Here is a 111544-nt window from a genome sequence, read left to right on the forward strand (position 1 = left end):
AGGACGGGTCCTGCCGGGCGGGGCCGCGGGTTTGGTTTTTTCCGCTCCCCAAAATCGGTCGGGGGGCGGGGGCTATATATCGTCCCGGGGGCGCGCCCCCCCCCCCGGGGGGGGGGGGGGGGGCCCCCCGACCCTGTCGACGATGCTTCGCGCCTTGTGGGAGCCGACCTGTCGGCGATGCTCTCCCCTCCCGCCACACGTCCGTCAGAACCGGAACCCCACCTTGGCGTAGTAATACCGCCCGTTGAATCCGAAGGGCGACAGCGCCGAATACTGCAGCCCGCTGAAATAGTCCTCGCCGCTATTGGTCGGTTTCACCCGCTGTGGATACTGGTTGGTGACATTGTCCACGCCGAGGGTGAAATTCCACTGGTCGATCGTGTAGCCGCCGGAGAGGTTCAACAGCCAACGTGCGGGAAAGACCTGGTCGGTGCTCGGATCGGTATTCACCCGGGTGACGGAGCCATAGCGGGTCAGGTCCGCGTGCGCGTTGAACCCGTCGAGCGTCCAGTCCGCCCCGAACAGGAATTTCGTGCGCGGCGTGGCCTTGGTCAGGATGCCCTGGCTCGAACGGCCGAACAGTTCGATCGGTCCGGATGAATTGGCCTGGAGCACGGCCGGCGTCTCGCCCACCGAGAGCACCTTCACTTTGTTGTAGTTGCCACTGGCCAACAGGTTGAACTGGCCGAACGCCGTCGTCGGGATGCGGTAGTTCAGCACGAGGTCCGCGCCGCGCGTGCGCGTGGTGGCGGAGTTGGCGAAGTACTGCACCGCGGTCACCTGCTGGCCCGGCACCACGCTGTTGAAGTACGCCGCGAGTAGCGGATCGGTGAGGCTGATGGTGTCGGAGTAGAGGATCTGGTTCCAGATGCGGATCTGGTAGATGTCGAGCGTGGCGCTGAAGTCGGCGGTCGGCTCCCACACGGCACCGATGCCGTAGTTGGCGGATTTCTCCGGTTTCAACGGTTTGGAACCGAGTGCGATGGCCGCGGGATCGGACGTGCGGTAGGTCCCCGTCTGTGCGAGCTGTCCTGTGCTGGGATCGATGATCGTCACCACCGACTGGTAATTCTGCTGCGCGAGCGACGGCGCGCGGAATCCGTTCGAGATCGTGCCGCGCAAGGCGAACGTGGGCGTGAACTGGTAGCGCGCCGACAGCTTGCCCGAGCGCGTCGAGCCCGCGTCGCTGTAGTGCTCGTAGCGGCCGGCGACGCCGGCGGAAAACTTGTCCGTGACGTCGGTCTCGAGGTCGACGTAGGCCGCTTCGCTGTGCCGCGTGAAGCTGCCCGCGGCGGCGGGCGAGAGTCCGGGGAAGACCTGCGCGCCACCCGCGTAAGGCGTATCGGTGCCGGGAATCAAGGTGCCCTGGTTGAAGTAGTAGGACTCCGGATCGCCGGCGTCGATCTGGTATTTCTCCTTGCGGTATTCGGCACCGAAGGCGAGGGTGAGCGGATTGGGCAGCCAGCCCACGCTGAAGTCCTTGCCGATATCGACGTTCGCCAACGCCTGCGAATTCTTGAACGTTCCGGCATTGAAGTACGTGGGCGACGCGCCGGTGGAATAGAACAGGTTGGTGTTGACGCTGTTCTGCACGTCGAAGACGAGGTCGTTGATGCCGTAGTTGCCCGACGCATCCCAGCGCCATCCGCCATCGGTCACGCCCTTCACGCCGAGCACGGCGGTGGAGTCGTTGGTGTGGTTGACGATCTGCGGGAGGAATCCGTCGGGGTACAGCTCTGGCACGTTGCGCGCGTTGGTCGCGCCGCGGTAATAGCCGTTCGAGGTGACGTCGCGGCGGCTCAGGCTGAGGTAGCCGTAGAGGTCGACATTGCGCGCCAGCTCGTACTGGAAGTTGGTCAGCGCCTGATAGGTCTTCACCGCCGGATCGCCGTAGCGCTGGTGGGCGACGTTGCCGTCGGCGGCTTCTTCCGGCGTGAACAGGCTCACCGGCGAGGCGCGGTTCGTATTCATCGAGTTCTGGTAGCTCCAGGCCAGGCGCAGCCAGCCTTTCGCGTCGGCGCCCTTGCCGCCAAGGTCGATACCGACCGAGCCATCGATGCCGTTGGTCTCGCCATCGCCCTTGTCCATGATGCCGTAGTTGGCGTTGATGGAATTCTTGCCCGGCCCCGCGCCGTGCTTCAGCACGATGTTGATGACACCGGCGATGGCATCGGAGCCGTATTGCGCCGCGGCACCGTCACGGAGAACCTCGATGTGGTCGATCGCGGAAATCGGGATCGAGTTGAGATCGGCTGGTGCCGCGCCGCGACCTACGGAGTTGTTGTAGTTGACCAGGGCGGACGTGTGGTAACGCTTGCCGTCCACGAGCACGAGCGTCGCATCGGGTGAGAGTCCGCGCAGGCTGGCCGGCCGCACGGCGTCGTTACCGTCGTTGATCGCCGGGCGCGGGAAATCGAGCGAGGGCAGCAGGCGGCCCAGGGCCGTTGCGAGATCGGTGCTTCCCGTCGATGTGAGATCCTTCGGCGACAGCACGTCGATGGGCGAGAGCGAGTTCGCCTCGGTGCGCGTGGTGCTGCGCGTGCCGGTCACCACCACCTGATCGAGTTGTCGGGCCTCCTTGGTATCCGGTGGCGGCGCCGCATCCTGGGCGTGGCCGGGCGTCACGATCATGAGGCCGAGGGCGGGTAGCCAGAGGCTGGCCGACGGCTTGCGTCGTAGGGTCTTACCTGTCGTCATCGATGGTCCCCAAGGCGAGCTACGGCACGCGGAGCGGGAGTGCCCCGCGGACGCGGTTGGAAGCCGCGTTGGGATGACGCTAGGCATGCTTGCTGCGACGCGTCAACACATTCGTCATGAATGCGCCATCGTGGGGAAATGACGGTGTGCTAGGCCGTGTTTTTACGGACTTGGCATGGAACTGGCTTTTCCAGCCATTTTGGTGCAATGCAAAATGTCTCAGGTGCTTCCGCGGGTTGAAACGCCGACAGAGTCGGCTCCCATCAGGCATGGGAATGAGGCCGGGCGAGCTTCTGGTGGGAGCCGAATTTGTCGGCGATAAGCGTCACCAGGAATTGAAAAACCGGCCTCCACCCCGATAATGCCGGCCTGATACCGAGAGACCCGCCCCATGCCCATCTACGAATTCCAGTGCCAGGCCTGTGGCCACCGCTTCGAACGTCTGCAGAAGATCGTCGATGCCGACCCTTCCGCCTGCCCCAGCTGCGGCGAACCCCGGGTCGGCCGACTGTTGAGTGCCCCGCAGTTCCGCCTTGCCGGCGGCGGCTGGTACGAAACCGACTTCAAGAAGGACGGCGATAAAAAGCGGAACCTGGTCGAAGGTTCTTCCGGGGCCCCTGCCGGGGCGGCGTCTGCGCCTGCACCCGCTCCGGCTCCCGCCGCCACCCCGTCGGCAGACGCGAAACCGTCGGGCGGCTGAGGCAAGGGCGCTGCCGGTCGGCCAGTCGCCCGGGCGCATCTTTACGCCGTGGCGCGGCGTTTTCTTACGACCCGTTCAAACATCGTTGCGGATCCCTCCGATAATTTTGCGTCACACACATCGGAGGTAGGTATGAAACGCATCCTTGGACTGGTCGCCATGCTCGCGCTCGGCGCGGGGTTCTCGTTGACCCCGCACGTGGCGCACGCCCAGCGCGGTGGCGACACGGTCAATTGCTACAGCGACAACGGTCGCCGTTCCTACTGCCGGGTGCCGTGGCGCGATGCGCGCCTGGTTCGCCAGGACTCCCAGACCGCCTGCATCCGTGGCCGCACCTGGGACATGGATCGTGGTGGCCTGTGGGTCGACGATGGATGCCGGGGAATTTTCCAGGAAGCCGGTGGCTGGGGCGGCGGACGCCCGGGCTGGCACGACGACGACCGTCCGGGCTGGGGTGGCGGTGGACGCCCGGGTTACGGCGGGGGTGGCCAGATCGTTTCCTGTGACAGTGAAGACAACAAGCGCGTCTTCTGCCACTGGCCGATCGGACGGGGCGCCCGCCTGGTCGAACAGACCTCCAAGAGCGACTGCCGCGAGGGCTACAGCTATGGCTTCACCCGTGACGGCATCTGGGCCGATCGCGGCTGCCGCGGCAAGTTCGACATCGGCCGCTAAGGCCTTCGCCCGCGCTTGAGGGACCCCGGCTCGTGTTACGATCCGGGGTCTTTTCCCACGCTATTGACCGCCTTCGCGGTAGCCGGAGCTTCAAGCGCATGCGCACCCATTATTGCGGACTCATCGACGAGTCGCTGATCGGCCAGGACGTCACCCTTTGCGGCTGGGTGGACACGCTTCGTCTGCAGAGCCACGTGGCCTTCGTCGACCTGCGCGACCACGAGGGTATCGCCCAGGTGGTGATCGAGCGCGATAACGCGGCGGCGTTCGCCGTCGCCGGTGAGCTGGGTTACGAATTCGTCGTCCGCGTCACCGGCCAGATCCGCAAGCGCCTGTCGGCCAACGACAAGCTCAAGACCGGCACGGTCGAGTTGATCGCCGACAAGGTCGAGATCCTCAACGCCGCTCGCGACCTGCCGTTCGCGCTGCACGAGTCGCCGAACGAGGACATGCGGATGACCTACCGCTACCTCGACCTGCGCCGCCCCGAGATGCAGAAGATGATGCGCACGCGCACCGCGCTGGTGCGCGAGTTGCGCCGTTATCTCGACGCCGCCGGCTTCCAGGACATCGAGACACCGATCCTCACCAAGGCCACGCCGGAAGGTGCGCGTGACTACCTGGTGCCGAGCCGCGTGCATCCAGGCCAGTTCTATGCGCTGCCGCAATCGCCGCAGCTGTTCAAGCAGATCCTGATGATGGCCGGTTTCGACCGCTACTATCAGATCGCCCGCTGCTTCCGCGACGAGGACCTGCGCGCCGACCGCCAGCCGGAGTTCACCCAGCTCGACCTCGAGTTCGCCTTCGTCGAAGAGCGCGATGTCCAGGATTTCGTCGAGAACCTGATCCGTCACGTGTTCCGCGAAGTGCGTCATGTGGAGCTCGACGCCGTCTTCCCGCGCATGACCTATGAAGAGGCGATGCGCCGCTTCGGTTCCGACAAGCCCGACCTGCGCATTCCGCTGGAGCTGGTCGACATCGCGGAGGCCGTGAAGCACGTGGAGTTCAAGGTGTTCTCCGGACCGGCCAACGATCCCGCCGGCCGCGTCGCCGCGTTGCGCGTGCCGGGCGCCGCCGTCCTGTCGCGCAAGGAGATCGACGGCCTCACCGATTACGCCGCCAAATACGGCGCGAAGGGCCTGGCCTGGCTGAAGGTCGACGATCTCGGCAAGGGTCGCGAAGGCATCAATTCCCCGGTGGCGAAGTTCCTGGACGACGCCGCGCTGGAGCAGGTGCTGAAGCTCACCGGTGCCGCCACGGGCGACATCGTCTTCTTCGGCGCCGGCGCCTGGAAGACGGTCACCGACTTCATGGGCGCGCTGCGCATCAAGCTGGGCCGCGACCGTGGCCTGGTCGAGAACACATGGAAGCCGCTGTGGGTCACGGATTTCCCGATGTTCGAGTACGACGAGGAAGAAAAGCGCTTCGTCGCGCTCCACCATCCGTTCACCGCGCCGAAGGTCGACGATATCGCCGACCTGCGCGCCAACGCGGCCAACGCGGTCAGCCGCGGCTACGACATGGTGCTCAACGGCAATGAAATCGGTGGCGGCTCGATTCGTATCCACCGTCCGGAGATGCAGAGCGCGGTATTCGACTTGCTCGGCATCGGTGCGGCCGAGGCGGAGGCCAAGTTCGGCTTCCTGCTCAAGGCGCTGCGCATGGGTGCGCCACCCCACGGCGGCCTGGCCTTCGGCATCGACCGCATCGCGGCGCTCATGGCCGGCACGGAATCGATCCGTGACGTCATCGCCTTCCCGAAGACCACCAGCGCACAGGATCTCATGACCGATGCCCCCTCGCCGGTGTCCGAACCGCAGTTGAAGGAACTGCACGTCCGCGTCGCCGCCGCGGAGCCGTTGAAGGCCTGATCCTGAACGCGCCGATGACTCTCCCGCCTCCCGAGGTCCTGCTGTTGCACGGCCTGTGGATGCGTGGGTTCGCCATGGCGATGCTGCATCGGCGGTTGCGCGAGGAAGGCTTCCGGGTTCACCAGTTCGAATACATGAGCGTCGCCGCGCCGCCGGAGCAGGCGATCGCGCGGCTGCGCAAGCGCATCCGCGCCCTCGGCCCAGGCCCGGTACATGTCGTGGGGCACAGCCTCGGCGGCATCCTGGCCCTGCTGGCCTGCCGCGACGACGACCTGCCGGACGGCCGCATCGTCTGCCTGGGTTCCCCCCTCAACGGCAGCGGTGCCGCGCGGGGGCTCACCCACCGCTGGGGCGGCGACATGCTGCTGGGCCGCTCCAGGGAACTGCTCGAGCATGGCCTCGACCGCTGGGATGGGCGCCGCGAGGTCGGCATGATCGCCGGAAGGATGCCGGTCGGCCTGGGCGCTTTCGTAGGCGAGCTGGGTGCCGAGCACGACGGTTCGGTGGGCGTGGAGGAAACCCGGCTCCCCGGCCTCACCGACCATTGCGTATTGGAAACCAGCCATACCGGCATGCTCGTATCGGCCGATGTCGCCCGCCAGGTGGTGGCCTTCCTGCGCGATGGCCGGTTCGACGATTGACCCGTCCGGAGCGCACTTCCGTTAGAATCGCGCCCTCGTCCGTCCGGTAAGTCCAGGAATCGAACATGGGTAGAGGCCCGTCCATCGAAGGTCGCAAGAACGCCGAAGACGCCAAGCGCGCCAAGGTGTTCACCAAGCTGATCCGCGAAATCACCATCGCCACGCGTGGCGGCGTGCCCGATCCCAACGGGAATCCGCGCCTGCGCGCCGCCGTCGACAAGGCGCTCGCGGCGAACATGACCAAGGACACCATCGAGCGCGCCATCAAGCGCGGCTCGGGTGCCGAGGGCGGCGCCGACATGCACGAGATCCGCTACGAAGGCTACGGCCCGGCGGGTACCGCGCTGATCGTCGATTGCGTGACGGACAACCAGGTCCGCACGGTGGCCGACGTGCGCGCGGCGCTCAACAAACTCGGCGGCAACATGGGCACCACCAATTCGGTGGCCTTCCAGTTCACCCGCGTGGGCCAGGTCGTCGTGCATACCGGCGGTGATGCCGATGTCGAGTCGAAGCTGGAAGAAGCGGCGATCGAGAACAACGCCGAAGACATCGTCATCGAGAACGGCGTCGGCACGGTGCTGCTGGCGTCCGATCCCATCGCTGTCGAGGCCATGCGCAAGGCGCTGGTCGCGGCCGGCTTCGAGGTCGAGGGTTCCGACGTGGTGATGCGGCCGAACGGTCCACTGGTCACGCCCACCGGCGAGGCCCTGGAACAGTTCGAAAAGCTGCTCGAGCGCCTGAACGCGCTCGACGACGTGGACGAGGTCTACCACAACGCCGTCCTCCCGGCCCACGACGCGGACGAGGCTTGAGGCCTTACCGGCCCGTTCCCGTCTTGCGCGTAGCATCGCTGCCATGATCCGCATCCTCGGCATCGATCCGGGTAGCCAGCGTACCGGCGTCGGCGTCATCGACGTGTCGGACACCGGCGCGCTCACCCATGTCTGGCATGGCGCCCTGGTGATAGGCGGGGAGGCGAGCTTCCCGCTCCGCCTGAAACGCATATTTGACGAGCTCTGCGGCATCATCGGCACGCACGGTCCGGCGGAAGCCGCGATCGAGCGTGTGTTCATGGCGCGCAACGCGGACTCGGCCCTCAAGCTCGGCCAGGCACGCGGCGCCGCCGTATGTGCCGTGGTCAGCCAGGGAATCGCCGTGCACGAGTACGCCGCGACCGAAGTGAAACAGGCGGTGGTCGGTACCGGCCGCGCCGACAAGACCCAGGTCCAGCACATGATCGGGATCATCCTCGGCATCAAGGGTCCGCTGCAGGCGGACGCCGCCGACGCGCTGGCGATCGCCATCGCCCACGCACATACACGTTCCAGTATCGAGCGCGTGGGCATCCCCCGCACGGCATGGAGACGTCGCCGATGATCGGTCGCCTGCGCGGCACCCTGGTGAGCAAGCAGCCTCCGTCGCTCCTCATCGAAGTGGGAGGCGTCGGCTACGAGGTCGATGCACCCATGTCGACCATCTACGACCTGCCCGGCACGGGCAAGGAAGTGATCCTGCTCACCCATTACGCGGTGAAGGAAGACGGCGTGGCCCTCTACGGCTTCCTGCGCGAAGCCGAGCGGGCCATGTTCCGCAATCTGCTCAAGGTAAGCGGTATCGGCGCGAAGATCGCGCTGGCCGTGCTTTCCGGCGTGGCCACCGACGAGCTGTCGCGGCTGGTCCATGCGGGTGATGTAGTGGCCCTCACCAAGATCCCGGGCATCGGCAAGAAGACCGCCGAGCGCATGGTCGTGGAGCTGCGCGATCGCGTGGACGCGGTGGGCGTGCGCCTGCCCGTCAGTACGCTGGGCGAGGCTGTGCCGGCCGATCCGGTCGGCGAAGCCACCGTCGCCCTGCAACAACTCGGCTACAAGCCGGTGGAAGCGTCCCGGCTCGTTCAAAAAGCCGCCGCCGAAGGCGATTCCGCCGAGGCCATCATCCGCAAGGCGCTGCGAGCGGCGCTCGGAGGTTGAGAGTGAAAACGGAAAACCCCGCCGAAGATATCCAGCACGCCCACGGCCGCCGCATCGGCGCCCTGGCGCTGGGCGCCATCGGCATCGTCTTCGGCGACATCGGCACCAGTCCGCTGTACGCCATGAAGGAGACCCTGGGAACGCACGGCATGACGCCGCATCCAACGGCGGTGCTCGGCGTCCTCTCGCTGATCTTCTGGTCGCTGATCATGGTGGTGTCGTTGAAATACGTGACCTTCGTGATGCGTGCGGACAACAAGGGCGAGGGCGGCATCATGGCGCTGATGGCCCTGGCCCAGCGCAGCGTCAGCGGCTCGCCGAGGGCCCGCTGGGTGCTTGCGGCGATCGGCATCTTCGGTGCCTCGCTGTTCTATGGCGATGGCGTCATCACGCCCGCGATCTCGGTGCTGTCGGCCGTCGAAGGCCTGGAAGTCGCCGCGCCGCAGCTCGACACCTACGTGCTGCCCATCTGCCTGGTCATCATCATCATCCTCTTCGCGGTGCAGCGGCACGGCACCAATTTCGTCGGCAAGGCCTTCGCGCCGGTGATGGTGGTCTGGTTCCTGGTGCTCGCCGGCCTGGGCCTGCGCCAGCTCGTGGCCCATCCCCAGGTGCTGGTCGCACTGAACCCGTGGTACGCGGTGACGTTCTTCCTCGAGCATGGCAAGCAGGCCTTCATCGCCCTGGGCGGCGTGGTGCTGGCGCTGACCGGCGCCGAAGCCCTGTATGCGGACATGGGGCACTTCGGCAAGAAGCCGATCCGCCTGGCCTGGTTCACCTTCGTGCTGCCGGCGCTGTTGATCAACTATTTCGGACAGGGCGCGCTGCTGCTGCACGACCAGGCCGCGATCGAGAACCCCTTCTACAAGATGGTGCCGGAGGACTGGCTCTATCCCATGGTCGCGCTGGCGACGATGTCCGCCATCATCGCCTCGCAGGCGGTGATCTCCGGCGCGTTCTCGATGACCCGCGAGGCGATGTCGCTGGGTTACTCGCCGCGCATGGCGGTGGTGCATACCTCGCACGAGATGTCCGGGCAGATCTTCGTGCCCTGGGTGAATCGCATGTTGCTGGTGCTGGTCTTCCTCGCGGTGATCGGCTTCCGTTCGTCGAACAACCTCGGTGCGGCATACGGCATCGCCGTGACCGGCACGATGACGATGACGACCCTGCTGGCGCTGGTCGTCGCCCGCCGCCGTTGGCATTGGCACTGGTCCGCCGTCATCACCGTGGGCGTGATCTTCCTGATCGTCGACGTGGCATTCTTCGGCGCGAACGCGCTGAAGATCGCCCATGGCGGCTGGTTCCCCCTGGTGCTGGGCGTGGTGATCTTCACCATGATGACGACGTGGCGGCGGGGCAGGGAGCTCGTGGTCCGAGAGATCAAGCAATCCGGCCTGGCCCTCGAACCCTTCGTCGCCAACATCGCCGATCATCCACCGCTCATCGTTCCCGGCACCGCCGTGTTCCTCACGGCGAACCAGAACTCCGTGCCGCACGCCATGCTGCACAACCTGAAGCACAACAAGGTGCTGCACGAGCGCAATGTCCTGCTGACGGTGGAAATGCTCGAGACGCCCGTGGCGGACTACGAAGAACGCATGGAAGTGATCGAGTACGGCAACGGCTTCTACGGCCTCCAGCTGCGCTATGGCTTCGCCGAGGATCCGAACATCCCCTTGTCGCTATCCCGCGCGAGTTCGCTGGGCCTCGACTTCGACATGATGGACACCACGTTCTTCCTGTCCCGCGAAACCATCGTGGCCGACGCCCGCCGCCCCGGCATGGCGCTTTGGCGCGACAAGTTGTTCGCCTTCCTCGCGCGCAACGCGATGCCGGCGACGGCGTTCTTCCAGATCCCGGGCAACCGGTTGATCGAGTTGGGCGCGCAGGTGGAAATCTAGCTCTGGCGGAAGTGCTGTCGGCGCGCGAAGGGTGCTCGCAAAAAGCACCCTTCGCGGCGATGCACCGCGGTGGTCAGGCCTCCACGAGCTTCCGCGCGATCTCCAGAAGGCGGGCCTGATTGGCCTCGCCTGCCTCAGGGCGAAGAGGTTGCAGCTCGAGCGAGTAGAGCTTGCGCTGATTCTCCCAGCTGACGGAGACGAGGGTGCGTCCGGACGCGCTGCGTGTGGTCCTCATGCTGCCCTGCTGCCCGTGCACGTCGGTGTTCACCCACTCCTGGACCACCGTGACGGAGTCCTTACTTGCGGCATGATCTCTCTCGTCGAGTATGACAAGGCCGAGGTCGGCGACTTCGAACGTCCTGGCGAGACCCGTCCACTTCCCCTTGAGGTGGTTCCCACCAAGGCGCACTTCCAGCAGCCTGGCCGACGACAGCGCGGATGTTCCGAGATTGATTGGCTTGACCAGGATGTCGTCCTGGATTTCAGTCAGGGAGTGGAAGGTCCGGTCGTGGCGAGGAACGTGTCGGCGCTGGTTGGCGGCGGCTCTCATCGCTGCTCGCAGGTCGGGAATCTTGTCGTTTTCCGCCGAATAATAGCCACGACTCCGCTGTTCATCGATGTGCTTTCGTATCTCCCTCGCCTGTTCCGGAGTGCTCCACGTTTCGCTCAGTGGGACCGTGTGGAGCCCCGGCGTCGTGTCGACCTTGCGCAAGTCGACGCCGGCGTCGAGCGCCGCGTCGATTTGTACGCGCGAGAACGTCGGCGGCGTCACCGGCAGCAAATCGGTTGTGCTCTGGCCTGAAGCCGTGCTGCTGATAAGACAGGCGACGGGCAGAACGAAGCAAAGTGTTTTCCTATGGGTCATATCACCATTTTCCCAGGTTGCAGTCCGTGGCGACGGTCTGCGTATAAAGATTGCGACCCCGTCTATCTGTAAAAAGATGCGTTCCGGTTACTGTGTTTCTGGAAGAATCGAAACGGTCGCCCGCGTACGATCGCCATGTGAAGCTTTTTCTTGCGGAGACGGCGTGGCCGCCTACAGAACCGAAGCCAACGTGCTGACTGATTGTCGTCATCCAATAGCTGTCGAAGCCGGGCCTGTCGTACGTGACAGATTCGTTGATCGCTCCGGCGATCGGCTAATCGAGCTGGGCGTGCAGGTCGAGATTTGACGTTCGGCCGCGAACGTGTCGCCGGGGCCGACTTGATGGGCGGTGCCAGCATGGCGCCGCTATTTCATCACCACATTGGCTTGCGAAGAATCAAGTCTCGATAAGGTTGCGCGCAATCTCGAGTAGCCTGGCCTGATTTGCTTCATGGGCCTCGGGGTGCAGGGGTTGCAGGCGCATCGAATAGATCTTGCGCTCGTTGACCCATCCGACGGTCACCAGTGTGCGTCCTGATGCATCGCGTGCGGTCTTGGTTGTGCCTGATTGTCCATTGACGTCGATGTTCATCCACTCCCGAATCAGAGTGACGGACTCGTTGCCGGCTGCGTGATCCGTTTCATTGAGCACGATGAGGCCGAGGCCGGGCACTTCAAATGTCCGGGCAAGACCGGTCCATTTCCCATTGACGTAGCTTCCGCCAAGACGGACTTCCATCAACGTCGCTGACGACAGTTCAGACGTTCCCAACTCTGCGGGATTGACCAGAAGATCCTTCCGGACATCGTTCAACGAACGAAAAGCCCTGTCGTGCCTGGGCATTTTCCCACGTTCAGTTGCCGCGGCTTTCATTCGGCCCCGCACGTCTACAACCTCGCCGGCTTCCGCCGAATAGAACCCCCGGCTTCTCTGCTGTTCGATCTGTTTGCGCTCTATCTCGGCCTGGTCGGGTGTGCTCCATGATTCGCTGAGAGGCACGACATGAAGTCCAGGAGCGGTATTGACCTTGCTGATGTCGACTCCCTGCTCAAGGGTCTGCTGAACCTGTGCTCTCGAAAGCGCTGGTAGCCTCACGTCGCGGGACGTATCGGCAGTTCCATGCGCCATCGTCGCAAATCCGGCAACGCAAACCAGCGGCAAAGTGACGTATCGAATTTTTTTGTGAGTCATTTCACCACTCCCCCAGGTTACAGTCTGTCGCGATGGTCTGCTGGTAGCGTCTGAGTCCAAATTCGTCGACGAAGAGGTGTGTTCCCGTGACGGTGTTTTTGGAAGAGTCGAAACGGTCGCCTGCGTACGATCGCCAGGTGTACGCCTTCGGTGCCGAGCGCGTGTGGCCGCCTACGGCGCCGAAGCCCACATGCGTACTGAACGTCGTCATCCAATGGCTATCCAGGTTTGGCCTGTCGTATGTGACGGATTCGTTGATCACGCCGGCGACACAATTCGCCCGGCTGATCGATTTGATAAGCGCGTTCGCGTCAGTCGCTGTAACAGCGAGGACGGCGGCGGTCACTATCTGAGCCTTCATGCATGCTCCTTCAAGGTGCTGCCCGAATGGGCTTCAGCAAATTAAAGGCACGACCGGCGGAGGTGCAGTCGATCCTGCCCACCACGACTTGTAGGCCCACGCTGCTGGCGATAGCGTTCTTCCAGATCCCCAGGAGACTGTTGTTGAGCCCGAGCGCGGGTCGAGATCTTCGGCCTGCACCTCCCGCGGAATCGCTCTGAGAATGGCACCCGACGCCGCCCCTCCGAACGACGCGGTGGGTTGTCGGGCGAGCTGGACATCGGGTAAGTCTCGGAAATGCCTGCGGCCCCTAACGTTACCTTCCGTTGGGAAACGTAAGGAGCTTATGTACTGCGAGGGCGTGCCCGCAATTCGTCAAGGAGGTTCCGCTCGTCACCTGTCGATATGCACTGGTCGTTGCAGTTGCGGCACCTCTTTAGCCTTGCCTGTGTCCGAATCACGGGCATAGGAGGAGGTAGAACATGCGAACAGCAAGATGTGCCATTGCGCTCGCCCTTTGCACGTGGCGCCTCGTTCCGGCGACACACGCGACGGAAAACGTTCTTTCAGATTCGTTTGTCGTCAAATCCGGCATACCCGCGAGTGAGGTGGAACGAGCACGGGCCGAAGGGTTCGACATGAGTCGCATGCATGGGGCCCCTGGTCCGCACATCGTTCCTCTCGACGAGTCGCCTTTCGTCGGCCCCCTGGCACAACAAGTCAGACAAGAGCTTGCCGAGCAGAAGGTGAATGGCGTGGGGATTGCGCGACAAGGTGAGGTGCCGGACCTCCGGAAGGCGAGTCGCATGGCGCTGAAAAGCCGTAGTCGCATGGCTCCATCTGACAGGCCATATCAGTCGTTGGCATCCATTCGGCCGCATTTGCGCTACGAGCCGATTTCGGTGAAAGGAACGATTCTCCAAAACGTGCGGCTCGTGGAGGCTACAACAGGCGGCGGACTTCTCGATGGTCGGTGGACAGGCGTCTCACGATCCTGGGAAGTGGCTGGCCTGGGCTATGTTCAGTTGGAGGAATCCGAATATCGCGAGAGTGGTGGTTCGATCACTCTCATCAAGGAATGGGTCAATGCGGATGTCAACGGCAGTCCAGGGTCCGTCCAGACAAAGCGGGAGCGCCGTGGTAAAACCCTCGTTTCGCTCGATTGGGTCACGGACAATACGGCTTTCCGTCTGGATCTTCAGCCCCTCGATCCCAATGCGGTGAAGGCGAACCAAGAGGCCTTGCTGGCTCTTGCGCGCAGCTTGGGCGGCTGACGGTGGAGTCGGGTGCGGGGTGGCCCTAGGGCTGCCCCACGCCCAAGACCTGCCATAATGCGCCCATGTCAGAGCACCGCATCATTTCCGCTGCCGCCGCCATGGACGACGAGGCGCTGGAAGCCAGCATCCGTCCGAAGCGCCTGGCCGAATATCTCGGCCAGCAGACGGTACGCGAGCAGATGTCCATCTATATCGAGGCCGCGCGGCGGCGGGGCGGGGCGCTGGATCACGTTCTGATCTTCGGCCCCCCCGGCCTGGGCAAGACCACGCTCTCGCACGTCATCGCCAACGAATTGGGCGTCAACGTGCGCTCCACGTCGGGCCCGGTTTTGGAGCGGGCGGGCGACCTGGCCGCCCTGCTCACCAACCTGGAAGCCAACGACGTCCTCTTCGTGGACGAGATCCACCGCCTTTCACCCGTGGTGGAGGAAGTGCTCTACCCGGCGATGGAAGACTTCCAGATCGACATCATGATCGGCGAAGGACCGGCCGCCCGGTCGATCAAGCTCGACCTGCCACCCTTCACGCTGATCGGCGCGACCACCCGGGCGGGCTTGCTCACCGGTCCGCTGCGCGACCGTTTCGGCATCATCCAGCGCCTGGAGTTCTATAGCGTCGACGAGCTGACGGCGATCGTCCGTCGCGCCGCACGGATCTTCAATATCGACTGCGAGCTGGACGGTGCCATCGAGATCGCCCGCCGCTCGCGCGGCACGCCGCGTATCGCCAACCGGCTCTTGCGCCGGGTACGCGATTTCGCCGAGGTGCGCGGCGATGGCCGGATCACCCATGAGCTGGCCCGCGCGGCCACCGATATGCTCAAGGTGGACGCCGAGGGTTTCGACGACCTCGACCGGCGGTTGCTCAGCACGATCATCGAGAGCTTCGACGGCGGTCCGGTCGGGGTGGAGTCGCTGGCGGCCGCGCTCAGCGAGGATCGCGGCACCCTCGAGGACGTGGTCGAACCCTACCTGATCCAGCAGGGCTACCTGATCCGTACCGCCCGTGGCCGCATGGCCTCGGCCAAGGCCTGGCGGCACCTCGGGCTGACCCCGCCGCCGCGCCAGGTGGCCACGCCGGACCTGTTCCCGGGCGACGCATGAACCCGTTCCGCTGGCCCGTCCGCATCTACTGGGAAGATACCGACGCCGGTGGCGTGGTGTATCACGCCAACTACGTCCGCTTCATGGAGCGAGCCAGGACGGAATGGCTGCGTGCCCAGGGCATCGACCAGGTCGCCCTGCGTGAGGCGACCGGGCTCGGCTTCGTGGTCCGCGACATGCACCTGGATTTCCACCGGCCGGCCCGTCTGGATGATGAACTCCTGGTGACGGTAGCGATCAAAGAACGCCGTTCAGCCAGTATGCTGTTCGATCAGGAGATCGTGCGGGGGGATGTGCCGCTGGTGCGCGCCAAGGTGCGCGCCGCGTGCGTGAACCTCGACACGATGCGTCCGGCACAGATCCCGGCGGATCTGTTTCCCCCCGAATTCCCCTTTACCTAAGCCCCAGATACCCGGCGGAGAGCCTTCAAGCGATGAACGGTGGACTGAACATTTTCAAGCTGGTCTCGGAAGCGAGCCTGCCCGTGCAACTGGTGATGCTCCTCTTGCTGGTGTTCTCGTTCCTGTCGTGGGTGATCATCATCCGCAAGTACAGCCAGCTGAAGACCGCCCACGACAACGCCGAGACCTTCGAGGACCGCTTCTGGTCCGGTGCCGACCTGGCGGCCCTGTTCCGTGAGGTGGGCAACCGCGACGGGCAGCACGGCATCGAGAACGTCTTCGAGGCCGGCTTCCGCGAGTTCGCCCGCCAGCGCCAGCGCCGCGTGACCGACTCCAACCGCGTGATGGAAGGCGCCGAGCGTGCCATGCGCGTGGCCGGCACCCGCGAGATCGGCAAGCTGGAGCAGAACCTCGAGTTCCTGGCCAACGTCGGTTCGATCAGCCCCTACGTGGGCCTGTTCGGCACGGTCTGGGGCATCATGGGCGCCTTCCAGGGCCTGGGCGAGATGAAGGACGTGACCATCTCGGTCGTCGCCCCGCACATTTCCGAGGCGCTGATCGCCACCGCGATGGGCCTGTTCGCCGCGATTCCGGCCGTGTGGGCGTACAACCGCTACGCCAACAAGGTGGAGCGCATCGCGTCGCGGTACGAGGTATTCCAGGAAGAGTTCTCGTCCGTGCTGCAGCGTCAGATCCACTCCGACGAAACGGTCTGAGCCGGAACGATGGCCATGCGCAACGTCTACCGCCGGCACAAGCGGAAGCTGAAATCCGAGATCAACGTCGTGCCCTACATCGACGTGATGCTCGTGTTGCTGATCATCTTCATGGTCACCACGCCCATGATGAACCTCGGCGTGGACATCCAGCTCCCGCAGACCAACGCCAAGTCCCTGCAGGACAAGAAAGACCCGATCGTGGTGTCGGTCGACGAGGCCGGGCAGATCTACCTGACGGCCAACGGCGCCAAGCGCGAACCGGTGAGCGCCGACGAGTTCAGGACAAAGATCACGGCCTTCCATAACGCCAATCCGGAACTCCAGGTCCTGGTCGCGGGCGACCAGCGCGTGGGCTATGGCAAGGTTTATTCGATCCTCCCGATCCTCCAGGAGGCCGGCGTCTCCAAGATCGGCCTGATGAGCCAGCCGCAGTCGGCGCAGAATGGAAAACCGTAACGGCACGCCCCGCGCGGTCTTCCTCGCCGCGCTCCTGCACATCGGCATCGTGGCCTTCCTGGGCCTCGCGGTCATTCCGTGCTCGGACTACGAGAAGTGGGCCGAGGCCCTGGGCGTGCCCGCGGAATGGAACCCGCTGAAATGCCCGGCTCCGCTGGAACTGCCCGGCCAGATCATCGAGGCCACCCTCGTCGGCCCCACGGGCAGCCCGCCGCCCAAGGCCACCAAGGTGAAGCCGACCCCGGACACGACGCCGCCTCCCCCGGTGGTGCCGACGCCGCCTCCGCCGCAGCCTGAGAAGCCCAAGGTCGAAACCCTCCCGCCGCCGCCGAAGCAGCCCGACCTGAAGGACCAGGAAAAGGTCGTCGACGACGCGGTGCAGAAGGCCGAGGACGCCAAGCGCCTGCAGGAGGAAAAGCAGCGCCAGCGCCAAGCCGAACTCGACGCCGAGCAGGAGCAGAAGAAGAAAGAGAAGCAGAAGGAGATCGACGACATCTTCAAGCAGCTCGACGCGGCGAAGGCGCAGACCAAGAAGGCCGACACCACGAAGAAGCAGGCCGAGCAGCAATTGAAGGATCTGCAGAACGCCAAGGACGACGGCCTGCCGGACCTGCCGCCGGCGGACCAGAAGCAATCCGGTACCAACGGCCGCGACACCGGCAAGCTGGGCCAGTACCTGGCCGCGATCCAGAACACGGTGACGAGTAACTGGCTGCGCCCGGACAACATGCCCAACGCGTCCTGCCAGGTGCACATCGTCCAGGTACCCGGTGGCCAGGTGCTCAGCGCCAAGGTCGATTCCAGCTGCCCCTACGATGCCGCTGGCCGGGCATCCATCGAAAATGCCGTGCTGCGCGCCCAGCCGTTGCCCTACCAGGGTTTCGAGGACGTGTTCCAGCGCAACCTAACGTTCACGTTCAGGCCGCAATGATGTAGCGCGCCCCGTCCCGGCGAAGGCCGGGACGAACCGGTTCAGAATCCGGTCACGCAGCAAGTGACCTTCGCGTTAACATTTCGCCGCCGTCTCCCATTCCCAGGTCGCAATGAATCCGCCCATGCGCAGAATGCTTTCCCGCCTCGCCATCCTCCTGGTCGCGCTTGCCGTCTTCGTGGCCGGTCCGGCCGCCGCCCAGTCGCTCAACGTGGACATCGTCGGCGGCCTCAAGACGGCGACGCCCATCGCGGTCGTCCCCTTCGCCCAGGCGGGGGGTGCGCCCTTGCCGACGGACGTGGCCGACGTCATTCGGGCCGATTTCAACCGGTCAGGCAAATTCCGCTCGCTGGACAAGGCCGACATCGTCGAGACCCCATCGCAGGGTTCGGACATCAAGTTCGCGACCTGGCGCCTGCTCAAGCAGGACTTCCTGACCATCGGCCGGATCAACGATGCCGGCGGCGGCATGCTCAAGGTCGAATACGAGCTGTGGGACGTCAACAAGCAGCAGAGCCTGCTGGCTCAGTCCTTCACCGCTCCGGCGGGTGACCTTCGCGGCGTCGCCCACCAGATCGCCGACCAGATCTACGAAAAGGTCACCGGTGTCCGTGGCGCTTTCTGGACCCGCATCGCGTACATCACCGCGGTCGGCACCGGAAACAACACCACCTATTCGCTGATCGTGGCCGATTCCGATGGCTACAACCCGCAGGTCGTGGCCCGTTCGCGCGAGTCGCTGCTTTCCCCCGCCTGGTCGCCGGACGGCAGCAAGATCGCCTACGTCTCGTTCGAGAGCGGCAATTCGGCCGTGTATGTGCAAAACATCTCCACCGGGTCGCGTAGCCTCATCGCTTCGCACCCGCGCGGCATCAACAGCGCCCCGGCCTGGTCGCCGGACGGCAGCAAGCTGGCGGTGAGCCTGTCCTACGTAGGCAACCCGGAGATCTTCGTCATCGATGTTGCCAGCCGTACCGAAACCCGCGTGACGAACAACTTCGCCATCGATACCGAGCCGACCTTCACCCCCGACGGCCAGAGCATCATCTTCACCTCGGACCGCTCGGGCAAACCACAGCTCTACCAGATGTCCGCTTCGGGCGGTGCCGCCCAGCGCGTCACCTTCCAGGGTGGCTTCAACGCCAGCGCCTCGGTCAGCTACGACGGCAAGCAGATTGCGATGGTGCAGGGCAACGGGAACGTGTATCGTATCGCCATCATGGACCGTAGCCTGGGTGGGCAGGTGCGTTTCGTTTCCCCGGGTAACGTGGACGATTCGCCCAGCTTCGCGCCCAACGCCAGCATGCTGCTCTATGCGGCGTCGCAAGGTACTCGCGGCGTCCTGTATGCGGTTTCGGCAGACGGTCTGGTGCGCCAGCGCCTCGTCCTTTCGGACGGTGACGTGCGCGAACCGTCCTGGGGACCCTATCGACAGCGCTGATGGCGCGCCCTCGCGGGCGGCGACATCGGCAACGTCCAGGGAAGGGTGCGGCCTTGCCGCACCTTTTCTGCGGACGGAAGGTTTACCGGCGGCCGCCTCGTGCGGTCGCTGGAACGAAGACGCCGGGTGCGGGACAGCGCCCCGTCGACGTAGATGTAAGTAGAAAAACAGCCGGACAACCGGCGGTGCCTGTCCCGAAACCGAAAACCGACTGTCGGAACTCAACTGTTGAAGGAACGTCCCATGAATAAGACCGTTACCGTCACCCTGGCTGCCCTGCTGTGCGTGGGCGCGGCCGCCTGCTCCAAGAAGAACACCAAGCCGGCTCCGATGCCGGAACAGCAGCCGGTCGCCACCAGCACGGCTCCCACCAGCGACGGCAAGTACCAGCCGTCCGATCTCGACACCGACGCTTGCCTGCGTCAGCGCGTCGTGTACTTCGACTTCGACAAGAACGACGTCAAGCCGGAGTTCCAGCAGATCATCGCTTGCCACGCCAAGTACCTGCAGGACCGTCCGCAGTCGGCCATGACCCTCGAGGGCAACACCGACGAGCGCGGTACGCGTGAGTACAACCTGGGCCTCGGCGAGCGTCGTGGCAATGCCGTCTCCAGCGCCCTCCAGGCGGCTGGCGGTTCGGCTGGCCAGGTCAACGTGACCAGCTACGGCAAGGAAAAGCCGACCTGCCGCGAGCACAACGAAGACTGCTGGGCCAAGAACCGTCGCGTCGAGATCGTCTACACCGCGAAGTAAGTAATGAAGAAGACTCTGGCTACCAGCACCATGGCCAGGCTTGGCGTGGCGGGCGCGATTGCGTCCGCCACGCTTTTTGCCGTTCCAGCCATCGCCCAGGACACCCGCCTCAGCCTCGCCGACCGCGTGTCGCGGCTCGAGCAGCAGTCGCAGGGGCAGGCCGGTACGGTCTCCCTGGTGAACCAGGTCAACGATCTGCAGCAGCAGCTGTCCCAGTTGCAAGGCCAGATCGAGGAACTGCAACACCAGAACCAGCAACTCCAGGAATCCCAGAAGGCACAGTACGCGGACCTCGATTCGCGGCTGGGTCGTCTTGAAAAGGGTGGGGCGCCGCAGGGCCAACCGCCTGCCGCCTCGGCCACCACGCCCTCCGCGCCCGCTTCGGCGGCGATCGCGCCGGCGGCCGCGCAAGCCACGCAGGCGGCGGCAGCCGCTCCCGGCGCTTCCGCGGCGCCGCAGGGTCAGCCGCCCAGCAGCGACCAGCAAGCCGCTTACGACACCGCCTTCAAGTCGTTGCGCGCTGGCGACTACGTCACCGCGTCGCGCGGTTTCCGCGATTTCCTCGTGAAGTATCCGGACAGCCCGCTCGCGCCGAACGCCTACTACTGGCTGGGCGAGTCGTACTACGTGACCATGAACTACCCGGTGGCCATCGAGGCTTTCCAGCGCCTGGTCAAGCAGTATCCGCAGAGCGACAAGGTCTCCGACGGCCTGCTCAAGGTGGGCTACTGCCAGATCGAGCTGAAGCAGCAGGATGCCGCGATCGCCACGCTGAAGCAGGTGACCGCCAAGTATCCGGGCACCAAGGCCGCCGGCCTCGCACAGGAACGCCTGCGCCGCCTGCAGCGCCAGACGGCCAACTGATCCCATGAACGGTAGCACCGCAACTCCGGCGGATGTCCCGCCGGCCGCGCCCGTCGCGGAGCGTCTGCGGATCACCGAGATCTTCCACTCCGTGCAGGGCGAGGCCGATGCGATCGGCTGGCCGACGGTGTTCGTACGCCTGACCGGTTGCCCGTTGCGTTGCGTCTGGTGCGATACCGAGTATTCGTTCCATGGCGGCCAGTGGCATGACATCGATGCCATCCTGGCCGAGGTCGCCAGCCATGGCGCGCACCACGTCTGCGTGACCGGCGGCGAACCGCTGGCGCAGAAGCGCTGCCTGGTCCTGTTGCGCAAGCTCTGCGACGCCGGCTACGAGGTGTCCCTGGAGACGTCCGGCGCGCTCGACGTGTCCCGGGTCGACCCACGCGTGCGCAAGGTCATGGACCTCAAGGCGCCCGACTCGGGCGAAAGCGCGCGCAACCTCTGGTCGAACCTCGACCACCTGCTTGCCCACGACCAGGTGAAGTTCGTGATCGCCAGCCGTGCCGACTTCGAGTGGGCGCGCGACGTCGTGCGGGAACACTCGCTCGATCGCAAGGCCATGGTCCTGTTCTCCCCCGTGTGGTCGAAGGTCGAACCGCGCGAACTCGCCGAGTGGATCCTCGCCGAACGCCTGCCGGTGCGCTTCCAGTTGCAGTTGCACAAGCTGCTCTGGAACGATGCCGCGGGCCACTGAACTCCCAGGTAATGTCATGAACGCTTCGAACGCTTCCCGCAAGGCCGTCATCCTCGTTTCCGGCGGCATGGACTCGGCCGTCACCATCGCCATGGCGCGCGAGCAGGGTTTCGAGGTGTATGCGCTGAGTGTGGCCTACGGCCAGCGTCATAGCTCCGAGTTGGAAGCATCCGAGCGCGTCGCGAAGATGCTCGGCGCCGTGGTGCACAAGACGGTGCATGTCGATCTGCGCAGCATCGGTGGCTCCGCCCTCACGGCGGACATCGACGTGCCGGAGGATGGGGGCGAAGGTATTCCGGTCACCTATGTGCCGGCGCGCAACACGATCATGCTGTCGATCGCGCTCGGCTGGGCCGAGGTGCTGGGATCGAACGACATCTTCTGTGGCGTCAACGCGGTGGACTACTCGGGATATCCGGATTGCCGCCCCGCGTTCATCGAGGCGTTCCAGTCACTCGCCAATGTCGCCACCAAGGCCGGTGTGGAAGGTGCGGGAATCCGCATCCATGCGCCCCTGATGCAGATGGGCAAGGGCGACATCGTGCGTGAAGGCATGCGCCTGGGCGTGGACTTCTCCGCCACCGTGAGCTGCTACCAGGCCGATGCCGAAGGTCGAGCCTGCGGGCACTGCGATGCCTGCCGCCTGCGCGCCGAGGGTTTCGCCAAGGCCGGCGTGCCTGACCCCACGCACTACGCGTAAGCCATCCTTTCAGCCCGCCGCGCGTAGCAGCGGCGAGAGGTATTGCTGCACGATCCACCAGAAACCGCCCATCGTGGCGACCAGCACGGCCACGGCGCCACCCAGCACCCAGGCCTTCGTGGCCGTGTGAGACATGCGCTCCTCGAGCACGGCGACCCGGCAGGCCAACTCGCGTACTTCCGACCTCGTGGAAAGGTGCCTCATGCGCTCGGAGAGCATGTACAGCATGTCCCGCAACGAACGGTCGGCGTTTTCCGGCGCGATGGCCGGCAGGTCGTCTGCATCGGCGCGCATGTTCATCATCGTATCCCTCGATCTTCGGTGATGGAGGGAGGCTACCCTAATGAGCTGCGCCAGGACTTGAGAAAAAAGCCCAATCGTCGTCAGTGAATGACGCATTGCGCGTCGACGAGCATGAGCGAATGGTGGGTCGTGCCGGATTCGAACCGGCGACCTACGGATTAAAAGTCCGCTGCTCTACCAACTGAGCTAACGACCCACACGCGGGAACCGGCAAGTTTACGGCGCGGGACCGAGTGGCACAACCCGAAGGGTGGGGCGATTCAGGTCGTGAGCACGATGGCCTCGACGTCCCGGCCGGCCTCGCGCCAGGCGCCCAGGCCACCGGTGAGGGGGCGGACGTTCGAGAAGCCCAGCTTGCTCAGCCGCTCCGCCACCTTCGCCGCGGACACTTCATTCGGGCACGAGCAGTAGATGACCACCGCGCTGTGCCTGGGCAGCGTCGCCAGTTCCTGGTCGGCGGTGGCGAGGTCGAACAGGCGCGAACCGGGGATCACATAGGGATCGTCGCGGCGGCTCATCGCCGAGCGGACGTCGACGATCAGGGCGCCCGGTTCGTTCGCAAGCAACATCGAGAGCTCGTCGACGCTGATGCGGCTCTTGCGCAGGCGCGAGAGCAACAGCGTGCGGCGCAGGTAGCGGAAGGCGATCCACACCAGCAAGCCGATCGCGGCCACGGTTGCCAGGCCCAGGCCGAACTGGCGCAACGCCGCCAGCACGGCATCGATCTGGCGGTAGAACAACATGCCCGCCGACAGGCCGACCGACACCCACAGCGCCGCACCGAGCAGGTCGTAGACCGTGAAGCGGACGAAGCGCGTGTCGCCGGCTCCGGCGATCGGGATGGCCACCAGTGACAGGCCGGGAATGAAACGCGAGACCAGCAGCAACTTCACGCCGCGTTTTTCGAAGAAGCCGCTGGCGCGACGGACGCAGGTATCGGGCGAGAGGGAGATGCGGCAGAGGCCATCGAGCACGCGGTAACCGAAGCGGCGGCCGGTGAGGAACCAGGCGGCATCGCCGAGGAAGGCGCCGGCCAGGGCGCCGAGGAAGGTGGCGATGATCAGCAGCGGATCGCGGGCGGCGACCAGCGTGCTGCCGACCACGATCAGGGTGGGCATCGCGGGTACCGGCAGGCCGATCGCGCCGGCGAACACGCCGAGGAACGCCACGAAGGGCGCCGTGTCCGACCAGTTGATGCTCGTCACGCCCGCGTTCCTCGAAAGGGTCCCAGTGCTCGCGCAACGATACGCTGGTTGCCCCTCCGGCGACAGCTCCGGCGTGCGCTCAGTGCGCCGCGTGGCGCCCCAGCAAGGCGAACGTCTGTGCGGCCGAGCCCGCCGCGGCGCCGTCCAGTTCCACCCAGAAGAGGGTGCCGCGGCCCGGGCTGGAACGGACTCCGATTCGCCCGCCCAGCGTGTCCACGATACGCCGTGCGACAGCCAGGGCGAGACCGTAACCGGGGTGCCCCGGCAATCGCGTGAATTCCTCGAAGACACGCGCCTGGAGTGTCGGCTCCAGGCCCATGCCGTTGTCGCGCACTTCGAGGCGGATCGTGCTGCCGCGACGGCGTATCGCGACGAGGACCCGTCCGTGCGGCGTGCTCAGCACCGCGTTGCCGACGAGCCGGTGCAACACTTCGCCGAACAAACCGGGGTCGGTGCGCAGTGGCAGCCGGCCACCGCGCCAGCGCACGTCGACACCCAGTCGCGTCGCATCCATCTCGATGGCTGCACGCTCGCGCACGAAGAGGTCGGAGGCGATCAGGTCGGCTGCCGTGGGTTCGATGGCACCGGCGTCGAAGCGGGCCATCTCGAGCAGGCCATCCAGCAGTTCGTTGAGCCGCATGAGGCTGCTGCGCATCTGCCCGAGCACCGCCCGCTGGCGCAGGTCTTCGCCCGGCTGCATGCCCGCCACGAACAAGGCGAGTGCCTGCAATGGCTGGCGGAAGTGATCGCCGATCTGCTCCACGAAGTGGGTGTGCCGCGCGATGTCCTGCAGGCGCTGGCGCAACGCGTCCGCCATGGCTTTGTCGTGGCGGGCGCGCAAACCCACGAGTTCATCGAGCAGGCCGTCGATCGCGCGTAGCGCATCGTCGTCAGGTGTCGCGGACTGCGTGCCACGGGGATGCAGGAACTGGTCGATGCGGCCGCGCAGCCGTTCGACTGGAACCACCACATCCCGTTCCAGTGCGCGCCGCGTCACGACGAAGACGGCCGTCACGCCGACGCACAGCAACAGGGTCATGAGCATGCCGGCGAAACGCCGCTCATGCAGTACGGTGGCATCCGACACCGTCTCGAGCTCGCCCTGCGACGTACTGATCCAGACGCGCAGTGGGCGTCCCGAGCCGACGCGACGGCCGCTGTCGACGACAAGGTCGGTATCGCCCTGGCGATGGAGCACGGCTTGCTGGGTGGGGGCGCTGCGCGAGAGGGCGCGTGCAAGCGCATCGCGTGTCGCGTCCTCGCTGGCCAGTGCACTGACCGAGGCGGCGATGCGCACCGCCTGGATGCGTGCCACGGCGTAGCTCTCGACACCCGTGGCGCGGATGTGCAGCACGCCGAGGCTCACGGTCAGCGCCAGGGCGACGAGTGTCATCGGCAGCAATCCCTTGAGGATCAGCTGCCGTCGCAGTGGCGCGGGCCTGCCATACGGTTGCGGCGACGCGGTCATGGAGCGGCCTTGTTGCGCGGGGTCTCATGACGAATCTATGAAACGCGCGTTCGTCGCGCGATAGACAAGGGGAGCTAAACCGGCCGGCCTAAGCCGTTCGGCCTATCACTTGCCGCGCAGACGTGCGACGAGCAGGTCGTGGTCGGCCTGGATTTTTCGGAAGCGAGCGGCACGGGCACCCTCGCTCACCCATTGGGCGGTGGTGGCCCGGCGCTTCTCCAGCGCGTACTCGATATCGGCAAAGGGGACCAGATCCGCGTCGTCGGCGGGGGCGAAGCCGCTGATGTCGTGGATGAGCTTGAGGTTGGCTTCCTCGCGCACGCCATCCTTGCCCTTGCCATAGCCGGTGATGAACCTCGCCACCTTTTCCCGCAGGACCAGGGGCAGGTCGTTGCGGATGACGATCACCGCGTGTGGGATCAGCGACGACTTCCAGAGAATGCGCAAGCGCGCGTACTGGTCGGGGAAGTGTTGCTGGAAACGTTCCAGGTCGGCCGTGTTGTTGGTGGCGACGTCGACCTCGCCATTGGCTACCGCCAGCGCGTTGTTCTGGTGGTTGTCGATGTGAACGCTGGCGAAGAAGGTATCGGAGTCGATACCGCGCGGGGCGAACAGCTGCGTCTCCGGCACGAGGTAGCCCGATACCGACAAGGCCTCGCCGCGCGCGAAGCGCCACTTGCCCGGACGCATGAAGAGCTCGTCCAGCGTGCGCAGGCGCGAGTCCGATGCCACCAGCAGCACGGCGTGGTACCCCTTCGATCCATCGCCCCGGGTGAGTCGCCCGATCACCTCCATGTTCTGCCGGGAGACGGCGTCCAGGGCCAGCCTGCCGGAAAGGAAGGCGATGTCGACGCGCTGTTCGGCGATCGCCTGGGCGATGCCTTCGTAGGTAGTGACGGATACCGCGCGGACGGGCCGGGCGATCGACTTGCGCAGGTCGTCCAGCATGGGTCGCCACGCTTCCAGCGACTCGGCGGGACCCCCGATGGGAAGGATGCCGAAGGTCAGGGGGGCATCGGGGTCGACGTCGCCCGGCGGGCTCGCGATGGCTGGCAGGACGCACAGCGCGCACGCCAGCGCCGCGGCCAGCCATCCGCGTTTCCGCCGTGTCGCAGCGATCTCCACGCCTGCCCGCATCGCGCCTGCCCCGCGTTGTTCCGCCCAGCTTACGCCGGGCCGATGACGAATGGGCGTCTGTTCTGTTCAGTCGCCCAGGTGCTGTGCCGCGACGAGGGCCTCGAGCCGGTTACGCACGTGCAGCGCACGGAAGATCGCGGCGAGATGGATCTTGACGGTTCCCTCGCTGATGCCCAGCTCGCGCGCGATCAGCTTGTTCGGGCGACCCTTCGCCAGCAGCTTGAGCACGTCGATCTGGCGATCGGTCAGGACCGTGGCGAGACGCTCCTTGGTCGAGAGCCCGTCGTTGTTGTTGGATAGGGAGAACGTGGGCACGCCACCCGCTGAAGCCGCCTTCATCGCTTCCGGCGGTACATAGACCCCGCCGCCGACGACGAGCCGCACGGCGTTGAGAATCACGTCGGGGGGCGACGATTTCGGGATGTACCCCTGCACGCCCAGGTCGAGCACGTGGCGGATCGAAGAGGGATCCTCGGTACCCGACAGCACGATGACGGGACGCATGCGCGACGCGCCATCGTCGGTATCGGACTCGCGCAGGGCCGCCACCGCCTCCTTGATGTGCTCGACGCCGTCCGCGCCGGGCATGGCCATGTCGATCAGCGCCACGTCGGGCGCGGGCTTCTGTGCAAGCTTGTCGCGAAGCTGGGCTACCGTTTCGGCCTCGATGAACTCCACGTCCGTGTCGAGTTCGCGAAGCTTGAGCTTCACGCCCTCGATGATGAGCCGATGATCGTCCGCGATCAGAACACGCATGCCTCTCCCTCCGCTCGCTTGGATCGCGAGCTCCCCGTTGTCCGGACCATAGCCCTACGGGCGTCCAGGGGCAAGCAGGCCATCCGGCTCAGACGGCTGCATGATGGACAGTCCAGGCCGAAACCATTACCTCGTGCAGGCGCTCGGGAGAAACCGGCTTGAACAGCACCTGCGTGGTCTGCTGGTCGATGTTGCGCAGGAATTCGCCGCGGGTCTCGCCGGTGATCAGCACCCGGGCGAACGGCGGTGGATCGCCCGGCCGACGGCGGTAGTAGCGATCGAGCAGGGCGATCACGTCCAGGCCGGTGCCTTCACGCAGGCGCAGATCGGAAATCACGATGTCGGGCGGCTGCATCCATTGGTGCACGGCTTCCATCGCCTGCTGGGCATCCTCGGCGGTCATGACCTCGCAGCCCCAGCTGCCCAACAGGTAACTGATGCCAGCGAGGATGCTGGGTTCGTCGTCGATCACCAGGACGCGCATCCCGACGATGTCCCGTGGAATGCCGGGCTCCGGCGCGGCCACCGTCGTCGCCTCGATCGTGCCGGGCTGGATCTCGGGCAGGGTGATCGAGAAAACGGTGCCCTTGCCGGGCTTGGAACGCACGGAAGCCCGCGTGCCGAGCAGGCCGGCCAGCCGCTGCACGGTGGACAGCCCCAATCCGAGTCCCCGCCGGGTACCTTCCGGGCGGCCCGCCTCGGGGCCGCTCTCCACCCGGTAGAACTCGTCGAAGATGTGTTGCAGGTGATCCGGTCCGATGCCCAGGCCGGTATCCCACACGTCCACCCGCACGCCACCGTCGAGCCGGCGCCGGGCCCCGACCAACACGCCCCCGCAGCGCGTGTAGCGCAGCGCGTTGCTCACGAGGTTGTTGAGGATGCGGGCGAGCATCGTGCGGTCGGTGCGTACCCAGAGGCCGGTGGTGCGCACCACCAGGCGCAGGTCGTGTTGCTCGGCCACCATCCGGAAGTTCACGCTCACTTCCTCGAACACCTCGTCCAGCGGCACGTCACGGATGATGGCCGGCATCGCGCCGGTTTCCAGGCGGGAGAGGTCGAGCAGTTCGCCGAACAGGTGGTCGAGCGATTCCACGCACTCCTGAATATGCGCGATACGGTTGAGGCGCACGGGGTCGTATTCATCCACGGCGAGTCCGGACGAGAACAGGGTGAGCGCGTAAAGCGGCTGGCGCAGGTCGTGCGAAGCGGCGGCCAGGAAGCGTGCCTTGGCAACGCTGGCCGCTTCCAGGGCGGCGTTCTTCCGCGCGAGTTCCTCGGTGGCGGTGGCGATCTCACGTTCCATGCCGATCTGTGCGTGCAACAACTTCGAGGCGGCACCGTTGAAACCGCGCTGCAGGTCACCGATCTCGGTGTCGTCGGTGACCGGCACGACCACGGTCCGGTCACCCAGGCCCAGTTGGCGCACCGCGATCGCGAGGTTGCGCAAGGGCGCACTCAACCAGCGGGCCGTCGACCAGCCGATGGCGACCGCGATCACGAGGCTGAGCGCCAGCCAGACCAGGGCGTTGTGCACGCTGGCGCGTTGCGCGGCGACGGCGTCCTCCACGCTCACGTCCACGGTGACGGAACCCACCACGCGGTGGGACGCGGGATCGAGCACCTCGCGCGCCACGGTCAGGCCGTCGTCGTCGCTGCCGATCGAGCCGTTCACCCGGTCGGCGATGATCTCGCCGTCGCGGTCGCTGATCCGTACCCGGGATACCTGCGGCAACTGCACGATGGATTGCGCGATGCGGCCGATCTCGCGGCGCTCGCCGGTGCGCAAGGCCTCACCGGAGACGCTCGCCGCCTGCTGCGCGATGGCATCCGCCGTGGAACGGCCCATCTCGTGAAGGGTGTCCATCTGGTGGCGCGTCAGCAAGGTGACCAGGAGGATCGCACTGATCGCGGTCGGCACGAGGGCGACGCAGGTCAGGCGCTGCACCAACGAGGTGCGGCGCCAGACCTTTTCCAGCCATGGAGCGGATACATCACGCATGCGATTCCCCAGGCGCCGCCCGTCCTCGGCGGCGCGAGACTACAGCCTAGCGCAGATCGCGCGGTGCGGCGTCAGCCCTTCCGGCCTAGCCGGGCGCGTACCGTCTTCACGAGCAGGGGGAGGATCGTGAGCAGCGTGAAGGCGGCCAGGGGTAGCAGGATCCTGGTATTCAGGAAACTGGCGGCGGTCACCGGCGCGCCGCTGCCGAAAGTCTCGCCCAGACCGGCCCCGACCGAGCTTTCCACGAACAGCGATACCGTCCCGCCCAGCCAGGTCGCGCCCACGAACAGCCACAGCGGGCAACGAAGCCAGGCCAGTGCCACGGTCATGGCGCCGAGCGGGACGACGGGAATGAAGCGCAGGGCGAGCGTGTAGGTGACAGGGTGGGCGGCGAAGCCGTCGCGCAGGCGTCTTGCCAACGGCGGCGGCTCGCGCCGGCCGGTGCCGAACGCATAACGGCTGGCGAGATAGAGCACCAGCGAGCCGAGGACCAGCGCCACCGAGGACAAGGCGGTGCCCTCCACGGCGCCGAACAGCAAGCCTCCCGCCAGTACGATCACGATCGTGCCGGGCACGCCGGTGGCGATGGCGAGGGTCAGTATGCCGGCGTAGGCAAGACGGGACGTGAGCGGATGCGCCGCGATCGTCGCGCGCAGCAGTCCTTCTTCCGCGAGCAGGTGGTGGGGATCGAAGCGGTCCAGCACGCCGCTGGCGAGCAGGGCCGCTCCCGCGATCAGCAGCAGGCACAGCGGTAGCGCGGCGCGCCAACGCTTCACCGGATGCGGCTCGGGATCAATATGCGGCGCCCGATTCGCCGTAACGGCGCAGCACCTCGCGTGCGTCGTCGCGGCGGATATCGCGGCGTACGGCGATGCCGCGCCGCTCGAGTTCGCCGATCCAGTCGGACGGCAGCGGGCCCTCGTCGAAGGGCGTGAGCTCCTCGACGTCCTCGGCACGGGCGCCGATCAGCAATGCGTCGACGCCAGCCCATACGGTGGCCCCGTAGCACTGACAGCACGGCTGCGAACTGCTCGCGAGCACGAAGCGTCCACCGTCCTCGTTGAGCCGGAAACGTTGCAGGCGTTGCTGCGCGGTCATGTACGCCATCATCTCGGCATGGGCGACCGAACAGGCGTGGGGTACCACCCGGTTCACGCCCACGGCGACGATGCGGTCGCTACCGTCGAACACGGCGGCGCCGAACGGCCCGCCGGTGGCCAGATCGACGTTGCGCGCGGATAGTTCGATGGCGAGGCCGACCTTGGCCTCGTCGCCTGGATAGGCAAGCGATGTATCCACCGCCTCGTGCACCCAGGCAGGCAGGGTGAGGTGAACCTGCGCGTACAACATCAGCCTTGCTTCGCCCAGGAATCGCGCAGGGTCACCACCCGGTTGAAGACCGGGGAGGCATGGGTATGGTCGTGCATGTCGGCGACGAAGTAGCCCAGGCGCTCGAACTGCACGCGGTCCTCTCGGTCGGCACCCGCCGCCGCGGGCTCGACGTAGCCGTGGACGATACGGCGCGAGTTCGGGTTGAGGTGATCCTTGTACGTCTTGCCGTCGCTGTCGTCGTCCGGATCGGTGACGTCGAACAGGCGGTCGTAGAGGCGCACCACGGCCGGCACGGCGTCACGTGCGCTCACCCAGTGGATGGTGCCCTTCACCTTGCGGTCGGCGCCGGGCATGCCGCTGCGCGTGTCCAGGTCGAGCGCGCAGCGCAATTCGACGATGTCGCCCGCGGCGTCCTTGATCACCTCGTCGCAGCGCACGATGCCGACGCCGCGCAGGCGCACTTCGCCATCCGGCTTCAGGCGGTGGAATCCCTTCGGCGGCACTTCGGCGAAGTCCTCGCGCTCGATCCAGAGTTCGCGCGAGAAGGGCACGCTGCGCGTGCCGAACGACTCGTCCTTCGGATGGTTGGGGAAGGTGAGCGATTCGGCGTGTGCTTCGTCGAGGTTGGTGATGACGAGTCTCACCGGATCGATCACGGCGAGCCGGCGCGGCGCCGTGCCGTCGAGATCGTCGCGCACGGCGCCTTCGAGCACGCTCATGTCGATGGTGCTGTTCTGCTTGCTGACGCCGATGCGTTCCCAGAACAGGCGGATGCCGGCGGCGGTGAAGCCGCGACGGCGCACGCCCGCAATGGTAGGCATGCGCGGATCGTCCCAGCCGTCGACCAGGTTCTCCGACACCAGGGTGATCAGCTTGCGCTTGCTCATCACCGTGTAGTTGAGGTTGCCGCGCGAGAACTCGATCTGGCGTGGCTTGCTCGGCGCCGTGGGCAGGCCCGCCTCGACCAGCGGTTCCCAGAGCTCCGGATCGTTGGCGAGGTCCACCTTGTCGACGCACCAGTCGTACAGCGGCCGGTGATCCTCGAACTCCAGGGTGCACAGCGAATGCGTGATGCCTTCCAGCGCATCGGACAACGAATGCGCGAAATCGTACATGGGGTAGATCGGCCATGCGTCGCCGGTGTTCTGGTGGCGCACCTTGCGGACGCGATACAGCGCCGGGTCGCGCAGGTTGATGTTGCCCGAGGCCATGTCGATCTTCGCGCGCAGGGTCTTGCTGCCGTCGGCGAACTCGCCCGCGCGCATGCGCTGGAAGAGGTCGAGATTCTCCTCGATCGACCGGTCACGGTAAGGCGAGTTCCGCCCCGGCTCCGTGAGCGTGCCGCGGTACTCGCGCACTTCCTCGGCGCTCAGGTCGTCCACGTAGGCGACGCCGAGGCGGATCAGCTTCAGTGCGGAGCGATAGAACACCTCGAAGTAATCCGAGGCATGACGCAGTTCGGCCCATTCGAAGCCAAGCCATTTCACATCGCGCTGGATCGCTTCGACGTACTCGACGTCTTCCTTCGACGGATTGGTGTCGTCGAAGCGCAGGTTACAGGTACCCGTGAATTCGCCGGCCAACCCGAAGTTCAGGCAGATCGACTTGGCATGGCCCAGATGCAGGTAGCCGTTCGGTTCGGGCGGGAACCGTGTATGGATAACCGCGTGCTTGCCTGAGGCCAGGTCGTCGCGGACGATCTGGCGGATGAAGTGCTGCTGCAGGACGGGTGTTTCGGTCGACATCGCGAGGGACTCGGAGGCTGGGGCGCGGCAAACGTCCGAGTTTACCTTTCTTGCGTGCCGGGCGCTTGCCGTGGACTCGGTCGGCGGGGTAGCTTGGAACCATGCGCATCGCCTACCACGCCGAATCCCTCATCGACGCCCATCTGGTGAAGGACGCGCTCGAACGGGCGGAGATTCCGGCATTCATCGCGGGCGAGTTCCTCACTGGCGCCGTGGGCCAGCTTCCGGCCCGCGATTTCCTCGCGGTCATGGTTCCCGAAGCCGCCGCCGAGGCGGCCGAAGGCATCGTCCGGGCGATCGACGCCCAGTTGGCGGAGGCGCGTGCCGCGGCTGCCGACGACGACTTCGGTGCGGTTACCCTTCCCGCCTGAGCCCTTCGCGCCACCCTCCAGGATTCCCATGCAGGCCATTTTCGATCTCGTCCGCGACGTGCCGGACTTCCCGCGTCCGGGCATCATGTTCAAGGACATCACGCCCCTCCTTGCCGACGCCGCCGCATTCGGCGCCTGCATCGACGCCTTGTGCGAACCATGGCGCGGGCAGGGCATCGGCGCCGTTTGCGGTATCGAGTCCCGTGGTTTCATCTTCGGCGCGGCCATGGCCCGGGCGCTTGGCGCGGGTTTCGTTCCGCTGCGCAAGTCCGGCAAGCTGCCACCGCCGGTCGTGGGCGTGGATTATGGCCTCGAGTATGGGATGGACCGGCTGGAGATCGGCTCGCAGGCGCTTGCGCCGGGCGAGCGGGTGGTCGTGGTGGACGACGTCCTCGCCACCGGCGGCACCTTGGAGGCGGGACGCCGTCTCGTGGAACGGCTGGGTGCCGAGGTGATCGGTGCCAGCGTGGTGATCGAACTCGGCGGCCTGAACGGCCGGTCCAGGTGGCCCCTGCCGTTGCCGTTGCAGGCGTTGATCACGTACTGATCGGCAGCCCCGTCAGCGTGCTTCGTGGATGTCTTCCACCAGCACGATCTCGCAGCCACCCGCGCCGGTGTCCTCGCGGGTGAGCGAGGTGTTCCAGTGCCAGCCGTCGTCGCGCTTCACGTCGACGAGGAAGCCCTCGAACTGGATCAACTCGCCGGGACGCACATCGCGTAATTCGCGCGCGATGGTGTCGTTGGCGGGGATCATGTGCATGTTCGCGCTGGAATCCTCGATTTCGTGGCGCGGGATCGGATAGTTGTCCGTGTACCAGTAGTAGAAGCGGTTCGACTGCGAGATGCGGATACGGTCCAGCACCGAGCTGTCGGACATACGTCCCCAGCCCATGGCCAGGTCGGTGGGCGCGATCGGCGAGAGGTCGTCGAGCTGGTAGTCCTCGCGCGAAAGCACACGGCCGGTCATGGCGAAGGTCGCCCGGGGCTTCAGCGTGAAGTGCCCGCGCGTCAACGTGACGCCGGCTCCGAGGTCTTCCTGGCTGGGTACGCCGTCGACCAGCACCCCGGGCGCGTTATGTACCGGACGATGTTGCCACCAGGAATACGCACCCCAGCCGCAAAGCAGGAGCAGGACGACAAGCCATACGCGCATGCAACGGGACCGTCAGGGGGATGGTGTGGCAACGGCTGGCGCGCCGTCCGGTTGACCCGTTGCGAAGCCATGGGTGTTGAACAGTTCGGCCGGCACGTCGCGGATGATTGCCGCCAGCGCCTCGAAGAAGGGGGTCATGGCCGAACTTTTCCGCCACAGCATCGCGATGCGGCGGCTCGGTGCGGGGGCTTCGAATTCGATCAGGCTCACGTTCGGCGACTGCGCGACCGGTGGCTTCACCGCCAGGGCGGGGAGCAGGGTGATGCCGACGTTGGCCGAGACCATCTGGCGCAACGTCTCCAGGCTGGTGGCGCGAAAACCCGATTTCTCGCCCGCGCCGGCCAGGTGGCAGACCTCCAGCGCCTGGTCGCGGAGGCAATGCCCGTCCTCCAGCAACAGGAGGTTCTGCTCGGCGAGATCGTCCATGCGCAGCGAGGCGCATGACGCCAGTTCGTGGCCGCTGGGGACCGCGAGCACGAACGGCTCCTCGAAAAGGAATTCCACGTGCAGCGAATCGTCGTGGACGGGCAGGGCGAGGATGCCGGCGTCGAGGGTGCCTTCGCGCAACATGTGCAGCACTTGTTCCGTTTTCTCCTCGCGCAGCAACAACTCCAGGCGCGGGAAACGCGTCCGCAGGTGGGGGACGACGTGAGGCAGCAGGTAGGGCCCGAGGGTGGGGAAGATGCCCAGGCGAATGGTTCCGGATTCCGGGTCGCGGGTGCGCTGGGCGATCGACTTGATCTCATCGATCTGTGAGAGCACGCCCCGCGCCCTGCGCGCGATTTCACGTCCCGTTTCCGTCAGCAGGACTTTACGCGGGGTACGTTCCACCAGCGCAACGCCCAGTTCGTCCTCGAGCTTGCGGATCTGGGTCGACAACGTGGGCTGGCTGACGAAGCTGGCTTCAGCCGCGCGACCAAAATGACGGTATTCCGCCAGGGCGACGAGGTAAGACAAGTCACGCAGGTTCATGGCGACGGACCCAGGGTGTTCGCAATAGTCTTAGCCTATCACATTGATGCCTACAATCGATTTGGAATATGTGTGGCAGGCCGCTAAGCTTGCCTTTCAGTCGCGTCACCAAGCGCGCGAAGAGTTCACCCAACCCTCAATGGAGAGTCGAAAGATGCTGAGCATTGGCGATAAGTTCCCCCAGTTCAACCTCAAGGCCGTGGCCGGCGGCCCGCTCGCCAACAAGATCGAGGACGCGTTCGTCGACGTGACGGACAAGTCTTACGAGGGCAAGTGGAAGCTGGTCTTCTCTTACCCGAAGGACTTCACCTTCGTCTGCCCGACCGAGATCAAGGGTTTCAGCGACCTGAACGAGAAGTTCGCCGACCGTGACTGCCAGATCCTGGCCGTGTCGACCGACTCCGAGTTCGTCCACCGCGCCTGGCGCATGGATCACGCCGACCTGAAGGACCTCTCGTTCCCGATGCTGGCGGACATCAAGAAGGAGCTGTGCGCGGCCCTGGGTATCCTGACCGACGAAGGCGTCGCCCAGCGTGCGACCTTCCTGGTCGACCCGAACAACGAGATCCAGTTCGTCTACGTGACGGCTGGCTCGGTTGGCCGCAATCCGGACGAAGTGCTGCGCGTCCTCGACGCCCTGCAGACGGATGAGCTGTGCGCCTGCAACTGGAAGGCTGGCGACGAGACCCTGAAGGTCGCCTAAGCCCTGGCGGTCGTAAGTCCCGCGCCGCTATGTCCCCCTCCCCCCGCGGCGCGGGCAGCCCCCGGAGGCGGTGAAGTCATCTTCACCGCCTCTTTTTCCAGACACGCCTTCTCGCGTGTTCCGCGTGAACCGGTGCCTTGGGCGCCGAGCCATTCCGCGCCCCTTTCCCTCATCAAGACACAGGTGCATCCATGAGCGTCGCCGATCTGCGCAGCAAGCTTCCCGAATACGCCAAGGACCTCAAGCTCAACCTCGACTCCGTGTTGAGCGAAGCGGGCGCCCCCGGCCTCAACCTGGCCCAGATCTCGATGGTCGCCCTGGGTTCGGCCTACGCCGCCCGTTACAAGCCGCTGACCGAGGCGATCGCCGCCTTCGCCGCCGAGCATGCGTCGGCCGAACAGCTGACCGCCGCCAAGGGTTCGGTCGCGATCATGGGCATGAACAACATCTATTACCGCTTCCAGCACCTGGTCAGCCACCCGGAATACGCCACGATCCCGGCGAAGCTCCGCATGAACGTGATCGGTGCCTACAAGGGCGACGCGAAGAACGACTTCGAGCTCGTCTCGTTGGCCGTCTCCGCCGTCAATGGCTGCGGCATGTGCATCGACTCCCACGACAAGGTACTGCGCGATGGCGGCATCAGCGTGCAGGCGATCCAGAGTGCCGTGCGTATCGCTTCGGTGATCCATGCCGTGGCCGTGGTGCTCGAGCAGGCTGACGCGGCGGGCTGATTACCCGCCGTTCCACAACTCGCCCGAGATGAGGGCGGCCCCGGACAGGACCGCGTCCGGTGGGGGCCGACCCTGTCGGTGAAGGGCCGCGTCTTAACGCGGCCTTTCTCCATTCTGGAGGACTCTCCCCGCACATCCACACGCGGGGAGGGGTTCCAATGAGCTACGTCGATGGTTTCGTGCTGCCGGTTCCGATGGACCGGTTGGCCGAGTACAAGAAGATGGCCCGCAAGGCGGGCAAGATCTGGATGGAGTACGGCGCGCTGGCGTATAGCGAGTGCGTCGCGGACGACGTGAAGCCGGGGAAATCCACGTCCTTCCCTCAATCGGTCAAGCTGAAGCCCGGGGAGACCGTGGTGTTCTCGTGGGTCGTCTACAACAACCGTCGCGACCGCGACCGTATCATGAAAAAAGTCATGGAAGATCCGAGGCTTGCGGAGTTCATGGACCCCAAGACCCTGCCCTTCGACGGCAAGCGGATGTTCTGGGGCGGGTTCAAGCCCATCGTCGAGTTCTGACGCGGCGCAGCGAAACAGGGGGTGCCTTCTGGCACTGTGTCGGAGGTCACCCTCTTCGCAGGATGGATGGATTACCCACAGGGGAGTCCCACCCGCCATGCGTCGTTTCGTCCGCCCTCTCGTTCTTACCGCGCTCGCCGCCTGCTGTGGTGCCGCGTTCGCCGCCACCACGGACGCGCCGCCCCTCGGCCACCTACCTACCTGGGCCCAGCCGGAATCCTACAAGCTGACGTTCAAGGTCGATCCCAAGCAGGAAACCTACGCGGGTTCCTCGACCATCAAGATCAAGCTGAGCCAGCCGTCCGATTTCGTCTGGCTGCACGGCAAGGAACTGAAGGTCTCCAAGGTCACCGTGACCGATGCCGCGGGCAAGAAGCACGTTGGCAAATACACCGTGGCCGCCGAGAAGGAAGGCGTCGTCCGCGTCGACCTCGGGGCCAAGCTCGAGGGTGAGATCACCCTCGCGATCGAATTCACCGCGCCGCTGAACAAGCAGTTGCAGGGCTTGTACAAGGTCTCGCATGAAGGCGTGCCGTACGCGATGACGCAGATGGAACCGGTATCCGCGCGTTACGCCTTCCCGGGCTTCGACGAGCCGTCGTTCAAAGTGCCGTTCGACATCAGCCTGACCATCCCCGCCGACGACCAGGGCGTGGCCAATACCGCCCAGGTCAAGGAAGAGAAGGCAGGCGCTGGCTGGAAGACGCTGACCTTCTCGACCACCAAGCCGCTGCCGACCTACCTCGTCGCATTCGCCGTCGGTCCGTGGGACGTGGTGAAGGGGCCGGACATCAACCCGACCGAGTTCCGTTCCACGGCGACGCCGCTGCGCGGTATCGCCGCCAAGGGTGAAGGTCACCGCATGCAACATGTGCTGGGCGAGACCAACTCGATCATCCACACGCTCGAGGACTACTACGGTTTCGGCTATCCGTACGACAAGCTCGACCTGCTCGCGGCACCTGACTTCAGCGCGGGCGCGATGGAAAACGCGGGCCTGGTCACCTTCCGCGACTGGCTGCTGCTGATCGATCCGGATTCGGCCGCGCAGTACGTGCGTGGTTCGTTCAACGTCAACGCACACGAACTGGCCCACCAGTGGACCGGCGATACCGTGACGATGGCCTGGTGGGACGACCTCTGGCTCAACGAGGCCTTCGCCACCTGGATGCAACAGAAGGTCACCACCAAGGTGCACCCGGAATACCGCGCCGATCTCGATCGCGTGCGCGGCGCCCAGGGCGCGATGAACAACGACAGCCTGGTCAGCGCGCGCAAGATCCGCCAGCCGATCACCGGCAATGGCGACATCGAGACCGCGTTCGACGGCATCACCTATCAGAAGGGCGCCGCCGTCCTCGGCATGTTCGAGGGGTATGTCACCGACCCGGTGTTCCAGAAGGGCATGCGCGCCTATATCCAGAAGCACAAGTTCGCCAACGCCACCGCCGACGACCTGATCGATTCGATCGCCGAGGCCGCCGGTCAGGGCGATGCGTTCAAGAAGGCTTTCCGCAGCTTCCTCGACCAGTCCGGCGTGCCCTACGTCAGCACCGAAGTGAAGACCGAGGGCGGCAAGACCGTGCTGCACCTGGCGCAGAGCCGCTACCTGCCGCTGGGCAGCACCGGCGACGCAAGCCGCGTCTGGGGCGTGCCGATGTGCGTGCGCTACGGCACCACCGGCGGCGCGAACAAGGTGAAGTGCGAACTGCTCGACAAGGCCACCGGCACCATGGTGCTGGACGATGCGGCGAAGAACACGTGGGTGCTGCCGAACGCCGATGGCCGCGGCTACTACCGCTTCGCGCAGAGCAAGGCCGACCTGGCCGCGCTGTCGAAGGTGGTCGGTACGCTCAGCGACGCGGAGCAGCTGGCTTATGCCGACGCCGTGCGCGCGGGCTTCCAGCACGGTGACCTGGACGCGGGCGACGTGCTGGCCGCGTTCAAGCCGCTGACGTCGTCGAAGACCCGCGAGGTGTTCACGGCGCCGCTCATGACCTTCAACTGGATCCTCAACAACGAAGCCACCACGGATGCGCAGCGCACGCGCCTGCGCAAGTGGGCGACCGACGCATACCTGCCGAAGCTCAAGGAGCTGGGCTACAAGAAGAAGGCGGGCGAGCCGGATAACGACACCATCACCCGCACGGCACTCGCCGGCTTCCTGGCCGACGACGATATCGCCCAGCCGGAAGTTCGTGCGGAAATGCTGAAGCAGGGCGACGCCGCGCTGAAGATGAAGGATGGACACCTCGACCTGGAAGCGGCCGATTCGGATCTGCTCGCCGACGCCCTGGGCGTGGCGGTGCAGGAGCGTGGCGCGTCCGCGGTCGACGCGCTCATCGCCGAGATCCCGAAGACCTCCGACCCGGCGAAGCGGAATGCGATGTTGTCGGCGCTGGCATCCACCAAGGATCCGGCACTGGCCAACAAGGTCCGTGACTTCGCGCTCGGCAAGGACGTGAAGGTCGGCGAGATGGCCATGGTGCTGCGTGGCGGACGCGACTCCGAAGCGACGCGTGCCGACCTGTGGAAGTGGTTCGTGGCCAACTACGACAAGATCGTGGCGCGTACGGGCAGCTTCGCGGGCGGTCAGCTGCCGGGTCTTGCCGGCGGCGGCGGTTGCTCGAAGGCCGAAGCCGATCGCCTGGGCGAGTTCTTCAAGCCGCGCCTGGGCCAGGTCAGCGGTGCCGAGCGCGGGCTGGCGCAGACCAGCGAGCAGATCCTGCTCTGCTCGGCGCAGAAGGCCAAGCAGGATCCGAAGGCGATCCTGCGCTGATCCAGCGCATGTTTGAGTGACGACGAGCCGGGCGAGCGATCGCCCGGCTTTTTTTTCACCATGGCTGGACTTGCCGTCGACATGGTGGGAGCCGACTCTGTCGGCGATGGGTGCTTGCCTCGACCTGGCCCGCTGGCGCCGGATCGCCGACAAGGTCGGCTCCCACCAGGGCGGCTCCCACGGCTTTCCCCAGGCGGCGGCTCCATCCGCGATAGGGCTTCCACGACGTTGCGCTACCCTATGTGGATGAGCTCACGGCCACCTGTCTCGCCACGCCACCCGCCGCGCATCACTGCACGCGATGTCGCCGAAGCGGCGGGCGTATCGATCTCCGCCGTGTCGCGCACGTTCACTGAAGGAGCGAGCGTCTCCGCGAAGACCCGCGACCGCGTGCTCGAAGCCGCCGCCGCCCTGGGTTATCGCCCCAACCACCTTGCCCGCAGCCTCATGACGGGCCGCACCGAGCTTATCGGGCTGGTGTCCAATCATTTCGGGAATCCGGCGTTCATGGAGGTCTTCGACCTCTTTACGCGCGAACTGCAGGCCCGTGGCTTGCGCCCGCTTCTGGCAAACCTTGGTGAAGATGAAGACGGCACTTCCGCCCTCGACATGTTGCGCCAGTACAACGTCGACGCCGTGGTCATCGCCACCTCGGCGCCGCCGGCGGGTTTCGCTGCGTCGTGCCGCGCGGCGGGCTTGCCCGTGATGCATGTGTTCGGCCGGGCAGGGCGCTCGTCGCCGGTGCCGGTGGCGACGGTGGACAACGTCGCCGGTGGGCGCCTGGTCGGGGAGGCCATGCGCCGGCGCGGGCTTCGCAGGCTGGCCTTCCTGGGCGGCTCGGCGCACGACGCATCCACTGTCGACCGGCAGAAGGGATTTGCCGAGGTGGCCGGCAAGTTACTGCGGGAAACCATACACGCTGGCGATTACACGCACGAACATGGCCGCTTGGCGATGCACACCTTGCTCGATCGCGACGACACGCTGGACGGCGTGTTCTGTGGCGACGACGTGCTGGCACTGGGCGCGATGGATGCCTGCCGCGAGCGTGGCGTGGCGATCCCGTCGGACGTCAGCATCGTCGGTTTCGACGACATGCCGCTGGCGGCCTGGGCCTCCTATTCGCTGACGACGGTACGCCAGCCCATTCGCGAGATGGTGCTGTACGCCATTGAACGTATCGTGGCCTGGATGGATGACCCGGCGGCGGTGCCGCGCAACAAGCTGTTTCCCTGCGAGTTGGTGAGACGGGAAAGCCTCCGGTAAGCGACCGGCGTCACAGCGACACCCAGCGCCTTTCGCGATTCGACACCAGCGCCGCGGCGATCACCTTGTCCACCTCGTACCCGTCGCGGAAGGTGGGCCACACCGATTCGCCGGTGGTCACCGCCTGCAGGAAATCCCTCGCCTCGATCACGATCTGCTCGTTGTAGCCGGTGCCGTGGCCGACGCCCTGGTTGAAGGCGAGATAATCCGGATGCGCCGGTCCCATCAACAGCTTCTGGAATCCCCTTCGCGCCGGCTGGCGTGAGGCGTCGTAAAGCCACAGGGCGTTCTGGTCTTCCTGGTCGAAGGCGATGGCGCCCCGCGTGCCGGTGATCCGATAGGTGTAGCCCATCTTCCGGCCTGCGGCCACGCGGCTGAAGCTGATGCTTCCTGTCGCACCATTGGCGAAGCGGAGCAGCATCTGGCCTTGATCGTCGTTCTCCACGGCTTCGGAACCGTGGGGACCATCGCGACGTGGCTGCACGATCGCCGTGTCGGCTACCAGGCTTTCGATGGGCCCGACGAGGCGCAAACAGGCATTGACGATATGGGTGGCGACATCGCCTAGTGCCCCTGCCTCCGACCCCGTCGCGACACGGGTGCGCCAGGAGGCGGGCAAGGCGGGGTCGTGCAGATAGTCCTCGACATGTTCGGCCGTGACCTGGATGACTTCGCCGATCTCGCCCGACGCGATGATCTGCCGCGCCAACTGGCTGGCGGGTGTGCGGATGTAATTGAAGCCGACCATGTTGGGCATCCGTGCGCGTTCCACGGCTTCAGCCATCGCGAGCGATTCCTCCGCGCTCATGCCCAGCGGTTTTTCGCAGAACACCGGCTTCCGCGCCGCCACGCAGGCCATCACCATCGGGTAATGCGTGCGCGGCGGCGTCGCGATGACCACGATATCCACCTGCGGATCGTCCACCAGGTCGCGCCAATCGCCGGTGGAACGAGCCCATCCCCAGCGCTTCGCCACGTCGGCGGCACCTTCGTCGGTCGAGGTGGCGATCATTTCGCATACGGGGCGGCGGGCCGGCTCGAACAGCGCGCCGACGCTCTGGTACGCCGCGGTATGCGCTTTCCCCATATACCCGGCGCCGATCAGGCCGACGTGTAGTTCGCTCTTCATGGGCAGGTCCTGGCCGAGGTCGGGTCGACTCTACGTATGTTGCGGCGCAATTTGCAAGCGCTTGCAAAACGGCCTAGCGTAAGGCCATATGGCCTCGCGATCCCACCCTTGCCAGCCGCCCGCAGCGGCAGGAGCCACGCATGACCGCGTTCGTACAAACCCTTCTCAGCCCTTCTTCTCCTCTTCGAGTCTTCACTGAAGACTCCCTGGACACCGGCGCCATCGTCGACGAACTGCTCGACGGGCATGGCGCGGTCACCTTGCGGGGCCTGTTCACCCCGGGGGAGATCGCCGAGGCACGAGCGATCGTCATGCGCGAATCGAACGCGGACGAACAGGGCGGCAAGGTCACGCATTTCCAGGGCGATGCCGAGCGGGCAGGCCGCATCAACCTGCAAAGGCGCGTATGGAACCTGCTGGCAAAGGGGGAGATTTTCTCTCGCATGGCGGCCCACCCGGCGATCATGAAAGTCATGCGCGCCTTCATCGGCAGCGAGTTCATCATGGGCTCGATCGCAGCGAACCGCATCCTTCCTGGCGGTCCGGGGCAGGAGCCGCACATCGATTATCCGTATTGGGACTTCCACTCGCCGGAAACCCATCCGGTACGGATCAACGCGAGTTTTCCACTCAATGCGCAGGCGACGATCATGCTCGATCCTTTCACCGAGGAAACAGGCGCGACGGCCTATGTACCGGGATCGCAGCGCGAGTTGCGTTATCCGGATGAGAGTGATCGTTTCTTCGAGCGTTGCGAACGCATGCTTGGCGAACCCGGCGACACCGTGATCTTCTTCGGCGCGGTCTGGCATTGCGCGATGCCGAACCGTAGCGGCATCGATCGCTCGGCGATCATCACGCAGTACCTGCCGAAATTCGTGAAGCCCATGGAGAACATGCCGGCGGCGCTGCCGGAGGCGTTCGTGAGGAACGCGAGCGCGGATATCCGCCAACTGCTCGGGCTCGATTATCCCTATCCCGAGGTGCTGGATGCGGCGCGCGGAGGCAATGCGGAGGGGCGCGACGTGATGAAGGCGCGCTAGGGGCGGTTTGCGGCAGAGCCACGTCATGTGGGAGCCGCTTCAGCGGCGATGGGAATGGCCTCAGCCTGGCTATCGCCGCTGAAGCGGCTCCCACAGAGGATTTGATGATTCAGTGGGAAACGGCTGTCGCATAGCGATGGATGAATGCCATCGTGTCGGCCAGGACCGCTGCCTTGCCCTTCAATGGCCCGAAGGCCAGAAGCAGTTGTTCGTGTCCCACGTTCGGATAGAGCTTCAACTCCACCGGCTCGCCCTGCGAGCGATACCTTCCCTCGAACGACACGGCTTCCGCCGGCGATACGATGGTGTCGTTCTCACCCTGAAGCAGCAGGGCGGGAGGCTCATCGCCGTCGACGAAATTGACCGGCTGCGACAAGGCCTGTTCCTCGGGGTCATGACCGAAGATCTCGTAGAACTCGGGCTCGTCGAAAGGAATGAAGTCGTACGTGCCCGCGACGCCGATGAAGCCGGCGAGGTCGCGCGGTTTCATGCCCACGGCAGCCAGCCATCGCTTGTCGGTCGACAGCATGGCCGCGATCTGTCCTCCGGACGAATGTCCCATCACGAAGAGGTGCGCCGGATCCCCACCGAAGCCGGCCGCATGGTCGCGCGCCCAGCGCACGGCCTCGGCGCCGTCCTGCAGGAAGCCTTCCATGCGCACCTTCGGCCACGGACGGACATCGGCAACGATCGCAATGACGCCCTGGGCGGCGAGGGCCTCGCCCATCCAGCGAAACCATTGGCGCTTGCCGGTCATCCAGCTGCCGCCGTAGAAGTAGACGACCACCGGTGCGTGCGATGCATCGGCGGGGCCATAGACGTCGAGGGCGAGCCCGTGTGCCGTGTCGAACACGATATCGCGATGCGCCGCGATGCCCGTCGACGGCTGCCGCGCGTTGACGGCACCGAAGAACGTGGCGTGGCATCCGGCAAGGAGCAGGGCCGCGAAGAGCAGGGGAAGCAAGCGCATGGCGGCATTGTAGGCGGGCGGACCGCTAGAATCGCGACATGACCGATATCCGCACGATCCTGCGCCAGGCCTCCGATGTCCTGGGCGACCGTCTCGAAGCCGAACTATTGCTGGCGCACGCGCTGGGCGTGAATCGCGCATGGTTTTTCGCGCATGCGGAGGATGTGCCGGATGCCGGTGGCGTGCAGCGTTTCGACGCCCTGGTGCGGCGGCGGGTCACCGGTGAGCCTATCGCCTACATCACGGGGACGCGTGACTTCTGGTCGCTCACGCTCGAGGTCACCCCGGCGACGCTGATTCCCCGTCCGGAAACGGAATTGCTGGTGGAACTGGCGCTCGACAGGTTGCCCGCGGGCGGCAGCGTCGTCGACCTCGGTACGGGCAGCGGCGCCGTCGCGCTGGCCATCGCCAAGGAGCGGCCGGATGCCGCCGTGGTCGCGGTGGACGTCAGCGCTGCCGCGCTGGACGTGGCGCGTCGTAACGCGCAACGGCTCGGACTGGAGCGCGTGGAGTTCGTGCAGGGCGACTGGTTCGCGCCGCTGAAAGGCCGATGTTTCGACCTGATCGTCAGCAACCCACCGTATATCGAGGCGGATGATCGTCACCTCGGCGAGGGCGACCTGCGTTTCGAACCGCCATCGGCGCTGGCTTCCGGTGCGGACGGCCTGGACGACATCCGGCGCATCGCCTCGGGTGCCGGTCCGCACCTCCTGCATGCCGGGGCCGTCCTGGTCGAGCACGGCTGGAACCAGGGCGATGCGGTCAGGCGGATTCTGCGGGAGGCGGGCCTCGTCGACGATTTCACGGCAAAGGATCTGGAGAGCCGTGACCGAGTTTCCGGCGCCTTTCATGGATCTTGTGAGGTCGCCCGGGCAGCGTCGTAGGCCACTTCCCCGCTACCTGTCCTTGTCCGGCACGGCTGCCGTCACGCGACAATTTCCGCGATCTATGCAAGACACCGACGCACGCGGGACGCCAGGACGGTTCGGCCTATGCGCCCGGTCGCGAATTTTTTTGCGATTTCCACATGGCCGCGGGCGAGGTGATACGGAGCAGTATTCCTTACGAGGAATTTTCCCTGCCTCCATCGGTCGAGGCACTGGATAAGAAATTGGTCATGCGGCTCTGGAGTAACTCGTGTCATTAGATCCTGTGTCCCGTCGAAATGATCCGCCGGATCGTACGATGCGACTGAAGGAACTCTTGTCTGGAGCAGGAATTGGAGCGATCGATCGGTTCGGCACGCTGCTGCTCGACTACGAGTCGCTGCTGCGGGCGTTGGACGTCTTGCTGGAACGCAATGCGTTGGGTGTCGAGGGATTCCACATGCGTGACACGGATCTGGTTCCCGATATCGACATGATCGTGGACACCTCCGCGGCGAACAGCGCACTTCAATCGATCGAGATGATCCGCGACATTGTCATTCAGCATCACGATGGCAAGCGAATATACGAACTCGTGTGCGAAACGACGACTTCACCATGAGGGAACTCACTCCAGCCGAGTGTTCGCTCTTGCGTTACCTGAAGCTGCTGAGATGGTTCGAGGTGGTCGCAACGGAGTTAACAGTTGAACGCTTATAAGTACCTTGCACTGAGATTTTCGCTCGTGGCACTCATACCGGCGATTATCTACGCCTGGACGATGGACATCGCAACGGGTTGCAAGGTTTACGTCGCCGTTAGTCTCGTTGGCCACACTGCATTTGCGTGGGTCTTCAGGCAAGAAATCGTCAAAGCATGGAAATCGAGGCGTGGCCGGTAGCGCTGGGCAGTGGGCGCCGGCTGCAATTCGAGCCAGTGCAGGAAGGCATCGCCTGGTTCCAGAGCTTTGGCTTTACCCCGCTGGCGGCGGAACCGTATGTCTCGCTGAGCGGTGCAGGGGTAAAGGGAGTGGAAGTTACCTACACTGCGTATCGACTACCAGACGGCTCAATTAACATCGGGCACATGACGACCTCGGGAACAACGCCATGAGAGTTCTTACGCCAGAAGAACGGTCCCTATTGGTGTATCTCATGCGAAAGGGAGGCTTAACTCATCCGAGTGAGTCCTGGCTGGACGAAGTGCGCGTCGAGAATCTCGATAGTGAAGGCTCCAGGGGAGGGTTTGTCCTTCTGCGGCAGGCAGATCGAGATTTTGACCAATTGATTTCTGATGTCGATTTCACCGACCTGGACGGTGTGCACGTGCTCGCATCATTGTTTGTGGATAGAAACAAGATTCCTTACGAAGTCGATATCTGGGAGACCGACGACACGCCGCTGCTTAGATTGCCGATGTTCCCAAACTGACGCGTCGAATACCTGCCGGCAGAGGCAGAGCCTTCGCTCTAGCCGACCGTCACTTGCGACCATCTACGGTTCTTACTCGGCGATGCCGTAGAAGGAAAGGCGCGGGTCACCCCGCGCTAGCCACCGGCGCATCCACGAACTGCGGAAACCGCGCGCGGATCGCATGACGGATCTGCGGCAGGTCCAGGCCGGCCATGGTCAGCACTTCCTCGCGGCTGCCGTGTTCCAGGTAGACATCCGGAAGACCAAGGTGCTGGATCGGCAACGTGACGCCGTGCGCCGCCAGGCATTCGGCCACGGCCGCGCCGGCGCCGCCGGCGATGGCGTTGTCCTCGATGGTGACGAAGGCCTTGTGCGAGCGCGCGAGTTCGAGGATCAATTCCTCGTCCAGCGGCTTCACGAAGCGCATGTTCACCAGCGTGGCGTCGACTTCCGCGGCGATGACGGCGGCGGGGGCGAGCATGGTGCCGAACGACAGGATCGCCAGGCCGTGGTGGCCACGGCGGCGCACCTCGGCCTTGCCGATCGGATAGGTTTCCAGTGTCTCGGCCAGCTTCGTTCCGGGGCCGGTACCACGCGGATAGCGCACGGCGGCGGGGCCGTTGTAGTGGAAGCCGGTGCTGAGCATGGTGCGGCACTCGTTCTCGTCGGCCGGCGCCATGATCACCATGTTCGGCAGGCAGCGCATGAACGAGAGATCGAAGCTGCCTGAATGCGTGGCGCCATCCGGGCCGACCACGCCCGCGCGGTCGATGGCGAAGGTGACGTCGAGGTTCTGCAGGGCGACATCGTGGATGGCCTGGTCGTAGGCGCGCTGAAGGAAGGTGGAATAGATCGCCACCACCGGTTTCGCTCCCTCGACCGCCATGCCCGCCGCGAGCGTCACCGCATGCTGCTCGGCGATCGCCACGTCGAAATAGCGCTGTGGGTATTCCCTGGAAAAACGGACCAGGCCCGAGCCCTCGCGCATCGCCGGGGTGATGCCGAGCAGGCGCTCGTCGGCCGCGGCCATGTCGCAGAGCCAGTCGCTGAAGATGTCTGTGTAGGTCGGCTTGGCCGGTGCGCCCTTCTTGACCAGGCCGGCGACCGGGTCGAACGGTCCCACCGCGTGGTATTCGATCTGCGCCTTCTCGGCTGGCTCGTAGCCTTTGCCCTTGGTGGTCATCACGTGGATCAGCTGCGGGCCGGGAAGGGCCTTCACCGTCTCCAGCGCGTTCACCAGCTGGGCCATGTTGTGGCCGTCGATCGGACCGGTGTAGTGGAAACCCAGTTCCTCGAACAGCGTGGACGGCACGAACATGCCCTTGGCGTGTTCTTCCCAGCGCTTGAAGAAGCGGCCGAAGAAGGACTCGCGCGGCATCGCTTTCTTGGCCCGTTCGCGCCATGCGTTGAGCGTGCGGCTGGACATCGCACTGGCCATCATCTTGGTCATCGCGCCGACGTTCTCGCTGATCGACATGCCGTTGTCGTTCAGGATCACCAGCAGGTTCGGCTCGACGTCACCGCCGTGGTTGAGCGCCTCGAAGGCCATGCCGGCGGTCATCGCGCCGTCGCCGATCACGGCCACGACCTTGCGCGGGTCGCCACGGCGCTGAAGCGCCAGGGCCATGCCCAGTGCGGCGGAGATCGAGGTGGACGAGTGGCCCACGCCAAAGGTGTCGTATTCGCTCTCCTCGCGGCGAGGGAAGGGCGCGAGCCCGTCCTTCTTCTTGATCGTGGTGATCCGGTCGCGCCGGCCGGTGAGGATCTTGTGCGGATAGCATTGGTGGCCCACGTCCCAGACCAGGCGGTCATGCGGGGTCTCGAACACGTGGTGCAGGGCGACGGTGAGCTCGACCACGCCCAGGCCCGCGCCGAAATGCCCGCCTGACGAGGCCACGGCCTCGATCAGGTAACGGCGCAGTTCGTCGGCGATCGCCGGCAATTCGTCCACCGGGAAGCGCCGGAGGTCCTCCGGCGAGTCGATCTGCGCCAGATAGGGGTAACGGGAGAGGTCGTTCATCCGCCTATTGTTCGCCTCCAGCCGGGCCGGGGCAAGGGATGGGACGTGAATCCTTGCGGACGGTTTGGGCCCGGCTCAGGCCGGACGCCGGTCCCGCGGCAGGTGACTGACCAGGAATTCCATCTGGTCGGCCAGGATATTGCGGTTGGACAGGATCAGGTGTTCGACCCAGCTCGGCCTGTACGGCACGGCCAGCAGCGGCATGTTCGCCTGTTGTGGCGTCCGGTTGCTCTTGCGCAGGTTACAGGCCAGGCAGGCGCTGACCACGTTCTCCCACTCGTCGGCGCCCTTCTTGGACAACGGCACCACATGGTCGCGGGTGAGTTCGTGACGGGTGTACTGGTGACCGCAGTAGAGGCAGATATGCCGGTCGCGGGCGAACAGGGCGGTGTTGGTGAGGGCGGGCGCCGGATCGATCGCGTGTTCGCGGCAGTGGCCTGTGCTGGCCACGATCGGGTGGAGTTCGAGGCTGCTGCGCAGGCCACTGGCCCGGTTGACGCCGCCATGGACGGTGACGCAGGGGTCGCCCAGGGTCCAGGCCACCACGCCGCGCACATAGAGGCAGACCGCATCCTGCCAACTGATCCAGTCCAGGATGCGACCCGCCGCATCGAGGGAAAGTACCCGCGTCGCATGGAGCGCGGACACCCTCGGCAGGTCCTCTTGGAGCACTTCCATCGTCATCGTGTCTCGTCCTTCACATAAGCGAAAGAGCGTTCCAGCAAGCCGAACTCCGTGCGGATCGACCATCCGATCCTCGGCCTCGCAAGGCCTTCGACCCGAGCATAGCCGATAATTGCGACAGAAAAGCACCCCCCGGTACGCTTCTTGCGGGGGCTTTTCCTGTCATTGACCGCTGTTATAGTGGGCGTTCGCATTCGAGCGCCCGGCGAGTTTGGAAGGGGGGCCGGGGTGGCTTCCCAGGTTCGGCGGGTCCATGAGGGTTACACAGTGGCAGAAGTGCTTTTCTACGAGCGTCCGGTTCCCCTGAACCGTACCGCCCACCGCGACCTGCGTCTGAAGGCCGTGAACAACATCCGTTTCGCCGCCACCGCGCACTCCGTGCCGCTGACGGGCGTGGAATTCGCGCCTGCCGCGCGCGATTTCCCGATCCTGTTCGCCGGCAACACGATGGAAGAGGCGGGCCCCATGGCCCTGCTCGGCCTGCGTCAGGGCGAGAACCTGCTGGTCGGCGACAATGGCTTCTGGGAGCAGGGCATCTATGTCCCCGCTTTCGTCCGCCGTTATCCGTTCGTGCTGGCCGAGAAGCCGGCCGGTACCGAGGGCGACGACTTCACCGTGTTCCTCGACGAGGCCTATGAAGGCTTCAACGACACTGAAGGCGAGCGTCTCTTCAATGAAGACGGCACCGACGCACCGGCCCTGACCAACGCCGTGAACTTCCTGGGCGAGTTCCAGGACCACGTCGCGCGCACGCAGTGGTTCATGGGCAAGCTGCGCGAGCACGACCTGCTCGAGCCGCGCACCATCACGCTGCAGAAGGAAGGCAAGGGCATCAACCTCAATGGTCTCTTCGTGATCAACGAGGAAAAGCTGCGCAACCTCGACGAGAAGACCGCCCACGAGTTCCTGCGTGAAGGCGCCCTGGGCTGGATCTACGCGCACCTCGTGTCGTTGGCCAACATCGATCGCATGGCGGCTCGCCTGGATGCGCGCGAGCGCCTGGAAGAGACGACCGCGAAGGCCTGACCGGCTCTCGTTCGGATCGATCGGAGAGGGCTGCCTTGGGGCGGCCCTTTTTTTGGGCAGGAAACCTGCCCGGCGGGAAATCCTGGGTGGGAGCCACCCTGATGGGCACCGACCCTGCCGGCGATGGGTGCTTGCCCCGACCTGGCCCGCTGCCGCGGGATCGCCGACAAGGTCGGCTCCCACCATGGTGCGTCAACCTGGCTTGCCGCCGCGGGATCGTCGACAGGGTCGGCTCCCACCAGGGTTGGGCGTTTCGTCAGCGAACCGGCTTCGCCATGCGCATGAGGTCGGTGTCGAAGCCGTGCTTCATGTACATGTCGCGGGCGCGCTCGTTGCCGGGAAAGACCGCCAGTGTCACGAACTGGCAGCGATGTTCCTTGGCCCAGCCATAGGCATGGTCCAGCAGGAACTTGCCAACTCCGGCACCCTCGTATGCCTCGGCGACCGCGATATCGGAGATATGGCAGTTGTCGCGGTGGGTGAAGAAGTCCTTCGTCTTCTGAAGGTGGACGAAGCCCACGGGTTCGCCTTCGTCGTTCTCGGCGACGAAGATGTAGCTGTTCGAGGGTTGCTCGTCGAGGTGCTTCACCAGGTCCGCCTCGATGCCCTTCAGGCAATCGCTGCGGCTGCGCCCGTTAGGCAGGGGGAAATCGACGAAACGTGGGACCAGGCCAAGGATGAACTCGTCGTCATCGCTCTCGGCGAGACGTATCAGGAACGTGGAGTCGCTCATCGTATCTGGCACCGTCGTGGCGAAGGGTCCGGGCGGAAGCCTTTTTCTACACCTTCACGGATGCCGGGGAAAGTCCCGCGAGGGTGTAGGCGTGCCTTTGCGGGAGCCGATTCATCGGCGATGGGTGCCCGCTTCAGCCTGGCCCGCTGTCGCGGGATCGCCGATGAATCGGCTCCCACCCGTCAGCTCTCGCCCTTCCCTGGGCTTTTGCAATCGTTCCGTGGCCGTGCGGTTAAAGAACCTCGGGCAGTGTCGCCACGCCCGCCTCGATCGCGGCCTTGTGCACGTGGATGCGCGGCAGGATGCGGCTGAAGTAGAACGTGGCGGTGTCGCGCTTGGCTTGCTTCGCGTCCGCGGAAAGCGCGGAGCCAGCCGCCGCCAGCACGCTCTTCGCCCAGAAGTAGGCAAGGGTCACGTAGCCGGAGAAGTACAGGTAGTCGACGGCGGCGGCGCCGAGTTCTTCCGGGTTGGCCTGTGCGTTTTGCGCGATGGCCTGGGTCAGGTCGCCCCATGCCTTGGTCGCCACGGCCAACGGCCCGACGAAGGCCTTGACGCTCTCGTTGGCCTGGTTGGCCTGGCAGAACGCGGAGATCTCGCCGAGGAAATGCTTCAGGCCGGCGCCCTGCAGTTGCATGATCTTCCGACCGAGCAGGTCCAGCGCCTGGATCTGCGTGGTGCCCTCGTAGAGCGTGATGATGCGGGCGTCGCGGACGAATTGCTCCATGCCGTGCTCGGCGATGTACCCGTGGCCACCGAAGATCTGCAGCGCTTCCTTCGTGCATTCCTGGGCCGCCTCGGTGAGCAGGCCCTTGGCGATCGGGATGAGGAAGGACAGCAGCTCGCCCGCCGTCTTGCGGGCCAGCGGATCGGTGTCGCGTGCCTCGATATCGCTCTGCAAGGCCGCATAGGTGGCGAGTACGCGTCCGGCTTCGACGAAGGCGCGCTGGGTCAGCAGCATGCGGCGCACATCCGGATGCACGGTGAGCGGATCGGCCGGCTTCTCCGGCAGCTTCGGGCCCGATAGCGCGCGCATCTGCAGGCGCTCGCGCGCATAGTTGAGGCTGTTCTGCAAGGCGCGTTCGGCCAGGCCGAGGCCCTGGATGCCGACGGCCAGGCGCGCAGCGTTCATCATGGTGAACATCGCCACGAGGCCCTTGTGCGCGGGACCGACCAGCCAACCTTCCGCCTCGTCGAAGTTCATCACGCAGGTGGCGGAACCCTTGATACCCATCTTGTGCTCGATGGCACCGGCGGCGACGGCATTGCGCTCACCCATGGAGCCGTCCCTGTTCACCTTGAACTTCGGCACGACCAGCATCGAGATGCCGCGGCTGCCCTCGGGCGCACCCGGCAAGCGCGCGAGCACGAGGTGGACGATGTTCTCGGCGAAATCGTGCTCGCCGGCGCTGATGAAGATCTTGGTGCCGGTGACACGGTAGCTGCCATCGGCGTTCGGTTCGGCGCGCGTCTTCAGCAGGCCGAGGTCGGACCCCGCCTGCGGCTCGGTGAGGCACATGGTGCCGGTCCAGCGACCTTCGACGAGGGGCTTGAGGAAGACCTCCTGCTGCCACTCGTCTCCGTGGTGCTCCAGGGCGCTGGTGGCGCCGTGGGAAAGCAGGGGATAGATGCCCCAGGCGAGATTCGCCGAGTCGATCATTTCCTTGGTCAGCGTGCCGAGTACGGCGGGCAATGCCTGGCCGCCGTACTTCTCGTGCGCGGTGAGGCCGGCCCAGCCCCCCTCGGCGTACTGGCGATACGCTTCCTTGAAACCTTTCGGCGTGGTGACGGTGCGCGTGGCCTTGTCGAAATGGCAACCTTCCTCGTCGCCCGGTCCGTTCAACGGCGCCAGCACCTGTTCGTTGAACCGGGCCGCTTCATCGAGCACGGCATCGAGCAGGTCGCGCGTGTGTCCTTCACCGCCTTCGAGGCGGGCGAGCACGGCTTCGGCGCCGAGTACGTCGTAGAGCGCGAAGCGCATGTCGTCGAGGGGGGCTTTGTAAATCGTCATGCGGATGATCCTGGGCGGCCGCGCGCGGCGCGGCGTGGATGGGTCAGGGCGAGCGGTAGGTATCGGGGATGCCCGGCACGGGCGAAAGCCAGTTCTTGCCGTGGACGGGGAAGGACCGCGACGCGTCTTCCTTCTCCGGAGTGGCGCTGACCCGGCCATCGATGCTGTAGGGGAGGGCGCCGGAGCTGCCCTTGGCGGCCAGTTCGGCGAGAGCCTTCGACATCTCGGCTGTCGGCAACAGGTCGATCGTCGCGACGTCGGCGGCGAACGAGGGAATGTCCTGGTCGATCTTCGCATCGAGCAGCACGCCGCCGAGTTCACCGACGCGCAGCGTGCCCTGGAAGGTCTCGAACGACATCCCGGCGTAGCTGTTGTTGCGAATGCGCAAGGTCATGTGCCACACCCCGCCGGGTTTGGCCGTGACCTCCTGCAGGGTGACGGAGGGCGGAAACACGCTCTTCCTGGCGGGCCCGCAGGCGGCCAGCAGGGCCACGCCGGCGAGCAGGGCGGAACGGATGAGAGGACGGCGGACGATCGAGGTCATTCCCTGGGCTTCCGGCAAGGGGAGTCGAACAGCTGTTCGATGGTAGCGCCGCCCGGGCCGTGCGCGCGAGACGTGCGTTTCAAACGCGGTTCCCAAGCGGGTGGCGAGCAGGCATCATCAGCGATTATCTCCGAGACTTCGATTTCCCCATGACCCGACGCATTGCCGCACGACGTTCGCCCATCCATGGAAACGGCGTCTTCGCCACGGCCCCGATCAAGGCCGGCGAAGAGATCATCGAATACAAGGGCGACCGCATCACCCACGCGCAGGCCGACAAACGCTACGGCGACGGCGGTGAAACCGGGCATACTTTCCTGTTCACCCTCAACGAGCGCTTCATCGTCGACGGCAACAGCCATGGCAACACCGCGCGCTGGATCAACCACAGCTGCGATCCGAACTGCCAGGCGCTGATCGAGGAAGCGGTGGAAGGCAAACCATCGAAGAACGACCGTGTCCTGATCGAGGCCATTCGCGATATCGCGCCGGGTGAGGAACTCACCTACGACTACGGCATCACGCTCGACATGCCGCATACGGCACGGTTGAAGAAGGTATGGGGCTGCCGCTGCGGCTCGTCCAAGTGCATCGGCACCATGCTCAAGCCGAAGCGCAAGACGGCCTGAATGGCCCGAGGGCTGACGGGCCCCGACATCGGCCTCAGTCTTCCTCCACCTTCGGCTTCCACGCCTCGGCCAGCTTCTTCTGCACCCCCGGCGGAACGGTGTCGTAGTGACTGAAGGCCATCGCGTAGCGCCCCTGGCCTCCGGTCATGGCCTTGAGTTGGGTCGGGTAGTCGATGAGTTCCGCCAGCGGCACGCGGGCCTTGATGAGTGTCTCGCTGCCGCGTAGCGAATCGGTGCCCATGATCTGCGCCCGTCGCGAGGCGAGGCCGCCGGTCACATCGCCCACGTAGTGGTCGGGAATCGACACCTCCAGGTCCACCAGCGGCTCCAGTACCAGTGGCCGTGCGCGCGAGACGGCATCGAGGAAGGCCTTGCGGCCCGCGCTGATGAAAGCGACTTCCTTGGAATCCACCGGGTGGTGCTTGCCGTCGTAGACGATCACGCGCACGTCCTGGATGGGATATCCCGCGATCGCGCCATGGTCCAATGCCTGGCGGACGCCTTTCTCGATCGCGGGCATGAATTGTCCCGGTATGACGCCGCCCTTGGTCTGGTCGTCGAAGACGAAGCCCGCGCCACGATCCAGCGGTTCCACGCGCAGGAATACCTCGCCGAACTGGCCTGCACCACCGGTCTGCTTTTTGTGACGGTGGTGGCCCTCCGCCGCCGTACCGATGGTTTCGCGATACGCGATGCGCGGTGGATGCGTCATGACGTCGACGTCGTAGCGCGCCTTCATCCGTTCCAGCATGAGTTTCAGGTGCAGGTCGGATAGGCCGCGCACCACGGTCTCGTTGAGCTCCTTGTGATGTTCCACGCGGAAGCAGGGATCTTCCTCCGCCAGCTTGCCCAGGGCCTGCGACAGTTTCTGTTCCTGGCCTTTGTGCGCGGGTTCCACGGCGAGACCGTACATCGGCACGGGAAAGGCGGCCGGCTCGAGATGGATGCGTCCTTCGTCGGATGCATCGTGCAGCACGGCGTCGAAGTGGATGTCGTCGATCTTGGCCACGGCCGCGATATCGCCCGGCAACGCTTCGTCGATCTCGACGTGTTCGCGGCCCTTCAAGCGGAACAGGTGGGCCACCTTGAACGGCTTGCGCCCGTCGTCGACGAACAGCGGCGAATCCTTGCGCACGCAGCCTTGCCAGACACGGAAGACGCCGAGCTTGCCGACGAAGGGATCGTTGACGATCTTGAACACGTCGGCGATGACATGCCGTGCCGGATCGGCGGTCACCTCGAAGGGTTTGTCGTTCGCGTCCAGGAACGGGGGCGGGTTCGTCTCGCTGGGGCATGGCAGGATCCTTTCGACCAGATCCAGTAACTCGACGACGCCCACGCCGTCGCGCGCGCTGGTGAACACGATGGGCACGAGGTGCCCGTCGCGTAGGCAGTGTTCGAGCGCGGCGCGGATCTCCGCCGCCGACAAGGCGGATTCACCCGCTTCCAGATAGTGTTCCATCACCTCGTCGTCGATCTCGACGACCTGGTCGATGATCCGCTGGTGGGCTTCGCCGGGTGAGGAGAAATCGGTGTCGCCCGCGGTCTGGAAGAAGGCGTCGCGGACGGAATGGCCCTTCGACGCGGGAAGGTTGAGGGGAAGGCATTCGTTGCCGAATTCCTCGCGCAGGTCGTCCACCAGCGCTGCGAGGTCCACGCCTTCCGCATCGATGCGGTTCACGACGATGAGGCGGGCGATGCCGCGTTGCTTCGCATGGGCCATCATCGAGCGCGTGCCGTGCTCGATGCCATTCGCGGCGTTGACGACGATCGCGACGGTATCGGCGGCAGCGAGCGCGGCCAGGGCGGGACCGCGGAAGTCGGCATAACCGGGTGTATCGAGCAGGTGGATGCGATAGCCGTTGCGCTCGATGGAGGCGATGGACGCGTCGATCGAATGACCGCGGGCCTTCTCCATCGGATCGGTGTCGGAAACGGTACTGCCACGTTCGACGCTGCCCATGCCGGTCAGCGCGCCGCCGGCGTGGAGCATCGCTTCGAACAGGGTGGTCTTGCCGGCTCCGGCGTGGCCGGCAAGGGCGAGGCTGCGGATGTGTTCCGTGGATGGCGACACGATGCGTCCCTCCTTCGGTGTGTCCGGATTCCGGACGGCATGGCGATGATTCGGGCGGGGCCCGGACCCAAGCCTTCTCCTTCCCCGCCCCGGAATCAAGGGGCGCCGGGAATCTTCCGGGACGCTCACGGTCTGAGGGGCCAGGCCTTACGCTGCGTTTAGCGGATCGCCGCTAAGCTGTCCGACTTTCTCCACGAGGCCAAAGGGACCCTCGCACGCGTGCAATACCCCGGCAAGGCGCCACCGCCCTTCATCGAACCCCACCGGCTGGAGACGGAGGACGCTGCGCGCCCGCGTGGGCTGCAGCCTATCGATGCCGCGACGCTGTCGGCGCTGCACGCCATCGGCAGGCGGCCGCCGCCGCGCGACCGCCTGCGGCGTGTATTGGCGATGGCCGTGGCGCTCGTCCTGCATGTCTTCATCGTGATGGTGGTGCGCTACGAGATGCAGCCGAGACTGCCCACCGGCTTCGTGCCGCCGGTCGATCGCGACGACGTGCTCGAGGTCCGCTTCATCGAGCCGGCCCGGCCCGCGCCACCGGTGGCCGACGTGCCGCCACCCCCGCCGGTCGCCGAACCTCCGCCGAAGGTTCGGTCGCCCGAGGCGACGCGGCCCGAACCACCCCGGCGCAAGGAGCCCGTGCCCGACCAACCGCCCGTGGAAAACGCACCCGCGCCGCCGGCCGCCCAGGCGCCCGCACCAGCCCTTTTCGGTGCCGACGGTTCCATCGTCATGCCGAAGCAGCAGGGCCCGGGCACCACGACACAGGCGGATTTCGTGGCGCGCAAGCCGACCGACGACAGCGCGATCATGTCGCACAAGACCACGGTGACCTACAAGGAAACCCGCTTCGAGAAAGACTGGGCACCACGCGACGAGAACGTGCTCAACAAGGGCCTGCGCCGCGCCATCGAATCCACCACGGTGAAGAAGACGATCGACCTCGGCCACGGTACCCGGATCAAGTGCGCCACCGTGTTCTTCGTGCTTCCCGTAGGCTGCGGCGGCGAAGATCCGTCGAAGGCATCCAAGAAGGACGGCGACGTGCGTCTCAACATGGCACCGGCCAATCCCGCCGTGAAAGACCTCCCCGACCAGCCCGTGCCGCCGACGGAAGCCGAATGCATCGCCGCGTTCCGCGCCGACAAGCCGCTGCCGCAGGGCTGCGCCACGGACATCCCGATCAAGGCGATGGACCAGGAGAACGCCGAGCGCGAGCGCCGCTTCGGCAAGTGAGCCGCGCGAAGATGGCGATTGTGCCTTTGTAACGCAGCATGGACACTAGCGTTCCATGCCGAAGCATTTCCTGCCGGACAGCGATCGCCAGATCGCCGCGAACTCCTTGCCCGTCTCGCCCCGCGAGGCGGCCATGAACGCGCTCGTCTACCGGCGCCGCTTGCGTCAAAAGCCGCGTGACCGGCTTCTTCGCGTCGCTGGCTGGGTCGGTACGATCCTCGTCCACCTGCTGTTCCTGTTCGGCATGATCCTCGGTCCGGCCTACGAGCTCTTGCCACCGCCACCGGAACAAGAGGACACCAACGCGTTGCAGGTGCGGTTGATCGACAAGCCGCCTCCGCCGCTGCCGCCCGTGCGTGGCACGCCGTCGAAGGCGCCGGTGGTGAAGACGCGCTGGTCCACCTCGCGATCCAAGGCCAGCCGGGCATCGAGCGGTTCACATGCCGCGTCGGTTGCTTCGACGAAAAAGGCGCTTCCCGCCATCGCCGTGCCGGTGGCACCTCCGCCGCAGGCAAGGCCCGAGGTGAAACCCAGTGCGCCACCGCCGAGCGTGGCGGCGACGATCGAGCGGCCGCTGACCCAGCCGAAGGCGCCGCCGAAGCAGCCGGAACTCCAGAAGGTCCCCGTACCGACACAGGCGCCGCCGGATCTCGCCGTCGATACACCCAAGCCGCAGGTCGTCCCGCCACGTTTCCAACCGGAGCCGGTACGCAAGGCACAGACCGAGGGCCTCGCCCCGATGCCGCCCCCGGCGTCGCTGGCCATTCCCGAGACGCCGGCCGCGCAGATGGCGGTTACGCCGACACCGCCCACCCTCACGTCGGAGCACACAGCCCCCGTTCCGACCACGGCGGTGACGCTCGCCACGGTACCGCGGCCGGAGGTGGAGGAGTCGTCGGCCCCGCCGACGCCCCAGGACACGCCGCTCCCCGACGTTTCCCCGGAACCGTCCGCGCCGACACCCGATCTCACGCTCGACGCCCGGCCCGTGCCGCCGAAGGTGGCGGTCGAGACGGTCCATGCGCCTGCCGTGGAGGCCACCGCCGAACTGGACGCCGTCCCCTTGCCGGACGCCACGGTGAAGCCGGCGGTTTCCGCACCGGTCGCCAGCACCGACAAGCCAGCCGTGCAGGCACCGGCGGTCACGCCGGCCGACCTGCAACGGCCGGTGGCGGGGGCGGACATCGCGCCGGCGCCTCCGGGTCAAGCGCCCGGCGATAGCGCGGCGGGCGAGTCCACCGCGAAGACGCAGGCGGAAGAGGGCAAGGCGGCCAGCGAACGGACGGCCAAGAGTGGAGACAGCGCTCCCGCGGAACCTTTCGTTCCCGGCCAGACCACGGCGGGCGAATCCGGCTCGAATACGCCGGGCGCCTCCGCCGACAGTGGCAAGCCGGGCGCCGCGCACGGCGTGGATGAGGGCACGCGCCTCACCGGCGCCAATGGCACGTCCCAGCGCGACGACGGTGTCGCTGGCGGGCAGGGTGACAAGACCGGCCAGGTCGGCGCCTATGTGGAGCTCAAGCCGCGCGGAAAGCTGGAGCCCCAATCCGGCAGCCGCGTGCACATCGACTACAAGGCGACGCGCTTCGAGGGAGCATGGACGCCCAAGGGCGAGTCCTCGGTCGACACGGTAATTCGCCAGGGTGTCGAGGCGGCGACGGTGCGCCCGACGATCTCGTTGCCGCGCGGCATCCGGATCAACTGCGTCGCCGGTCCCGGCAACGTGGGCGGCACGATGAAAGCACTGTCGTTGTTCACCCTCGGTTGCGGTGGCGACCCACCGCCGAAACCGGCTAACCCGGACGAACTGGCGAAGAACCAGACCATGGCACCGGCCAAGCCGCTTGCCGAGAACCTGCCGCCCGCCAACAGCGCGACCGTGGCCGCGGCTCCGGTGGCGCTGGACAACACGCCGCTTTGCACCACCGCGCGGATCACCGGGGGGCCGTTGCCGCCGGGATGCGAGGCTTCCATCAAGATCAACGTTCCCGCCCCGTCGCCCACCTCCGGTTCGTGGGTCCCCGCAGCGGACCAGTTCAAGTAGGCAGGCTTCGGATTTCCGTGCCCGCGACCATATCGTGGATCGCGCGTCGGCGGCGATCGAAGAAGGCGGGAAGCAGCAGGACGGCCCAGCCTGCGAGCGGCGCCAGCAGGGCCGTCTTCAGCGAAACGAGTGGGTAGATCGTCAGCAGCGCCAATGGCAAGGCGGCCACCACGAGACGCACCATTCCGCGCTTCCCGCTCACGGGTTGGCCTTGATTGCCCGTCACGCGAATCCGCCACGGGCGCATGCCGAGTGTCTGCCCGCCACGCATCCACGATGCAAGGAAGTAGGCGCCCACGACGAGGCCCTGCAAGGGCTGGTACCACCATGCGAGCAGCTGGCCCGTGTCATCGACGAGATGCCCGCCCGTCGCGAACTGGGTCAGAAGGCCAACCACCATCACGATGGCGACGACGGCGAGCGCGTCGTAGACGATGGCGGTGAAACGGCGCCATGCGGGCGCGATCGATGCATCGGTCATGGTGTCCCCAGGCTGCCAGACGCCCATTGTCGCAATAAAGGGCAAAATCGGAAGGGTTCACGCGAGCTTAACGGCACGGAGTCGTAACGTTGACGGAGGACAGGGGGAGTCCACCAGCGCTTGTATCGCGATAGGGAGTATTGCCATGAGCCTCAAGCTTCAGTCGTCGTTTTCCGAACTCGACAGCCACCTTCGCCAGTTCGATGGCGACGGACAGGTCAGTCCCACCGAATTCCAGTGGTTACGCGATGGAGCCGACCGGCACATGGCGGATATCGTCACGGTCGACGCGGGCGTCTTCCAGGCCCAGGCCGACGGTGTGGTCGAGGCGATGCAGAAACTCGCCCTGGCCGCACGCAAGTCGAAATTGACGGACGCCGAGCGCGCGACGCTGAAAGAAGCTGTCGAGCACCAGCTCGGCTATGTGATCGCGGGATACCAGTCCAGCCTGCAGAGGCTTTAGCCTGGCGAGCTGGCCGTGAGACCATGCGGGTGTCCCTTGCCGATGTGCCCGCATGTCCCGCGTCGATAGCCCCACTTCCGCCGAACCCGCCGCCGATGACGCGCGTCTGATCGAACGCTTCATCGAACGCGTGTGGGCGGAAGATGGTCTTGCCGACCGCACGCTGGAAGCTTATCGGCGCGACCTTCGACAACTGGCGCGATGGCTCGGCACGCGGGGGCGCTCACTGGCGAGCGCGGGGCGTGAGGATCTGTCCGCGTACCATGGAAGCCAGCCGGTTTCCGTGCGCAGCATGGCCCGGCGCCAGTCGGCGTTCCGGCGTTTCTACGCGCAGCTCGCACGCGACGAAGGCAAGCGCGAAGATCCGACGTTGCTGATGCAGCGTCCGCGGATGCCGCGCAGCCTGCCCAAGGCTCTCGCCGAGCGGGAGATCGAGGCGTTGATCGTCGCTCCGGACCTTGCCACGCCCCTTGGCTTGCGTGACCGAGCGATGCTCGAATTGATGTACTCCTCGGGCTTGCGCGTATCGGAACTGGTGGACTTGCCGTTGTCGGGCCTGAACCCGCGCCAGGGTGTGCTTCGTGTTACCGGCAAGGGTGGCAAGGACCGTCTCGTTCCGGTGGGCGAGGAGGCGCTGGCCCACGTGGAAATCTACCTGCGCGAGGCACGGCCGGTGCTGGCGAAGGGCCACGGGCAACCGACGGCGTTGTTCCTTTCCCGGCGGGGCGACGCGATGAGCCGGCAGATGTTCTGGACGCTGGTAAAGCGTTACGCCATGCAGGTGGGAATACCGGCGAAGCGGGTCTCGCCGCACGTGCTGCGCCATTCGTTCGCCACGCATCTGCTGAACCATGGTGCCGACCTGCGTGCCTTGCAGATGCTGCTGGGTCACAGTGCGCTCAGCACCACGCAGATATACACCCTGGTGGCGAAGGAAGGCCTGAAGCGGCTTCACGCCCAACACCACCCGCGCGGGTGAGCCGTGCCACAATCGGGGGAACCGAATGCGCGGAACATGTTCCAAGGCGTTCCCGCGTTTCCCCCGGTCACCGATGGAGTCGTAACCGATGTTGAAGAAAATCCTGCCGGCGCTCCTGGCCGGCGCATTCGCCATGACGGCTTGCGCGGCCGATGACGAAAAAGCCGCCCGCGACGCGGTCGAGGCCCTCGGACCGGGCATCAAGGTCGACAGCATCGTGCCCGCGCCGATGCCGGGCTTCTACCAGGTGATCGCCTCCGGCCGCATGGTCTACGTGACCTCCGACGGCCGCTACATGATCAACGGCAACCTTGTCGACCTGAAGGCCAAGACCGATCTCAGCGCGGCCAGCTGGGCGGCACTGCGCAAGGCCGAACTGGCCAAGCTGCCGGCTTCGCAGCGGCTGGTGTACGCACCGGCGAACCCGAAGCACACGGTCACGGTGTTCACGGACGTGGATTGCGGTTTCTGCCGCCAGCTTCACGCCCATATCGACGAGTTCAACAAGCAGGGCATCGCTGTCGAGTACGTGTTCTGGCCGCGGGAAGGCGTCAAGACCACCGCCGGCAACGACACGCCCTCGTATACCAAGGCGGTGTCGGTCTGGTGCAGCGCCGATCGCAAGAATGCCTTCAACGAGGCGATGAAAGGCGCGACGCCGAAGGCGGCCAGTTGCGCCAATCCGGTGAAGGACGAGTTCGAACTGGGTGAGCGCCTGGGCGTGAACGGCACCCCCACCATCGTCACCGAGAACGGCGACGTGGTCGGTGGCTACGTCACCCCGGCCCAGTTGCTGCAGGCGCTGAGCGCCCCGCCCGGCAGCGCCGGCCGCCGCGGAGGCTGACCCCGGGGGGCCCGGCACCCCGGGGCCCCAATGCTGCCGCGCAACATCATGTAGAATAGGCGTTTTCCTGCTGCGCCTATTCCCCCCGCATGATCGCACTCGACGGGCAGAGCGCCCTCTCGCCTTTTCGCCTCGAACGACTGAACGCCCACCTGGATGCCCTGCATCACGGGACGCGGGTGCAGGCCGCCTGGTTCACCTATTTCGTCGACGCCGACGTGCCGCCGGAAGGCGATGCACGCGCTCGCCTGCTCGCGGTCCTGGAGGCGAAGAACACCACGCCCGATGACGCCACCTTCTGGGTGGTGCCGCGACTGGGCACCATCTCTCCCTGGTCCAGCAAGGCCACCGACATCCTCCACGGCGCGGGATTCGACGTGCGCCGCGTGGAGCGCGGCACCGCCTGGCGCGTCACCGGCATGCCTGAGGCCGACACGCCTGCCCACGCCACCGTGATGGCTGCATTCTGCGACCCGATGGTGCAATCGCCGCTGGACGAACTGAGCCAGGCCGCGGGCCTGTTCCTCGCCGGTGAGCCTGGCCCGCTCGGCCGCGTGGAACTGGGCGGCGACGCACGTGCCGCGCTGTCCGCCGCCAACAAGGCGCTGGGCCTGGCGCTTGCGGATGACGAGATCGACTACCTCGCGGAGCGCTACGCCGAGATGGGCCGTGCGCCCACCGACGCCGAGTTGATGATGTTCGCGCAGGCGAACTCCGAGCACTGCCGGCACAAGGTGTTCAACGCCACGTGGACGCTGGACGGCGCGACGCAGGAATCGTCGTTGTTCGGCATGATCAAGAACACGCACCAGAAGTCGCCGGCGCATACGTTGTCCGCGTACCACGACAACGCGGCCGTGATCGAAGGCTACGACGGCCATCGCCTGTTCGTGAGCCCGGAAGACGGCGTGTTCCGTACCGTGGCCGAGGCGGCTCCGTACGCCATCAAGGTCGAGACGCATAACCATCCCACGGCCATCGCGCCGTGGCCAGGTGCCGCCACCGGCGCCGGTGGCGAGATCCGCGACGAGGGCGCGACCGGCCGCGGTGGCAAGCCGAAGGCCGGCCTCACGGGCTTCTCCGTATCCCACCTGCGTATCCCGGGGCTGCCGCGTCCGTGGGAAAAGGATCGTCCGCTGCCGCCACGCATGGCCTCCGCCTTCGAGATCATGCGTGACGGTCCGCTCGGCGCCGCCGCGTTCAACAACGAATTCGGCCGGCCCGCCCTCGGCGGCTACTTCCGTACCTTCGAGCAGGAAACCGGCGAGAAGGGTGTGCGCCGCGGATACGACAAGCCGATCATGATCGCCGGCGGCCTCGCCGCGATCCGTCCCGGGCACGTGCAGAAGCGCAAGGTCCGCCCAGGCGACAAGGTGATCGTGCTCGGCGGCCCCGCCATGCTCATCGGCCTCGGCGGCGGTGCCGCGTCGTCGGTGGCGTCCGGCACCTCGAGCGCCGAACTCGACTTCGCGTCCGTGCAGCGCGACAACGCCGAGATGGAGCGCCGCTGCCAGCAGGTGATCGACGCCTGTTGGGCGCGCGGCGACCGCAACCCCATCGTGAGCATCCATGACGTGGGCGCGGGTGGTGTGTCCAACGCCATCCCGGAGATCCTCAACGATGCCGGCGTCGGCGGTGTCATCGATCTTTCGAAGCTGCCTTGCGACGACCCGACGCTCTCGCCGATGCAGGTGTGGAGCAACGAGTCGCAGGAGCGCTACGTGCTCGCCATCGGTGTCGAGGACATCGAGTTGTTCGAGGCCTTCTGCGCCCGCGAACGCTGCCCGTTCGCCGTCGTCGGCGAAGCGACGGAAGAACCCCGCCTCATCGTGCGCGACACGCGCCGCGATATCGACGTGATCGACCTGCGCATGGATGTCCTGTTCGGCAAGCCGCCGCGCATGCATCGTGACGCGGTGCGCGTGAAGCCGCGTGTCGATCTCGTCGCCGACCTGACCGGCATCGGCATGGACGAGGCCCTGATGCGTGTCCTGCGCCTGCCGGCCGTGGGCAGCAAGAGCTTCCTGATCACCATCGGCGACCGCACCGTGGGTGGCCTGAACGCCCGCGACCCGATGGTCGGGCCGTGGCAGGTGCCGGTCGCCGACGTCGCGGTGACCATGACCGATTTCGAGGGCTATACCGGCGAAGCCATGGCCATGGCCGAGCGCGCGCCCGTTGCGCTGCTCTCCAGTGCCGATGCCGCGCGCATGGCCGTGGGCGAGGCGATCACCAACCTCGCCGCCGCCTCGATCAAGCTCGATGAGGTGCGCCTGTCCGCGAACTGGATGGCCGCCGTGAATCATCCGGGCGAGGATGCCGCCTTGTTCGATGCCGTGAAGGCCGTCGGCATGGAGTTGTGCCCATCGCTCGACATCGCCATTCCGGTGGGCAAGGATTCCCTCTCCATGCAGACCGTGTGGACGGACGAGAACGGCAAGGCACAGAAAACCGTCTCGCCCGTCTCGCTGGTGATCACCGGCTTCGCACGCGTCGACGACGTGCGAAGCACGCTCACGCCGCAGCTGAAGCTCGATCGCGGCGATACCGACCTCTGGCTGATCGACCTCGGTGCAGGCCGCGACCGTCTCGGCGGTTCCGCCCTCACCCAGGTGTTCAACCGCGGTGGCGGCGTGCCACCCGACCTGGACGATCCCAAGCGTCTGCGCGCGATGTTCGAGCTGATCCAGGAGGCCAACCAGGCCGGCCTGCTGCTGGCTTACCACGATCGTTCGGACGGTGGCGTCATCGTGACGCTGCTCGAAATGGCCTTCGCCGGACACTGCGGCCTCGAACTGCGACTCGATGGTTGGGCCGACGCCACGCTGCGGGCCCTGTTCAACGAGGAACTCGGTGCCGTGGTGCAGGTCGCCTCGGCCAATCGCGAGGCGTTCGAACAGTTGCTGGTCAAGCACAACCTCGCCGGCATGACCCACAACGTGGGCCGGCCCAAGGACAAGCTCGGCATCAAGCTGTACCTCAATGGCGAGCCGGCATTCAAGTGGAACTGGACCGAGCTCTTCCGCGCCTGGAACGAAACCAGCTACGCCATGCAGCGCCTGCGCGACAACCCGCTCAGCGCGGACCAGGAAAGCGAGTGGCGGCTCGACGATGCGGACCCCGGCATCACGCCGAAGCTGGTGTTCGACCCGGCTGACGACGTCGCCGCGCCTTACATCGCGACCGGCGTGCGTCCGCGCGTGGCGATCCTGCGCGAGCAGGGCGTCAATGGCCAGGTGGAAATGGCGGCGGCGTTCAGCCGTGCCGGCTTCGACGCCGTGGACGTCCATATGACCGACCTCGCCAGCGGCCGTCATCACCTGAAGGACTTCGTCGGCCTCGCCGCCTGCGGCGGATTCTCCTATGGCGACGTGCTCGGTGCCGGCCGCGGCTGGGCCACCTCGATCCTCTACAACGACGCGTTGCGCGAACAGTTCGCCCGATTCTTCGAAGACGGCTCCCGGTTCGCCCTCGGCGTCTGCAACGGCTGCCAGATGATGTCCGGTCTCAAGGACATCATCCCTGACGCGAAGCACTGGCCGCAGTTCCTGCGTAACCAGTCGGAGCAGTACGAGGCACGCGTCGCCACGCTGGAGATCCTCGACTCGAGCAGCATCTTCTTCCGTGGCATGGCCGGGGCGCGCATCCCTGTCGCGGTGGCGCACGGCGAAGGCCGCGTGCACTTCCCCAGCGTGTGCAGTCCCTCCAAGAGCCATGCCGTGGCGCGCTTCGTCGACAACCGCGGCAAGCCGACCGAAAGCTATCCGCTCAATCCGAACGGCTCGCCAGGCGGCCTGGCCGCGTTCACCGCCGGCGACGGCCGGGTCACGATCATGATGCCGCACCCCGAGCGCGTGTTCCGCAGCGCCCAGCTCAGCTGGCACCCGGAGCAATGGGGCGAGGATTCGCCGTGGATGCGGATGTTCCGCAACGCGCGCGTGTGGGTGGGCTGAGGCGGGAATCATCGACCGGTGAACAGTCCCCGTCTCACCAGCATCGTCATCGTCCTTGCCGACAGCGGCCCGTTCACGCGCGAGTGCGTGGACCATGCCCTTGCCAGCGATGTGCCGGTCGAGATCATCGTCGTCGACAATGGCTCCACCGATGGGGTGCCCGAGTCGCTCGATCGCGCCTACGCCGACGATGAACGCGTGAGGGTGATCTACAACCGGGCCAACCTCGGCTTCGGTCCGGCCGTGAATCGTGGCGCCGCGCAAGCACGCGGCGATCGCCTGCTCGTGCTCAACCCGGATTGCCTCGTCGAGCCGGGCACGATCTCCCGCATGGCGGCGCATATCGATGTCCATACGGGCATCGTCGGCGCGGTCGTGTGCGACAGTGAGGGCCGACCCGATCCCGCCTCGCGGCGGCGCGATCCACTGCTGCGCCGGTCGCTTGCCACGAAGCTGGGCAGGGGAGGCGACGCGGGCATCGATATCGCCGGGCCGATCCCGGCCGGCGCCGAAGAGGTCGAGATCGTCTCGGGAGCGATCATCCTCATCCCGCGCGAGGTCTTCGAGCGCCTCCATGGATTCGACGAGACCTTCTTCCTGCACTGCGAGGACATGGACCTCTGCCGCCGCGCGCGCGATGCGGGCTACAAGGTGCTGCTGGCCGGCGATGTCCGCGTGCTGCACGGCAAGGGTGGCTCCAGCCGGCACCGGCCCGTCTTCGTCAGCCGGCATAAGCACCGCAGCATGTACCTGTGGTTCCGTCGCCACGACCCCGCCGCGCGTAACCCGCTCGTGCGCGCCCTGGTGTGGATGGGTATCCAGGCGCATTTCCTCGTCAAGATTCCCGGTCAGCTCCTGCGGAAGCGCCGATGAGTGGGCCAGCGCGGGGCGGTGGTCTCGCCACGCTCGGCCTGCTTTCGGTCACCGCGATCTGGGGCTCCACCTTCGTCCTGATCAAGGACGTCGTGGGTCGGATGTCCGTGGTCGACTTCCTCGCGGTGCGTTTCGTCATCGCCGCCGTAGCGATGCTGGCGCTGTTCGCCCTGCCGCTGCGGCGGCTCGATCGACGGCAGTGCCTGCGCGGCTTCGGCCTCGGCGTGCTCTATGGCGTCGCGCAATGGTTGCAGACCGAAGGACTGGCGCGCACTTCGCCCAGTGTCAGCGGCTTCGTCACCGGCATGTACGTGGTGATCACGCCGATCCTGGCCATGTTGTTGTTCCGGCAACGCATGCCATGGAGCACCTGGGTCGCCGTGGTGCTTGCGACCGTGGGCCTGGGAGTGCTGGCGTTGAGCGGCTTCGAAGTGGATACCGGCGTGCTGCTCACGCTGGCTTCGGCGGCGCTGTACGCCTTGCACATCGTCGGGCTGGGCCATTGGTCGAAGCCGGGTGATGCGTTTGGCATGTCCGCGATCCAGATGGCCGGCATCGCCACGGTTTGCCTGGCGATCACCTTGCCGCATGGCGGACCGGCCATGCCGCCGGACGCCAAGGCGTGGATCGCCGTGCTCTACATGGCCCTGGTCGCCGGCGCGCTGGCGATGCTCGTGCAGACCTGGGCCCAGGCCCACATGCCCGCGACGCGGGCAGCGATCGTGATGACGACCGAGCCGGTGTTCGCGGCCGGGTTCGCGGTGCTACTGGGGGTCGACGCGCTCACCGTACGCATGCTCGGCGGCGGTGCGCTCGTATTGGTGGCGATGTACATGGTGGAGCTCGCGCCGCGCTTCCGCCGGAAGAAACCGGCGGAAGCATGGCATCACGAAGTGTGAGCAGGCTGCGGGGTCACTTCGCGGCCTTGTCCACCGAGAACTTGTAGATCATGAGGTTCCGGTAGGTCTGGCCCGGCTCCAGCCGCGCCGAGCCGAACTCCGGTTGGTTCGGCGTGTCGGGGAAGAGCTGCGGCTCCAGCGCGAACGCATCGCCCTGACGATAGATGCCGCCCGATTTGCCCGACGTCGTGCCGTCGAGGAAGTTACCCGAGTAGAACTGCAGGCCCGGTTGCGCCGACCACAGGGAAAGCACGCGTCCGCTCTTGGGATCGCTGACCCGCGCCACTTCACGCGGTTGAGCGGCCTCCTTGCGTGAGATCACCCAGTTGTGGTCGTAGCCGCGGCCGAACACCAGTTGTTGTTCCTTCGCGTCGCGGATGTCACGGCCGATAGGCTTGGCCTTGCGGAAATCGAAGTCGCTGCCGGCCACGCTGCGCACTTCGCCGGTGGGAATGGCGGTGGCATCGGTCGGCAGGTAGGCGTCGGCGGCGATCGTCATCTTCTGGTCCATCACGCTTCCCGAACCCTCGCCGGCGAGGTTCCAGTAGGCATGGTTGGTGATGTTGACGATGGTCGGTGCATCGGTCTTGGCGGTGTATTCGATGGTGAGTTCGTTCTTGTCGTCGATCGAGTACGTCGCGGTGGTGGTGAGCTTGCCGGGATAGCCCTGGTCGCCGTCGGGGCTGACGTAGGTGAGGGTGACGCTGGGTCGGGCGCCGGACTCCACCTTGTCGACGGTCCAGACGACCTTGTCGAAGCCGAGCTTGCCGCCATGCAGCGAGTTCGGGCCATCGTTGACCGGCACCGTGTACTGCTTGCCATCCAGGGTGAATCGCCCCTTGGCGATGCGATTGGCATAGCGGCCCACGGTGTCGCCGAAGTACTGTGGCTTGGCGAAGGTTCCCTTGATATCGGGATAGCCGAGCACGATGTCGCCGGGCTTGCCATGGCGGTCGGGCACTTCCAGTGCGTAGAGCGCGGCGCCCAGCGACAGGATCTTCGCCGTCATGCCATGGCCGTTGGTGAGCGTGACCAGCGTCACGTCCGTGCCGTCCGGCGTGCTGCCGAACGATGCCTTCGTTGCTTCGCCGGCTGTCGCGGCGGTGGTAGTGGCCAGCAGGATCGCGGTGGCCAGGCTCGTTACGAACTTCATCGCACGTCCACTCCCTTCGAGAAAGTCAGGCGACCAAACCACATTTGTCCGACAAATGACAAGCTGCGCCGCGTCATCGCCACGCCGCCGGGTGCGGCTACGATGTGCGCCGGGTACACACCGGGAAGGGCCCATGGCACTGAAGGCGGCAAGCGCGCGGAACCTGCATGCGCAGGTGATCGAGGATATTGGCAGCTCGATCGTGGGCGGTGTGTTGCAACCGGGGGAGGCGCTGCCCGGCGAGTCGCAACTGGCCGGGCAGATGGAGGTCAGCCGTACCGTGTTACGCGAGGCACTGAAGGTACTGGCGTCCAAGGGGTTGATCGAGACGCGCCAGAAGACGGGTATGCGCGTGCGCGAGCCGCGTCATTGGAACCATCTCGATGCCGACGTCCTCGCCTGGCGTTGCGCGACGATGCCGACCGACGATTTCGTCGAGAAGCTGGTGGAAATGCGCGGGATCATCGAACCCGCGGCGGTGATGGCGGCGGCGCGCCGGCGCGACCCGGCGCAACTGGAGACGATCGCCGAGGCCCTCGAAGCCATGGAAGAGGCGGAAGACCTGGACGCCTGGGCCGAGGCCGACCTGCGTTTCCACGAGGCGGTGCTCGCAGCGACGAACAACGAATTGTTGAGCTCGCTGTTCGCCGTGATCGAAACCGCCCTGGCCACGTTCTTCGTGATGTCCGCGCGTAACGCGAAGAACTTCAAGTACTCGTTGCCGCAGCACCGGGCGGTGTACGAAGCCATCCGCCGCCGCCGTCCGAACGAGGCCGCGGCGGCCATGCACTCGATGATCGCGGACTCGCGGACGAACATGCGCAAGGGCCGCCGCGGGTAGCGGGAGACCTCAGCAGCAGCGGCCGCCCGTGCCGCGGTACCTTGCTTCCTGGCGTTCCCGGAAGAACTCGCCGTAGCTGGGCACGGCGCGCTCCGGGTGATGCTCGCGCAGGTGTTTCACGTACACATCGTAGTCGGGCACGCCGCAGCAGAGGCGTGCGGTCTGGACCGCCCACTTCCACAGCGAGCGAGGTGCCGTTCGTGCGTCGAGGTTCATGGCGTTTTCCTCAGGGAGCCACGCTGGACAGCGCGACGTAGGGTTCCTCGTGCGCCGTCGGGTGGTTGGCGCGCCAGGCCCGGGCGATGGCGCGGAGTGAGAAGAACAGCATGGTCAGGACCAGCAGCATGAACAGGGCGGTGAGCGCCATGTCCACGCGGTTGTTGGTGACGATCCGTTGCATTTCGTCCATCGACTTGGCCGGCGCGAGCAACGTGCCGCTGGCCATCGCATCGGCGTACTTCTGAGCCGCCGCGGTGAAGCTTATCTTGTCGTCGAAGATCTTCTGCCAGCCGGCAGTCAGCGTGCAGATCACCAGCCACGCGGCGGGCACGGCGGGTATCAGCACGAAGCGCTCGCGCTTGAGTTTCACGGTGACCACGGTGGCGAGCATCAGTGCGATCGCCGCGAGCATCTGGTTGGCGATGCCGAACAAGGGCCACAGCGTGTTGATGCCGCCCAGCGGATCGACCGCGCCCTGATACAGGAAGTATCCCCACAGGCCCACGCAGATCACCGTGGCGACGACGTTGCCGAGCCAGGATTCGGTCTGCTTCAGCGGTGCCCAGGCCATGCCGGCCAGTTCCTGGATCATGAAGCGGCCCACGCGGGTACCGGCGTCGACCGTGGTCAGGATGAACAGGGCCTCGAACAGGATGGCGTAGTGGTACCACAGTGCCATCATCCCCTCGCCGGGCATGATCCCATGGAGCAGTTGCGCCATGCCCACCGCGAGCGTCGGTGCGCCGCCCGCGCGGCCAAGGATGGTGCTTTCACCGATGTTCTTCGCCGTCTCGGTCAGTTCGGCCGGCGTGACCAGGAAGCCCCAGGTGCTGATGGTCTGCGCGGCCTGTTCCGCCGTGGTGCCGACCAGGGCGCCGGGGGAGTTCATGGCGAAGTACACGCCCGGATGCAGCGAGGCCGCCGCGATGAGCGCCATGATGGCGACGAAGGCCTCCATCAGCATGCCGCCATAGCCGACGATGCGTGCCTCGCCCTCGTTGGCCAGCAGCTTCGGCGTGGTGCCGGAGGCAATGATGGAATGCCAGCCGGAAACCGCGCCGCAGGCGATGGTGATGAACAGGAACGGGAAGAGGTTGCCCGAGAAGACCGGGCCCGTGCCGTCGATGAACTTCGTGACGGCCGGCATTTGCAGCGTCGGCGCCGCGAGGAAGATGGCCAGGGCGAGCAGCACGATCGTGCCGATCTTGAGGAAGGTGGACAGATAGTCGCGCGGCGCGAGCAGCAGCCATACCGGCAGTACCGAGGCGAAGAAGCCGTAGCCGATCAACAGCCAGGCCAGGCCTTTCGCGTCGAAGTCGAACAGGACCGACAGTGCCGGCGTATCGGCGACCGTCTTGCCGTACCAGATCGACGCCAGCAGCAGGACGAGGCCGATGATGGAGACCTCCAGGATGCGGCCCGGCCTGAAATAGCGCAGGTACAGGCCCATCAGCAGCGCGATGGGAATCGTCGCGGCGACGGTGAAGGTACCCCAGGGGCTGTGCGTCAGCGCCTTGACCACGACCAGCGCCAACACGGCCAGCACGATCATCATCAGCACCAGCACGCCGATCATGGCGATGACACCCGGGACTTCGCCCAGTTCCTCGCGCAGCATGTGGCCCAGCGAACGGCCGTCGCGTCGCAGCGAGAGGCCGAGGATCATGAAATCCTGCACGGCGCCGGCGAAGACGACGCCGACCAGGATCCACAGCGTGCCGGGCAGGTAGCCCATCTGCGCGGCGAGCACGGGGCCGACCAGGGGGCCGGCGCCGGCGATGGCGGCGAAATGGTGCCCGAATACGACCCACTTGTCGGTCGGCACGTAATCGAGGCCGTCATTGCGCAGGACCGCGGGCGTGGCGCGCGTGGGGTCCAGCTGGAGCAGCCGGGTGGCGATCAGCCGGCTATAGAAGCGGTAGCCGATGAGGAAGACGGACACCGACGCGGTGACCAGCCAGATGGCGTTGATGGGCTCGCCGCGCCGGAGGGCGACGACGCCGAGGCACCAAGCGCCTACGATGGCGATGGCGGTCCACAGGATCTTGCCCGCGGGACTGGGTTTGGGAATGGCGCTTTGCATGTTTTGCTCCCCTTGCGGATGCGACAAGGGTCGTCCTGCCCGCCCTGGGGGTCAATCTCCGCAGGGCGTTTGGCGTATTAGCCATTGGTCGAATGGTCAAGGAGGCCCGGTGCGTGCCGCGCCAGCCCAAAAGGCTTGAGCCCGGCGCGTTCCGGCGCCATGCTGCGGGTATCCCCACTCCCCAGGGAAACCCATGATTCGCGAGATCCTCAAGATGGGTGACGAGCGCCTGTTGCGCATCGCGCCGCCCGTCCCCTCCGAGATGATCGGTTCGACCGAACTCGAGTCCCTTATCCAGGACATGTTCGACACCATGTACGACGCGGGTGGCGTAGGCCTGGCCGCGCCCCAGGTAGGGGTCGACCTGCAACTGGTGATCTTTGGTTTCGACAGCAGTGAACGCTACCCCGATGCGCCGCCGGTGCCGCAGACCATCCTGCTCAACCCGGTGATCACGCCCCTCTCGCAGGACATGGAAGAGGCCTGGGAGGGTTGCCTGTCCGTGCCGGGACTGCGTGGTGCCGTGAACCGCTATTCGCTGATCCGCTACCAGGGTATCGACCCGAAGGGCTCGCCCATCGACCGTACCGCCGAGGGTTTCCACGCCCGCGTGGTGCAACACGAGTGCGATCACCTGATCGGCCGCCTGTACCCCTCGCGGATCACCGACTTCACGAAGTTCGGTTTCACCGAGGTGCTGTTCCCCGGGATGGACGTGGGCGACGACTGAGATTTTCCGGAGTTACTCGGCGTCCGCCAGCGCTTCGATGATGACCAGCAGGGCCTTGCGGCGCTCCTTGGGCAGGCGGCTGACGAGCCCTACCAGTCGCAATTGCTCGCGAGAATCCGCACGGTAAAGGGCGGGACTTTCGCGCACGCCGGTGGCGCCGTTCGGAGAGCCGCGGCCGGTGGCCAGCCATTCGAAATTGACGCCGAACCGCGTCGCCATGTCGATCTGGCGCTCCAGTTCGGGCAAGCCCAGGTCGCTGAGCCATTTGCGAGCCGTTTCCCGGCTGACGTCGAAAAGGTCGGCAAGCTGGGTGATGCGGCCGCGGCCTTTCTTCACGCCGGCCATGTCCAGCGCGACATGCAGGCGTTGGGAAAAACCTCGGTTGATAGGTGGCATGACAACTCCGGTGGAACGCTGTGGCGCTTCTAGCCCGGTATTGTTCGATAGCGCGGAGCGGCAGCGTAAGCCTTTTGCAGTTGCTAAATCGTACAATTTGCGACTGCTTTTGGTTTTGCTACTCAAATACGGAACAAGTTGACCGATTTTCTCATTTCGTCGGCCGCTCGATGTGCTAGGTCGGCAAAGTCGGGACCGGCGCTAGCGTAGAGGATGGCGCGCGAGGAAGAAATCATCAGGCCCGTTCCGTTGGCCGTCTTGCCGTTGGTCATCACCGCTTGCACGTCGCCTCCCTGCGCCCCGATGCCCGGCACCAGCAGGGGCATCTCGCCCACCACCCGGCGGACGCGGCCCAACTCTTCCGGCCAGGTCGCACCCGTGACCAGCGCGCAGTTGCCGTTTCCGTTCCAGTCGCGGGCGATGGTCTCGGCAACCCGGATATAGAGCGGCTCGCCACCACAGTCGAGTGCCTGGAAATCCTTGCCACCCGGGTTGGAGGTGCGGCAAAGCAGGATCACGCCCTTGTCGGCGCGTTCCAGGAACGGAGCGATGGAGTCGTGGCCGAGGTAGGGGTTCAGCGTGACCGCGTCGGCGTCGTAGCGTTCGAAGGCCTCCGCCGCGTAGTGCTTCGCCGTCGAACCGATGTCGCCACGCTTGGCGTCGAGGATCACCGGGATGCCCGGATGCTTGTCGTGGATGTGGGCGATCAGCCGCTCGAGCACGCCTTCGGCGCGTTGCGCGGCGAAGTGGGCGATCTGTGGCTTATAGGCGCAGACCAGCCCGGCGGTGGCGTCGACGATGTCGCGGCAGAAAGTAAAGATGCCTTCGTTGCCCGAGAGCCCGGCGGGAAGGCGGCCCGGCTCGGGATCCAGGCCCACGCAGACCAGGGAATCGTTGCGACGCCAGGCGTCCTTCAGGGTGGTCATGAAGTTCATGGGCGGCTTCGCTCGTTCAAGGGTGCACAAGGCAGGCACCTTCTGAAGGTGCCTGCCTCGCAGGGCGCCGGTCTTGTCAGACCAGCTTCTTGTACTTCACGCGCTTCGGGCCGGCGTCGTCGCCCATGCGGCGCTTCTTGTCGGCCTCGTACTCGTTGTAGTTGCCGGGGAAGAACTCGACGTGCGAATCGCCTTCGAACGAGATGATGTGCGTGGCGATGCGGTCGAGGAACCAACGGTCATGCGAGATGACCACCGCGCAACCCGGGAATTCGAGCAGGGCGTCTTCCAGCGCGCGCAGGGTCTCGACGTCGAGATCGTTGGACGGTTCGTCGAGCAGCAGCACGTTGCCGCCCTGCAGCAGGGTTTTGGCCATGTGCAGGCGACCACGCTCACCGCCGGACAGCTGGCCGACGATCTTCTGCTGATCGGTGCCCTTGAAGTTGAAGCGACCGATATAGGCGCGCGACTGGATCTCGAAGTTGCCGATGGTGAGGATGTCCGAGCCGCCGGAAACCTCTTGCCACACGTTGTTCTTCGGATCGAGGGCATCTCGTGACTGGTCGACGTAGGCGAGCTTGACAGTGTGGCCCAGCTTCACCTCGCCGCTGTCCGGCGTTTCCTTGCCCATGATCATCTTCATCATGGTCGACTTGCCGGCGCCGTTCGGGCCTATCACGCCGACGATGGCACCCGGCGGGATCTTGAACGAGAGGTCCTCGATCAGCACGCGGTCACCGAACGACTTCGTGACGTTCTTGAACTCGATCACTTCCTGGCCCAGGCGCTCACCCGGCGGAATGAAGATCTCGTTGGTCTCGTTGCGGCGCTGGTACTCGACCGAGTTCAGTTCTTCGAAGCGGTTGAGACGGGCCTTGCCCTTCGACTGGCGACCCTTCGCCGCCGAGCGCACCCACTCCAGTTCCTTCTTGATCGCCTTCTGGCGCGACTTTTCCTGGTTGGCTTCCTGAGCGAGACGCTGGTCTTTCTGCTCCAGCCACTCGGTGTAGTTACCCTTCCAGGGAATGCCGCGACCGCGATCGAGTTCGAGGATCCATTCGGCGGCGTTGTCGAGGAAGTAGCGGTCATGGGTGACGGCCACCACGGTGCCCGGGTAGTCGTGCAGGAAGGTTTCCAGCCAATCGACCGATTCCGCATCCAGATGGTTGGTCGGTTCGTCCAGCAGGAGCATGTCGGGCTTGGACAGCAGCAGGCGGCACAGTGCCACGCGGCGCTTCTCGCCGCCGGACAGGGGGCCGATCTTCGCGTCCCACGGCGGCAGGCGCAGCGCATCGGCCGCGACTTCGAGCTGGCGCTCGAGGGCATGGGCGTCGTTGGCGGCAAGGATGCCTTCCAGGGCCTCCTGCTCCTTGGCGAGCTTGTCGAAATCGGCGCCTTCTTCGGCGTAGGCCGCGTAGACCTCCTCAAGGCGCTTCTGGGCGTCGAGGACTTCCGAGACGCCTTCCTCGACGGCTTCGCGAACGGTCTTGTTCGGATCGAGATCCGGTTCCTGGGCGAGGTAGCCGATCTTGGTGCCCGGATTGGCGCGCGCCTCACCCTGGAAGTCGGTGTCGACGCCGGCCATGATCCGCAGGACCGTGGACTTGCCTGCGCCGTTGATGCCCAACAGGCCGATCTTGGCGCCAGGGAAGAACGACAGCGAGATGTCCTTGATGATCTGGCGCTTCGGGGGGACGATCTTGCTCACCCCGTTCATGGTGTAGATGTATTGCATGGACGCTCCGTAAGGCACAGCCGCGCCCCCGGCTGGATGCCGGGTGGGCAAACCCCAATTGTACCGCGTCCGACCGGCCCATGCCCCGTTCCGGCCGGCCTTCGTCCGGTTCGTAAAAACGGGTGGGGCAGGGGGGGGGGGCTCCCCCGGCACCGTTACAACACGCCGTGGGCGATGTAGTCGCGGATTCGTGCCCGGTTCTTGTCCGAGTACACATAGCAGTGCGAGCGGAACGGCGAGTGGTTTCCATACATGTTCGTCTCGCACCACCAGCCGCCGTAATGGATTTCCGCATCTTCGTGCAGCGCCCCGAGTGTATGGCCGAGTTCGTGGGCGATGATGGTGTAGCCCCCGGCTTTCGACGCGATGGCTTCGCTCTGGTTTCGAAGCGCGACCCCTGAAAGGCCGGGAGATATCGCGTGCTCGGTGAACAGCAGGTACTTGTCCTTGTGCGTGCGCCGGTAGCCGCGTTTCTCCACCAGTCCGGCTACCACGCTCGTCCAGCGCGAGATGGAGGCGTTGCCTCCGTATTTCATGTCCGTCACTCCGCGTATCCGGCCGACGACGTCGACCTGGATAGCCTGGTCGGGCACGATCTTCTCCCTGAGTTCCGCGAGCCACCAGGACAGGTAGTCGCGATACAGGTCGTGCCCGTCGACGATGCCGGTATCGTCGTGCACGAAGATGGTGATCGTGAGCGGATCGTCTTTCGCCGCACGCTCCGGGAACACGACACGCACCGTGCCCGCGTCGCTCGAACCCTGGGCGATGGGATCCGGCTGGCCGGAAAATTCGACGGGGCCCGCAGCCGGGCGAGTCACATGTTCGGTCTCGTCCGTTCCAAGGGTGAAGCCCCGTGTGTCGAGACTGTCGTCACGCAGCATCGTCACGTCCACGTGGTTTGCCCGGCGGGAGACGACCGCCCGGGCGCCATCGACGCGCGCATTGAACATGTCGATGGTATCGCCGTTGGGCATCCGGATGTCCACGGCCATCCGCGACAGCAATGTCAGTGCCGCGGGCTCGCTTTCGAAAGCATCGTGTTCATTGTCCCGGGGCAGGAGGATGGTCTGCGGCAACCCCAGGGCCAGAGCCTGGTCGAATCGCGCGACGACGGAAATGTCGTCGACCGGCCCAGCCGTGGCGATCGACGGCGTCATGGCGCAACTGGCGCTGAGAGCTGTGATCGCACGCAGCATGATTATCGGGTGTTTCATGGAACCTTCCCTGGTTGATTTCGGCGATCCTTATTTTCGTCCTCCCGCTGGTGCGCCCCAAACCAGCGCGATGAGGCGCTGGCGTATATCTGGGGCGGCGTACCAGGACAGTGTTGTCCAGCTAGTCGCGTAGTCCGCGTGCCTAGCCCTTCAACGGCCGCTCTTGTAGCGCATCGTGTTGCGGATGAGCTGCACGTTCGGCAGGCTGTATGCCTTGCACGGGACGGTGGGATCCACCGGATACATGATCGTGTCGCACGTGGAGAAAGGCCCGGTAAAGCGGCGTTCCGCGTGGTCGTGGGACGCACCCATCGTATGGCCGATCTCGTGCGCGGGCACGACGATGCTTCCCGCGATGCTCGCCATGGCGAGCGAACCGGGCTGGTGATCCGCGATACCGGCCGCTCTCGGCTCCACCTCCCTTCCTTTCACCAGCAGGATGTTGCGCATGGACCGGATGCCCACCGAGCCGGGCAGGTCGGGATCGGTGTATTCCCGGACGGCCCGGGCCCAATGGAACAAGGCTCCCTTGTAACCGTACGAGGGATCGGTAAGGCCGGGAATCGTCCTGCGCAGGTGGACATGCACCCGGCGGTCTTCCAGTACGTCGAATTCCATGCGCTTGACCCACCATGCGAAGAATCGTTCGAAGACGGCGTCATCGTCGAGCACGACGTCGTCGTGGACGAAGGCGAGAACATGGAGGTCCCGAGGTCCCCCTTCGTCCGCGACGGGGTCCGCGGACAGTTCGTCCGGGTTCCGAGGCGGTTCCTCGTCGAGCGCATCGGATTCGGATGCCGGCAGGTCGACGAGCGGCGTCTGGGCTTCGACGGGGAGCTCGTGCCCGCGTGTGAATGCGGTCGTATGCAGGACCTGGCCGTCGATCGACGAGATGCGCAAGCTGTCTCCGTGACGGATCGCCACGGCGTCGCCACCGCGAAAACGTACGTCGTAAAGCTCCGCGGCGCCTCCGTCGGAAAACGTCGCGCGACTGGCCAATCGTGCCCGGATGGTGAGCTCTTCCGCCGGAGGCGGCGTCCCGGGGGCCGAACGCAGCCCCGCGGGCTGCCCAGTCGCGATGGTTGCCGGCAGGCCGCCGGCCAGCACCGCGTCGAAGCGCGCCACCGTGTCCGGGCCTGGGCGAGGTGGATTGTCGGTGGCCGCAAGGGCGGCGGAACTGGCGAAGGCCAGGGCGAGGCAAGACCGGCGCAGCCGGCCACGTTCCGTGATTTTCATGAGGCATTCCTTTGGGTTGGACGATTCAGGAGACGCGCCCGTGTTCGGGGAAGGCGCGTTGGGCAAGCGTAATTCCGCGGGAACGTGACCCGCTACGCAGAAAAAGACCGGTGCGGCCCAGGCCTACGCCATTTGCCGGCATGCGCCCGCGTACGGCCCGGGCAGTGGCCGCAAACGCCCGCTACCGCTACACTTTCGGTCTTCTTTCCCCACCCGTTCCCATGAGGTCGAGATGTTCCCGAAGGATGCAACGATCGCCGGCTATGACGACGAACTCGCCAAGGCCATCGCCGACGAGACCCGTCGCCAGGAGGATCACGTCGAGCTGATCGCCTCGGAGAACTACGCCAGCCCGCGTGTGATGGAAGCCCAGGGCTCCTCGCTGACGAACAAGTACGCCGAGGGCTATCCCGGCAAGCGTTACTACGGCGGCTGCGAGTACGTCGACATCGCCGAGAGGCTGGCGATCGATCGCCTGAAGAAGCTGTTCGGTGCCGACTATGCGAATGTCCAGCCGCACTCCGGTTCGCAGGCCAATCAGGCGGTGTACTTCGCGTTGCTCCAGCCGGGCGACACCATCCTGGGCATGAGCCTCGCCCACGGCGGCCATCTCACCCACGGCGCCAAGGTCAACTTCTCCGGCAAGATCTTCCACGCCGTGCAGTACGGCATCGATCCGGACACCGGGCTGGTGGACTACGACGAGATCGAGAAACTCGCCGTCGAGCACAAGCCCAAGATGATCGTCGCCGGCTTCTCCGCGTATTCGCAGGTGCTCGACTGGGCGCGTTTCCGCACCATCGCCGACAAGGTCGGTGCGTACCTGTTCGTGGACATGGCGCACGTCGCCGGCCTCGTGGCCACGGGAGCGTACCCGAGCCCGATCGACCATGCGCACGTGGTCACGTCCACCACGCACAAGACCCTGCGCGGTCCACGCGGCGGCATCATCGTCGCCAAGGGTCTTGGCGAGGAACTGGAAAAGAAGCTGCAGTCCATCGTCTTCCCTGGCATCCAGGGCGGACCGCTGATGCACGTCATCGCGGCCAAGGCCGTGGCCTTCAAGGAAGCGTTGGAACCCGCCTTCAAGGAATACCAGGCCCAGGTGGTCAAGAACGCCAAGGCGATGGCGAAGACCTTCATGGACCGTGGCTACAAGATCGTTTCCGGCGGCACGGAAAACCATCTCATGCTGATCGATCTGATCGGCCGCGACGTCACCGGCAAGGACGCGGAAGCCGCGCTCGGCAAGGCGCACATCACGGTGAACAAGAACGCGGTGCCGAACGATCCGCGTTCGCCCTTCGTCACCTCCGGCCTGCGCGTGGGCACGCCCGCGATCACCACCCGCGGTTACAAGGAAGCCGATGCCATCGAGCTGACCCAGTGGATCTGCGACGTGCTCGATGCACCGGCCGACGCCGCCGTCATCGCCTCGGTGCGTGACAAGGTCACCGCGCAGTGCGCCAAGTTCCCGGTGTACGGCTGATCGATGCACTGTCCGTTCTGCCAGCATGAAGACACGCGCGTCATCGATTCCCGTCTCACCGAAGACGGGAGCACGGTGCGCCGCCGTCGCGAATGCCCGCAGTGCGGTGAGCGCTTCAACACCTTCGAGACGGCCGAGCTGAAATTGCCGGCCATCGTGAAGTCCGGCGACCGGCGTGAGCCTTTCGACGAACATAAGCTGCGGGTCAGCTTCGAGCGCGCGTTGCAGAAGCGTCCGGTCGCCAGCGACGCGGTCGATACCGCGATGCGCGCGGTGATCAACGACCTTCGCCGCATGGGCGAACGCGAAGTCCCCTCGCGCCAGGTCGGTGAACTGGTGATGCGTGAACTGAAGAAGCTCGACCAGGTGGCCTACGTGCGTTTCGCTTCGGTCTACCGGCGTTTCGAAGACGTCCATGCCTTCCGCGAGGAGATCGAGAAGCTGGAACGTGATCTGCCATCGCTCGAAGGCCTGCAACTGCCGCTGCTCGACGCGGCGCGGCGAGGGCGCAAGCCCTGATGTCGCGCCCGTTCTTCCCGGCCATGGACCATGTCCACATGGCCCATGCCCTGCGTCTGGCCGAACGCGGCCTGCACACCACCCAGCCGAATCCCCGGGTCGGCTGCGTCATCGCGCGCGGCGAGACGGTGCTGGGCGCGGGGTGGCACCAGCGGGCGGGCGAACCGCACGCCGAAATTTTCGCGTTGCGCGAAGCCGGTGAGGCGGCCCGTGGCGCCACCGCTTACGTCACCCTGGAACCTTGCGCGCACTTCGGTCGCACGCCACCGTGCGCCGACGCCTTGATCGCCGCGGGCGTCGGCCGCGTGGTGATCGCGCACGAAGATCCCTTCGACAAGGTCGCGGGTGCCGGCATCGAGAAGCTCCGCGCCGCCGGCATCGGCGTGCAGGTTGGCCTCATGCGCGACGCCGCGCACGAGCTCAACATCGGCTTCTTCAGCCGCATCCAGCGTGGGCGGCCCTGGGTGCGCGTCAAATTGGCGATGAGCCTCGACGGCCGCACCGCGCTCGCCGACGGCTCGTCGAAGTGGATCACGGGCGACGCCGCACGGGCCGACGTGCAGCGCTGGCGTGGTCGTGCCTCGGCCATCCTTTCCGCCAGCGGCACGGTACTCGCCGACGATCCTCGCCTCACCGTGCGCCTGCCCGGCGACGAGCGTTTCGTGCCGCCACTGCGTGCGATCCTCGACACGCGGCTGCGCACGCCGGTGGGCGCCCATGTACTCGACGACGCGGCACCGACGGTGCTGTTCCACGCAGAGAGCGCCCCCGTGCTCCCGCACCTTGCCGACATCCAGCGTGCCGTCATCCGCGAGGACGATGGCGGCGGCCTCGACCTGCGCGCCACGCTCCATTGGCTCGCCCAGCGCGATGCCAACGAAGTGCACGTGGAAGCCGGGCCGGCACTATGCGGCGCGTTGCTCGCGGCCGGGCTCGCCGACGAACTGCTGGTCTACATCGCGCCCGTCCTGCTGGGCCATACGGCACGGCCGATGCTGACCTTGCCTCCCTTGGATGACATGGCGTCGCGCTGGAAGCTCGACACCATCGACCGTCGCCAGGTCGGCGACGACACCCGTCTTCGGCTGCGCCCCACCGTCCAGCGACGGTCCGCCGAGGTGGACCGATAGCCGTGCCGCCGTTGACGCACGTCCGCTGGGGTATCGTCGGCTGCGGCGCCGTCACCGAGGTGAAAAGCGGCCCCGCTTTTTCGAAGGTACCGAACTCGTCGCTGGTGGCGGTCATGCGCCGCGATGCCGGCAAGGCGCGTGATTACGCGGAACGGCATGGCGTGCCGAGGTGGTACGACGACGCATGCGCCCTGATCGCGGATGCGGAGGTCGACGCGGTCTACGTCGCCACGCCGCCTTCCAGCCACCGCGAATACGCCTTGATGGCGATCGCGGCCGGCAAGCCGGTGTACGTCGAGAAGCCGATGGCTGTCGATCACGCGGAATGCGAGGACATCGTCGCGGCGGGCGAGGCCGTCGGCGTGCCGGTGTTCGTGGCGTACTACCGTCGCATGCTTCCGCGCTTCCGCACCATCGCCCGCCTGATGGGCGAAGGCGCCATCGGCACGCCACGCATCGTCCAGGTCTTGCTCCACCAGCCGCTCGATCCACGCTACCGCGATCGGGCCAACCTGCCGTGGCGGCTGCGTCCGGAGATCTCCGGCGGCGGCATCTTCGTCGATATCGGGTGCCACACGCTGGATATCCTCGATTTCCTGCTCGGGCCCATCGTCGACGCGCGGGGCATGACCTCCAACCAGATGGACGTCTATCCGGCCGAGGACACCGTGTCGATGGCGTTCCGTTTCGGTAGCGGCGTGCTCGGTACCGGCCTGTGGAACTTCGGCGCGGACCGGCGCGAGGATCGCGTGGAGATCGTCGGTGACCGTGGCCGGCTCATCTTCGCCACCTTCGGCGACGATCCGATCCGGCTCGAGTCCGGCGGGCGTGTCGAGGACATCCGCGTCGCCAATCCCGAACATATCCAGCAACCGCTGATCGAGAGCATCGTGGCGGAGCTGACGGGTCGGGGCACGTGTCCCTCGACGGCTCGCACGGGTGCGCGCACCAGTTGGGTGATGGACCAGGTGCTCGGCAACTGACCCCTGCGGGAGTCGTCCCTGTGCGGGAGCCTGCTTGGTGGGAGCCGGCCTTGCCGGCGATCCCGCGGCAGCAGGCCAGATTTGCGGCAAGCACCCATCGCCGCCGAAGCGGCTCCCACAACAGCGAAGTCGCCGCTATCAAGTTGTCATTGAGCCGGGCGGCCCCATGTTATCCTGCGCCGGCTGAGGTCCCTTGGGACACCAGTCTCCACAGCGTCTTCAGGGCGGGGCGAAACTCCCCACCGGCGGTAGGTTTCCACGAGGAAACGAGCCCGCGAGCGCTCCCGGTCCGCCGGGAGGTCAGCAGATCCGGTTCGATGCCGGGGCCGACGGTCACAGTCCGGATGAAAGAAGACGGCGTCGTGCGCTCCTCGCCGGGCGCGTGCCGCCATGCGCCTTGGGGCGTTTTTCGCTCACCACCGCGGGAAACGTTTCATGAAAAACCAGCTTCGCACCGTCGCCTCCTTCCATGGAGGCCACTGACATGTTCACGGGCATCATCCAGGCCGTCGGCCGTATCGCACGGCTGGAACGGCGTGGCGGCGACGTCCGCCTCACGGTCGATACATCCGGACTCGACATGGCCGACGTCGCCCTCGGCGACAGCATCGCCGTCTCCGGTGTCTGCCTCACCGTGATCGATTTCGACGCGGTCAGTTTCGCCGCCGACGTCTCCAACGAAACCCTTTCCCACACCACGCTCGGCAAGCACAAGGCCGGCGACCCGGTGAACCTGGAGAAAGCGCTCCGCCTGGCCGACCGTCTCGGTGGCCACCTCGTCTCCGGCCACGTCGACGGCACGGGCAAGGTGGTGTCGGTGCTGCCCGACGGGCGATCGCAGCGCTGGACGTTCGAGGTTCCCGCCGACCTGGCGCGCTACGTCGCGCACAAGGGATCGGTGTGCATCGACGGCACGAGCCTCACCGTGAACGAAGTCGCCGGCAACCGGTTCGGGGTCAACCTTATTCCCCATACGGTGGCACATACGGCATTCTCGGCGCGCCGTCCCGGCGATGCCGTCAACATCGAGGTGGACGTGGTCGCCCGGTATGTCGAACGCCTGCTTTCCAGCGGCGACAGCCCGCGCCTCGACGAGGCCTTCCTGAAGCAGCACGGCTTCGCCTGAGGAAACCCGCGACATGTCATTCAACACCATCCCTGAGATCCTCGAGGACCTGCGCAATGGCCGCATGGTCGTGATCCTCGACGACGAGGACCGCGAGAACGAAGGCGACATCGTGATGGCCGCCGAGAAGGTGCGGCCGGAAGACGTCAACTTCATGGTCCGCGAGGCCCGCGGCCTGCTCTGCCTCACCCTCACCGAACAGCGCACGCGTCAACTCGGCCTCAAGCCGATGGTCAGCGACAACAGTTCGCCGTACCACACCAATTTCACCGTCTCGATCGAGGCGGCCGAGGGTGTCACCACCGGCATCTCGGCGCACGATCGCGCGCACACCATCCAGGTGGCCGTGGCGAAGGAGGCGAAGCCCGCCGACATCACCATGCCCGGGCACATCTTCCCGCTCACCGCGCAGGCAGGTGGCGTGCTGACCCGCGCCGGACACACCGAGGCCGGTTGCGACCTGGCGGCGCTGGCGGGCCTCGAACCCGCATCGGTGCTGATCGAGATCCTGCACGACGACGGCTCGATGGCCCGCCGCCCCGAACTCGAGGTGTTCGCCGCGAAGCACGGGCTGAAGATCGGCACCATCGCCGACCTGATCCGCTATCGCCTGGAGACGGAGAAGACGGTCGAGCGTGTCCATGAGGAAGACGTGGAGACGGAGTTCGGCGCGTTCCGCCTGGTCGCCTTCCGCGACCAGATCCGCCATGGACTGCACTTCGCCCTGGTTCGCGGCGACGTGGCCGACGGCGAGCCGGTACTGACGCGGGTGCATGTGCGGAACACATTGTCCGACGTGCTGCACCTGAAACGCGACGATCTCGGCCAGACCGTGACCGACGCGCTGCGTCGCATCGACGCGGAGCGGCGCGGCGTGTTGCTGGTGCTTTCCGGCGAGGACACCCCCGAGGCGCTGCTGGCACGGCTCAAGCGCGACCATGCGCCGATGCCGCCGCCGAAGGACGACCAGGAATGGCGTCAGCTCGGCCTGGGCGCACAGATCCTCGCCGAACTCGGGGTAACCCGCCTGCGTGTGATGGGCACGCCGCGCAAGTTCGTCGGCATCACGGGTTTTGGCCTGGAAGTCGTCGAGCAGGCGGGCTGAAACCTGGCCTCGGGTTGCGAAACGACACCCCACCGCTTATTTCTAGCCCTTTCCCCGACGACACCCCGCATGACGCACAGCTATGACATCCGCCTGATCGCCCCCTCCGGTTACCCACACAGCCCCGATGCGATGCAGCGTGGCATCGCCCGTCTCGAGGCCGCGGGCCACCGGGTCACGGGCAAGGAGGTCCTGGCCCGGCGCGACCTGCGTTTCGCCGGCACCGATGCCCAGCGTGCGGCCGATCTGGATGCGTTCGCCGATCCCGCGTGCCCGCTACCGGACATCGGCCTGGCGATTCGTGGCGGCTACGGAGCCCATCCGCTGCTGCCGATGCTCGACTACGAACGCATCGGCGCCCGGCTGCGCGGCGCACCCGTGGCACTGGTCGGGCACAGCGATTTCACCGCCCTGCAGTGTGCCCTGTATGCGAGAAGCGGCGTCGTCACCCTCGGCGGGCCCATGCTCGGGGCGGATTTCGGCGCGAACGAACTCGATGCCCTCACCTGGGAGCATTTCTGGCATACCCTGGCCAGCGACGAGGTCCATGCGGAATGGGCCGCTCCGCTGACCGAGGATATGACCACCAGCGGTACGCTATGGGGTGGCAACCTTGCCATGCTCGCCGGCTTGGCCGGCTCTCCTTACTTCCCTGCGATCGAGGGCGGCCTGCTCTTCGTCGAGGACGTGGCCGAGCCCCCGTACCGGGTGGAGCGCATGCTGTTCCACTTGCTCCATGCCGGCGTGCTGGGCGCGCAAAAGGCTTTGCTGGTGGGTGATTTCACCAGCTACCGCGTTTCCGAGTACGACAACGGCTACGACCTCGACGTGGCACTGGAGCGCATCGCCGCGGTGGCCGGCATCCCCGTGGTTCGCGGGCTGCCGTTCGGCCACGGACCCGCAAAGCTCACGTTGCCGTTCGGGGCACCCGGCCGCCTCGCCGTCGCCGCTGGACGCGCCACGCTCGATTTCACCGGCCACCCCAGGCCGAAAACCCCGTAAAATGTCCGGTCGCGCGGCGGCCGATTCGCCACAGGATTACCTTGCATGAAGATCATCGAAGGCGATTTCGCCACTCCCAAGGGCCGTTTCGCCATCGTGGCCGGCCGCTTCAATGCGTTCGTCGTGGAGCCGCTCGTCCAGGGCGCGCGTGACACGCTGGTCCGCCACGGTGTGAAAGACGACGCCATCGACCTGATCCGCGTCCCCGGCGCATGGGAAATCGCGCAGGCCGCCTACAAGGTCGCCGGTTCGGGCAACTACGCCGCCGTGCTCGGCCTGGGTGCAGTGATCCGGGGCTCCACGCCGCACTTCGACTACGTCGCCGGCGAAGCCGCCAAGGGCCTCGGCCAGGCCGCCTACGCCTCGGGCGTACCCGTGTGCTTCGGCGTGCTGACCACCGACAGCATCGAGCAGGCCATCGAGCGGGCCGGCACCAAGGCGGGCAACAAGGGCGCCGACGCGGCCATGGTCGCCATCGAGATGGTCAACCTCTACACGAAGCTCGGGAAATGAGCAGCAACCCTCCGCATGGAATCGACCTCGCCGCTCGCTCGCGCGCCCGCCGCCGTGCCCTCCAGGCGCTCTATGCCTGGCAGGTCGGCGGCAGCAAGATGGCCAGCGTCATCGAGCAGTTCCGCCACGAGCAGGACATGGAAGTAGCCGACCTCGAATACTTCGAGGACATCCTGCGCGGCGTGGAGCAGCACGTTAAGGAGCTCGACGACGGCATCAAGCCCTTCGTCGACCGGGAGGTCGCGCAAATCGATCCGATCGAGCGCGCGGCCTTGCGCATGGGTGCGTACGAGCTGAAGTACCGTCCGGACGTCCCCTACCGCGTCGTCATCAACGAGGCGGTGGAAGCCACCAAGCGTTTCGGTGCCGATCACGGCCACAGCTATGTGAACGGCGTGCTAGACAAACTCGCGACGCATTGGCGTACCGCCGAAAAGCGATCCTGATCCAGGCGCCGCGATTCCCGCGCGCTTTCTTTCCCAAGGGAAACGCATGGAATTCGACCTGATCGAACGCATTCGCCGGCATACGGAAGTCCATCGCGACGACGTGATCGAAGGCATCGGTGACGATGCCGCCATCGTCGCGGTGCCGGCCGGCCGCGAGCTGGCCATCGCCATCGACACCCTCGTCGAAGGGGTCCACTTCCCGCCCGGTACGTCGCCGGCCGACATTGGCTGGAAGGCGTTGGCGGTGAATCTTTCCGACCTCGCCGCCATGGGAGCCACCCCGGCGTGGGCCTTGCTGGCGCTTACGACGCCCGGTGGCGACGAGGCCTTCTTCGATGGCCTGGCCAGGGGCTTCGCCGAACTGGCCACGCCGTACCGGCTTGCCCTCATCGGCGGCGACACCACGCGCGGCCCCCTGACCGTGACGGTTGCCGTGCATGGTTTCACGACGCCGGGCGAGGCCTTGCTTCGCTCGGGTGCGCGCGTGGGCGACGTGGTCATGGTCACCGGAACGCTGGGCGATGCGGCCGCCGGCCTGCGTTGCCTTGCCGAGGCCGACGCCTCGCCCTATGCCGCCCTGGTCGATCGGCTCAACCGGCCGACGCCACGCGTTTCGGCCGGGCAGGCGCTGCGCGGCATCGCCACCGCCTGCATCGATATCTCGGACGGGCTCGTCGCCGACCTGGGCCATATCTGTACGGCCAGCGGCGTAGGCATCGACATCGAGGCCCCGCTCTTGCCGCGCTCGTCGGCATTGCTCACCCACTTCGTGGAAGCCGACGCGCTGGACTTCGCGCTCGGCGGCGGCGACGACTACGAACTCTGCTTCACCGTGCCGGCCGACCGCGCGGGTGAACTATCGAGCACGATGGCGCGCCTCGGCTGCGGTGCCACGCGCGTGGGCCGCGTCGTGGAAGGCAGCGGTGTGCGCGTGCTCGACGAGCACGGTGGCGTGTATGAGCCGTCGCGCACCGGCTGGAACCACTTCGCCGCATGAGCACGAAATACGTCCTTGATCCCGCGGATCGCCGCCGCCTGCTCGCTTCGCCGGCAGGGTGGATCGCGTGCGGTTTCGGCTCCGGCCTGACACCGAAGGCGCAAGGGACCTTCGGCTCGCTGGCGGCGATCCTTCCGTGGCTGTTGCTGCGCGACCTGCCGTTATCCGCCTGGATCGCCGTCATCGTGGCGGCATTCGGCATCGGCGTATGGGCTTGCGATGTCGCCGGCCGCCTTCTTGGCGTGGCCGATCACCGCAGCCTGGTCTGGGACGAATTCGTCGGCCAGTGGATCGCCTTGCTGCCCGCGCTGTTCGCGCCATGGTGGGCGGTGGCGGCGGGCTTCATCCTGTTCCGCGTATTCGACGTGTGGAAGCCGTGGCCGATCGCCTGGTTCGACCGGCGTGTGAAAGGGGGGCTGGGTGTCATGCTCGATGACGTGATCGCGGGTATCGTTGCCGCCATCGCGTTGTTCGCGATCCTCCACTTCATCCGTTAGGAATTCGCCATGGAATACCGCCGCCTCGGCTCGACCGGCCTCAAGGTCTCCGCACTTTCCTACGGTGCCTGGGTCACCTTCGGTCGGCAGGTGGGCCGCTCGCAGGCGCGCGAACTCATCGCGCTCGCCTATGACCATGGCGTCAACTTCTTCGACAACGCGGAAACGTACAACGCCGGTGAAGCCGAACGCCTGATGGGCGACGTCATTGCCGACCTGCACCTGCCGCGCGATGCGTACACCGTGTCGAGCAAGGTGTACTTCGGTGCGAGCGAGCAACCGAAGCCGACCCAGCGCGGCCTCTCGCGCAAGCATGTGTTCGATGCCTGCCACCAGGCCCTCGAGCGCCTGCGCGTCGACTACCTGGACATGTACTTCTGCCACCGTGCCGATCCCGATACCCCGGTGGAAGAGACGGTCCTGGCGATGGACACCCTCATCCGCCAGGGCAAGGTGCTCTATTGGGGAACCAGCGAATGGTCGGCTGCCTCGATCGAGGAGGCCCACCGGGTCGCGCGCGAGCGAAACCTCATCGCGCCGTCGATGGAACAGCCGCAGTACAACCTCCTGCATCGCGAGCGGTTCGAGCGGGAATACGCGCCCCTCTACGAGCGCTACGGCATGGGTACCACGATATGGTCGCCCTTGGCCTCGGGCCTGCTCACGGGCAAGTACAACGATGGCGTGCCGGACGATTCGCGGCTGGGCCATCCCGATTACGGCTGGTTGCGCGAGGCCCTGCTGGAAGACGATGGCGCGCGCCTGAAGACCGTGCGCGCACTCGTGCCGATCGCCGCCGACCTGGGTCTGCCCCTCGCGCGCTTCGCGCTGGCCTGGTGCCTGAAGAATCCGCACGTCTCGACGGTGATCCTCGGCGCGAGCAAGACCGCGCAACTGGCAGAAAACCTCAAGGCCCTCGATGCGCTGCCGTTGCTCGACGAGAGCGTCATGCGCCGCATCGACGCGGCTTTGCCACCCGCCTGAGGCCGACCATGGAAGCCGCTCAAGGTGGCAGCCGACCTTGTCGTGCCTGGTGGGAGCCGACCTTGTCGGCGATCCCGCGGCAGCGGGCCAGGTGGTGGCAAGCCCCCATCGCCGACAAGGTCGGCTTCCACCAACACCAAAACCGCGGCTCCGACCGGTTGCGGTTTCCACCAAGGTTGCCGTTCCCGCCGGGCCTCGCTCAGATGTCGCCGTAAAGCGCCTGCAACGCCGCGATCGCGGCGAGTCCGGCGGTCTCCGTGCGGAGGATGCGCGGGCCCAGTTTCAAGCCAAGGAAACCCGACGCCATCAGGGCCGCGCGGTCGCGCTCCCCGAAGCCGCCTTCCGGCCCGATCGCGAGGATGGCCGCATCGCGCAGGCCGAGTTCGCCGGGACGTTTGCTTCCTTCCGGAAGCAACGCAAGCCGTGGAGATGCATCGCCGCCGAGCGACGCCAGCCACGCCGACAAGGGCAGTGCCGGATCGATCGTCGGAACGCGGGCGCGGCCCGATTGTTCGCACGCGCTGGCGGCCACCGCGCGCCAATGGACGAGGCGTTTTTCCGCGCGTGCCGGATCGAGCTTCACCTCCGATCGTTCAGTGAGGATCGGCACGACGCGGGCGATGCCGAGCTCGGTCGCTTTCTGCACGATGAGGTCCATCTTTTCACCCCGGGCGACGCCCTGGGCGAGGGTGAGCGCGAGCGGGGACTCGTTGACGACCGCACGGCCGCTGCCGACCGACGCGACGACCTCGCGCTTGCCCACGCCGACGAGGGTGGCGTCGTACTCCATGCCGTCGGCGCCGGAGAACAGCACCACGGGCGCGCCCACGTCCAGTCGCAACACGCGGGCCACGTGCTCTCCCGCCTGGGCGGGGAGGGTGATCTCCTGGCCGGCGGCCAGGGCAAGGTCGACGTGGATGCGTATGGTGCGCATGATGTGTCTCGTGTCACGGAATGCGCATTGTAGCCAGCCGCACGGCCCGCTATCGTCCATGGGGTTTCCCGGGAGCCACCCATGCCGATCGCTTGGTACTTCGATTTCGTCTCGATGTTCTCCTGGCTGCAATGGCAGTCGATCCGCGAACTCGCGGAGCGGCGCGAGGTGGCCCTGCGGCCGATCCTGTTCGGTGCGTTGCTCAAGGAAATGGGCCAGCGTGGCCCGGCCGAGATTCCGCGCAAGCGCGAATTCACCTACCGCTATGCGCAATGGCGTGCGCGGCAAGCGGGTATCCCACTGCGGTTCCCGCCCGCGCATCCGTTCAATCCGCTGCCGGCCTTGCGCCTCTGTATCGCGGCGGGGACCAGCGTGGAGGCGGTAGGCGCCATCTTCGAATGGATATGGGCGCACGGACGTCCGGCCGATACGGCCGAGGCACTCGAACCGCTGGCGGCATCGCTCGGGATAGCCGATGTACGCGTCGCGCTGGCCGCTCCCGAGGTGAAGACCCGGCTGCAGGCCAACTTCGAACAGGCGATGGGCCAGCAGGTGTTCGGCGTACCCACGCTCGCCATCGGCGATGAACTGTTCTGGGGTGCGGACGCCCATGGTTTCGCGATGGACTACCTCGCCCATCCGGACCTGTTCGCGGAGGGCGAGATGGACCGCCTCGGTCATCTGCCGGTGGGCTTGTCGCGCGTCTAGGCCACCGCTTTCGCGATGCCGGCGATCGCGGTGTCGATCATGAAGTCGATCTCCGCCTCGCTGACCACGTAGGGCGGCATGAAATACACGACGTTGCCCAGCGGCCGCAGCAGCGCGCCGTGCTCGAGGCCGTGGCGATACACGCGAAGACCTCGGCGCTCGGCGGCGGCGAAGGGCGTGCGCGTGGCCTTGTCGGCGACCAGTTCGATCGCGGCGATCATGCCGGTCTGGCGCACGTCCGCCACGTGCGGATGGTCGGCCAGCGGTGCGATGCGCGAGGCCATGTGCGCGGCCAGGACGCGATTGCGCTCGAGTACGGGATCATCGCGGAATATCTTGAGGGTGGCGGTGGCCGCGCGGCAGGCGAGCGGGTTGCCGGTGTAGCTGTGCGAATGCAGGAAGGCCTTGCCGGTGGCGTACTCGGCATAGAAGGCCTGGTAGACATCGTCGGTGGTGAGTACGGCGGATAGCGGAAGGAAGCCCCCGGTAAGTCCCTTCGACAGGCACAGGAAGTCCGGCGAGACGCCGGCTTGCTCGCTAGCGAACAAGGTTCCCGTCCGGCCGAAGCCGACGGCGATCTCGTCGGCGATGAAGTGCACGTTGAATTCGTCGCACAGCGCGCGCAGGCCCGTGAGGTATGAAGCGTCGTACATGCGCATGCCGCCAGCGCACTGCACCAGCGGCTCCACGATGACGGCGCAGGTTTCGTGCGCGTGTCGTTCGAGCAAGCGGCGCATGTCGCCCAGGCGGCGCGTGGCGATGTCCTTCGCCGTCTCGCCGGGTTCGCCTTCGTAGGTGTCCGGCGAGGGCGCGAGTTCAGGCGTCAGCAGCAGGGGTGCGTAGGTCTTGCGATAAAGCGCCACGTCGCTGACGGAAAGCGCGCCCAGGGTCTCGCCGTGATAGCTGCCGGTGAGGGCGATGAAACGGGTCTTCTCGCCGTGGCCGCGATTGAGCCAGTAGTGGAAGCTCATCTTCAGCGCCACCTCGATGGCGGCGGACCCGTTGTCGGCGAGGAAGACGCGCTCTAGTCCCGCCGGCGTGATCCGCACCAGTTCCTCGGCCAGTTCCAGCGCGGGTTCATGGGTGAAGCCGGCGAAGATGACATGCTCCAGGCGGTCGAGCTGGTCTTTCAACGCCCCGGCGATACGCGGCTCCGCGTGGCCGAACAGGTTCGTCCACCAGGAACTGACGGCATCGAGGTAGCGCTTGCCGTCCGCACCGATCAGCCACGCCCCTTCGCCGCGCACCACGGGTACCATGGGCAAGGTTTCGTGGTCGTGCATCTGGGTGCACGGGTGCCAGAGGACGGAAAGGTCGCGGGCGACGAGCGCGTCGGCGGCGGGGGAAGCGAAAAGGGCGTCGGTCATCCGCCCATCATCGCCCCGTACCCCCCGGTCCTCAAGTCGAGAGGTGAGGTGATGGTTTGAAGTGGTTGCGTTGGACGGCCCTGCTCGTCGCCTTGCTGGCTGTCGCCGCGGGGCTTTCATACTGGTTCCTGCCGGCGAGCGTGGCCGTGCCGTTCGCGGCGCGGCGGGTCCACGGCGTGGTGCTCGACGAACTCTCGGGCACGCTGTGGAATGGGCGCGCGGGGCGCGTGGCGATGGCCGACGGCCGCGAACTCGGCGTCGCCACGTGGCGGCTCGGACGGGACGCGATCCTTGGACGCACGCACCTGGACATCCACTTGGATGGCGGCGCGGGACGTTTCGACGGTCATCTGGAAAGCACCGGCCGCGACAACGCGACCTGGAGCGGGGTCGAGTTCCGGCTGGATGCCGGCGCCTTGGCCGGACCGGCCCTGCCGCCCGGGCTGGTTCCGGTGGGCGTGGTGGAAGGGCACATTCCACGTGCCGAACTTCAAGGCAACTGGCCGGTGGCCCTCGATGCCGACATCGCATGGCGGAAGGCCGCCGTGCGCACGCCCGAGGGCTATGTCACCCTCGGCGATATCGCGCTGGAAGCCTCGAGTCAGGGTGGGGTGCTGCGCGCCACGCTCGCCGATGACGGCGCGGGCTCGCTGGCGGTGAACGCGGCCTTGGCCGCTTCGCCGCTGGGCTGGCGCATGGAAGGCAAGCTGGTTCCTCGCATCGCTGACAGCGCGTTGTCGCATCTCATCGCACGTTTCGGCCCGGTGGGCCGCGACGGTTCCGTCAACCTCCAACGCAAGGCGGGGCTGGCGCCCTCGATCACACCATGACAGACATCCTCGACAAGGCGCTTGCCGCCGCGCGCGACGCCGCCGGAGCGGCCGCCGAGATCATCCAGCATTACTGGCGCGCCGGCGTGGACGTGATCGTGAAGGGCGACGACACGCCGGTCACCGTCGCGGACCGCGAAGCGGAAATGGCGATCCGCGCGATCCTCGCGAAGGCCCTGCCGGAAGCGGGTATCTATGGCGAGGAATACGGGGCGGACGACACCTCGCGCGAATACCTGTGGCTGGTGGATCCCCTGGACGGAACGAAGAGCTTCGTCCGCCGCACGCCGTTCTTCTCCACGCAGATCGCCCTGATGCATCGTGGCGAACTGGTGTTGGGTGTCTCCTCCGCTCCCGTGTACGGCGAGCGCATGTGGGCCGTGCGCGGACGTGGCGCCTTCCTCGACGGAGACCCCGTGCGCGTGGCGTCGACGGCGACGATGCGCGAGGCATCGATCTCCACCGGCAACGTGAAGACCCTCACGACGGATGCCCGATGGGATGCGCTGGGCGCGATGATCCGCGACAGCAACCGTATCCGTGGCTATGGCGATTTCTGTCATTACCACCTGCTTGCCCGTGGCGGCCTCGACCTGGTGATCGAATCCGACCTGAACATCCTCGACATCGCCGCCCTGGCGGTGATCGTCCGCGAGGCCGGCGGTGTGTTCACCGACCTGGACGGCGCCGCGCCCGGCCTCGACACGCGCAGCGTCTTGGCAGGCACGCCGGCCATCCACGCCGAGGCACTGGCGCGATTCACCGGCGTTACAATCGCCCGATGAACAAACGCCCGACGATCCTCGCGACGCGCGACGCACCCGATAGCCCCCTCCGCCGCGCGGAAGAGGTCGACCTCGTGTTTTCCAACGGCGAAAGGCGCACGTACCAGCGCTTGAAAGGCAGTGGCTTCGGCGCCGTGCTGATCGTCGCGATGCGCGACCCGGAAACGGTGCTGCTCGTGCGTGAGTACGGCGTTGGCGTGGACCGCTACGAACTGGGCGTGCCCAAGGGCCGCCTGGATGGCGACGAGACGACGGAACAGGGCGCGAATCGCGAACTGAAGGAAGAAGTTGGCTACGGCGCGCGCAAGCTGAAGATCCTCGGCACGCTGTCGTTGTCGCCCTCGTACATGACCCACCTCGCGCACGTCGTCCTCGCGGAAGATCTCTACCCTGAGCGCCTGCAAGGCGACGAGCCCGAAGAACTGGAAGTGGTGCCCTGGCGGATGGACAAGCTGCACGAGCTGCTCGCGCGCGACGACGTGACCGAAGGCCGCTCGATCGCCGCACTGTTCATGGCCCGCGAATACCTGGCCGGGCGGTACCGCCCCGCATGAGCGTATCGCCGGCAGCATGGCTCGATCCGGTCTGCACCATCGCGCGACAGGCCGCCGAGGCGATCCTCGCGGTGTATGCGCAGGATTTCGAGGTCGTCTGCAAGGACGACGATTCCCCCGTGACCGCCGCCGACCTGGCCGCCCAGCGCGTGATCGAGGAGGGCCTGCATCGGCTGGCGCCCGGCGTGCCGCTGATTTCCGAGGAGGCGCTCGCGGCACCCTGGGCCGAACGGCGTACCTGGCGGCGCTACTGGCTGGTCGATCCGCTCGACGGTACGCGCGAATTCGTGAAGCGCAACGGCGAATTCACGGTGAACATCGCGCTCATCGAGGACCACCGCAGCGTGCTCGGCGTGGTGCTCGTCCCGGTGACGGGCGATCTGTATGCCGCCGCCCGTGGTCAAGGCGCCTGGCGGCAGTCCGCGATCGACGGGCCGCGCGAACGCATACACACACGCCGCGCCGGCGGCCTGCTGAGGGTCACCGGCAGCCGCTCGCACGCGGGTGGCCGCAGCCTCGCGCTGCTCCATCGCCTCGGTGATCACGAGACCTTCGTGCTCGGTTCGTCGCTCAAGTTCTGCGTGATCGCGCGGGGTGACGCGGATATCTACCTGCGCCTGGGTGCCACGTCCGAATGGGACACCGCCGCGGCGCAATGCGTGCTCGAGGAAGCCGGTGGCGCCGTGCTCGACCTGGCTGGCCGTCCGTTTCGCTACAACACGCGCGATTCACTCATCAATCCCGAATTCATCGCCTGTGGCGATACCTCGATCGATTGGGCCGCCAGCCTGATCGATCCGGAGGATGGCACGTGACGCGACCGGTGAACGACCTCATCGCCATCATGGCGCGCCTGCGCGATCCGGAGAACGGTTGTCCCTGGGACGTGAAGCAGAGCTTCGCCACGATCGCGCCGTACACGATCGAGGAAGCATACGAAGTAGCCGATGCGATCGACCGTGTGGACATGCACGACCTGCGCGACGAACTGGGCGATCTCCTGTTGCAGGTCGTGTTCCACGCACGCATGGCGGAAGAGGCAGGGCATTTCGCCTTCGGCGATGTCGTCGAGGCGATCTGCGACAAGATGCTGCGTCGTCATCCCCATGTGTTCGGCGACGTCACGCATGCCAGCGACCTTGCGCGCTCACGCGATTGGGATCGCCTGAAGGCGGAGGAGCGCGCGGCCAAGGGCGCCGACGATACCAGCGCGCTTGCCGGCATTTCACGCGGGCTGCCGGAATGGCAGCGCGCGGTGAAACTGCAGAAGCGCGCCGCGAACGTCGGCTTCGATTGGCCGGACCATCGGCCGGTGCTCGACAAGATCGAGGAAGAGATCGAGGAAGTCCGCCACGAATTCGAGAACGGTGCCGACGAGGAACGCCTGGCCGATGAAATCGGCGACGTCTTGTTCGTCGCGGCCAACCTTGCGCGGCATGCGAAGGTCGACGTGTCGCGCGCGTTGCGTGGTGCGAACGCGAAGTTCGAGCGGCGCTTCCGCGCGATGGAGGCGCTTGCCGCGATGGAAGGACGCGAGCTGGCGTCCTATTCATTGCAGGAGCAGGAGATGCTCTGGCGCAGGGTGAAGCGCGAGGCAAGCTGATCGCAAATCGCCGACAAAGTCGGCTCCCACCCAGGTAGTCGTTGCACGGCCAGCCCTGTGGGAGCCGATTTATCGGCGATCCCGCGGCAGCGGGCCAGGGTGAGGCAAGCACCCTTGTGGGAGCCGATTTATCGGCGATCCCGCGGCAGCGGGCCAGGGTGAGGCAAGCATCCTTGTGGGAGCCGATTTATCGGCGATCCCGCGGCAGCGGGCCAGGGTGAGGCAAGCACCCATCGCCGCTGAAGCGGCTCCCACATGAGGCGGCCCAACACAGGCCCTAGAAGGAAACGGGGCCTTGCGGCCCCGTTTCCTTCACTTCACTTCACTTCACTTCGAAGCAGCCGACTTGTCGGCCATTCGCTGCGCCATGCGCGCCTTGAACTGCTCCATCTCCTGGTGACGCTTCTGATCCTGCGCGAGGTTCTCGTCGAGGCTCTTGCGCATCGTGGCGATGGCGGCGTCCGGATTCTGCGGTTGCATCTGCGCACGTGCCAGATGGCGGTACACGTAATCGCGGACCATCGGGTTCTGCGACTTGGCCAGCACATCGTTGTAGAGCGCCGGCAGTTCCTTGCTTCGGCCGGTTACGAGGTAGAGGCGTTCGAGCGCGCGGAGGTCGCCGATAACGCCGGAGCGGGCCATGCCGCCACCGTGACGGTCCCAGCCGCCGTGCCCGCCGCGACCGTGGTCACGGTCGCCATCGCGGCCCCACTTCGGGCCCTGCTGGGGGCCGGCCGGCTGGCTGGCGTGAGCCGCCGGAGTGGCCGGTGTCTTGGGGGCGGCATCCTGCGCGAACGCGAAGGCGGCCGAACCGGCAAGGAGAAGGGAAGCGGCACTGGCGAAAAGGGTCTTGCGTTGCATAGGGTGATCTCCCGGTTGGACTTGCACGGGGAAAAACGTGCCGCCTCGCCGGCGGTTGACGGGCTTGTTGTCAACCGCTCAGATTCGTGTGAAATCGCGGTTACAACCTTTTGCGCGTGGCCGGCATCCATCACCGGCACACCATATCCACCGGAGGGGATTTCCATGCGCCACCTGCTTCTCACCTCGCTGTTGCTGGTACCGGCCGTCGCCATGGCCGATGACCAGTGCAAATTCCACGCGGATCGCAATCTCGATCTCGATCTCTCAGGCGTCCGCGCCGTGCGCTTCTCCGTCCACGCCTACGAACTGCACCTTTCCGGCGGCGCGCCCGCGGGCAAGGGAATGGTGCGCGGCAAGGCTTGCGCCTCCGACCAGCAGACCGTCGACAACCTCGTCGTCACGCAGGAACGCGACGGCGACACGCTCCTGGTCGAACTGAAGACCAACCGCAACAGTGGCTGGTCCGGCTTCGGCAGTCACTACAGCGACCTGAAGGTCGAGGCCAGCGTGCCGTCGAACATCCCGGTCATGGTCAACGTGGGCTCGGGCGAGGCCAAGGTACGCGGCGTCGCATCACTCGACAGTTCGTCGGGCTCGGGTGAACTGGAAGCGAGCGACATCAAGGGGCCGGTACGGACCACGGTGGGCTCGGGCGAGGTGAAGCTCGATAACACCGGCCCTGTCGAGGTCGACACGGTCGGCTCGGGCGATTTCGAGGCGAAGCATGTGAACGGTGGCGTGCGCATCGGCACAGTCGGCTCGGGCGATGCGAAGCTCAGTGACATCGGCGGCAACGTGGAAGTCGGGACCATCGGTTCGGGCGACCTCAATGTCGATGGCGTTCGTGGAGACCTCAGGGTGCGTACGCAGGGCAGCGGCGATATAGACCACCATGGCGTCACCGGCCGCGTCGACGTTCCGGACAAGAATCGCTGATCCCCGCCGGAAGCCGATATGATCCCGTCCTTGGCGGCGGGATCCTTCCTTCATGATGTGGCTACCTCCTTCATTGCGCGCGCTGCGCCGCGATGTCTTCTTCCTCGTGCTGCTGGCCGTGTCGATCGCCCTCGCGATCGCACTGCCTTCGCGCGTCGCCGGTTGGCCCTCCCTGGTCGACTGGCCCACCATAGCCGCGCTCACGGGCCTGTTGATCCTCACCAAGGGCGTGGAATCCAGCGGCGCCCTCGACATGGCGGGGCGCTGGCTGATCGATCGCACCCCGACGCGGCGCGTGGCGGCGATCGGTCTTGTCGCGGCCACGGCCGTGCTGTCGATGCTCCTGACCAACGACGTATCGCTCTTCGTGATGGTGCCCTTGACCCTGAGCATGTGCCGGATCGCACGGATGCCGGCGACGCGCCTGGTGGTGTTCGAGGCCCTGGCGGTGAATGCGGGCTCGATGCTCACGCCGATCGGCAATCCACAGAACCTGTTCCTCTGGCAGCAGTGGAACAACGGCTTCGGTGGTTTCGTCTGGGCGATGCTGCCACTGGTCGCGATCGCCCTGGCCCTGTTGCTCGCGCTGACCGCGCTTGCGTTTCCCGCCACGCCGCTGGAAGTGCATGAGCGTGGCGGGGAGTCCGTCGATCGCATGATGCTCGGCGTGGCGGCGCTGCTCTATGTGCCCTTCATCGTACTGGCCGACCTGCAGTACGTGGGCTGGGGACTGCTCGGCGTCGTGGCGGTTTTCCTCGCACTTCGGCGGCGTGTCGTCGCCAGCATCGACTGGGGGTTGTTGCTGACCTTCGTGCTGATGTTCATCGACCTGCGCATGCTGGCGGGGCTCGAGGCGGTCCGCTCGTTCGTGGCGGGTCTGGGCCTGGAGCACGCGGTACACCTGTACGTCACCGGCGCGCTTGCTTCGCAGGTGGTCAGTAACGTGCCCGCGGCGATCCTGCTGGCGGAGTATTCACACGACTGGCGCACGATCGCCTTCGGCGTGAACGTGGGCGGGTTCGGCTTCGTCCTGGGCTCGCTGGCGAACCTGATCGCACTGCGGCTGTTGGGCGAGCGCAAGGCCTGGGGCACGTTCCATGTATGGTCGGTGCCATTCTTCGTGGTGATCGGACTATTGGGCTGGGCCCTGCTGTAGCGGCGGGCTTTTGCCTGGTCATCAGGCCTTGCGGGTGCCTTGGGCGCCGGTGTTGCTGTTGCCGCGATCGAAGGCCTTGATGAAATCACGGACATCCGGATAAACCACGTCGCGCCAGCGGCGGCCGCTGAAGATACCGTAGTGGCCGGCGCCCTCGATCGTGATGTGCTTGCGGCGTTTCTTCGCGATGCCCTTGCACAGGCCGTGCGCCGCTTCGGTCTGGCCAAGGCCGGAGATGTCGTCGAGCTCGCCTTCGATGGTGAGCAGCGCGGTGTCCTTGATCTTCGCCGGTTGCACCAGTTCACCGTGCACCTCCCAGGTACCCTTGGGCAGGCGGTGTTCCTGGAACACGGTTTCGATCGTATCGAGGTAGTACTCGGCCGGCATGTCGAGCACGGCGTTGTACTCGTCGTAGAACTTGCGATGCTGGTCGGCGTCGTCGAGGTCGCCCTTGCGCAGGTTCTCGTAGAAGTCCCAGTGCGACATCACGTGGCGGCTCGGATTCATCGCGATGAACCCCGCGTGCTGCAGGAAGCCCGGGTAGACTTCGCGGCCCGCTCCCGGGTACTGGTAGGGCACCTTGTGGATCAGCTGGTTGCGGAACCACGACAGCGGACGCGTGGTGGCCAGGTTGTCGACGCTGGTGGGGCTCTTGCGCGTGTCGATCGGACCGCCCATGAGGGTAAGCGTGGCCGGCGTGGCTTCGCCGCGGGCGGCCATCAGCGATACGGCCGCGAGCACCGGCACCGTGGGCTGGCAGACCGAGACCACATGCGCGCGATGCACGCCGACATGGCGGATGAATTCCTCGATATACGACACGTAGTCGGCCAGCGAGAACGAGCCCTGGTCGAGCGGGATCATGCGCGCGTCGACCCAGTCGGTGATGTACACCTTGTGGTCGCGCAGCAGCGTGCGGACGGTGTCGCGCAGCAGCGTGGAATGGTGGCCGGACAGCGGTGCGACGACCAGCACGGCCGGATCGTTCTTCATCTTGTCGACGGTGGCCTGGTCGTCGGAGAAGCGCTTGAACCGCTTGAGGGTACAGAACGGCTTGGCCATGGCGACCTGTTCGACGATGGCGACATCGTGGCCGTGGGCGTGCACGCTGTGGATATCGAATTCAGGTTTTTCGTAGGCCTTGCCCAGCCGGTACATGAGTTCGTAACCGGCGGCGGCGCGTTCCGCGCCCGGCACCCGGGCGAACGGGCTGGCGATATCGCCGAACATCTTCGCGCCCGCCTCCGCCCAATAGGAGAGCGGGCTGAGCATCGAGCGTTGCCATTCGTGCATGAGATAGAGCATGCAGCTTGCGTCCGGGGCGGGGAAGGTGGCGCATCATAACCAGTTGCGCCGCGCCATGTGTAAAGCCCCTGTTTTTGCTCGATTTAAGTACTGGCCTTGCGGCAGACCAGCAGGACTTCGTCGACTCCGGGACCGGGTTCGAAGCCGGCCGTGAAGGCCAACGGCTTCTGGAAGCGCACGCCCAGCGGCATGAACACCCGGTTGTACCACCACATCGCGCGGGCGCGCTGGTGGGTGAGGAACCACTGCCCGAGGTCGAGCAGTTTCGACGATTTCGGCTGCATGCCATAGACCGCGCTGCGCTCGATGGTGAACCCGTGGCGTCCCAGAAGCGCGCGGATCGCGTCGGGCTCGTAGCGGCGGTAGTGGCCTACGAAGTCGTCGAAGGCCGTCCACGCATCGGGGTGCAGGGGGACCGAGATCAGCAGGCGCGCGCCGGGTTCGGCCACGCGGGCCAGCTCGCCCAGCGCACCCTCGTCGTCCACCACGTGTTCGAGGATGTCGAAGGCGCAAACGAAGTCGAAGCTCGCTTCGCGAAAGGGCAGGGCGCCGATCATGGCGTTGGCCACGCGGGCGCCGTGCCGGCCCAGCTCGGCCAGCGCGGGCCGGCTGAGGTCGACGAACTGGGTGTCGGCCAGTGGCAGGCGGGGGCGCAGCCCGGGAGCGACTTCCAGGCGCCGAGAGGTTTGCGCGGCCAGTTCGGCCACCAGCGGCCAGGTGTTGAACCGCTCGGGCGCGAATAGCTTCGCGTCCGTCCACAAGGCGTCGTAGAAGCGCTTGTTGCTGCCGATCAGGTCGGCGTCGGTCCGCTGGGCCGGAGGGCCCGAGGTAAACGATGCGATGGTCATGCGGTACCTCGGGGCGGTGAAAGGCAAGGGACTAGCGCAGTCGCGCCAGTTCGCGCAGCAGGGGCAATCGGCGTACGCGCACGGCGGTGGCGCGGAAGACGGCGTTCGCGAGTGCCGGCGCCGCCGAGGGTACGCCGATCACGCTGGCGCCGGCCGGATCGGCGGTGGATGGCACGATCACCGTCTCCACCTCGTAGGGCATCGGCTGCGTGGCGGCGACCGGGTAGTCGCGGAAGCCCGTCTGCTGCACCTTACCGTCCTTCACCGTGATGGCGAGGTTGAGGGCGGTGGACAGCGCATCCAGCGTGGCGCCCTGCAACTGGGCTTCCAGGCCAAGGGGATTGATCGCGCGGCCCACGTCGGCCACGCAGACCACGCGATGGATGTCGATGCCATCGGTGGTCGGCGCCACTTCGATGGCGTGGGCCACGTAGGCGCCGAAGACGTAGGCGCAGGCGATGCCAAGCCCATTCTCGCTGCGCAGCCAGCGGCTCCAGTCGAGCTTGTCGGCGGCGAGCTTCAGCACGTTCGCCATGCGCGCGGTATCGATGGGGCCGCCACGGCCGTTGTACGGCAACTGGCGCGGCTCGCCGAGCAGGGCGAGACGGAAGTCGAGCGGATTCGCCTTGATCGCGTGCGCGAGTTCATCGATGAAACTCTCACTGGCGAAGGTGGGCGTGACGTGCGGTGAACCTCGCCATTCGCCACGGGCCAGCGTCGATTCCAGCGGATACCAGTCACTGCGGAAGTTGGGAACGAGTCCCGCAGGCAAGGCGTCGGCGACCAGTTCCGATTGCCAGAGCCGGTTGTCCGGCGTGGCCCGGCCCACCAGTGCGGAAGGGCTGGCCATGCGCTGGTGCCAGCCGACGATGTTCTTCTTCCGGTCCAGCGACGCGTTGAGGCGATGCACGGCCAGCGGACGGTAGTAGTCGCGCGCCAGGTCGTCATCGCGGGTCCAGAGCACCTTGACCGGCCGGTTGCGGATCTCGTCGGGCTTCTTGGCCAGGGCGATCGCCATGGCCTCGGCGATGTAGTCCTGCTCCAGCCGGCGGCCGAAACCGCCGCCGCCACGCGGCACCTGGATGTCGATCTGGTCGGGACGGAACCCGGTCATGCGTTGCACGACGGTGTATGCCTGGCGCGGCGACTGCGTGGCGGCGATCACCGTCACGCTGGTGTCCGGATCGAGGCGGACGACGCAATTGGGGGTTTCCGCCGTGGCATGCGCGACCCAGGGCTGGAAATACGTGGCTTCGAGTGCACGCGCGGCCTTCTTGCGCGCGGCGGTGATATCGCCGTCGTTGCGCACGGTGGTCGGCGCCGCGGCATCGTCGCCGAACAGGTCGAGCGCCTTCTGCTCGAGGGCGGAGCTGGGCGCCTCGGTGGTGTCGCCGGGCTTCCAGGTCGCTTTCAACGCGGCGCGGCCGGACAGGGCCGACCAGGTGTCGCGCGCGAGCACCACCAGCGCGGGTGCCTGGGCGGCGAGACCGGGCTGCTGGCCTTGTTCGGGAGTGATTTCGATCACATCGAAGACGCCCTCGACTTTTTTCGCCGCGTCGCGGTCGGCGGTGTCGAGCGACCCCCCGGGATAGGGACAGCGTGCCAGTACCGCGATCACCGGGTCGCCGATGCTCTCGTCGAAGGCGTAGCGCAACGTGCCGGTGACGACCGCGCGCGCATCCACGTCACCGGCCGGCTGGCCTATGAGGTGATAACGCTCCGCTTGCTTCAGCGGAGGTGGCGTGGAGGGCGCATCGATGCCGGCCGCCGCCGTGGCAAGGTCGGCATAGGAAATCCTCCGGCCGTCGGCGGCGATGACCATGCCGCTTTCGCCGCGAAGCTGTTCCGCCGGGACGCCAAGGCGGCGCGCGGCCGCCTGCAGGAGCAGCCAGCGGCCCAATGCGCCGGCCTGGCGCAGGTCGGCCCAGGCGGCGGGAATGCTGGTGGCGTCACCGCTACGCTGGCGGCCATAGGTGAATTTCGGCTCGCCGTTGCCCTGCGTGACGCCGAGACCGAGCGGTTCGACGATCACGCGCGACCAATCGGCGTCGAGTTCCTCGGCGATGATCCGCGCCAGCGATGTGGACGTGCCTTCGCCGTTGTCGGGATCGCGCACGCCGATATAGATGCGGCCGTCGGCGGCGATACGCAGGTAAGGGCCGACCTGGGCCCAGGCGTCGCCCAGCAGGCCGAGCGGCGGCGGGCGATCCAGGGCCTCCGCGGTGCCGACGCCGATCACCAGCGCGCCGGCGGTGCCGGCGGCATATTTCAGGAACCGGCGGCGGGAAAGTCGGACCTCGCCACTCATGCCTTCGGGTCCTTCATTGCGCCGGCGGCGCGCTTGATCGCCTTGCGGATACGGCCGTAGCTGCCGCAACGGCAAAGGTTGCCGATCTTGTCGATATCCGCGTCGGAGGGATTCTTCTGCCGCGAGAGCAGGTCCACCGCGGCCATGATCTGACCAGGTTGGCAGAACCCGCACATGATGGCGTCCTCGTCGATCCAGGCCTGCTGCACGGGGTGCAGCGTGCCGTCCGCGGCGGACAGGCCTTCGACCGTGGTCACCCGCTTGCCGGACATCTTTTCCATCTTCGTCTGGCAGGAGGCCACGGCCTTGCCGTCGACGATGACCGTGCAGAAGCCGCAATCGCCCTGGTCGCAGCCGTACTTCGCGCCGGTCAGGCGCAGCACGTCGCGCAGGTACCAGAGCAGGGGCATGGTCTTGTCGCCCGTGTGCCGGTAGCGCTTGTCGTTGACGATGAGGTCGATGCCTTCACGTACCGGCTTGGGCGCCGGTTGACGGGCGTCCTGCTTGGGCGGAACGGGTACGGGAGACGTCGGACCTTGCTGTGCCATCGGCTTTCCTCAACTGAACCGGGTCATTGTGGCATCCGTGCCATGGTTCAGCGAGCGACTTTACTGAACAGCCGTCGCCACACCGCGTAGACGGGCAGTCCCGACAGCACCACGAGGCAGACCACCCCGGCACTGAGTGGCTTGTCCCAGGTATATGCCACGACCACGCCGATCACGGTGGCGAGGAAGACCAGTGGAAGCAAGGGATAGGCGGGCGTGGCGAACGCGGGCCGCCCCTGGGCATGCCGGCGATACCAGAACAGCGTGGCGATGGTGACCGCGTAGGCGGCCCAGTCGCCGAACGCGGCGAAATCGAGCAGTTGCCCGTAGTTGGCGATCCATACGAGCACGATGGCCCACGCCGAAAGCATCATCAGCGCGATGTTCGGCGTGCGATAGCGCGGGTGCAGCCTGGCCACGCTGGAGAAGAAAAGGCCGTCCTGTCCCATCACCTGGAGGACGCGGGCGCCGGCGACGAGGGTGATGTTGCAGAAACCGAGCGTGGAGATGGCGATGCCGATGGCGATCAGCTTCGCGCCGGCGGTGCCGAACACGCGGCTCATCACGTCGGCTGCCGGTGCCTGGCTCGCCGCTAGCCCGTCGTGGCCGAGCACGGCGAGGTATGCATAGTTGGTGAGCACATAGGCGGCGATCACCACCAGCATGCCCACGATCAGCGCTCGCGGCAGGGTGCGCTGCGGATCGCGGACCTCGCCGGCGAGGTTGTTGAGGTAGCTGAAGCCGGAGAAGGCGAACAACACCGGCAACAGGGCGCCGGCGAGGCTGCCGGTCACCTGGGTCGGGCTCGCCTCCAGCGCCTGTGTGGTGCCGGCTCCCGCGAAAGCGACGCCGGTGACCACCAGCACGACGATGGCGGTGAGCTTCAGTATGGCGAAGACGTTCTGCACCTGGGCGCCGAAGCGGATGCCAAAGAGGTTGAGCCCCGTGACGAAGACGAGCGCGCCGATGGCGAGCGGCTTGATCAGGCCGGGCGAAAGGCCGAACACGGACGTGGCGTAGCTGCCGAAGATGGTCGCCACCGCCGCGCTGCTGCCGCTGTAGATCACCAGCAGCATGGTCCATCCGAACAGGAATCCGGCCAGCCGGCCGAAGGCTTCGCGCAGGTAGACGTAGCTGCCGCCCGCCTCCGGTCGCCGCGCGCCGAGTTCGGCGTAGCAAAGGCAGCCGATCAGCGTAAGCAGGCCGCCGGCGACCCAGAGTCCCAGCAACACCCAGCCCGAGCCGGTGCGCTGCGCGACGATGCCGGGATTGAGGAAGATGCCGCCACCGATGATCCCGCCCACGACGATGAGCGCGGCGTCCATGAGGGTGAGGCGGCGGGCGTAGCCGGGATTTTCCATGGATCGTCGTCGCCTGGGTAAAGCGCGCAGGATCGCCTGTGCGCCACGGCCCCCGCAAGCCCGGATCGTGTTGAACGCCTAGAACATGTGGCGAAAGAGGTCGGCCAGCGCGCGGCTGAAGGTGGCCGAGGCGATCACGATCGCCACTGTCGTTACCCAGACCATGAGCAGCAGGACGCCGTCGCGCTCCACCAGCGCGAAGGCGAAGGCGATCAGCATGCCGCCGAACACATAGTTGGTGAAAGGGATCGGCAAGGCCAGCAGGAGGCCGATGAGGATCATGATGGCGCCCGAGGCGAAGATGAACGGTCGCTGCGTGAGGCGCTGCAGGCGTGGCCTGCAGATCCTTTCCAGCCGGTGCGTCATGGGCGCGACGCGATCGAGGAAACGCAACAGACCCTCGCGTGACATCGTGCGCCGACGAAGGAAGCCGGGGATCCACGGATGCTCGAGACCGATCAGCATCTCCAGCCCGAGCGCGATCACGAAGACGCCCATGATCCCACCGATGCCCAGCGGCACGGGTATGAAATTGGGGATCGCCAGCAGGAGAAGGAGGAAGCCGAAGGCGCGGTGCCTCAGCGGCTCGAGCAATTGCTCGATCGTGATCCGTTCACCGGGGGTGGACATGAGCGCCGCCCTCAGCAGGGCGGCGGTCTTGTCTTCGCGCGGTTCGGTCGGGGTCATGCAACGACTGTCGCGGCCCGCGCTTGAACCGCCGCTTTACGTTGCCCGGGTGTCATTCGCCGGCGGCGGGCTCTTCGGCGCCGACGGTGCTCACCAGCACCTTGTCGATGCGTGCACCATCCATGTCGACCACCTCGAACCGGTGGCCCTGCCAGCCGAAAGACTCGCCCGCCTGCGGTATGTGGCCGAACTGCGTGGTGAGCATGCCAGCCACCGTACGGAAATCGTGTTCCTCCTCGTTGGGAAGACGGTCCAGTTGGAGCAGTTCGCGCAGGTCGTCGGCGGGCAGCGACCCGTCGACCAGCCAGCTGCCATCGTCGCGGCGCACGATGGGGCCTGCCTGCCCGGCGTCGTCGGCCGCGGGAGCGGTGGCGCCCACCACGGCCGTGAGCAGGTCGTTCAAGGTGACCAGGCCTTCGATATCGCCGTATTCGTCCACCGCCAGGGCGAGCTGGGTGTCGGCATCGCGAAAAGCCTCGAGCAGGTCGAGGGCCCGTGCCGTCGCGGGCACGAAGAGCGGACGGGCGATGCGGGCGAAAAGGTCGACCTGGCCGCGCTCAAGCGAGCCGATGAGTGATTTCACCTCGACCGTGCCGACCACTTCGCTTTCGTCACGCCGGTAGACGGGATAGCGAGAGAACTGCGTTTCGCGCAGTACCTCGAGGTTATCCTCGCGCGATGCGGCAACGTCCAGCCAGGCGATCTTCATGCGCGGCGTCATGACCGAGTCCACCGTGCGGTCGCCCAGGCGCAGCACGCGGTTGACCATGTTGCGCTCGTCGCTGTCGAGGATGCCTTGCTCGGCACTTTCCGCCACGAGGAGACGGATCTCCTCTTCGGTGGCCGCGCTGGCGCTGGCGCGGTGCAGGCGGAGCACGCGGAGGATGCCGGTGGAAAGATGGTTGAGCAACCAGACCATCGGCAGGGTGATGCGCGAAATCACCAGCATCGGCATGGCGATCTGGCAGGCGATGCGTTCGGGGGCGGAGAGGGCCGCGCGCTTGGGCACGAGTTCGCCGATGACGATCTGGACCAGCGACATCAGCAGGAAGCCGAGCAGCCAGCCGACCACGCGCACATATGGTTCCAGCCAGAGTGGGCCGCCGCCGTGCAGGAGTTCGGCGAATTTTTCGCCCAGGCTGTCGCCGGCCACCGCGCCCGTGACCAGGATGATCAGGGTCATGCCGACCTGGACGGTGGAGAGGAAACGCTCCGGCGATTCGGCCAGTTGCAGGGCGACGCGGGCGCGCCGGCTGTCCCTGGCCAGCTGCTTGAGCCGGCTCTTGCGCGACGCGACGACGGACATCTCGGACAGGGCGAAGAAGCCGTTGCCGAGGGACAGGACGAGGACCAGCAGGAGTTCGGAGAGCATCGGGGGCTTATATAGCAGATGGGCCGTGCCGGGTCGTGGAGGTTCTTCCGGGGAGCCCACGGCATCGCCAGGCTCAGTCCGGTAACATTAGCGTCATAAATCCCCAAGGTTCCCCAGGCGACGCCATGTTTTCTCTCCAGACGATCTTCGGTAAGGGCGACAAGTTCTATGGGCTGCTCGAGGCCAGCGCCGAGGCCGCGCGTGAAAGCGCGCGGGCCATGCACGAGCTGGTGACCCAGACCGACCGTACCCCGGTGATGGCCGCCTTCAGCACGGCACGTGCCCGCGAGAAGGCCTTGCACGGGCAGATCGGCGAGGAACTGGTGAACACCTTCGTCACCGCCCTGGATCGCGAGGACATCGAGGCCCTGAACTCGGCGCTGTACAAGATACCCAAGACCATCGAGAAATTCGCCGAGCGCTACGTGATCGTCGCCGAGCGCCTGCAGGGCATCGATTTCAGCCAGCGCGCGGCGCTGCTCGAACGCTCGGCCGACGTCGTGGTGGCGATGATCGGACAACTCCGCCACGGCCTGAAGATCGACCCGGTGAAGAAGCTGCGCGACCAGCTCCAGGCGTTGGAGTCCGAGGCCGACCGGTTGCTGCTCGACCCGTACCGCACCCTTTACGCCGAAGCCTCCGATCCGCTCCGGGCCATCCTCGCCAAGGACCTCTTCGAACTGGTCGAGAAGGCCGTGGACAAGTGCCGGGACGTCGGCAACGTCGTCTATTCGATCGTGCTCAAGAACTCCTGACGGCGGGCGCCCCATGAGCATGGTTATCGCGGTCGTCCTGATCGCCCTCGCGTTCACCTACATCAATGGCTTCCACGACACGGCGAATTCCATCGCCACCGTGGTCGCGACCAAGGTACTCACGCCGGGCCAGGCGGTCCTGCTGGCCGCCGTCACCAACCTGGCGGGCGCCCTCTGGGGCACGGCCGTGGCGGCGACGATCGCCTCTGGCCTGATCGACACGGGCGTGGTCGAGGTCGGCTCGCACCTGCTGATCAGCGCACTGCTCGGCGCCACCATCTGGAACCTGATCACCTGGTGGCTGGGCCTGCCTTCCAGTTCCAGCCATGCACTGGTCGGCGGCCTGTGCGGCGCGGCGCTGGCGGCCGCGGGCGACAACTTCCATTCGATCATCTGGTGGCAAGGCGGCGCGCACTGGTGGCTCGGCAAGGGGGTGGTGCCCAAGGTCATCGTGCCGATGATCGTCTCGCCCTTCCTCGGCTTCGTGATCGGATTCGCCATCATGGGTGGCCTCTACGCGTTGCTGGGTTTCTTCTCCAGCCGCAAGGGCCCGTTGCGCCGCTTCGGCCGCACGCCGTTCGTGAACAGCTTCTTCGGCAAGGCGCAGATCGTCTCGGCCAGTGCCATGGGCCTGTCCCATGGCATGAACGACGCGCAGAAGAGCATGGGCATCATCGCCCTGGCCCTGGCCGGCGCGACGGCGGCCGGCCAGTTCGACCACCTGCCCGCGTTCCTGCATTTCCTGCGCATCCCGCACGACCCCGCGGCGGCTGGCGGCTTCCCGATCCCGATCTGGGTGAAGGTGGTCTGCGCGTTGACCATGGCCGGGGGTACCGCCGGTGGCGGCTGGCGCATCATCAAGACGCTCGGTCACAAGATGGTGAAGCTGCATCCCATCAACGGCTTCGCCGCCGAAGGCAGTTCCGCGGCCGTGATCCTTACCGCTTCCATGCTGGGCGTGCCGGTGTCGACCACCCACAACGTTTCCGCGTCGATCATGGGCGTGGGCGCGGCCAAGCGTTTCAACGCCATCCGCTGGTCAGTGGTCGAGCGCATGGTCTGGGCATGGATCCTCACCCTGCCCATCACGGCGGGGCTCGGCTACGGCCTGGTCAAGCTGGGCCGCCTGCTGTTCTGACTCCTACAGTGCGTCGGCCTCGCCGTTGACGACCTGCTCCAGCTGGTCGCCGATGGCGCCGAGCTCTTCGATCAGCCGGGCCAGTTCGCGCTCATCCAGGTAGTCGTATGGGCGGTTCTCGCACAGGTGCAGGTAGGGCGAGCCATCGAGATCGGCTTCGGCCAGGTATCCGGTGCGCTGCTCCCAATTGAAGCGCAGGCAGCGCCGCGCATCCACGCCGGCCAGGGGGCCGATCGGCGTCGACAGGCGCAGGAAGCGCTGGCCTTCGGCGTCTTCGAGTTCGGCCAGGTAGATGCCCTGGTGCCGCCCGTCCGGCAACTCGAGGTCGAAGCTGATGATGTAGGGCTCGTTCTGGCGGAGCTTGTGAATGCCGCCCAGATGGGAGCGAATCGCTTCGAAATGCCGCATGGCTACCTGCTGGTCCGTCGTCGGGGGATTCCGATGGTACGCTCAACGGAGGCCCCGGACATGCACGAAACAACCATGAACGATGTACTCGACGATGACGAGGCCCGCGCGCTGCGGGCGCAGCGGATCATCGATGCGGTCGCGGCCATTCCCCGTGGCCGGGTGGCCAGCTACAGCGCCATCGCGGCTCGTGCCGGGTATCCCGGCCGGGCCCGTCTGATCGGCCGGGTGCTCGGCGAGGCGCCCAATCGCCTCGACCTGCCATGGCATCGCGTGTTGCGTGCCGACGGCAAGATCGGCATTCCCGCCGGCACGCGGGGTTATCGCGAACAGTGCCGGCGGTTGAAGGACGAGGGGGTGGTCGTGAAGGACGGGCGCGTGCCCATGAGCGCCTTCGGCCTGGATCATGACCTCGATCGTGCCATCTGGGGATGACCCGTCCGCGGAGTCAACGGTAGGTGACCTCGACCAGGCGCCATGACCGTGACGGATCGCGGTGCAGGGCGTAGTCGAACAACGACAGCCTGGCGTCGGCTTGTGTCAGGGGCGTATCGAGCAAGCGGATGATGGCATCGCCTCGGCGACCCGCCGGACAATCGAGCTTGCCTTCGCCTACCGGGCAGGATGGTTCGACAATGACGCCATGGAAGCCGATGCGGCCTCCCCCGGCGAATGTGGGCAAGGCGCCGACAAGCAAGGCGCCTGCAAGCAGGCTTGCGGGAACGAGCGCTTTTTTCATGACATCCCCCCTCTTGAGGACGTGAAACGCTGTGGAGTCGCGGGGCGGCATGCCCGGGTCCATTACCTGCCGATACGCAAGGAAAGAAAACAACCTTTCGTCTCAAATCGGTGTAGGCCTACATCCCGTTCAGCTGCCGTCTTGTGCCGGCATGTCGCGCCGGTTTGTTAGCATGGACGGATGCAGTCCCAGGCTCTCGATCTTCTCCATTCCGTATTCGGCTACCCCGGATTCCGCGGTCAACAACAAGCCATCGTCGATGAGGTCGCCGGTGGGGGCGATGCGCTGGTGCTCATGCCGACGGGCGGCGGCAAGTCGCTTTGCTTCCAGATTCCGGCCCTCATGCGTCACGGGACGGGCATCGTCGTCTCGCCGCTGATCGCCCTGATGCAGGACCAGGTCGACGCCCTGACCGAAGCGGGCGTGAAGGCGCGATACCTCAATTCCAGCCTCGACGCGGCGACCCAGCGCGAGGTCGAGGACCTGCTCCTGGCCGGCGAACTCGACATGCTCTACGTGGCCCCCGAACGCCTGCTCACGGGGCGTTTCCTCGGCCTGCTCGAGCGCATTCCCGTCGCGCTGTTCGCCATCGACGAAGCCCATTGCGTCTCGCAGTGGGGACACGATTTCCGGCCCGAGTACCGTGGGCTCGCGATCCTCCACGAGCGATTCCCCGACGTGCCGCGCATCGCGCTCACGGCGACCGCCGACGAGCGTACCCGCGAGGAAATCGTCGAACGGCTGGGACTGCACGAGGCGCGTCGCTTCGTTTCGAGTTTCGACCGTCCGAACATCCGCTATCGCGTGGCCCCGCGCCAGAACGCGCGGCGGCAACTGCTCGATTTCCTCGACGGGCATCGCGGCGAGGCGGGCATCGTCTATTGCCTGAGCCGGCGCAAGGTGGACGAAACCGCCGCGTGGCTGATGGAGGCTGGCATCGAGTCCTTGGCGTACCACGCCGGTCTCGATACGGAGACACGAACCCGGCACCAGCAGCGCTTCCTTCGCGAGGAAGGCGTGGTGATGGTCGCCACCGTCGCCTTCGGCATGGGGATCGACAAGCCCGACGTGCGCTTCGTGGCACACCTCGACCTGCCGCGCAGCATGGAGGGCTACTACCAGGAAACCGGCCGCGCCGGCCGCGACGGCCTCCCCGCCGAAGCCTGGATGGTCTACGGCCTGGGCGACGTCGTCACCATGAGCCAGATGATCTCGCAATCGGAAGCGGGCGACGACCGCAAGCGCATCGAGCGCCTGAAGCTCGACTCATTGCTCGGCTATGCGGAGGCGACGCGCTGCCGTCGACAGCTGTTGCTGGAAGCGTTCGCCGAAACCTATCCCGAGCCCTGCGGCAACTGCGACAACTGCCTGGTGCCGCCGAAGACGTGGGATGCCACGCTGGCGGCGCAGAAAGCCATGTCCTGCATCTATCGCAGTGGACAACGCTA

111 protein-coding genes, 1 tRNA gene and 1 riboswitch (1 of these 113 cut by a window edge) are annotated in these 111544 nt (G+C 66.1%); of the genes, 67 read left to right on the forward strand and 45 right to left on the reverse strand.

Annotated elements, in window-relative coordinates:
* Positions 1-204: 204 nt before the first annotated feature.
* Positions 205-2631, reverse strand: coding sequence for a TonB-dependent receptor plug domain-containing protein (locus J2T07_RS10060; protein ID WP_306850670.1), 2427 nt, complete (start codon positions 2629-2631; stop codon positions 205-207).
* Between the two features lie 457 nt (positions 2632-3088).
* Here J2T07_RS10060 and J2T07_RS10065 point away from each other — a divergent pair, with 457 nt between their 5' ends.
* From J2T07_RS10065 to J2T07_RS10100, 8 genes are all read left to right on the forward strand, one after another.
* Positions 3089-3397 carry an FmdB family zinc ribbon protein gene (locus tag J2T07_RS10065; RefSeq protein ID WP_306849549.1) on the forward strand — a complete coding sequence of 103 codons (309 nt, stop codon included), beginning with the start codon at positions 3089-3091 and terminating at the stop codon, positions 3395-3397.
* Positions 3398-3529: 132 nt separating this feature from the next.
* A complete protein-coding gene (locus J2T07_RS10070) occupies positions 3530-4072 on the forward strand; it encodes a DUF3011 domain-containing protein (RefSeq protein ID WP_430539343.1) in 543 nt (180 codons plus the stop codon).
* A gap of 98 nt (positions 4073-4170) precedes the next feature.
* The gene (aspS, locus tag J2T07_RS10075; protein ID WP_306849553.1) at positions 4171-5943 is read left to right on the forward strand and encodes an aspartate--tRNA ligase; all 1773 of its coding nucleotides are present in this window, start codon (positions 4171-4173) and stop codon (positions 5941-5943) included.
* Positions 5944-5957: 14 nt separating this feature from the next.
* Entirely contained in the window at positions 5958-6584 is a 627-nt protein-coding gene (locus J2T07_RS10080; protein WP_306849555.1) for an alpha/beta fold hydrolase, read from the forward strand.
* A 65-nt stretch (positions 6585-6649) separates the two neighbouring features.
* On the forward strand, positions 6650-7399 hold the full coding sequence (locus J2T07_RS10085) for a YebC/PmpR family DNA-binding transcriptional regulator (protein WP_306849557.1): 750 nt from the start codon (positions 6650-6652) through the stop codon (positions 7397-7399).
* Positions 7400-7442: 43 nt separating this feature from the next.
* Positions 7443-7964: a crossover junction endodeoxyribonuclease RuvC gene (ruvC, locus tag J2T07_RS10090; RefSeq protein ID WP_306849560.1), complete on the forward strand. Its 522-nt coding sequence runs from the start codon at positions 7443-7445 to the stop codon at positions 7962-7964.
* On the forward strand, positions 7961-8557 hold the full coding sequence (ruvA, locus tag J2T07_RS10095; protein WP_306849562.1) for a Holliday junction branch migration protein RuvA: 597 nt from the start codon (positions 7961-7963) through the stop codon (positions 8555-8557). The genes ruvC and ruvA overlap by 4 nt, the downstream gene beginning before the upstream one ends.
* A 2-nt stretch (positions 8558-8559) precedes the next feature.
* Entirely contained in the window at positions 8560-10461 is a 1902-nt protein-coding gene (locus J2T07_RS10100) for a potassium transporter Kup (protein WP_306849564.1), read from the forward strand.
* A gap of 73 nt (positions 10462-10534) precedes the next feature.
* Here the strand turns inward: J2T07_RS10100 and J2T07_RS10105 are convergent, their stop codons facing one another.
* From J2T07_RS10105 to J2T07_RS10115, 3 genes are all read right to left on the reverse strand, one after another.
* Positions 10535-11326, reverse strand: coding sequence for a hypothetical protein (locus J2T07_RS10105; RefSeq protein ID WP_306849566.1), 792 nt, complete (start codon positions 11324-11326; stop codon positions 10535-10537).
* Between the two features lie 397 nt (positions 11327-11723).
* Complete coding sequence (locus tag J2T07_RS10110) at positions 11724-12518, reverse strand: hypothetical protein (RefSeq protein WP_306849568.1); 795 nt, start codon at positions 12516-12518, stop codon at positions 11724-11726.
* A gap of 1 nt (position 12519) precedes the next feature.
* Positions 12520-12879, reverse strand: coding sequence for a hypothetical protein (locus J2T07_RS10115; protein WP_306849570.1), 360 nt, complete (start codon positions 12877-12879; stop codon positions 12520-12522).
* A gap of 461 nt (positions 12880-13340) precedes the next feature.
* Between J2T07_RS10115 and J2T07_RS10120 the strand changes: the two genes are divergently transcribed.
* The 11 genes from J2T07_RS10120 to queC all read left to right on the forward strand — a co-directional run bounded on the left by J2T07_RS10120 (position 13341) and on the right by queC (position 22200).
* Positions 13341-14132 (forward strand): hypothetical protein, encoded by a 792-nt coding sequence (locus tag J2T07_RS10120; RefSeq protein WP_306849572.1) that lies wholly within the window; start codon positions 13341-13343, stop codon positions 14130-14132.
* Positions 14133-14197: 65 nt separating this feature from the next.
* The gene (ruvB, locus tag J2T07_RS10125) at positions 14198-15238 is read left to right on the forward strand and encodes a Holliday junction branch migration DNA helicase RuvB (protein ID WP_306849574.1); all 1041 of its coding nucleotides are present in this window, start codon (positions 14198-14200) and stop codon (positions 15236-15238) included.
* Positions 15235-15639 (forward strand): tol-pal system-associated acyl-CoA thioesterase, encoded by a 405-nt coding sequence (ybgC, locus tag J2T07_RS10130; RefSeq protein WP_306849577.1) that lies wholly within the window; start codon positions 15235-15237, stop codon positions 15637-15639. Before ruvB ends, ybgC begins: the two co-directional genes overlap by 4 nt.
* 32 nt (positions 15640-15671) lie before the next feature.
* Positions 15672-16355, forward strand: a complete 684-nt coding sequence (tolQ, locus tag J2T07_RS10135; RefSeq protein ID WP_306849579.1) for a protein TolQ — start codon at positions 15672-15674, stop codon at positions 16353-16355.
* Positions 16356-16370: 15 nt separating this feature from the next.
* Complete coding sequence (tolR, locus tag J2T07_RS10140; protein ID WP_306849581.1) at positions 16371-16814, forward strand: protein TolR; 444 nt, start codon at positions 16371-16373, stop codon at positions 16812-16814.
* Positions 16801-17745: a cell envelope integrity protein TolA gene (locus J2T07_RS10145; protein ID WP_306849583.1), complete on the forward strand. Its 945-nt coding sequence runs from the start codon at positions 16801-16803 to the stop codon at positions 17743-17745. The genes tolR and J2T07_RS10145 overlap by 14 nt, the downstream gene beginning before the upstream one ends.
* A gap of 133 nt (positions 17746-17878) precedes the next feature.
* A complete protein-coding gene (gene tolB, locus J2T07_RS10150) occupies positions 17879-19186 on the forward strand; it encodes a Tol-Pal system beta propeller repeat protein TolB (RefSeq protein ID WP_306850671.1) in 1308 nt (435 codons plus the stop codon).
* Between the two features lie 243 nt (positions 19187-19429).
* Positions 19430-19939 carry a peptidoglycan-associated lipoprotein Pal gene (pal, locus tag J2T07_RS10155; protein ID WP_306849584.1) on the forward strand — a complete coding sequence of 170 codons (510 nt, stop codon included), beginning with the start codon at positions 19430-19432 and terminating at the stop codon, positions 19937-19939.
* Between the two features lie 3 nt (positions 19940-19942).
* On the forward strand, positions 19943-20803 hold the full coding sequence (ybgF, locus tag J2T07_RS10160; protein ID WP_306849586.1) for a tol-pal system protein YbgF: 861 nt from the start codon (positions 19943-19945) through the stop codon (positions 20801-20803).
* A gap of 4 nt (positions 20804-20807) precedes the next feature.
* Positions 20808-21500 carry a 7-carboxy-7-deazaguanine synthase QueE gene (gene queE / locus J2T07_RS10165; protein WP_306849587.1) on the forward strand — a complete coding sequence of 231 codons (693 nt, stop codon included), beginning with the start codon at positions 20808-20810 and terminating at the stop codon, positions 21498-21500.
* Between the two features lie 16 nt (positions 21501-21516).
* Positions 21517-22200, forward strand: coding sequence for a 7-cyano-7-deazaguanine synthase QueC (gene queC, locus J2T07_RS10170; protein ID WP_306849588.1), 684 nt, complete (start codon positions 21517-21519; stop codon positions 22198-22200).
* A 9-nt stretch (positions 22201-22209) separates the two neighbouring features.
* Here the strand turns inward: queC and J2T07_RS10175 are convergent, their stop codons facing one another.
* The 10 genes from J2T07_RS10175 to J2T07_RS10220 all read right to left on the reverse strand — a co-directional run bounded on the left by J2T07_RS10175 (position 22210) and on the right by J2T07_RS10220 (position 32145).
* Complete coding sequence (locus J2T07_RS10175; RefSeq protein WP_306849589.1) at positions 22210-22494, reverse strand: hypothetical protein; 285 nt, start codon at positions 22492-22494, stop codon at positions 22210-22212.
* Between the two features lie 129 nt (positions 22495-22623).
* Positions 22624-22699: transfer RNA gene (locus J2T07_RS10180), tRNA-Lys, on the reverse strand.
* Between the two features lie 64 nt (positions 22700-22763).
* The gene (locus tag J2T07_RS10185) at positions 22764-23708 is read right to left on the reverse strand and encodes a DedA family protein/thiosulfate sulfurtransferase GlpE (RefSeq protein ID WP_306849590.1); all 945 of its coding nucleotides are present in this window, start codon (positions 23706-23708) and stop codon (positions 22764-22766) included.
* Positions 23709-23787: 79 nt separating this feature from the next.
* Positions 23788-25176: a sensor histidine kinase gene (locus J2T07_RS10190; protein ID WP_306849591.1), complete on the reverse strand. Its 1389-nt coding sequence runs from the start codon at positions 25174-25176 to the stop codon at positions 23788-23790.
* 105 nt (positions 25177-25281) lie between these two features.
* Positions 25282-26301 (reverse strand): phosphate/phosphite/phosphonate ABC transporter substrate-binding protein, encoded by a 1020-nt coding sequence (phnD, locus tag J2T07_RS10195; RefSeq protein ID WP_306849592.1) that lies wholly within the window; start codon positions 26299-26301, stop codon positions 25282-25284.
* A gap of 78 nt (positions 26302-26379) precedes the next feature.
* Complete coding sequence (locus tag J2T07_RS10200; RefSeq protein ID WP_306849593.1) at positions 26380-27069, reverse strand: LuxR C-terminal-related transcriptional regulator; 690 nt, start codon at positions 27067-27069, stop codon at positions 26380-26382.
* Positions 27070-27157: 88 nt separating this feature from the next.
* Positions 27158-29068 (reverse strand): ATP-binding response regulator, encoded by a 1911-nt coding sequence (locus J2T07_RS10205; RefSeq protein ID WP_306849594.1) that lies wholly within the window; start codon positions 29066-29068, stop codon positions 27158-27160.
* Positions 29069-29139: 71 nt separating this feature from the next.
* Positions 29140-29844, reverse strand: a complete 705-nt coding sequence (locus tag J2T07_RS10210) for a TVP38/TMEM64 family protein (protein ID WP_306849595.1) — start codon at positions 29842-29844, stop codon at positions 29140-29142.
* A gap of 16 nt (positions 29845-29860) precedes the next feature.
* Complete coding sequence (locus tag J2T07_RS10215; RefSeq protein WP_306849596.1) at positions 29861-30418, reverse strand: nucleoside deaminase; 558 nt, start codon at positions 30416-30418, stop codon at positions 29861-29863.
* A complete protein-coding gene (locus J2T07_RS10220) occupies positions 30418-32145 on the reverse strand; it encodes a glutamine--tRNA ligase/YqeY domain fusion protein (protein ID WP_306849597.1) in 1728 nt (575 codons plus the stop codon). The genes J2T07_RS10215 and J2T07_RS10220 overlap by 1 nt, the downstream gene beginning before the upstream one ends.
* Positions 32146-32246: 101 nt before the next feature.
* On the opposite strand from J2T07_RS10220, the gene J2T07_RS10225 reads away from it, so the two are divergent.
* Both J2T07_RS10225 and J2T07_RS10230 read left to right on the forward strand, forming a co-directional pair.
* Complete coding sequence (locus tag J2T07_RS10225) at positions 32247-32516, forward strand: putative signal transducing protein (RefSeq protein ID WP_306849598.1); 270 nt, start codon at positions 32247-32249, stop codon at positions 32514-32516.
* A gap of 28 nt (positions 32517-32544) precedes the next feature.
* Positions 32545-33063, forward strand: a complete 519-nt coding sequence (locus J2T07_RS10230) for an adenine phosphoribosyltransferase (RefSeq protein WP_306849599.1) — start codon at positions 32545-32547, stop codon at positions 33061-33063.
* 12 nt (positions 33064-33075) lie between these two features.
* Here J2T07_RS10230 and J2T07_RS10235 read toward each other — a convergent pair whose 3' ends face one another.
* Positions 33076-33669 carry a hypothetical protein gene (locus tag J2T07_RS10235; protein ID WP_306849601.1) on the reverse strand — a complete coding sequence of 198 codons (594 nt, stop codon included), beginning with the start codon at positions 33667-33669 and terminating at the stop codon, positions 33076-33078.
* Between the two features lie 12 nt (positions 33670-33681).
* Positions 33682-34641: a DNA-binding transcriptional regulator OxyR gene (gene oxyR, locus J2T07_RS10240; RefSeq protein ID WP_306849603.1), complete on the reverse strand. Its 960-nt coding sequence runs from the start codon at positions 34639-34641 to the stop codon at positions 33682-33684.
* Positions 34642-34795: 154 nt separating this feature from the next.
* On the opposite strand from oxyR, the gene J2T07_RS10245 reads away from it, so the two are divergent.
* The 5 genes from J2T07_RS10245 to J2T07_RS10265 all read left to right on the forward strand — a co-directional run bounded on the left by J2T07_RS10245 (position 34796) and on the right by J2T07_RS10265 (position 40641).
* Positions 34796-35344 (forward strand): peroxiredoxin, encoded by a 549-nt coding sequence (locus J2T07_RS10245; protein ID WP_306849605.1) that lies wholly within the window; start codon positions 34796-34798, stop codon positions 35342-35344.
* A gap of 191 nt (positions 35345-35535) precedes the next feature.
* Positions 35536-36078, forward strand: a complete 543-nt coding sequence (locus tag J2T07_RS10250; protein WP_306849607.1) for a carboxymuconolactone decarboxylase family protein — start codon at positions 35536-35538, stop codon at positions 36076-36078.
* Between the two features lie 158 nt (positions 36079-36236).
* Positions 36237-36596 carry a DUF1428 domain-containing protein gene (locus J2T07_RS10255; protein ID WP_306849609.1) on the forward strand — a complete coding sequence of 120 codons (360 nt, stop codon included), beginning with the start codon at positions 36237-36239 and terminating at the stop codon, positions 36594-36596.
* 97 nt (positions 36597-36693) lie between these two features.
* Positions 36694-39375, forward strand: coding sequence for a M1 family metallopeptidase (locus J2T07_RS10260; protein WP_306849611.1), 2682 nt, complete (start codon positions 36694-36696; stop codon positions 39373-39375).
* A gap of 246 nt (positions 39376-39621) precedes the next feature.
* Entirely contained in the window at positions 39622-40641 is a 1020-nt protein-coding gene (locus J2T07_RS10265) for a LacI family DNA-binding transcriptional regulator (RefSeq protein WP_306849613.1), read from the forward strand.
* A 10-nt stretch (positions 40642-40651) separates the two neighbouring features.
* Here J2T07_RS10265 and J2T07_RS10270 read toward each other — a convergent pair whose 3' ends face one another.
* Positions 40652-41770 (reverse strand): Gfo/Idh/MocA family protein, encoded by a 1119-nt coding sequence (locus J2T07_RS10270; protein WP_306849615.1) that lies wholly within the window; start codon positions 41768-41770, stop codon positions 40652-40654.
* Positions 41771-41910: 140 nt separating this feature from the next.
* Between J2T07_RS10270 and J2T07_RS10275 the strand changes: the two genes are divergently transcribed.
* Complete coding sequence (locus J2T07_RS10275) at positions 41911-42813, forward strand: phytanoyl-CoA dioxygenase family protein (RefSeq protein WP_306849617.1); 903 nt, start codon at positions 41911-41913, stop codon at positions 42811-42813.
* Positions 42814-42922: 109 nt separating this feature from the next.
* On the opposite strand, the gene J2T07_RS10280 is transcribed toward J2T07_RS10275, so the two are convergent.
* A complete protein-coding gene (locus tag J2T07_RS10280; RefSeq protein WP_306849619.1) occupies positions 42923-43783 on the reverse strand; it encodes an alpha/beta hydrolase in 861 nt (286 codons plus the stop codon).
* Between the two features lie 38 nt (positions 43784-43821).
* Between J2T07_RS10280 and prmC the strand changes: the two genes are divergently transcribed.
* The 4 genes from prmC to J2T07_RS10300 all read left to right on the forward strand — a co-directional run bounded on the left by prmC (position 43822) and on the right by J2T07_RS10300 (position 46079).
* Positions 43822-44667 (forward strand): peptide chain release factor N(5)-glutamine methyltransferase, encoded by an 846-nt coding sequence (prmC, locus tag J2T07_RS10285; RefSeq protein WP_306849621.1) that lies wholly within the window; start codon positions 43822-43824, stop codon positions 44665-44667.
* A gap of 301 nt (positions 44668-44968) precedes the next feature.
* Entirely contained in the window at positions 44969-45271 is a 303-nt protein-coding gene (locus tag J2T07_RS10290) for a hypothetical protein (RefSeq protein ID WP_306849623.1), read from the forward strand.
* A gap of 254 nt (positions 45272-45525) precedes the next feature.
* On the forward strand, positions 45526-45762 hold the full coding sequence (locus J2T07_RS10295) for a hypothetical protein (protein ID WP_306849625.1): 237 nt from the start codon (positions 45526-45528) through the stop codon (positions 45760-45762).
* Positions 45759-46079: a DUF6984 family protein gene (locus J2T07_RS10300; protein ID WP_306849627.1), complete on the forward strand. Its 321-nt coding sequence runs from the start codon at positions 45759-45761 to the stop codon at positions 46077-46079. Before J2T07_RS10295 ends, J2T07_RS10300 begins: the two co-directional genes overlap by 4 nt.
* 106 nt (positions 46080-46185) lie before the next feature.
* Here J2T07_RS10300 and dxs read toward each other — a convergent pair whose 3' ends face one another.
* Together dxs and J2T07_RS10310 are read right to left on the reverse strand one after the other, a co-directional pair.
* Positions 46186-48081, reverse strand: coding sequence for a 1-deoxy-D-xylulose-5-phosphate synthase (dxs, locus tag J2T07_RS10305; RefSeq protein ID WP_306849629.1), 1896 nt, complete (start codon positions 48079-48081; stop codon positions 46186-46188).
* 75 nt (positions 48082-48156) lie between these two features.
* Positions 48157-48759 carry an HNH endonuclease gene (locus J2T07_RS10310; protein ID WP_306849631.1) on the reverse strand — a complete coding sequence of 201 codons (603 nt, stop codon included), beginning with the start codon at positions 48757-48759 and terminating at the stop codon, positions 48157-48159.
* Positions 48760-49032: 273 nt separating this feature from the next.
* Between J2T07_RS10310 and J2T07_RS10315 the strand changes: the two genes are divergently transcribed.
* Positions 49033-49791 (forward strand): SapC family protein, encoded by a 759-nt coding sequence (locus J2T07_RS10315; protein WP_306849633.1) that lies wholly within the window; start codon positions 49033-49035, stop codon positions 49789-49791.
* Between the two features lie 256 nt (positions 49792-50047).
* Here the strand turns inward: J2T07_RS10315 and J2T07_RS10320 are convergent, their stop codons facing one another.
* The 3 genes from J2T07_RS10320 to J2T07_RS10330 form a co-directional block, all read right to left on the reverse strand.
* Entirely contained in the window at positions 50048-50524 is a 477-nt protein-coding gene (locus J2T07_RS10320; protein WP_306849635.1) for a GNAT family N-acetyltransferase, read from the reverse strand.
* Between the two features lie 232 nt (positions 50525-50756).
* A complete protein-coding gene (locus J2T07_RS10325; RefSeq protein ID WP_306849638.1) occupies positions 50757-52532 on the reverse strand; it encodes an acyl-CoA dehydrogenase C-terminal domain-containing protein in 1776 nt (591 codons plus the stop codon).
* A 43-nt stretch (positions 52533-52575) separates the two neighbouring features.
* Positions 52576-53076 carry a hypothetical protein gene (locus J2T07_RS10330; RefSeq protein ID WP_306849639.1) on the reverse strand — a complete coding sequence of 167 codons (501 nt, stop codon included), beginning with the start codon at positions 53074-53076 and terminating at the stop codon, positions 52576-52578.
* Between the two features lie 149 nt (positions 53077-53225).
* On the opposite strand from J2T07_RS10330, the gene J2T07_RS10335 reads away from it, so the two are divergent.
* Positions 53226-53705: an SET domain-containing protein gene (locus J2T07_RS10335; RefSeq protein ID WP_306849642.1), complete on the forward strand. Its 480-nt coding sequence runs from the start codon at positions 53226-53228 to the stop codon at positions 53703-53705.
* 34 nt (positions 53706-53739) lie between these two features.
* Here the strand turns inward: J2T07_RS10335 and fusA are convergent, their stop codons facing one another.
* Positions 53740-55779 (reverse strand): elongation factor G, encoded by a 2040-nt coding sequence (gene fusA, locus J2T07_RS10340; protein ID WP_306849644.1) that lies wholly within the window; start codon positions 55777-55779, stop codon positions 53740-53742.
* A 219-nt stretch (positions 55780-55998) separates the two neighbouring features.
* Between fusA and J2T07_RS10345 the strand changes: the two genes are divergently transcribed.
* Both J2T07_RS10345 and J2T07_RS10350 read left to right on the forward strand, forming a co-directional pair.
* Entirely contained in the window at positions 55999-57015 is a 1017-nt protein-coding gene (locus J2T07_RS10345; protein ID WP_306849646.1) for a hypothetical protein, read from the forward strand.
* Positions 57016-57070: 55 nt separating this feature from the next.
* Positions 57071-59059 (forward strand): hypothetical protein, encoded by a 1989-nt coding sequence (locus J2T07_RS10350; RefSeq protein WP_306849648.1) that lies wholly within the window; start codon positions 57071-57073, stop codon positions 59057-59059.
* Here the strand turns inward: J2T07_RS10350 and J2T07_RS10355 are convergent.
* A complete protein-coding gene (locus J2T07_RS10355; RefSeq protein WP_306849650.1) occupies positions 59052-59540 on the reverse strand; it encodes an RDD family protein in 489 nt (162 codons plus the stop codon). The genes J2T07_RS10350 and J2T07_RS10355 overlap by 8 nt on opposite strands.
* A gap of 145 nt (positions 59541-59685) precedes the next feature.
* Between J2T07_RS10355 and J2T07_RS10360 the strand changes: the two genes are divergently transcribed.
* The 6 genes from J2T07_RS10360 to J2T07_RS10385 all read left to right on the forward strand — a co-directional run bounded on the left by J2T07_RS10360 (position 59686) and on the right by J2T07_RS10385 (position 67551).
* Positions 59686-60003: a hypothetical protein gene (locus tag J2T07_RS10360; protein WP_306849652.1), complete on the forward strand. Its 318-nt coding sequence runs from the start codon at positions 59686-59688 to the stop codon at positions 60001-60003.
* 52 nt (positions 60004-60055) lie between these two features.
* Complete coding sequence (xerD, locus tag J2T07_RS10365) at positions 60056-60982, forward strand: site-specific tyrosine recombinase XerD (RefSeq protein WP_306849654.1); 927 nt, start codon at positions 60056-60058, stop codon at positions 60980-60982.
* Positions 60983-61070: 88 nt separating this feature from the next.
* Positions 61071-61826, forward strand: coding sequence for a DsbC family protein (locus J2T07_RS10370; protein WP_306849655.1), 756 nt, complete (start codon positions 61071-61073; stop codon positions 61824-61826).
* Between the two features lie 89 nt (positions 61827-61915).
* Positions 61916-65779 (forward strand): phosphoribosylformylglycinamidine synthase, encoded by a 3864-nt coding sequence (purL, locus tag J2T07_RS10375; protein WP_306849657.1) that lies wholly within the window; start codon positions 61916-61918, stop codon positions 65777-65779.
* Between the two features lie 18 nt (positions 65780-65797).
* A complete protein-coding gene (locus J2T07_RS10380; protein WP_306849659.1) occupies positions 65798-66652 on the forward strand; it encodes a glycosyltransferase family 2 protein in 855 nt (284 codons plus the stop codon).
* Positions 66649-67551, forward strand: coding sequence for a DMT family transporter (locus tag J2T07_RS10385; protein WP_306849661.1), 903 nt, complete (start codon positions 66649-66651; stop codon positions 67549-67551). Before J2T07_RS10380 ends, J2T07_RS10385 begins: the two co-directional genes overlap by 4 nt.
* Positions 67552-67564: 13 nt before the next feature.
* Here the strand turns inward: J2T07_RS10385 and J2T07_RS10390 are convergent, their stop codons facing one another.
* Entirely contained in the window at positions 67565-68704 is a 1140-nt protein-coding gene (locus tag J2T07_RS10390) for an aldose epimerase family protein (RefSeq protein WP_306849663.1), read from the reverse strand.
* A gap of 133 nt (positions 68705-68837) precedes the next feature.
* Between J2T07_RS10390 and J2T07_RS10395 the strand changes: the two genes are divergently transcribed.
* On the forward strand, positions 68838-69545 hold the full coding sequence (locus J2T07_RS10395) for a FadR/GntR family transcriptional regulator (protein ID WP_306849665.1): 708 nt from the start codon (positions 68838-68840) through the stop codon (positions 69543-69545).
* A gap of 9 nt (positions 69546-69554) precedes the next feature.
* Here the strand turns inward: J2T07_RS10395 and J2T07_RS10400 are convergent, their stop codons facing one another.
* Complete coding sequence (locus J2T07_RS10400; RefSeq protein ID WP_306849668.1) at positions 69555-69761, reverse strand: YbdD/YjiX family protein; 207 nt, start codon at positions 69759-69761, stop codon at positions 69555-69557.
* Between the two features lie 10 nt (positions 69762-69771).
* Positions 69772-71847, reverse strand: coding sequence for a carbon starvation CstA family protein (locus J2T07_RS10405; protein WP_306849670.1), 2076 nt, complete (start codon positions 71845-71847; stop codon positions 69772-69774).
* Between the two features lie 193 nt (positions 71848-72040).
* Here J2T07_RS10405 and def point away from each other — a divergent pair, with 193 nt between their 5' ends.
* Positions 72041-72577: a peptide deformylase gene (gene def / locus J2T07_RS10410; protein WP_306849672.1), complete on the forward strand. Its 537-nt coding sequence runs from the start codon at positions 72041-72043 to the stop codon at positions 72575-72577.
* 12 nt (positions 72578-72589) lie between these two features.
* Here the strand turns inward: def and J2T07_RS10415 are convergent, their stop codons facing one another.
* From J2T07_RS10415 to J2T07_RS10435, 5 genes are all read right to left on the reverse strand, one after another.
* Positions 72590-72973 (reverse strand): hypothetical protein, encoded by a 384-nt coding sequence (locus tag J2T07_RS10415; protein WP_029213475.1) that lies wholly within the window; start codon positions 72971-72973, stop codon positions 72590-72592.
* A 122-nt stretch (positions 72974-73095) separates the two neighbouring features.
* Complete coding sequence (gene pyrF / locus J2T07_RS10420) at positions 73096-73908, reverse strand: orotidine-5'-phosphate decarboxylase (RefSeq protein ID WP_306849677.1); 813 nt, start codon at positions 73906-73908, stop codon at positions 73096-73098.
* Between the two features lie 76 nt (positions 73909-73984).
* Positions 73985-75643, reverse strand: a complete 1659-nt coding sequence (gene ettA, locus J2T07_RS10425) for an energy-dependent translational throttle protein EttA (RefSeq protein ID WP_306849679.1) — start codon at positions 75641-75643, stop codon at positions 73985-73987.
* 155 nt (positions 75644-75798) lie between these two features.
* Entirely contained in the window at positions 75799-76860 is a 1062-nt protein-coding gene (locus J2T07_RS10430) for a hypothetical protein (protein WP_306849682.1), read from the reverse strand.
* 150 nt (positions 76861-77010) lie between these two features.
* A complete protein-coding gene (locus tag J2T07_RS10435) occupies positions 77011-78096 on the reverse strand; it encodes a hypothetical protein (protein WP_306849684.1) in 1086 nt (361 codons plus the stop codon).
* Between the two features lie 232 nt (positions 78097-78328).
* Here J2T07_RS10435 and glyA point away from each other — a divergent pair, with 232 nt between their 5' ends.
* The 12 genes from glyA to J2T07_RS10495 all read left to right on the forward strand — a co-directional run bounded on the left by glyA (position 78329) and on the right by J2T07_RS10495 (position 88890).
* Complete coding sequence (gene glyA, locus J2T07_RS10440; protein WP_306849687.1) at positions 78329-79585, forward strand: serine hydroxymethyltransferase; 1257 nt, start codon at positions 78329-78331, stop codon at positions 79583-79585.
* A gap of 3 nt (positions 79586-79588) precedes the next feature.
* A complete protein-coding gene (gene nrdR, locus J2T07_RS10445; protein WP_306849690.1) occupies positions 79589-80104 on the forward strand; it encodes a transcriptional regulator NrdR in 516 nt (171 codons plus the stop codon).
* A 38-nt stretch (positions 80105-80142) separates the two neighbouring features.
* Positions 80143-81234 carry a bifunctional diaminohydroxyphosphoribosylaminopyrimidine deaminase/5-amino-6-(5-phosphoribosylamino)uracil reductase RibD gene (gene ribD, locus J2T07_RS10450; RefSeq protein ID WP_430539357.1) on the forward strand — a complete coding sequence of 364 codons (1092 nt, stop codon included), beginning with the start codon at positions 80143-80145 and terminating at the stop codon, positions 81232-81234.
* Positions 81231-82217, forward strand: a complete 987-nt coding sequence (locus J2T07_RS10455; protein WP_306850672.1) for a Gfo/Idh/MocA family protein — start codon at positions 81231-81233, stop codon at positions 82215-82217. Before ribD ends, J2T07_RS10455 begins: the two co-directional genes overlap by 4 nt.
* A 211-nt stretch (positions 82218-82428) precedes the next feature.
* A riboswitch (FMN riboswitch) is annotated at positions 82429-82577 on the forward strand.
* A gap of 124 nt (positions 82578-82701) precedes the next feature.
* Positions 82702-83343: a riboflavin synthase gene (locus J2T07_RS10460; RefSeq protein WP_306849694.1), complete on the forward strand. Its 642-nt coding sequence runs from the start codon at positions 82702-82704 to the stop codon at positions 83341-83343.
* Positions 83344-83356: 13 nt separating this feature from the next.
* On the forward strand, positions 83357-84448 hold the full coding sequence (ribBA, locus tag J2T07_RS10465; protein ID WP_306849697.1) for a bifunctional 3,4-dihydroxy-2-butanone-4-phosphate synthase/GTP cyclohydrolase II: 1092 nt from the start codon (positions 83357-83359) through the stop codon (positions 84446-84448).
* 69 nt (positions 84449-84517) lie between these two features.
* Positions 84518-85450, forward strand: a complete 933-nt coding sequence (gene ldcA / locus J2T07_RS10470; protein ID WP_306849699.1) for a muramoyltetrapeptide carboxypeptidase — start codon at positions 84518-84520, stop codon at positions 85448-85450.
* 45 nt (positions 85451-85495) lie between these two features.
* A complete protein-coding gene (gene ribH, locus J2T07_RS10475) occupies positions 85496-85963 on the forward strand; it encodes a 6,7-dimethyl-8-ribityllumazine synthase (RefSeq protein ID WP_306849701.1) in 468 nt (155 codons plus the stop codon).
* Positions 85960-86409: a transcription antitermination factor NusB gene (nusB, locus tag J2T07_RS10480; RefSeq protein WP_306849703.1), complete on the forward strand. Its 450-nt coding sequence runs from the start codon at positions 85960-85962 to the stop codon at positions 86407-86409. The genes ribH and nusB overlap by 4 nt, the downstream gene beginning before the upstream one ends.
* Positions 86410-86455: 46 nt before the next feature.
* Complete coding sequence (gene thiL / locus J2T07_RS10485; RefSeq protein WP_306849705.1) at positions 86456-87409, forward strand: thiamine-phosphate kinase; 954 nt, start codon at positions 86456-86458, stop codon at positions 87407-87409.
* The gene (locus tag J2T07_RS10490; protein WP_306849707.1) at positions 87406-87906 is read left to right on the forward strand and encodes a phosphatidylglycerophosphatase A family protein; all 501 of its coding nucleotides are present in this window, start codon (positions 87406-87408) and stop codon (positions 87904-87906) included. Before thiL ends, J2T07_RS10490 begins: the two co-directional genes overlap by 4 nt.
* Before the next feature lie 9 nt (positions 87907-87915).
* Positions 87916-88890 carry a potassium channel beta subunit family protein gene (locus J2T07_RS10495; protein ID WP_306849709.1) on the forward strand — a complete coding sequence of 325 codons (975 nt, stop codon included), beginning with the start codon at positions 87916-87918 and terminating at the stop codon, positions 88888-88890.
* Positions 88891-89089: 199 nt separating this feature from the next.
* On the opposite strand, the gene J2T07_RS10500 is transcribed toward J2T07_RS10495, so the two are convergent.
* A complete protein-coding gene (locus J2T07_RS10500; RefSeq protein ID WP_306849712.1) occupies positions 89090-89824 on the reverse strand; it encodes a 16S rRNA (uracil(1498)-N(3))-methyltransferase in 735 nt (244 codons plus the stop codon).
* A gap of 81 nt (positions 89825-89905) precedes the next feature.
* On the opposite strand from J2T07_RS10500, the gene J2T07_RS10505 reads away from it, so the two are divergent.
* Positions 89906-90532 carry a 2-hydroxychromene-2-carboxylate isomerase gene (locus tag J2T07_RS10505; RefSeq protein WP_306849714.1) on the forward strand — a complete coding sequence of 209 codons (627 nt, stop codon included), beginning with the start codon at positions 89906-89908 and terminating at the stop codon, positions 90530-90532.
* Here J2T07_RS10505 and J2T07_RS10510 read toward each other — a convergent pair.
* Positions 90529-91899 carry an adenosylmethionine--8-amino-7-oxononanoate transaminase gene (locus tag J2T07_RS10510; protein WP_306849715.1) on the reverse strand — a complete coding sequence of 457 codons (1371 nt, stop codon included), beginning with the start codon at positions 91897-91899 and terminating at the stop codon, positions 90529-90531. The two genes, J2T07_RS10505 and J2T07_RS10510, sit on opposite strands and share 4 nt — an antisense overlap.
* 56 nt (positions 91900-91955) lie before the next feature.
* On the opposite strand from J2T07_RS10510, the gene gspN reads away from it, so the two are divergent.
* From gspN to mazG, 5 genes are read left to right on the forward strand one after another with little or no spacing between them, the layout of a single operon-like run.
* Complete coding sequence (gene gspN, locus J2T07_RS10515) at positions 91956-92729, forward strand: type II secretion system protein N (protein WP_306849717.1); 774 nt, start codon at positions 91956-91958, stop codon at positions 92727-92729.
* Positions 92726-93514, forward strand: a complete 789-nt coding sequence (locus tag J2T07_RS10520; protein ID WP_306849719.1) for an inositol monophosphatase family protein — start codon at positions 92726-92728, stop codon at positions 93512-93514. Before gspN ends, J2T07_RS10520 begins: the two co-directional genes overlap by 4 nt.
* Positions 93511-94068, forward strand: coding sequence for an ADP compounds hydrolase NudE (gene nudE / locus J2T07_RS10525; protein ID WP_306849721.1), 558 nt, complete (start codon positions 93511-93513; stop codon positions 94066-94068). Before J2T07_RS10520 ends, nudE begins: the two co-directional genes overlap by 4 nt.
* A complete protein-coding gene (cysQ, locus tag J2T07_RS10530; protein WP_306849722.1) occupies positions 94065-94883 on the forward strand; it encodes a 3'(2'),5'-bisphosphate nucleotidase CysQ in 819 nt (272 codons plus the stop codon). The genes nudE and cysQ overlap by 4 nt, the downstream gene beginning before the upstream one ends.
* The gene (mazG, locus tag J2T07_RS10535) at positions 94880-95671 is read left to right on the forward strand and encodes a nucleoside triphosphate pyrophosphohydrolase (RefSeq protein ID WP_306849724.1); all 792 of its coding nucleotides are present in this window, start codon (positions 94880-94882) and stop codon (positions 95669-95671) included. The genes cysQ and mazG overlap by 4 nt, the downstream gene beginning before the upstream one ends.
* Before the next feature lie 327 nt (positions 95672-95998).
* On the opposite strand, the gene J2T07_RS10540 is transcribed toward mazG, so the two are convergent.
* Positions 95999-96532, reverse strand: coding sequence for a hypothetical protein (locus J2T07_RS10540; protein ID WP_306849726.1), 534 nt, complete (start codon positions 96530-96532; stop codon positions 95999-96001).
* A 165-nt stretch (positions 96533-96697) separates the two neighbouring features.
* Here J2T07_RS10540 and J2T07_RS10545 point away from each other — a divergent pair, with 165 nt between their 5' ends.
* Both J2T07_RS10545 and J2T07_RS10550 read left to right on the forward strand, forming a co-directional pair.
* Positions 96698-97471 carry a hypothetical protein gene (locus J2T07_RS10545; protein ID WP_306849728.1) on the forward strand — a complete coding sequence of 258 codons (774 nt, stop codon included), beginning with the start codon at positions 96698-96700 and terminating at the stop codon, positions 97469-97471.
* Positions 97472-97523: 52 nt separating this feature from the next.
* Positions 97524-98627, forward strand: coding sequence for an SLC13 family permease (locus J2T07_RS10550; protein ID WP_306849730.1), 1104 nt, complete (start codon positions 97524-97526; stop codon positions 98625-98627).
* Positions 98628-98648: 21 nt separating this feature from the next.
* On the opposite strand, the gene J2T07_RS10555 is transcribed toward J2T07_RS10550, so the two are convergent.
* The 7 genes from J2T07_RS10555 to J2T07_RS10585 all read right to left on the reverse strand — a co-directional run bounded on the left by J2T07_RS10555 (position 98649) and on the right by J2T07_RS10585 (position 107056).
* Positions 98649-99932, reverse strand: a complete 1284-nt coding sequence (locus J2T07_RS10555; RefSeq protein WP_306849731.1) for a polyhydroxyalkanoate depolymerase — start codon at positions 99930-99932, stop codon at positions 98649-98651.
* 83 nt (positions 99933-100015) lie between these two features.
* A complete protein-coding gene (locus J2T07_RS10560; protein WP_306849732.1) occupies positions 100016-100780 on the reverse strand; it encodes a class I SAM-dependent methyltransferase in 765 nt (254 codons plus the stop codon).
* Positions 100781-100811: 31 nt separating this feature from the next.
* Complete coding sequence (locus J2T07_RS10565; protein WP_306849733.1) at positions 100812-103088, reverse strand: xanthine dehydrogenase family protein molybdopterin-binding subunit; 2277 nt, start codon at positions 103086-103088, stop codon at positions 100812-100814.
* On the reverse strand, positions 103085-103636 hold the full coding sequence (locus J2T07_RS10570; protein ID WP_306849734.1) for a (2Fe-2S)-binding protein: 552 nt from the start codon (positions 103634-103636) through the stop codon (positions 103085-103087). Before J2T07_RS10570 ends, J2T07_RS10565 begins: the two co-directional genes overlap by 4 nt.
* A 47-nt stretch (positions 103637-103683) precedes the next feature.
* The gene (locus tag J2T07_RS10575) at positions 103684-104997 is read right to left on the reverse strand and encodes an APC family permease (RefSeq protein ID WP_306849735.1); all 1314 of its coding nucleotides are present in this window, start codon (positions 104995-104997) and stop codon (positions 103684-103686) included.
* A gap of 78 nt (positions 104998-105075) precedes the next feature.
* A complete protein-coding gene (locus tag J2T07_RS10580) occupies positions 105076-105684 on the reverse strand; it encodes an exopolysaccharide biosynthesis protein (RefSeq protein WP_306849737.1) in 609 nt (202 codons plus the stop codon).
* 52 nt (positions 105685-105736) lie between these two features.
* On the reverse strand, positions 105737-107056 hold the full coding sequence (locus J2T07_RS10585; RefSeq protein WP_306849738.1) for a hemolysin family protein: 1320 nt from the start codon (positions 107054-107056) through the stop codon (positions 105737-105739).
* 125 nt (positions 107057-107181) lie between these two features.
* Here J2T07_RS10585 and J2T07_RS10590 point away from each other — a divergent pair, with 125 nt between their 5' ends.
* Both J2T07_RS10590 and J2T07_RS10595 read left to right on the forward strand, forming a co-directional pair.
* Positions 107182-107811, forward strand: coding sequence for a DUF47 domain-containing protein (locus tag J2T07_RS10590; RefSeq protein ID WP_306849739.1), 630 nt, complete (start codon positions 107182-107184; stop codon positions 107809-107811).
* A gap of 13 nt (positions 107812-107824) precedes the next feature.
* Positions 107825-108949 (forward strand): inorganic phosphate transporter, encoded by a 1125-nt coding sequence (locus J2T07_RS10595; protein WP_306849741.1) that lies wholly within the window; start codon positions 107825-107827, stop codon positions 108947-108949.
* 3 nt (positions 108950-108952) lie between these two features.
* Here the strand turns inward: J2T07_RS10595 and J2T07_RS10600 are convergent, their stop codons facing one another.
* Entirely contained in the window at positions 108953-109357 is a 405-nt protein-coding gene (locus J2T07_RS10600; protein WP_306849743.1) for a hypothetical protein, read from the reverse strand.
* Between the two features lie 75 nt (positions 109358-109432).
* Between J2T07_RS10600 and J2T07_RS10605 the strand changes: the two genes are divergently transcribed.
* On the forward strand, positions 109433-109792 hold the full coding sequence (locus J2T07_RS10605) for an MGMT family protein (RefSeq protein ID WP_306849745.1): 360 nt from the start codon (positions 109433-109435) through the stop codon (positions 109790-109792).
* 13 nt (positions 109793-109805) lie between these two features.
* Here J2T07_RS10605 and J2T07_RS10610 read toward each other — a convergent pair whose 3' ends face one another.
* Positions 109806-110096 carry a hypothetical protein gene (locus J2T07_RS10610; protein ID WP_306849747.1) on the reverse strand — a complete coding sequence of 97 codons (291 nt, stop codon included), beginning with the start codon at positions 110094-110096 and terminating at the stop codon, positions 109806-109808.
* A 180-nt stretch (positions 110097-110276) separates the two neighbouring features.
* Here J2T07_RS10610 and recQ point away from each other — a divergent pair, with 180 nt between their 5' ends.
* On the forward strand, positions 110277-111544 hold the 5' portion of the coding sequence (recQ, locus tag J2T07_RS10615) for a DNA helicase RecQ (RefSeq protein WP_306849749.1). Its footprint extends 547 nt past the window's final position; 1268 of the gene's 1815 nt are visible here — the first part of the coding sequence; its start codon is at positions 110277-110279; its stop codon lies beyond the right edge, outside the window.

The organism is Luteibacter jiangsuensis (genome assembly GCF_030812295.1).
Lineage (GTDB): Bacteria > Pseudomonadota > Gammaproteobacteria > Xanthomonadales > Rhodanobacteraceae > Luteibacter > Luteibacter jiangsuensis_A.

Bases quoted from the DNA above. Each gene is read 5' to 3' on its own strand.
- queC (WP_306849588.1), top strand. From the start codon at position 21,517: ATGAACGCTTCGAACGCTTCCCGCAAGGCCGTCATCCTCGTTTCCGGC.
- ribH (WP_306849701.1), top strand. From the start codon at position 85,496: ATGAAGATCATCGAAGGCGATTTCGCCACTCCCAAGGGCCGTTTCGCC.
- J2T07_RS10495 (WP_306849709.1), top strand. From the start codon at position 87,916: ATGGAATACCGCCGCCTCGGCTCGACCGGCCTCAAGGTCTCCGCACTT.
- ybgC (WP_306849577.1), top strand. From the start codon at position 15,235: ATGAACCCGTTCCGCTGGCCCGTCCGCATCTACTGGGAAGATACCGAC.
- cysQ (WP_306849722.1), top strand. From the start codon at position 94,065: ATGAGCGTATCGCCGGCAGCATGGCTCGATCCGGTCTGCACCATCGCG.
- J2T07_RS10235 (WP_306849601.1), bottom strand. From the start codon at position 33,669: ATGCGCGTATGGCTTGTCGTCCTGCTCCTGCTTTGCGGCTGGGGTGCG.
- J2T07_RS10555 (WP_306849731.1), bottom strand. From the start codon at position 99,932: ATGCTCTATCTCATGCACGAATGGCAACGCTCGATGCTCAGCCCGCTC.
- J2T07_RS10565 (WP_306849733.1), bottom strand. From the start codon at position 103,088: ATGAGTGGCGAGGTCCGACTTTCCCGCCGCCGGTTCCTGAAATATGCC.
- J2T07_RS10500 (WP_306849712.1), bottom strand. From the start codon at position 89,824: ATGCGCACCATACGCATCCACGTCGACCTTGCCCTGGCCGCCGGCCAG.
- tolQ (WP_306849579.1), top strand. From the start codon at position 15,672: ATGAACGGTGGACTGAACATTTTCAAGCTGGTCTCGGAAGCGAGCCTG.
- J2T07_RS10540 (WP_306849726.1), bottom strand. From the start codon at position 96,532: ATGCAACGCAAGACCCTTTTCGCCAGTGCCGCTTCCCTTCTCCTTGCC.
- thiL (WP_306849705.1), top strand. From the start codon at position 86,456: ATGGAATTCGACCTGATCGAACGCATTCGCCGGCATACGGAAGTCCAT.
- J2T07_RS10200 (WP_306849593.1), bottom strand. From the start codon at position 27,069: ATGCGTGTTCTGATCGCGGACGATCATCGGCTCATCATCGAGGGCGTG.
- purL (WP_306849657.1), top strand. From the start codon at position 61,916: ATGATCGCACTCGACGGGCAGAGCGCCCTCTCGCCTTTTCGCCTCGAA.
- J2T07_RS10325 (WP_306849638.1), bottom strand. From the start codon at position 52,532: ATGACGATTTACAAAGCCCCCCTCGACGACATGCGCTTCGCGCTCTAC.
- J2T07_RS10575 (WP_306849735.1), bottom strand. From the start codon at position 104,997: ATGGAAAATCCCGGCTACGCCCGCCGCCTCACCCTCATGGACGCCGCG.
- ruvB (WP_306849574.1), top strand. From the start codon at position 14,198: ATGTCAGAGCACCGCATCATTTCCGCTGCCGCCGCCATGGACGACGAG.
- J2T07_RS10080 (WP_306849555.1), top strand. From the start codon at position 5,958: ATGACTCTCCCGCCTCCCGAGGTCCTGCTGTTGCACGGCCTGTGGATG.
- nrdR (WP_306849690.1), top strand. From the start codon at position 79,589: ATGCACTGTCCGTTCTGCCAGCATGAAGACACGCGCGTCATCGATTCC.
- oxyR (WP_306849603.1), bottom strand. From the start codon at position 34,641: ATGAACCTGCGTGACTTGTCTTACCTCGTCGCCCTGGCGGAATACCGT.
- J2T07_RS10585 (WP_306849738.1), bottom strand. From the start codon at position 107,056: ATGCTCTCCGAACTCCTGCTGGTCCTCGTCCTGTCCCTCGGCAACGGC.
- J2T07_RS10145 (WP_306849583.1), top strand. From the start codon at position 16,801: ATGGAAAACCGTAACGGCACGCCCCGCGCGGTCTTCCTCGCCGCGCTC.
- nudE (WP_306849721.1), top strand. From the start codon at position 93,511: ATGAACAAACGCCCGACGATCCTCGCGACGCGCGACGCACCCGATAGC.
- J2T07_RS10205 (WP_306849594.1), bottom strand. From the start codon at position 29,068: ATGCGTGATGTATCCGCTCCATGGCTGGAAAAGGTCTGGCGCCGCACC.
- J2T07_RS10250 (WP_306849607.1), top strand. From the start codon at position 35,536: ATGAGCGTCGCCGATCTGCGCAGCAAGCTTCCCGAATACGCCAAGGAC.
- J2T07_RS10510 (WP_306849715.1), bottom strand. From the start codon at position 91,899: ATGACCGACGCCCTTTTCGCTTCCCCCGCCGCCGACGCGCTCGTCGCC.
- tolR (WP_306849581.1), top strand. From the start codon at position 16,371: ATGCGCAACGTCTACCGCCGGCACAAGCGGAAGCTGAAATCCGAGATC.
- J2T07_RS10290 (WP_306849623.1), top strand. From the start codon at position 44,969: ATGCGACTGAAGGAACTCTTGTCTGGAGCAGGAATTGGAGCGATCGAT.
- J2T07_RS10405 (WP_306849670.1), bottom strand. From the start codon at position 71,847: ATGCAAAGCGCCATTCCCAAACCCAGTCCCGCGGGCAAGATCCTGTGG.
- ldcA (WP_306849699.1), top strand. From the start codon at position 84,518: ATGACGCACAGCTATGACATCCGCCTGATCGCCCCCTCCGGTTACCCA.
- pyrF (WP_306849677.1), bottom strand. From the start codon at position 73,908: ATGAACTTCATGACCACCCTGAAGGACGCCTGGCGTCGCAACGATTCC.
- J2T07_RS10360 (WP_306849652.1), top strand. From the start codon at position 59,686: ATGAGCCTCAAGCTTCAGTCGTCGTTTTCCGAACTCGACAGCCACCTT.
- def (WP_306849672.1), top strand. From the start codon at position 72,041: ATGATTCGCGAGATCCTCAAGATGGGTGACGAGCGCCTGTTGCGCATC.
- J2T07_RS10435 (WP_306849684.1), bottom strand. From the start codon at position 78,096: ATGAAAATCACGGAACGTGGCCGGCTGCGCCGGTCTTGCCTCGCCCTG.
- J2T07_RS10295 (WP_306849625.1), top strand. From the start codon at position 45,526: ATGGAAATCGAGGCGTGGCCGGTAGCGCTGGGCAGTGGGCGCCGGCTG.
- J2T07_RS10335 (WP_306849642.1), top strand. From the start codon at position 53,226: ATGACCCGACGCATTGCCGCACGACGTTCGCCCATCCATGGAAACGGC.
- J2T07_RS10065 (WP_306849549.1), top strand. From the start codon at position 3,089: ATGCCCATCTACGAATTCCAGTGCCAGGCCTGTGGCCACCGCTTCGAA.
- J2T07_RS10560 (WP_306849732.1), bottom strand. From the start codon at position 100,780: ATGACCATCGCATCGTTTACCTCGGGCCCTCCGGCCCAGCGGACCGAC.
- J2T07_RS10430 (WP_306849682.1), bottom strand. From the start codon at position 76,860: ATGAAACACCCGATAATCATGCTGCGTGCGATCACAGCTCTCAGCGCC.
- J2T07_RS10400 (WP_306849668.1), bottom strand. From the start codon at position 69,761: ATGAACCTCGACGCACGAACGGCACCTCGCTCGCTGTGGAAGTGGGCG.
- J2T07_RS10220 (WP_306849597.1), bottom strand. From the start codon at position 32,145: ATGTCGACCGAAACACCCGTCCTGCAGCAGCACTTCATCCGCCAGATC.
- ettA (WP_306849679.1), bottom strand. From the start codon at position 75,643: ATGCAATACATCTACACCATGAACGGGGTGAGCAAGATCGTCCCCCCG.
- J2T07_RS10415 (WP_029213475.1), bottom strand. From the start codon at position 72,973: ATGCCACCTATCAACCGAGGTTTTTCCCAACGCCTGCATGTCGCGCTG.
- J2T07_RS10275 (WP_306849617.1), top strand. From the start codon at position 41,911: ATGACCGCGTTCGTACAAACCCTTCTCAGCCCTTCTTCTCCTCTTCGA.
- glyA (WP_306849687.1), top strand. From the start codon at position 78,329: ATGTTCCCGAAGGATGCAACGATCGCCGGCTATGACGACGAACTCGCC.
- J2T07_RS10175 (WP_306849589.1), bottom strand. From the start codon at position 22,494: ATGCGCGCCGATGCAGACGACCTGCCGGCCATCGCGCCGGAAAACGCC.
- J2T07_RS10350 (WP_306849648.1), top strand. From the start codon at position 57,071: ATGCCGAAGCATTTCCTGCCGGACAGCGATCGCCAGATCGCCGCGAAC.
- J2T07_RS10105 (WP_306849566.1), bottom strand. From the start codon at position 11,326: ATGACCCATAGGAAAACACTTTGCTTCGTTCTGCCCGTCGCCTGTCTT.
- J2T07_RS10600 (WP_306849743.1), bottom strand. From the start codon at position 109,357: ATGCGGCATTTCGAAGCGATTCGCTCCCATCTGGGCGGCATTCACAAG.
- J2T07_RS10260 (WP_306849611.1), top strand. From the start codon at position 36,694: ATGCGTCGTTTCGTCCGCCCTCTCGTTCTTACCGCGCTCGCCGCCTGC.
- J2T07_RS10330 (WP_306849639.1), bottom strand. From the start codon at position 53,076: ATGACCTCGATCGTCCGCCGTCCTCTCATCCGTTCCGCCCTGCTCGCC.
- J2T07_RS10245 (WP_306849605.1), top strand. From the start codon at position 34,796: ATGCTGAGCATTGGCGATAAGTTCCCCCAGTTCAACCTCAAGGCCGTG.
- J2T07_RS10505 (WP_306849714.1), top strand. From the start codon at position 89,906: ATGCCGATCGCTTGGTACTTCGATTTCGTCTCGATGTTCTCCTGGCTG.
- J2T07_RS10520 (WP_306849719.1), top strand. From the start codon at position 92,726: ATGACAGACATCCTCGACAAGGCGCTTGCCGCCGCGCGCGACGCCGCC.
- J2T07_RS10545 (WP_306849728.1), top strand. From the start codon at position 96,698: ATGCGCCACCTGCTTCTCACCTCGCTGTTGCTGGTACCGGCCGTCGCC.
- J2T07_RS10265 (WP_306849613.1), top strand. From the start codon at position 39,622: ATGAGCTCACGGCCACCTGTCTCGCCACGCCACCCGCCGCGCATCACT.
- tolB (WP_306850671.1), top strand. From the start codon at position 17,879: ATGCTTTCCCGCCTCGCCATCCTCCTGGTCGCGCTTGCCGTCTTCGTG.
- J2T07_RS10120 (WP_306849572.1), top strand. From the start codon at position 13,341: ATGCGAACAGCAAGATGTGCCATTGCGCTCGCCCTTTGCACGTGGCGC.
- nusB (WP_306849703.1), top strand. From the start codon at position 85,960: ATGAGCAGCAACCCTCCGCATGGAATCGACCTCGCCGCTCGCTCGCGC.
- J2T07_RS10110 (WP_306849568.1), bottom strand. From the start codon at position 12,518: ATGACTCACAAAAAAATTCGATACGTCACTTTGCCGCTGGTTTGCGTT.
- J2T07_RS10115 (WP_306849570.1), bottom strand. From the start codon at position 12,879: ATGAAGGCTCAGATAGTGACCGCCGCCGTCCTCGCTGTTACAGCGACT.
- J2T07_RS10385 (WP_306849661.1), top strand. From the start codon at position 66,649: ATGAGTGGGCCAGCGCGGGGCGGTGGTCTCGCCACGCTCGGCCTGCTT.
- J2T07_RS10230 (WP_306849599.1), top strand. From the start codon at position 32,545: ATGCAGGCCATTTTCGATCTCGTCCGCGACGTGCCGGACTTCCCGCGT.
- J2T07_RS10280 (WP_306849619.1), bottom strand. From the start codon at position 43,783: ATGCGCTTGCTTCCCCTGCTCTTCGCGGCCCTGCTCCTTGCCGGATGC.
- dxs (WP_306849629.1), bottom strand. From the start codon at position 48,081: ATGAACGACCTCTCCCGTTACCCCTATCTGGCGCAGATCGACTCGCCG.
- J2T07_RS10215 (WP_306849596.1), bottom strand. From the start codon at position 30,418: ATGTTGTACGCGCAGGTTCACCTCACCCTGCCTGCCTGGGTGCACGAG.
- J2T07_RS10460 (WP_306849694.1), top strand. From the start codon at position 82,702: ATGTTCACGGGCATCATCCAGGCCGTCGGCCGTATCGCACGGCTGGAA.
- J2T07_RS10580 (WP_306849737.1), bottom strand. From the start codon at position 105,684: ATGACCCCGACCGAACCGCGCGAAGACAAGACCGCCGCCCTGCTGAGG.
- J2T07_RS10225 (WP_306849598.1), top strand. From the start codon at position 32,247: ATGCGCATCGCCTACCACGCCGAATCCCTCATCGACGCCCATCTGGTG.
- J2T07_RS10310 (WP_306849631.1), bottom strand. From the start codon at position 48,759: ATGGAAGTGCTCCAAGAGGACCTGCCGAGGGTGTCCGCGCTCCATGCG.
- pal (WP_306849584.1), top strand. From the start codon at position 19,430: ATGAATAAGACCGTTACCGTCACCCTGGCTGCCCTGCTGTGCGTGGGC.
- ruvC (WP_306849560.1), top strand. From the start codon at position 7,443: ATGATCCGCATCCTCGGCATCGATCCGGGTAGCCAGCGTACCGGCGTC.
- J2T07_RS10595 (WP_306849741.1), top strand. From the start codon at position 107,825: ATGAGCATGGTTATCGCGGTCGTCCTGATCGCCCTCGCGTTCACCTAC.
- xerD (WP_306849654.1), top strand. From the start codon at position 60,056: ATGTCCCGCGTCGATAGCCCCACTTCCGCCGAACCCGCCGCCGATGAC.
- J2T07_RS10370 (WP_306849655.1), top strand. From the start codon at position 61,071: ATGTTGAAGAAAATCCTGCCGGCGCTCCTGGCCGGCGCATTCGCCATG.
- J2T07_RS10255 (WP_306849609.1), top strand. From the start codon at position 36,237: ATGAGCTACGTCGATGGTTTCGTGCTGCCGGTTCCGATGGACCGGTTG.
- J2T07_RS10490 (WP_306849707.1), top strand. From the start codon at position 87,406: ATGAGCACGAAATACGTCCTTGATCCCGCGGATCGCCGCCGCCTGCTC.
- aspS (WP_306849553.1), top strand. From the start codon at position 4,171: ATGCGCACCCATTATTGCGGACTCATCGACGAGTCGCTGATCGGCCAG.
- J2T07_RS10070 (WP_430539343.1), top strand. From the start codon at position 3,530: ATGAAACGCATCCTTGGACTGGTCGCCATGCTCGCGCTCGGCGCGGGG.
- ribD (WP_430539357.1), top strand. From the start codon at position 80,143: ATGGCCCATGCCCTGCGTCTGGCCGAACGCGGCCTGCACACCACCCAG.
- J2T07_RS10550 (WP_306849730.1), top strand. From the start codon at position 97,524: ATGATGTGGCTACCTCCTTCATTGCGCGCGCTGCGCCGCGATGTCTTC.
- J2T07_RS10060 (WP_306850670.1), bottom strand. From the start codon at position 2,631: ATGATCGTGACGCCCGGCCACGCCCAGGATGCGGCGCCGCCACCGGAT.
- J2T07_RS10395 (WP_306849665.1), top strand. From the start codon at position 68,838: ATGGCACTGAAGGCGGCAAGCGCGCGGAACCTGCATGCGCAGGTGATC.
- ruvA (WP_306849562.1), top strand. From the start codon at position 7,961: ATGATCGGTCGCCTGCGCGGCACCCTGGTGAGCAAGCAGCCTCCGTCG.
- J2T07_RS10570 (WP_306849734.1), bottom strand. From the start codon at position 103,636: ATGGCACAGCAAGGTCCGACGTCTCCCGTACCCGTTCCGCCCAAGCAG.
- J2T07_RS10355 (WP_306849650.1), bottom strand. From the start codon at position 59,540: ATGACCGATGCATCGATCGCGCCCGCATGGCGCCGTTTCACCGCCATC.
- J2T07_RS10085 (WP_306849557.1), top strand. From the start codon at position 6,650: ATGGGTAGAGGCCCGTCCATCGAAGGTCGCAAGAACGCCGAAGACGCC.
- J2T07_RS10590 (WP_306849739.1), top strand. From the start codon at position 107,182: ATGTTTTCTCTCCAGACGATCTTCGGTAAGGGCGACAAGTTCTATGGG.
- J2T07_RS10190 (WP_306849591.1), bottom strand. From the start codon at position 25,176: ATGACCGCGTCGCCGCAACCGTATGGCAGGCCCGCGCCACTGCGACGG.
- ribBA (WP_306849697.1), top strand. From the start codon at position 83,357: ATGTCATTCAACACCATCCCTGAGATCCTCGAGGACCTGCGCAATGGC.
- J2T07_RS10320 (WP_306849635.1), bottom strand. From the start codon at position 50,524: ATGAGCGACTCCACGTTCCTGATACGTCTCGCCGAGAGCGATGACGAC.
- ybgF (WP_306849586.1), top strand. From the start codon at position 19,943: ATGAAGAAGACTCTGGCTACCAGCACCATGGCCAGGCTTGGCGTGGCG.
- J2T07_RS10390 (WP_306849663.1), bottom strand. From the start codon at position 68,704: ATGAAGTTCGTAACGAGCCTGGCCACCGCGATCCTGCTGGCCACTACC.
- prmC (WP_306849621.1), top strand. From the start codon at position 43,822: ATGACCGATATCCGCACGATCCTGCGCCAGGCCTCCGATGTCCTGGGC.
- J2T07_RS10605 (WP_306849745.1), top strand. From the start codon at position 109,433: ATGAACGATGTACTCGACGATGACGAGGCCCGCGCGCTGCGGGCGCAG.
- J2T07_RS10610 (WP_306849747.1), bottom strand. From the start codon at position 110,096: ATGAAAAAAGCGCTCGTTCCCGCAAGCCTGCTTGCAGGCGCCTTGCTT.
- J2T07_RS10270 (WP_306849615.1), bottom strand. From the start codon at position 41,770: ATGAAGAGCGAACTACACGTCGGCCTGATCGGCGCCGGGTATATGGGG.
- J2T07_RS10300 (WP_306849627.1), top strand. From the start codon at position 45,759: ATGAGAGTTCTTACGCCAGAAGAACGGTCCCTATTGGTGTATCTCATG.
- queE (WP_306849587.1), top strand. From the start codon at position 20,808: ATGAACGGTAGCACCGCAACTCCGGCGGATGTCCCGCCGGCCGCGCCC.